General features: G+C 47.5%; 105 protein-coding genes and 1 pseudogene (2 of these 106 only partly in view). 78 read left to right on the forward strand and 28 right to left on the reverse strand.

The genetic code is table 11. The features are described from left to right. The 16 genes from MHH48_RS16365 to MHH48_RS16440 form a co-directional block, all read left to right on the forward strand. A protein-coding gene (locus MHH48_RS16365; RefSeq protein ID WP_076323335.1) for a response regulator crosses the window boundary here: on the forward strand, positions 1–1,424 show its 3' portion. 151 nt of this gene lie to the left of the window's left edge; 1,424 of the gene's 1,575 nt are visible here — the last part of the coding sequence; its start codon lies beyond the left edge, outside the window; its stop codon occupies positions 1,422–1,424. A 40-nt stretch (positions 1,425–1,464) separates the two neighbouring features. Further along, positions 1,465–3,789, forward strand: coding sequence for a glycoside hydrolase family 3 N-terminal domain-containing protein (locus tag MHH48_RS16370; protein ID WP_076323336.1), 2,325 nt, complete (start codon positions 1,465–1,467; stop codon positions 3,787–3,789). A 190-nt stretch (positions 3,790–3,979) separates the two neighbouring features. Further along, positions 3,980–4,540 (forward strand): TetR/AcrR family transcriptional regulator, encoded by a 561-nt coding sequence (locus MHH48_RS16375; RefSeq protein ID WP_076323337.1) that lies wholly within the window; start codon positions 3,980–3,982, stop codon positions 4,538–4,540. A gap of 38 nt (positions 4,541–4,578) precedes the next feature. Next, complete coding sequence (locus tag MHH48_RS16380; RefSeq protein WP_076323338.1) at positions 4,579–4,974, forward strand: YvaD family protein; 396 nt, start codon at positions 4,579–4,581, stop codon at positions 4,972–4,974. A gap of 349 nt (positions 4,975–5,323) precedes the next feature. Then, entirely contained in the window at positions 5,324–6,316 is a 993-nt protein-coding gene (locus MHH48_RS16385) for a helveticin J family class III bacteriocin (RefSeq protein WP_076323339.1), read from the forward strand. A gap of 85 nt (positions 6,317–6,401) precedes the next feature. Beyond that, a complete protein-coding gene (locus tag MHH48_RS16390) occupies positions 6,402–7,220 on the forward strand; it encodes an endonuclease/exonuclease/phosphatase family protein (protein WP_076323340.1) in 819 nt (272 codons plus the stop codon). A gap of 208 nt (positions 7,221–7,428) precedes the next feature. Further along, positions 7,429–8,841 carry an extracellular solute-binding protein gene (locus MHH48_RS16395; protein ID WP_076323341.1) on the forward strand — a complete coding sequence of 471 codons (1,413 nt, stop codon included), beginning with the start codon at positions 7,429–7,431 and terminating at the stop codon, positions 8,839–8,841. A 59-nt stretch (positions 8,842–8,900) separates the two neighbouring features. Beyond that, complete coding sequence (locus MHH48_RS16400; RefSeq protein ID WP_076323342.1) at positions 8,901–10,664, forward strand: sensor histidine kinase; 1,764 nt, start codon at positions 8,901–8,903, stop codon at positions 10,662–10,664. Between the two features lie 10 nt (positions 10,665–10,674). Further along, a complete protein-coding gene (locus MHH48_RS16405) occupies positions 10,675–12,303 on the forward strand; it encodes a response regulator (RefSeq protein WP_076323343.1) in 1,629 nt (542 codons plus the stop codon). 13 nt (positions 12,304–12,316) lie between these two features. Next, positions 12,317–14,569, forward strand: coding sequence for a glycoside hydrolase family 95-like protein (locus tag MHH48_RS16410; RefSeq protein WP_179090645.1), 2,253 nt, complete (start codon positions 12,317–12,319; stop codon positions 14,567–14,569). A gap of 105 nt (positions 14,570–14,674) precedes the next feature. Further along, complete coding sequence (locus MHH48_RS16415; RefSeq protein WP_076323344.1) at positions 14,675–17,005, forward strand: helix-turn-helix domain-containing protein; 2,331 nt, start codon at positions 14,675–14,677, stop codon at positions 17,003–17,005. Positions 17,006–17,117: 112 nt separating this feature from the next. Next, positions 17,118–18,824, forward strand: coding sequence for an extracellular solute-binding protein (locus MHH48_RS16420; RefSeq protein ID WP_256720581.1), 1,707 nt, complete (start codon positions 17,118–17,120; stop codon positions 18,822–18,824). Positions 18,825–18,913: 89 nt separating this feature from the next. Next, entirely contained in the window at positions 18,914–19,891 is a 978-nt protein-coding gene (locus MHH48_RS16425) for an ABC transporter permease subunit (RefSeq protein WP_179090646.1), read from the forward strand. A gap of 12 nt (positions 19,892–19,903) precedes the next feature. Beyond that, positions 19,904–20,794 carry a carbohydrate ABC transporter permease gene (locus tag MHH48_RS16430; protein ID WP_076323345.1) on the forward strand — a complete coding sequence of 297 codons (891 nt, stop codon included), beginning with the start codon at positions 19,904–19,906 and terminating at the stop codon, positions 20,792–20,794. 16 nt (positions 20,795–20,810) lie between these two features. Further along, positions 20,811–21,935: a glycoside hydrolase family 88 protein gene (locus tag MHH48_RS16435; RefSeq protein ID WP_076323346.1), complete on the forward strand. Its 1,125-nt coding sequence runs from the start codon at positions 20,811–20,813 to the stop codon at positions 21,933–21,935. 41 nt (positions 21,936–21,976) lie between these two features. Further along, complete coding sequence (locus tag MHH48_RS16440) at positions 21,977–24,355, forward strand: chondroitinase-B domain-containing protein (protein WP_076323347.1); 2,379 nt, start codon at positions 21,977–21,979, stop codon at positions 24,353–24,355. Between the two features lie 24 nt (positions 24,356–24,379). Here MHH48_RS16440 and MHH48_RS16445 read toward each other — a convergent pair whose 3' ends face one another. Genes MHH48_RS16445 through MHH48_RS16460 form a run of 4 tightly spaced genes read right to left on the reverse strand, consistent with a single transcriptional unit; the run spans position 24,380 to position 28,589 of the window. Further along, entirely contained in the window at positions 24,380–25,618 is a 1,239-nt protein-coding gene (locus MHH48_RS16445) for a Ger(x)C family spore germination protein (protein ID WP_076323348.1), read from the reverse strand. 32 nt (positions 25,619–25,650) lie between these two features. Continuing rightward, positions 25,651–25,860: a CLC_0170 family protein gene (locus tag MHH48_RS16450; RefSeq protein ID WP_076323349.1), complete on the reverse strand. Its 210-nt coding sequence runs from the start codon at positions 25,858–25,860 to the stop codon at positions 25,651–25,653. Continuing rightward, complete coding sequence (locus MHH48_RS16455) at positions 25,857–26,951, reverse strand: endospore germination permease (protein WP_076323350.1); 1,095 nt, start codon at positions 26,949–26,951, stop codon at positions 25,857–25,859. Before MHH48_RS16455 ends, MHH48_RS16450 begins: the two co-directional genes overlap by 4 nt. Before the next feature lie 3 nt (positions 26,952–26,954). Beyond that, complete coding sequence (locus MHH48_RS16460; protein ID WP_076323351.1) at positions 26,955–28,589, reverse strand: spore germination protein; 1,635 nt, start codon at positions 28,587–28,589, stop codon at positions 26,955–26,957. A 265-nt stretch (positions 28,590–28,854) separates the two neighbouring features. Here MHH48_RS16460 and ric point away from each other — a divergent pair, with 265 nt between their 5' ends. Beyond that, complete coding sequence (ric, locus tag MHH48_RS16465; protein WP_076323352.1) at positions 28,855–29,553, forward strand: iron-sulfur cluster repair di-iron protein; 699 nt, start codon at positions 28,855–28,857, stop codon at positions 29,551–29,553. Between the two features lie 183 nt (positions 29,554–29,736). Here the strand turns inward: ric and MHH48_RS16470 are convergent, their stop codons facing one another. Then, entirely contained in the window at positions 29,737–29,934 is a 198-nt protein-coding gene (locus tag MHH48_RS16470) for a hypothetical protein (RefSeq protein ID WP_179090643.1), read from the reverse strand. A gap of 186 nt (positions 29,935–30,120) precedes the next feature. Between MHH48_RS16470 and MHH48_RS16475 the strand changes: the two genes are divergently transcribed. The 7 genes from MHH48_RS16475 (at position 30,121) to MHH48_RS16505 (ending at position 39,053) form a co-directional block, all read left to right on the forward strand. Beyond that, a complete protein-coding gene (locus tag MHH48_RS16475) occupies positions 30,121–31,575 on the forward strand; it encodes an aldehyde dehydrogenase family protein (protein ID WP_076323353.1) in 1,455 nt (484 codons plus the stop codon). A gap of 18 nt (positions 31,576–31,593) precedes the next feature. Continuing rightward, complete coding sequence (locus tag MHH48_RS16480) at positions 31,594–32,463, forward strand: methyl-accepting chemotaxis protein (protein ID WP_076323354.1); 870 nt, start codon at positions 31,594–31,596, stop codon at positions 32,461–32,463. A gap of 626 nt (positions 32,464–33,089) precedes the next feature. After that, positions 33,090–34,241, forward strand: coding sequence for a GntR family transcriptional regulator (locus MHH48_RS16485; RefSeq protein ID WP_076323355.1), 1,152 nt, complete (start codon positions 33,090–33,092; stop codon positions 34,239–34,241). Positions 34,242–34,274: 33 nt separating this feature from the next. Next, positions 34,275–35,093 (forward strand): MBL fold metallo-hydrolase, encoded by an 819-nt coding sequence (locus MHH48_RS16490; protein WP_076323356.1) that lies wholly within the window; start codon positions 34,275–34,277, stop codon positions 35,091–35,093. A gap of 40 nt (positions 35,094–35,133) precedes the next feature. After that, positions 35,134–36,231, forward strand: a complete 1,098-nt coding sequence (locus MHH48_RS16495; RefSeq protein WP_076323357.1) for an extracellular solute-binding protein — start codon at positions 35,134–35,136, stop codon at positions 36,229–36,231. Positions 36,232–36,318: 87 nt separating this feature from the next. Further along, on the forward strand, positions 36,319–37,347 hold the full coding sequence (locus MHH48_RS16500; RefSeq protein ID WP_076323358.1) for an ABC transporter ATP-binding protein: 1,029 nt from the start codon (positions 36,319–36,321) through the stop codon (positions 37,345–37,347). Next, entirely contained in the window at positions 37,344–39,053 is a 1,710-nt protein-coding gene (locus MHH48_RS16505) for an iron ABC transporter permease (protein ID WP_076323359.1), read from the forward strand. Before MHH48_RS16500 ends, MHH48_RS16505 begins: the two co-directional genes overlap by 4 nt. Before the next feature lie 721 nt (positions 39,054–39,774). Here the strand turns inward: MHH48_RS16505 and MHH48_RS16510 are convergent. After that, on the reverse strand, positions 39,775–40,719 hold the full coding sequence (locus tag MHH48_RS16510; protein ID WP_076323360.1) for a 2-dehydropantoate 2-reductase N-terminal domain-containing protein: 945 nt from the start codon (positions 40,717–40,719) through the stop codon (positions 39,775–39,777). Between the two features lie 238 nt (positions 40,720–40,957). Between MHH48_RS16510 and MHH48_RS16515 the strand changes: the two genes are divergently transcribed. The 12 genes from MHH48_RS16515 to MHH48_RS16570 all read left to right on the forward strand — a co-directional run bounded on the left by MHH48_RS16515 (position 40,958) and on the right by MHH48_RS16570 (position 54,222). Continuing rightward, positions 40,958–41,530, forward strand: a complete 573-nt coding sequence (locus MHH48_RS16515) for a TetR/AcrR family transcriptional regulator (RefSeq protein ID WP_076323361.1) — start codon at positions 40,958–40,960, stop codon at positions 41,528–41,530. A 133-nt stretch (positions 41,531–41,663) separates the two neighbouring features. Next, on the forward strand, positions 41,664–42,383 hold the full coding sequence (locus tag MHH48_RS16520) for a response regulator transcription factor (RefSeq protein ID WP_076323362.1): 720 nt from the start codon (positions 41,664–41,666) through the stop codon (positions 42,381–42,383). Next, a complete protein-coding gene (locus MHH48_RS16525; protein WP_076323363.1) occupies positions 42,380–43,531 on the forward strand; it encodes a HAMP domain-containing sensor histidine kinase in 1,152 nt (383 codons plus the stop codon). The genes MHH48_RS16520 and MHH48_RS16525 overlap by 4 nt, the downstream gene beginning before the upstream one ends. Before the next feature lie 97 nt (positions 43,532–43,628). Further along, positions 43,629–45,887, forward strand: coding sequence for a bacitracin amidohydrolase BahA (gene bahA / locus MHH48_RS16530; protein ID WP_076323364.1), 2,259 nt, complete (start codon positions 43,629–43,631; stop codon positions 45,885–45,887). Between the two features lie 201 nt (positions 45,888–46,088). Further along, a complete protein-coding gene (locus tag MHH48_RS16535) occupies positions 46,089–47,378 on the forward strand; it encodes a class II aldolase/adducin family protein (RefSeq protein ID WP_076323365.1) in 1,290 nt (429 codons plus the stop codon). Between the two features lie 228 nt (positions 47,379–47,606). Continuing rightward, positions 47,607–48,092 carry a DUF6530 family protein gene (locus MHH48_RS16540; RefSeq protein ID WP_076323366.1) on the forward strand — a complete coding sequence of 162 codons (486 nt, stop codon included), beginning with the start codon at positions 47,607–47,609 and terminating at the stop codon, positions 48,090–48,092. A 73-nt stretch (positions 48,093–48,165) separates the two neighbouring features. Continuing rightward, positions 48,166–50,385: an AAA family ATPase gene (locus MHH48_RS16545; RefSeq protein WP_076323367.1), complete on the forward strand. Its 2,220-nt coding sequence runs from the start codon at positions 48,166–48,168 to the stop codon at positions 50,383–50,385. Between the two features lie 243 nt (positions 50,386–50,628). Beyond that, positions 50,629–51,783 (forward strand): AI-2E family transporter, encoded by a 1,155-nt coding sequence (locus MHH48_RS16550; RefSeq protein WP_076323368.1) that lies wholly within the window; start codon positions 50,629–50,631, stop codon positions 51,781–51,783. 41 nt (positions 51,784–51,824) lie between these two features. After that, positions 51,825–52,391, forward strand: coding sequence for an NADAR family protein (locus MHH48_RS16555; protein ID WP_076323369.1), 567 nt, complete (start codon positions 51,825–51,827; stop codon positions 52,389–52,391). A 224-nt stretch (positions 52,392–52,615) separates the two neighbouring features. Further along, complete coding sequence (locus tag MHH48_RS16560) at positions 52,616–53,101, forward strand: Rrf2 family transcriptional regulator (protein WP_076323370.1); 486 nt, start codon at positions 52,616–52,618, stop codon at positions 53,099–53,101. Then, entirely contained in the window at positions 53,085–53,582 is a 498-nt protein-coding gene (locus MHH48_RS16565; protein WP_256720622.1) for a DUF1835 domain-containing protein, read from the forward strand. Before MHH48_RS16560 ends, MHH48_RS16565 begins: the two co-directional genes overlap by 17 nt. Next, positions 53,494–54,222: an alpha/beta hydrolase gene (locus tag MHH48_RS16570; protein WP_256720623.1), complete on the forward strand. Its 729-nt coding sequence runs from the start codon at positions 53,494–53,496 to the stop codon at positions 54,220–54,222. The genes MHH48_RS16565 and MHH48_RS16570 overlap by 89 nt, the downstream gene beginning before the upstream one ends. A gap of 470 nt (positions 54,223–54,692) precedes the next feature. On the opposite strand, the gene MHH48_RS16575 is transcribed toward MHH48_RS16570, so the two are convergent. From MHH48_RS16575 to MHH48_RS16590, 4 genes are all read right to left on the reverse strand, one after another. Continuing rightward, positions 54,693–55,517: a DJ-1/PfpI family protein gene (locus MHH48_RS16575; protein WP_076323372.1), complete on the reverse strand. Its 825-nt coding sequence runs from the start codon at positions 55,515–55,517 to the stop codon at positions 54,693–54,695. A 2-nt stretch (positions 55,518–55,519) separates the two neighbouring features. Beyond that, positions 55,520–56,152 (reverse strand): DUF2306 domain-containing protein, encoded by a 633-nt coding sequence (locus MHH48_RS16580; RefSeq protein WP_076323373.1) that lies wholly within the window; start codon positions 56,150–56,152, stop codon positions 55,520–55,522. Between the two features lie 121 nt (positions 56,153–56,273). After that, positions 56,274–57,314: a DJ-1/PfpI family protein gene (locus tag MHH48_RS16585; RefSeq protein ID WP_076323374.1), complete on the reverse strand. Its 1,041-nt coding sequence runs from the start codon at positions 57,312–57,314 to the stop codon at positions 56,274–56,276. A 19-nt stretch (positions 57,315–57,333) separates the two neighbouring features. Next, positions 57,334–57,552, reverse strand: a complete 219-nt coding sequence (locus tag MHH48_RS16590; RefSeq protein ID WP_076323375.1) for a hypothetical protein — start codon at positions 57,550–57,552, stop codon at positions 57,334–57,336. Positions 57,553–57,758: 206 nt separating this feature from the next. Between MHH48_RS16590 and MHH48_RS16595 the strand changes: the two genes are divergently transcribed. The 6 genes from MHH48_RS16595 (at position 57,759) to MHH48_RS16620 (ending at position 62,446) form a co-directional block, all read left to right on the forward strand. Then, a complete protein-coding gene (locus tag MHH48_RS16595; RefSeq protein ID WP_076323376.1) occupies positions 57,759–58,445 on the forward strand; it encodes a response regulator transcription factor in 687 nt (228 codons plus the stop codon). 1 nt (position 58,446) lies between these two features. Next, positions 58,447–59,805, forward strand: a complete 1,359-nt coding sequence (locus MHH48_RS16600) for a HAMP domain-containing sensor histidine kinase (RefSeq protein ID WP_076323377.1) — start codon at positions 58,447–58,449, stop codon at positions 59,803–59,805. Positions 59,806–59,832: 27 nt separating this feature from the next. Continuing rightward, entirely contained in the window at positions 59,833–60,018 is a 186-nt protein-coding gene (locus MHH48_RS16605) for a hypothetical protein (RefSeq protein WP_076323378.1), read from the forward strand. A 124-nt stretch (positions 60,019–60,142) separates the two neighbouring features. Continuing rightward, entirely contained in the window at positions 60,143–60,409 is a 267-nt protein-coding gene (locus tag MHH48_RS16610; RefSeq protein ID WP_076323379.1) for a hypothetical protein, read from the forward strand. Positions 60,410–60,422: 13 nt separating this feature from the next. Next, complete coding sequence (locus MHH48_RS16615; RefSeq protein ID WP_076323380.1) at positions 60,423–61,478, forward strand: AraC family transcriptional regulator; 1,056 nt, start codon at positions 60,423–60,425, stop codon at positions 61,476–61,478. A 173-nt stretch (positions 61,479–61,651) separates the two neighbouring features. After that, entirely contained in the window at positions 61,652–62,446 is a 795-nt protein-coding gene (locus MHH48_RS16620; protein ID WP_076323381.1) for an SDR family oxidoreductase, read from the forward strand. Positions 62,447–62,549: 103 nt separating this feature from the next. Here MHH48_RS16620 and tatC read toward each other — a convergent pair whose 3' ends face one another. Genes tatC through MHH48_RS16635 form a run of 3 tightly spaced genes read right to left on the reverse strand, consistent with a single transcriptional unit; the run spans position 62,550 to position 64,173 of the window. Next, the gene (tatC, locus tag MHH48_RS16625) at positions 62,550–63,293 is read right to left on the reverse strand and encodes a twin-arginine translocase subunit TatC (RefSeq protein ID WP_076323382.1); all 744 of its coding nucleotides are present in this window, start codon (positions 63,291–63,293) and stop codon (positions 62,550–62,552) included. Beyond that, positions 63,290–63,475 carry a twin-arginine translocase TatA/TatE family subunit gene (gene tatA / locus MHH48_RS16630; protein WP_071221680.1) on the reverse strand — a complete coding sequence of 62 codons (186 nt, stop codon included), beginning with the start codon at positions 63,473–63,475 and terminating at the stop codon, positions 63,290–63,292. The genes tatC and tatA overlap by 4 nt, the downstream gene beginning before the upstream one ends. Positions 63,476–63,492: 17 nt before the next feature. Next, positions 63,493–64,173, reverse strand: coding sequence for a hypothetical protein (locus MHH48_RS16635; RefSeq protein WP_076323383.1), 681 nt, complete (start codon positions 64,171–64,173; stop codon positions 63,493–63,495). Positions 64,174–64,296: 123 nt separating this feature from the next. Here MHH48_RS16635 and MHH48_RS16640 point away from each other — a divergent pair, with 123 nt between their 5' ends. From MHH48_RS16640 to MHH48_RS16655, 4 genes are all read left to right on the forward strand, one after another. Further along, positions 64,297–65,058 carry a gluconate 2-dehydrogenase subunit 3 family protein gene (locus tag MHH48_RS16640; protein WP_076323384.1) on the forward strand — a complete coding sequence of 254 codons (762 nt, stop codon included), beginning with the start codon at positions 64,297–64,299 and terminating at the stop codon, positions 65,056–65,058. A gap of 30 nt (positions 65,059–65,088) precedes the next feature. Then, positions 65,089–66,801 carry a GMC family oxidoreductase gene (locus tag MHH48_RS16645; protein ID WP_076323385.1) on the forward strand — a complete coding sequence of 571 codons (1,713 nt, stop codon included), beginning with the start codon at positions 65,089–65,091 and terminating at the stop codon, positions 66,799–66,801. A 32-nt stretch (positions 66,802–66,833) separates the two neighbouring features. Beyond that, complete coding sequence (locus MHH48_RS16650; RefSeq protein WP_076323386.1) at positions 66,834–67,211, forward strand: cytochrome c; 378 nt, start codon at positions 66,834–66,836, stop codon at positions 67,209–67,211. Positions 67,212–67,335: 124 nt separating this feature from the next. Continuing rightward, entirely contained in the window at positions 67,336–68,046 is a 711-nt protein-coding gene (locus MHH48_RS16655) for an alpha/beta hydrolase (protein WP_076323387.1), read from the forward strand. 146 nt (positions 68,047–68,192) lie between these two features. Here the strand turns inward: MHH48_RS16655 and MHH48_RS16660 are convergent, their stop codons facing one another. Further along, on the reverse strand, positions 68,193–69,038 hold the full coding sequence (locus MHH48_RS16660; protein ID WP_076323388.1) for an AraC family transcriptional regulator: 846 nt from the start codon (positions 69,036–69,038) through the stop codon (positions 68,193–68,195). Between the two features lie 226 nt (positions 69,039–69,264). On the opposite strand from MHH48_RS16660, the gene MHH48_RS16665 reads away from it, so the two are divergent. From MHH48_RS16665 to MHH48_RS16700, 8 genes are all read left to right on the forward strand, one after another. Beyond that, entirely contained in the window at positions 69,265–73,719 is a 4,455-nt protein-coding gene (locus MHH48_RS16665; RefSeq protein ID WP_076323389.1) for a glycosyl hydrolase family 8, read from the forward strand. A gap of 282 nt (positions 73,720–74,001) precedes the next feature. Continuing rightward, entirely contained in the window at positions 74,002–75,357 is a 1,356-nt protein-coding gene (locus MHH48_RS16670) for an amino acid permease (RefSeq protein WP_076323390.1), read from the forward strand. 96 nt (positions 75,358–75,453) lie between these two features. After that, positions 75,454–75,921: a hypothetical protein gene (locus tag MHH48_RS16675; RefSeq protein ID WP_256720585.1), complete on the forward strand. Its 468-nt coding sequence runs from the start codon at positions 75,454–75,456 to the stop codon at positions 75,919–75,921. Between the two features lie 181 nt (positions 75,922–76,102). Next, positions 76,103–76,777 (forward strand): response regulator transcription factor, encoded by a 675-nt coding sequence (locus tag MHH48_RS16680; RefSeq protein WP_076323391.1) that lies wholly within the window; start codon positions 76,103–76,105, stop codon positions 76,775–76,777. After that, positions 76,774–78,141 (forward strand): HAMP domain-containing sensor histidine kinase, encoded by a 1,368-nt coding sequence (locus MHH48_RS16685; protein WP_076323392.1) that lies wholly within the window; start codon positions 76,774–76,776, stop codon positions 78,139–78,141. The genes MHH48_RS16680 and MHH48_RS16685 overlap by 4 nt, the downstream gene beginning before the upstream one ends. 228 nt (positions 78,142–78,369) lie before the next feature. After that, entirely contained in the window at positions 78,370–79,353 is a 984-nt protein-coding gene (locus MHH48_RS16690) for an alpha/beta hydrolase (RefSeq protein ID WP_256720587.1), read from the forward strand. Positions 79,354–79,517: 164 nt separating this feature from the next. Further along, the gene (locus tag MHH48_RS16695; protein ID WP_076323394.1) at positions 79,518–80,501 is read left to right on the forward strand and encodes an alpha/beta hydrolase; all 984 of its coding nucleotides are present in this window, start codon (positions 79,518–79,520) and stop codon (positions 80,499–80,501) included. Positions 80,502–80,631: 130 nt separating this feature from the next. Next, positions 80,632–82,086, forward strand: a complete 1,455-nt coding sequence (locus MHH48_RS16700; protein WP_076323395.1) for an alpha/beta fold hydrolase — start codon at positions 80,632–80,634, stop codon at positions 82,084–82,086. A gap of 172 nt (positions 82,087–82,258) precedes the next feature. On the opposite strand, the gene MHH48_RS16705 is transcribed toward MHH48_RS16700, so the two are convergent. Both MHH48_RS16705 and MHH48_RS16710 read right to left on the reverse strand, forming a co-directional pair. Then, the gene (locus tag MHH48_RS16705) at positions 82,259–83,314 is read right to left on the reverse strand and encodes a hypothetical protein (protein WP_179090647.1); all 1,056 of its coding nucleotides are present in this window, start codon (positions 83,312–83,314) and stop codon (positions 82,259–82,261) included. Next, positions 83,304–83,880: pseudogene (locus tag MHH48_RS16710) on the reverse strand (sigma-70 family RNA polymerase sigma factor). The gene MHH48_RS16705 and the pseudogene MHH48_RS16710 overlap by 11 nt, the downstream one beginning before the upstream one ends. A gap of 227 nt (positions 83,881–84,107) precedes the next feature. Here MHH48_RS16710 and MHH48_RS16715 point away from each other — a divergent pair. Then, a complete protein-coding gene (locus MHH48_RS16715; protein WP_076323396.1) occupies positions 84,108–84,854 on the forward strand; it encodes a hypothetical protein in 747 nt (248 codons plus the stop codon). 230 nt (positions 84,855–85,084) lie between these two features. Then, on the forward strand, positions 85,085–88,603 hold the full coding sequence (locus MHH48_RS16720; protein WP_076323397.1) for a discoidin domain-containing protein: 3,519 nt from the start codon (positions 85,085–85,087) through the stop codon (positions 88,601–88,603). Between the two features lie 86 nt (positions 88,604–88,689). Here the strand turns inward: MHH48_RS16720 and MHH48_RS16725 are convergent, their stop codons facing one another. The 5 genes from MHH48_RS16725 to MHH48_RS16745 all read right to left on the reverse strand — a co-directional run bounded on the left by MHH48_RS16725 (position 88,690) and on the right by MHH48_RS16745 (position 92,353). After that, on the reverse strand, positions 88,690–88,872 hold the full coding sequence (locus MHH48_RS16725) for a DUF2524 domain-containing protein (RefSeq protein ID WP_076323398.1): 183 nt from the start codon (positions 88,870–88,872) through the stop codon (positions 88,690–88,692). A 76-nt stretch (positions 88,873–88,948) separates the two neighbouring features. Beyond that, positions 88,949–89,752: a phosphonate ABC transporter, permease protein PhnE gene (gene phnE, locus MHH48_RS16730; protein ID WP_076323399.1), complete on the reverse strand. Its 804-nt coding sequence runs from the start codon at positions 89,750–89,752 to the stop codon at positions 88,949–88,951. After that, complete coding sequence (phnE, locus tag MHH48_RS16735) at positions 89,749–90,573, reverse strand: phosphonate ABC transporter, permease protein PhnE (RefSeq protein ID WP_076323400.1); 825 nt, start codon at positions 90,571–90,573, stop codon at positions 89,749–89,751. Before phnE (MHH48_RS16735) ends, phnE (MHH48_RS16730) begins: the two co-directional genes overlap by 4 nt. Then, positions 90,570–91,343 (reverse strand): phosphonate ABC transporter ATP-binding protein, encoded by a 774-nt coding sequence (gene phnC / locus MHH48_RS16740; protein ID WP_076323401.1) that lies wholly within the window; start codon positions 91,341–91,343, stop codon positions 90,570–90,572. Before phnC ends, phnE (MHH48_RS16735) begins: the two co-directional genes overlap by 4 nt. 20 nt (positions 91,344–91,363) lie before the next feature. Further along, on the reverse strand, positions 91,364–92,353 hold the full coding sequence (locus MHH48_RS16745; protein ID WP_076323402.1) for a phosphate/phosphite/phosphonate ABC transporter substrate-binding protein: 990 nt from the start codon (positions 92,351–92,353) through the stop codon (positions 91,364–91,366). Between the two features lie 177 nt (positions 92,354–92,530). On the opposite strand from MHH48_RS16745, the gene MHH48_RS16750 reads away from it, so the two are divergent. The 10 genes from MHH48_RS16750 to MHH48_RS16795 all read left to right on the forward strand — a co-directional run bounded on the left by MHH48_RS16750 (position 92,531) and on the right by MHH48_RS16795 (position 100,338). Beyond that, positions 92,531–94,117: a bifunctional UDP-sugar hydrolase/5'-nucleotidase gene (locus MHH48_RS16750; protein ID WP_076323403.1), complete on the forward strand. Its 1,587-nt coding sequence runs from the start codon at positions 92,531–92,533 to the stop codon at positions 94,115–94,117. A gap of 216 nt (positions 94,118–94,333) precedes the next feature. Continuing rightward, positions 94,334–94,792, forward strand: coding sequence for a GyrI-like domain-containing protein (locus tag MHH48_RS16755; protein WP_144023466.1), 459 nt, complete (start codon positions 94,334–94,336; stop codon positions 94,790–94,792). Further along, the gene (locus MHH48_RS16760) at positions 94,789–95,595 is read left to right on the forward strand and encodes an MFS transporter (protein ID WP_306024466.1); all 807 of its coding nucleotides are present in this window, start codon (positions 94,789–94,791) and stop codon (positions 95,593–95,595) included. Before MHH48_RS16755 ends, MHH48_RS16760 begins: the two co-directional genes overlap by 4 nt. Positions 95,596–95,680: 85 nt before the next feature. Beyond that, entirely contained in the window at positions 95,681–95,947 is a 267-nt protein-coding gene (locus MHH48_RS16765) for a hypothetical protein (protein ID WP_306024467.1), read from the forward strand. A 202-nt stretch (positions 95,948–96,149) separates the two neighbouring features. Beyond that, positions 96,150–96,650 (forward strand): DinB family protein, encoded by a 501-nt coding sequence (locus MHH48_RS16770; RefSeq protein ID WP_076323405.1) that lies wholly within the window; start codon positions 96,150–96,152, stop codon positions 96,648–96,650. 246 nt (positions 96,651–96,896) lie between these two features. Beyond that, positions 96,897–98,051 (forward strand): selenium metabolism membrane protein YedE/FdhT, encoded by a 1,155-nt coding sequence (yedE, locus tag MHH48_RS16775; RefSeq protein WP_256720625.1) that lies wholly within the window; start codon positions 96,897–96,899, stop codon positions 98,049–98,051. Next, positions 98,041–98,268: a sulfurtransferase-like selenium metabolism protein YedF gene (gene yedF / locus MHH48_RS16780; protein ID WP_015735163.1), complete on the forward strand. Its 228-nt coding sequence runs from the start codon at positions 98,041–98,043 to the stop codon at positions 98,266–98,268. The genes yedE and yedF overlap by 11 nt, the downstream gene beginning before the upstream one ends. A 164-nt stretch (positions 98,269–98,432) precedes the next feature. Then, entirely contained in the window at positions 98,433–98,873 is a 441-nt protein-coding gene (locus MHH48_RS16785; RefSeq protein WP_076323407.1) for a helix-turn-helix domain-containing protein, read from the forward strand. A gap of 14 nt (positions 98,874–98,887) precedes the next feature. After that, positions 98,888–99,604: an ABC transporter A family member gene (locus MHH48_RS16790; protein ID WP_218641284.1), complete on the forward strand. Its 717-nt coding sequence runs from the start codon at positions 98,888–98,890 to the stop codon at positions 99,602–99,604. After that, positions 99,601–100,338: an ABC transporter permease gene (locus MHH48_RS16795; protein ID WP_076323409.1), complete on the forward strand. Its 738-nt coding sequence runs from the start codon at positions 99,601–99,603 to the stop codon at positions 100,336–100,338. Before MHH48_RS16790 ends, MHH48_RS16795 begins: the two co-directional genes overlap by 4 nt. Before the next feature lie 239 nt (positions 100,339–100,577). Here MHH48_RS16795 and MHH48_RS16800 read toward each other — a convergent pair whose 3' ends face one another. Continuing rightward, positions 100,578–101,699: a DUF4261 domain-containing protein gene (locus tag MHH48_RS16800; protein ID WP_076323410.1), complete on the reverse strand. Its 1,122-nt coding sequence runs from the start codon at positions 101,697–101,699 to the stop codon at positions 100,578–100,580. A gap of 507 nt (positions 101,700–102,206) precedes the next feature. Between MHH48_RS16800 and MHH48_RS16805 the strand changes: the two genes are divergently transcribed. Genes MHH48_RS16805 through MHH48_RS16825 form a run of 5 tightly spaced genes read left to right on the forward strand, consistent with a single transcriptional unit; the run spans position 102,207 to position 106,825 of the window. Then, positions 102,207–102,749, forward strand: a complete 543-nt coding sequence (locus MHH48_RS16805; RefSeq protein ID WP_076323411.1) for a MarR family winged helix-turn-helix transcriptional regulator — start codon at positions 102,207–102,209, stop codon at positions 102,747–102,749. Positions 102,750–102,778: 29 nt separating this feature from the next. Then, on the forward strand, positions 102,779–104,233 hold the full coding sequence (locus tag MHH48_RS16810; protein WP_076323412.1) for an aryl-sulfate sulfotransferase: 1,455 nt from the start codon (positions 102,779–102,781) through the stop codon (positions 104,231–104,233). Further along, positions 104,226–105,239, forward strand: coding sequence for an ABC transporter substrate-binding protein (locus tag MHH48_RS16815; RefSeq protein ID WP_076323413.1), 1,014 nt, complete (start codon positions 104,226–104,228; stop codon positions 105,237–105,239). The genes MHH48_RS16810 and MHH48_RS16815 overlap by 8 nt, the downstream gene beginning before the upstream one ends. Positions 105,240–105,252: 13 nt before the next feature. Next, positions 105,253–106,032 carry an ABC transporter ATP-binding protein gene (locus tag MHH48_RS16820; protein WP_083659703.1) on the forward strand — a complete coding sequence of 260 codons (780 nt, stop codon included), beginning with the start codon at positions 105,253–105,255 and terminating at the stop codon, positions 106,030–106,032. Positions 106,033–106,048: 16 nt separating this feature from the next. Continuing rightward, positions 106,049–106,825: an ABC transporter permease gene (locus tag MHH48_RS16825; protein ID WP_083659704.1), complete on the forward strand. Its 777-nt coding sequence runs from the start codon at positions 106,049–106,051 to the stop codon at positions 106,823–106,825. 69 nt (positions 106,826–106,894) lie between these two features. Here the strand turns inward: MHH48_RS16825 and MHH48_RS16830 are convergent, their stop codons facing one another. Further along, on the reverse strand, positions 106,895–107,449 hold the full coding sequence (locus MHH48_RS16830) for an XRE family transcriptional regulator (RefSeq protein ID WP_179090655.1): 555 nt from the start codon (positions 107,447–107,449) through the stop codon (positions 106,895–106,897). Positions 107,450–107,568: 119 nt separating this feature from the next. Between MHH48_RS16830 and MHH48_RS16835 the strand changes: the two genes are divergently transcribed. Beyond that, entirely contained in the window at positions 107,569–108,156 is a 588-nt protein-coding gene (locus MHH48_RS16835) for a LysE family transporter (protein WP_076323416.1), read from the forward strand. 86 nt (positions 108,157–108,242) lie between these two features. Here the strand turns inward: MHH48_RS16835 and MHH48_RS16840 are convergent, their stop codons facing one another. Together MHH48_RS16840 and MHH48_RS16845 are read right to left on the reverse strand one after the other, a co-directional pair. Further along, the gene (locus tag MHH48_RS16840) at positions 108,243–109,175 is read right to left on the reverse strand and encodes an L-lactate dehydrogenase (RefSeq protein WP_076323417.1); all 933 of its coding nucleotides are present in this window, start codon (positions 109,173–109,175) and stop codon (positions 108,243–108,245) included. A 267-nt stretch (positions 109,176–109,442) separates the two neighbouring features. Further along, positions 109,443–110,078 (reverse strand): thioredoxin family protein, encoded by a 636-nt coding sequence (locus tag MHH48_RS16845; protein ID WP_076323620.1) that lies wholly within the window; start codon positions 110,076–110,078, stop codon positions 109,443–109,445. 641 nt (positions 110,079–110,719) lie between these two features. Between MHH48_RS16845 and MHH48_RS16850 the strand changes: the two genes are divergently transcribed. Continuing rightward, on the forward strand, positions 110,720–110,935 hold the full coding sequence (locus MHH48_RS16850) for a hypothetical protein (RefSeq protein WP_256720591.1): 216 nt from the start codon (positions 110,720–110,722) through the stop codon (positions 110,933–110,935). Between the two features lie 174 nt (positions 110,936–111,109). Then, positions 111,110–111,439, forward strand: coding sequence for a chaperone CsaA (gene csaA, locus MHH48_RS16855; protein WP_076323418.1), 330 nt, complete (start codon positions 111,110–111,112; stop codon positions 111,437–111,439). 44 nt (positions 111,440–111,483) lie between these two features. On the opposite strand, the gene MHH48_RS16860 is transcribed toward csaA, so the two are convergent. The 3 genes from MHH48_RS16860 to MHH48_RS16870 are packed head-to-tail and all read right to left on the reverse strand — an operon-like array spanning position 111,484 to position 112,518. After that, the gene (locus MHH48_RS16860) at positions 111,484–111,696 is read right to left on the reverse strand and encodes a hypothetical protein (RefSeq protein ID WP_306024468.1); all 213 of its coding nucleotides are present in this window, start codon (positions 111,694–111,696) and stop codon (positions 111,484–111,486) included. Then, a complete protein-coding gene (locus MHH48_RS16865) occupies positions 111,693–112,211 on the reverse strand; it encodes a PLP-dependent aminotransferase family protein (protein WP_306024469.1) in 519 nt (172 codons plus the stop codon). Before MHH48_RS16865 ends, MHH48_RS16860 begins: the two co-directional genes overlap by 4 nt. Continuing rightward, positions 112,195–112,518: a winged helix-turn-helix domain-containing protein gene (locus tag MHH48_RS16870; RefSeq protein WP_306024470.1), complete on the reverse strand. Its 324-nt coding sequence runs from the start codon at positions 112,516–112,518 to the stop codon at positions 112,195–112,197. The genes MHH48_RS16865 and MHH48_RS16870 overlap by 17 nt, the downstream gene beginning before the upstream one ends. 206 nt (positions 112,519–112,724) lie before the next feature. On the opposite strand from MHH48_RS16870, the gene MHH48_RS16875 reads away from it, so the two are divergent. The 4 genes from MHH48_RS16875 to MHH48_RS16890 all read left to right on the forward strand — a co-directional run. Further along, on the forward strand, positions 112,725–113,021 hold the full coding sequence (locus tag MHH48_RS16875) for an NTF2-like N-terminal transpeptidase domain-containing protein (RefSeq protein WP_083659705.1): 297 nt from the start codon (positions 112,725–112,727) through the stop codon (positions 113,019–113,021). A gap of 208 nt (positions 113,022–113,229) precedes the next feature. Then, positions 113,230–114,768 carry a penicillin-binding protein 2 gene (locus tag MHH48_RS16880; protein ID WP_179090648.1) on the forward strand — a complete coding sequence of 513 codons (1,539 nt, stop codon included), beginning with the start codon at positions 113,230–113,232 and terminating at the stop codon, positions 114,766–114,768. A 78-nt stretch (positions 114,769–114,846) separates the two neighbouring features. Continuing rightward, positions 114,847–115,239 (forward strand): VOC family protein, encoded by a 393-nt coding sequence (locus MHH48_RS16885; RefSeq protein ID WP_076323419.1) that lies wholly within the window; start codon positions 114,847–114,849, stop codon positions 115,237–115,239. A 10-nt stretch (positions 115,240–115,249) separates the two neighbouring features. After that, a protein-coding gene (locus MHH48_RS16890) for a GNAT family N-acetyltransferase (protein WP_076323621.1) crosses the window boundary here: on the forward strand, positions 115,250–115,343 show its 5' portion. Its footprint extends 332 nt past the window's final position; the window shows 94 of its 426 coding nt (coding positions 1–94); the start codon lies at positions 115,250–115,252; the stop codon falls past the right edge of the window.

Consider the following 115,343-nt stretch of genomic DNA (forward strand, 5'->3'; position numbering starts at 1 on the left):
AACACGGGATTGATCTGGTTCTTACGGACATCCGGATGGAGGGAATGGACGGGCTTCAGCTTGCTAAGGAGCTGAAGCGCTGCCACCCTCAGGTTCGGGTCATCATGATCAGCGGTTATGAGGAATTCGAATATGCCCGCCAAGCCATCAAGCTGGATGTAACCGATTACTTGCTGAAGCCCGTCGATATTGACGAATTGGTGGCGGCCGTGACCGGGATCGTGGAAGACATTCGCAGCAAGGATACCCGTGTCAACAGTCCAACCAAGGATGCGGAGCTTTGGCTTTCCGAGATGGCCGCGCATTATGAAACTTCATTAGCCAAGTCGATACCTCCACATTTGTTAAACAGTGCCGAGTATAAACTCATAGCCACGCAGTTGGAGAAGTTCTCGAACCTTGCGGCTTCCGTGAATGAACAGGATTTTGTGAGACTTCAGCAATTGTGGCTGCATACGATACGTGAAAACCTGGAAGTTAGCGGCATCCGTCAAGTATCCGTGTTTGTGCATAAAAATTTGCTGTTGACCCTGCTGATGACGGATCAACCGCGCCCGAAGCGGCAGTGGGATGAAATTCTGCAGGCGATGCTGGATGCTTGGCCGGAAGAGCATCGCATGTATGGGGCGGTATCGGATGCTTACGCTTCCCTGGACCAAACGGCAACCATATGTGCCGATGTGCGCGCGTTACTGCCTTATTATGCCTTGGAGCATCGCTCCTTGCTGGATCGCGAATATAAGGCCGAGGCGGATTTCGGCCGGGCATTGCATGATTTCGACAGTGCCGACATGGTATCGAAACTGTCCGTGGCATTATTCAAGCAGGATGCTGATATGCTGGAAGAGCTTGTCGAGGGCATGTTCCAATTTTTCCGGGATCAGCGGTACCTTCTGATTGATATGGTAAACGTGTGTGATGAACTAACCATCATGCTGCGGCAGCGACTTCGCCAAAGCGGCCTGACCCAGCTGGAGCATGGCCTGGAGAGAACGATCGATCTGGAGGTGTTCAATCATCCCGACGCGATTCGTCTGGCGATATCCACGGAAGTTTTTGACCTGCTACAACTGATCGACAAGGTCGGCATCGACAGGTCGTTCTGGATCATTGAGAAGGCCAAGAAGTATATGGCGGATCATTATCTGAGCGAACTGAAAGCGTCTGAAGTGGCGGCGTATTTAAAGATTACGCCAAGCTACTTCAGCAATATTTTCAAACAAAGCACGGGAAAAAGCTTCAGCGAATACATGAACGAATTGCGCATCAACGAGGCAAGAAAGCTGCTGCTGACGACGCAGGACAAGGTGTTTGAGATTGCCGACCGCGTCGGCTACAAAGAATACAAGTATTTTGTATCCGTCTTCAAACTGTACACGGGCATGACGCCCAAGAAATATCGGGTCTTGAATATCAAAGAATGATTATAAGCATGACGACCAGGATGGAAGGAGTATGGGGAATATGGAGAAATATCGTAATGCTGCGCTCCCCGTAGACGAGCGTGTTGAGGATTTGTTATCCAGAATGACGCTGCGAGAGAAGGTCGGGCAGCTGAATCAGCACTTGTACGGCTGGATGGCTTATCGTCGAAGCGAAGGAACCGAAACGGAGTTTGAACTGACCGACTTATTCAAGGATCATGTCGAGTGGGGAGCCGGAATGGGAGCGCTGTACGGACTGTTCCGGGCGGATCCCTGGTCCGGAGTGACTTATGAGAACGGGGTTCCTACGCGAGATAACGCGAAGGTGGCGAATGCCATCCAGCGCTATGTAATCGAACACAGCCGGCTGGGCATTCCCGTCCTGCTCTCGGAGGAATGTCCTCATGGCCATCAAGCGCTTGACGGAACGCTTCTGCCCGTCAATACGGCCATCGGTTCCACCTGGAATCCCGAATTAATTGAACAGGCCTATTCCCAGGTAGCCTCCGAGATCCGCAGCCGAGGCGCGCATTTAGGGTTGGTCTCGGTATTGGACATCCTGCAGGATCCGCGGTGGGGACGCTCCGAGGAGTGTTACGGAGAAGACCCTTACCTGGCTGCGCGAATGACGGAAGCGGTTGTGTTTGGCATGCAGGGAAGAAACCCGGAAGAATGGAGTAGTCCGAATAAGGCAGCTGCCGTGCTCAAGCATCTGTGCGCACAGGGAGCAGGGCAGGGCGGTCGGAATGCGGGCCCGGTTCCCGCAGGCGAGCGGGAACTGCGGGAAATTCACCTGCCTGCAGCTGAGGCTGGGATCAAGGCAGGAGCGGCTGGCGTCATGGCGGCCTATAATGAACTCGACGGCATTCCGTGTCATGCCAATGATAAGCTGTTAACCGGCATTCTGAGAGATGAATGGGGATTTGATGGAATTGTCATGGCGGATGGAACGGCCATCGACCGATTGGTGTCCATTGCGGGAGACTATGAATCGGCAGCGGCGCTTGCCCTGGCATCCGGGGTGGACCTAAGCCTGTGGGACAAGTCGTTTACGACGCTTGAACAAGCGGTGAAACAAGGGAAGGCCGATATGGAGAGCATCGACCGCGCGGTTGGTCGAGTGCTTGGGCTGAAATTCCGATTGGGGCTGTTCGAGCAGCCATACGTTGACGAGGGTTTGGCTGCTTCGACCGTGAATAATGCAGCCGCCAGAGAGTTGAACGTTTCCGTCGCGAGAGAAGCGGTTGTATTGCTTAAGAACGACAAAGACGTACTGCCGCTGAATGGCGGCAGCATCAAACGACTGGCGGTCATCGGGCCTAACGCGGACAGGCTCTACAACCAGCTTGGGGACTACACCAGCGTTCAGCGCGAGGGCAGCGGAGTCACGGCGCTTCAAGGCATTCGGATGGCTGCACCCGCAGGTACAGACATCGTCTTCGCTCCCGGATGCAGCGTCCGAGGCATGTCCACGCAGGGCTTGCCTGAAGCGATCGAAGCCGCCCGTTCCGCGGATGCGGTCGTGCTCGTGCTTGGCGGCAGCAGCGCCCGGCAGTTCGGGGACGCATTCGATAATAACGGCGCAGCGATCGTAGCGGAAGGGGATCCGACGGAGATGGATTGCGGCGAAGGTGTCGATCTTGCCGATCTGCGATTAGGCGGCATTCAGGAACAGCTGGTACGTGAAATTCACGCCATCGGTAAACCATTGATTACGGTACTCATTCAGGGACGTCCGCTGGCCATCGGCGAGGTGGCTGAGCTCAGCGATGCCTTGCTTTGCGCTTGGTATCCCGGCAGTGAAGGCGGCCGTGCCATCGGAGATATCTTGTTCGGCCAGGTGAACCCGAGCGGCAAACTGCCCGTTTCGATTCCGCGCTCCGTGGGTCAATTGCCGGTTTATTATAATCAGAAAAATGCAGGGCGCCCTCGCCCTTATGTCGATATGCCGTCCAAACCGTTATATCCGTTCGGATTCGGCTTGAGTTACAGCTCGTTTGAATATGGTTCTCCGGCCATCTCGCAGAAGGAAATAACGCTTGACGAGCTTCGATCAGGAAGTCGTGTCGAGGTGTGCGTGGAAGTGAAGAACACCGGAAAGATGAAGGGAGACGAAGTTGTACAGCTCTACATACAAGCCGATCAATCAGGGATAACCCGCCGTTTACGGGAATTGAAGGGATTCAAAAAGGTAGCGCTGGAGCCCGGTGATGTAACCACCGTCACGTTCGAGCTCGGCTTCGAGGAGTTGGCTATTTGGAATCGAAACATGAAATTCGAAGTGGTCCCTTGCAGAGTTAGCCTCGTTGTTGGCGGGCACTCGGATTGGGACACCGGTGTTGTTGAGTTGAAGATAAAGACCTGATCGTAAGCCTCTGTCAAGGGGTTTGTGTACATGTCTAAACGATCATATTTTTGGAGACAGCATTCCATGCTGTCTCTTTTCGTTGTGATCAGCCTTTCGTTGACATTAAGAAGGAATCGGGATATCATGAATGGAAATCAAGGAAAATAAAAATGTTTTTATGTTTTCCGGGATAGGAAGGTGAATTTCATTGAGAGAACGAATTGTCGAAGCGACAAGCAAGGAAATTAGGAGAAGTGGATTGCGATTTACGATGGGTGAGCTGGCCAAACAGCTGGGGATGAGCACAAAGACGCTGTACGGATATTTCCCTTCGAAGGATGTACTTATTGCAACGATTCTTCATGAGGCCATTGTCGAACTTCAAGAAAAAGAAAAGGACATCATGGGTAATCCTGACCTGACTACACTCGATAAACTTAAGCAATGCCTCATCCTCATCCCGACTGATTTTCAGTTTATCGGATTGAACCTCATAACCGAGCTCCAGCGTTATTATCCTGATCAATGGAAGACGCTGGATCAATTTCTAAATAAACAATGGGGCAACATCACGGAACTATTTCATGAAGGAATCAATCAAGGATGGTTACGCCCTTTTAATACCAAAATATTCATTGATTTGTATGTAGGGGGCTTTTATCGGTTAATCGAGGACTCGGCAGCAAACAAGAGCAGCATGACTCTACAGGAAGGGCTACGTGAGATGGGAGAGATTCTTTTGGCCGGTATCATCAAGCGGGAAGCTTGAGCAAACGATAGTCCACTAAGGAGAAGAGAGGGTATGCATTGAGCAAAACATTAAAAGGTTTGTTTTTATTTACGGATATCGGATTTATCTTGTATTGGATCGTCACCGCATTAGCGTTAATTCCCAAGGAATATTTATATCAGGATTATACCAATGAGCTGCTAGTGGCCTGGAATTGGTCGTTCTTCCCGCTGGATATACTCATTTCCATCACCGGAATGTTCAGTCTTTACTTACATAAACACAAGAATATTAAGTGGAGAAACTTTGCCTTAATCTCACTTACCCTGACGTTTTGTTCCGGACTGCAAGCGATCGTTTTTTGGATCATGAAGTCCGATTTCGACATCATGTGGTGGGCGCCTAACCTGTACCTCATGCTATATCCTTTGTTCTTCATCCCAAAACTGCTTGAGACCAAGGAGCCGCGTTAATTCGTGGCTTTTTGTTTTTTTTGTTTTACTGAATCGGATGAACATTTGATAAAAGTCACTGCCGACATTTTCTGCGCTCCAACGAAAAAAAAGGGCTAAAGGACCATGCGGTTCATATAACTTTAAGTATTTTATACACGGGAAATTCTTGAGGTACATGGTAAACTCAATAGTGGATCCCCCATTTTCTGTAATAAAGCAGAAACTTGATTGGAATGAAACGATGTTTCTGTATAAAGAGAGGAGGAAGATATCCCATATCATGGAAAAAATGCCCGCATGAACCTTATTATTAGTACGTATTCGGGGGCAGTCCAATTTGATTCCTACTATTAGTGGAGGTGTATTGATGGTTGACGTTCAAGGGTTGAGGCATATGAAAAGGCACATAAAAATTCTCGCGTCCGCAATACTTGCAGCTCTCGTGTTTTGTATGTCCGGATTGCCCGCATTCGCGGCAACTCCTGAGAAAACGCTCAACGCTTCAGCAACGCTCGCCTACAATTTAAAGGGGCTTAATCATAACGTGGCAGTTCAAAAGGCTTATATCGCGGATAAATATCTCTATGTCACACAGCGGTCGAAGGGAAATTGCTATCTTTCAAGACTGCTCATTAACGGGAAAGACGCTACTTATGTAGATGAAATGACCGTCACGAATACCGGCCACTGCCAAACGCTGGATATGTATACGTACAACGGCATCAATTACTTTTATTTCAGTTCGAAGGCAGATCCTTCAACGGACTATTACTGGTCGCTGCAGGTAGCAAGACTTCAATATTCGGCTGGCAAAACCGTAGATTATACGGATTTGCATCGTTTCACTTATATGAATTATGCCAATAAAACGGGGGCAAGGCTAGGTGAGACTTACCGTGTGGATGGCGGCGGCAACAGTACTCATACGGTGTTCCGCGTACAGACAAAAGAAGGGACTGTAACTTGGTCCATTTATGACACGGTCGCACTCAATAAGCTTCTGGACAGCAATGAACAGGTGCGGATGGACAGCGCAGCTGCAGTTAACGCCGCCGTTGGCAGCTTTACGCAGTCGGGCAGTGCGATCGTAAGGCCGAACGGTTCCTTCCAGGGGGCCGATATGCTCGGTCAGACGAAAATCTATACATCAGGCGGTGCGGAAGGCGACATCCCGCAGATTGCCATGATGACCAACGCAGGGACATACAGAACCCTCGTGAAAATCACCAATGTGGGGAACCATGAAATCGAGGGAGTGCAGACAAAGAACAGCAACGTTTATTTTACGATCGTTACGGACCCGGTAAACAAAAAAGATACGCAAAAAGTGTATTACGTTCCGGACAGCATATTTAATTAACTTCCACGCGGGTCAGGCGCTGAGAGCTGTAGCAACGGAAAAGTTAGCATCGTTCGGCATTCGACAATGAAAGGGAGAGTCGTCCATGAAAAAAAGCTTCATCTCGTTTATCGCTTGCTTGTTGTTTGTTCCCGTGTTTACAACAGGGGTGATGGCGGCTGGAAAAGGACAAGGCAAAGAAGTAAGCACGACCGTAATGTCTTACAACATCCATCACGGAGTTGGATTGGATGAGCAATTAAGCCTGCAAAGAATTGCCGATGTCATCCGTGATTCCGGCGCAGAGATTGTCGGACTTCAAGAAGTGGACCGGTATTACGGGGAGCGAAGCGACTTTCAAGACCAAGCGAAGGAACTTGCGGGTTTGCTCGGATATCACTATGCTTATGGTGCCAATCTTGATTTGGAGCCGGAGGAAGGACAGACGAACAACCGTCAGTACGGAACTGCCATTGTTAGCAAGTACCCGATTCTTCGATTCGAGAATGTTTTGTTAAGCAGCTTCGGGAAGGAGCAGCGCGGTGTACTGCACGCTGTCGTAAATCTGAAGGGGATCCACGTCGATGTGTACAATACGCATCTTGGACTGGATGTCACCAGCAGAACGGCACAGGCACAGGAAATCATTGACCTGGCTTCTGCCTCTGAGGGACCAGCGCTGCTGATGGGCGATTTCAACGCAGAACCAGACAGTTCAGAGTTTAAATTGCTGCTGGACAGCTGTTTATTCGCAAACAGCTTTCAGGGAATTGAAGATGCCTTTACATTTCCTGTAATCAATCCATCGGCAACGATCGATTACATTCTGATCTCTCCAGTTGTTCAGTATTCGAATCAGCGCGTGATCTATACGGAAGCTTCGGATCATCTGCCTATCGCAGCCGAAGTATCATTCCAGCGTTAGGACCTTGGGGTGGGCTTGAAATTAGGTTCGAGCAAGACATAAGCAGGACATAACAATGATCAAGAGGCTATCGCCAGGCATTTGCTTGGGGTAGCCTTTTTCGTATGGGGAGATGAATCGATATTCTTCCCTTTACAGTTTTTTTACCGTTCTGTCTATATCCACAAAATAGGTTATGCTACGATACAAGCACAAGGAGGGAGCGTGCATGATCACTTGGAGATTACCGCTGGTTGCATTGATGTGCTTGAGCATAACCGTAACAGGGTGCATGCAGGGTGGCAAAGGGCAGGGCTCTGATCGTCTATTTTCGCACTCAACGGCATCGGATATGTCTGGTGCCGAAGAAAAGACAAAGCTGAGATTCTGGTCAACGGGGCGCCATGACGCGAATTATATCAAAGAGGTCATTCATCGTTATAACCAAGAGAATTCCGATTTTATTGAGGTTGAGATGACGGTTATGGCAGATGATTTTGCCCAATCGCTTGATTTGTCATTTGCCAGTGAGCAACCCCCTGATATCTTCACCCCGATCGATCTTGCTGAAATGACTCGAAAAGGCTATGTAGAGCCATTAAACGAATATTTAACGCCCGAGATCAGAAACAGGTTCGGGAAGCAAGCCTTCATCGAAGGATATAATGTGTTTGATCCATACATATACAGCCTTCCCAACAGCGGATCTACTTTGCGGCTTATTTATAATGTGGAGCTGTTTGAACGTGCTGGCATAACCGCGCCACCGAAATCACTTGACGAGTTGGTGGAGGCGGCGAGCCGGATCACCGAAATTGGAAAAGCGGATGGCGTTTACGGTTTTGCTCTACCCTATAAAATTCCTGCCAGCGCTCTCGGCCGCTCAGCCGTTCCGATTGCCGAAATAAGCGGAATCAGCGGCGATGGCTATGACTTTTCAACAGGCATCTATGATTTTACGGGTTTTATACCGATTATTAGCGCGTTTCGGACCATGATGGAGAACGGCAGTACGCTGCCGGGATCAGAATCCTTGGACATCGATCCGCTTCGGGCGCAGTTTGCCGACGGGAAGATCGGGATGTATCTGTCCTATTCTTCGGAACCCAGCATTTATAAGTTTCAGTTTCCGGCCAAGATCAAGTGGGGAGCTGCACTTCCCCCATCGATTGACGGAACCTATAAAGGAGTGATCAACCAAGGAGTTGGAGCGACGAGGTGGTTGTCGATTAGCAGCCAATCGAAGCACAAGGAGGAAGCTTGGAAGTTTCTCCGTTATATGTACAGCGATGAAGTGCTGGTGGGGTATCAGGAAGCCGGACTGGGCATTTTATCGGTGGATGCGATAGCCGCTAAAGCCAGGAAACCCGATATCGACGGTATCACCGGCTTTTTTCCAGGTGATTATGACGGGATATGGCCTGCATCGCCGCAAGGATTCAAACCAAAAGGAAAGGAGTGGGAGGACGAATTCGTAAAGCACATCATGATCGGCGGAGATCTTGATCGATTGGTTGAGGATCTGAACGCGCGTTACAACGCAGCATTAGATCAGGAACGGGCCGCCGGCAGAGTGAATATGCAAGCTATACCGTCATTTGATCCGCTGCATCCTCAGGATGTCTCATGGCAAAGTGATTGATCTACTATTACGGACAACTGCAGCCACAGCCGAAACTTAGAGACGGAGGATGTTGATCTATGCTCTACCGATTATCGTTCAGACGCCGAATCTGGATCGCGTTTATGCTCATTGTCATCTTTGCGGTTACTACCGCAGGCGCGTTAAGTTACATGATCGCGGAGGAAGTTGTGAAGGACAATGCTTATCAGCTAAGTCAGGAAACGATTCATCAAACTTCGAAGGTGTTAGATGAGAAGCTGAATCATATCACACAAGCGGTTTACTCGATGATGGTCAATACCGCATACCGAAGAGCGTTAGGAATGGACAGCAGTTACTCGGAGGCGGAGAATTATTATACACATCTGTCAGGGCTGCAATCGACTTTTGTGCAGACCAAGCTGTATGAACCTGTTATCGATTCTATTCTTATCGCCACGCGTGAGGGTGACTATTACCAGACAAGTCAGCAGCGTAACTTCTCCCATTCGTTCTATGACTCGGAGCTGTATACGCTTATCAAAAGCGAGAAGCGCAAATTATGGGTGGCCGGTCATGAGGACAATTTCTTTTCCAGCAGGGAGAACGTCATTTCCTTTGTGATGGAGGGCATACCCTCCCATTACATTGAGGATATTTTCGTTGTAGCGAATATCAAAATCGACTCGATCCGATCCTTAATTGCCTCGGAGGATAAAAATCGCAAACAGTTCCATCTCTTGGCCTCATCCGATGGGAGTGATGTGCTGTTAAACGATTCTATCATTGCGGATACGCTAAAACATGAGCCTAAATACAGGGAGGCCTTAACAGCTGAGCAGGGAAGCTTTGAGTATTCGGACCAAGGTTATGAGTACTTGGTTAACTTTACCAAGGTGGGTGGAGTGAAGGAGTGGACGTTATTCAGCTTCCTGCCTAAATCGGAGTTGATGAAGCAGATGGACAGCATCAAGCTGACCATTCTCGGAGTTATTACGGGATGCTTGCTCGTGTCGTTTGCTTTTGCCAATATGCTAACCCGTTTGCTTATAAGACCGTTAAGCCACTTGCAATCACTAATGAAACGGGTGGAGATGAACGATCTAAACGTACGTTATGAAAGCGAATACAATGATGAGATTACGCAGGTCGGTTATCGTTTTAACCGGATGCTGGAAGAGCTTAATGAAATGTTTGACGTTGTGAAGCAGGCAGAGAAGGATAAACGCCAGTCCGAGATGAAAGCCCTGCAAGCTCAAATTGATCCTCATTTTCTATATAACACACTTAACACGGTTTACTGGAAATGCCAGTTGAATCAACTGGAGGATGTGCAGGAAATGGTGCTGTCCTTATCACAGCTGTTTCAGCTCGGCCTCAATCGCGGCAATGAGATGACGACGCTTGAACATGAGCTGCTCCACGTGGAGCAGTATTTAAACATTCAGCAGAAATGCTATGAAACGCTGTTTACCTACAATATCGAGGTTGATCCCTTAGTGGATATGCAGCACCCGATCTTAAAAATCATGCTGCAGCCGCTGGTTGAAAATTCAATCCTGCACGGCTTTAACGATCGTAATGAGGGCGGGTTCATTCGAATTCAGGTGAAACAGGATAGCACCTATCTGTATTTCAACGTGGAAGATAACGGTATGGGGCTGAACGAAAAGAATCCAGCTGATCCACTTCTTCGACAACCGGCATCCTCTCCTACATCGGGTTATGCGTTAAATAATGTCCGATTGCGATTACAGCTTCAGTATGGAAGCATAGCTGATTTGCACATGGAAAGCGAACCTAATGTATGTACCCGAGTTTCGATTATCATCCCCCGTTACCCACGACTTGAAGGGAGTTGACTAAAAGCAGATGAGCGCAATAACGACAACGATTTGCTTTATAGATGACATTCAGAGTGTTGTCGATGGCGTATCCAAGCAAATCAACTGGGAACGTCATGGGATAACCGTAAGCGGAACGGCAATCAATGGAGAAGACGGACTCATGTTGATCACCTCGTGCAGACCGGATATCATCGTGACCGATATTCGAATGCCGAAGCTCGATGGTCTGGAATTGACCCGACGCGTCAAAGAGCTGCTGCCTCGCAGCAAAGTCATATTGATGACAGGTTTCAGCGATTTTGAATATGCCAGGCAAGCGGTTCAGCTTGGGGCGTTTGACTTCATAACAAAGCCCTTTTCGCTGGCTCATATCGAGGAAATTGTTGTAAAGGCCAAAAAAGAAATTGCAGCGATACGAAATCAAGAGGATCATATCGCTGAATTAGAGCAGCGGGTTCAGGAGAGTATGCCGTTCCTGCGTCAGGAATTGTTCACGTTATTGTTACATCATAAGGTGGACGAACAGGAGGCGGAGCAGCGGTGGGAATATGTAAAGCCGGATTTAGAGTCCAGGGATCTGCTCGTCATGATTCTTGAAATCGATGGATTTGATGACAAGCATCGAGATTCACCGATGAATGAACTGGAGCTCGCTCGGTTTGCATTGAAGAATATTACGGAGGAGACCATCGCTTTGTATATAAGGGGGATGGTATTCCGGGATTCGGCTAACCGCCTGGTTGCGGTGTTGAATACACCGTTATCAGCTTCAGCAGCAGCCATAGCAGAAGCGTGCTGTCAGCATGTTAGATTATATACTTCATTAACGATATCCATCGGAATTGGCAGACCCGTAACGTATATCCATGAGCTGTACTCATCGTATGATCAGGCTTTGCATGCCCTGTCATACCATTTCTATACCGGAGGCAACGCGGTGATTTCATATGAAGATATAGCTAATACAGAAATGTCCTTGCCGCGCAGCATACGGACCGCAGAGCAAGAAATGGTATATGCCTTACAATCCGGAAACGTCGACCAAGCCTTACTGACGCTCGATCATATCCTGAATGAGTTTACGGACAGGTCGCCGCTTCCCAAGCCGGAATACTTCATCAGCCTCTACTACGAGCTGGCGTACATCATGCTAAGGGCGATTCAAGAAAAGGTACCGATGAATGAACTGTCCGATTTGAACATGATCGTTCGGGAAGGGCGGGTCAGCTCGGAGAGGTCCTTAACGGACATGAAGAAGATTCTGCATAGCATCGTGACGCTAGGCTGTGAACGCATCGAGAATCAGAATCGCTCCGCCGCCGCAAAAATCATCCAGGAAGCCATTCACTACGTGAAATCCAATCTGGATCAGGACCTCAGCTTAATTGCTTGCGCGAAGGCAGTTCACTTGAGCCCGAGTTATTTTGCCAGCTTATTCAAGAAAGTGGCGGGAATGGCATTTAGCCAATTTGTTACTCAAGAACGGATGGAGCTGGCCAAGCGGCTGCTCTTGGAGGATCGGCAAATCCAGGAGATTGCGGAGTCGCTAGGTTATGTAGAGCGGCGGTATTTTACCGACGTGTTCAAAAAATATACGCAGATGACACCATCGGAATTCAAGCAGGCACACATAAGAAACAATATTTCATTGTAATAGGAGGGATATCGTGATTACCCGCATTGAGAATGCTATTGACTGGCCAGTGTTTATGTCAAGACACGATATGTTGTGGACAACGCGTCCGATCAGCTGGGATGAAGGGGCTTTTCTTGGAAACGGCCTGCTCGGAGCGATGATCTACAGCGAAGAACATCGGGATAAACGGAATGTGCTGCGTTTTGTGCTTGGACGATCCGATATAACCGTATCACGTCCGGGTGAACAGGCTTTCCCGGTCCGCGTGCCAATTGGCGAGCTCGCATTGGAGCTGGAGGGTTGGATTTATCAGCCCTTTGAAATGCGGCTGGAATTATGGAACGCGGAATTGAGGGCGGTTATACCCACAACGAAGGGAGAAGTCAGAATTCGTGCGTTTGTGCATGCATTAGCTCCCGTACTTGTCGTGGAGTTGGATGCAGATGAAGGTGAACGCGATGCGAAGCTGAAGTGGTACGCCTATTCGGAGGTTGATCCTATTTTGAAGAATGCGGACGGGATTAATCTCAACCAATACATTCCCGAAACCATCGTTCAGCTTATGGAATTCGGTGAGGTTTCAGTCGGCGTTCAGAAATATGAAACCGGAGAAGGCTGCACTACAGCTTGGCTAACTCGTCGCTCTGACCAGACTGAACAGGAATCGGGAAGCTGGCATCGGCAAAGCGTTATCTTAACCGTGATGAATGGCACGGAAGATGCCGTTTGTGATCAAGCGGTACGGGAGCTTCGGTCTGTGCCGAGCTCAACCTCAGGATGGGAAGCCTGGAATCATGCCCATCGCAGGTGGTGGCATCATTACTATCCGGAAAGCTTCATTTCGATACCGGATACGCAGTTGGAAAGCTTTTACTGGATACAGATGTATAAGCTGGCTTCTGCGACCCGTGGGGACTCATACCCTATCGATAACCAAGGTCCGTGGCTCACATCTACGCCATGGCCTGGATTATGGTTCAATATGAACGTGCAGATGAGCTACTCTCCGATTTATACGGCGAACCGCCTCCATCTGGGCATGTCGCTGATTCGTTCCCTGCAGGAGCATCAGGACCAACTGATCCGTAATGTTCCCGAAGCTTACCGTGCGGACTCGGCAGGCCTCGGTCGAAGCTCAAGCTATGATCTGGACAGTCCGGTCACGGATGAGGTGGGGAATTTAACTTGGGTCATGCATAACGCTTGGCGTCATTACCGTTATGCCATGGATGATCATCTGCTGCGAAGCTTGGTATATCCTCTCCTCCGGCGCAGTGTAGGTTTATATTTGCACCTTCTTGAGGAAGGGCAGGACGGCCGCCTTCATTTACCTCCTACAATCTCACCGGAATATGGGTCCTTTAAGCAGGTGAAGACAGCCGATTCTCATTATGATTTAGCGCTGCTGCGTTGGGGATGTGAAACCTTAATCCGCATAACGGATCAGCTTGGTGTTCATGACTCGCTGCATGATAGATGGCGGGAAGTCCTTGAGCGAATGGTACCTTTTCCGGTGGATTCATCCGGATATATGATCGGCGAGGGTCAGCGTATGGAATTCGGACACCGCCATTTCAGCCATATGCTGGCGGCCTTTCCACTGCATATCGTTGGCGATACCGAAGAGGAGAAGGCGCTGATTCTTCGCTCGCTCCGGCATTGGATTGGCCTTGAAGGAGATTTGCGCGGATTTAGCTTCACCGGAGCCGCCTCCATCGCAGCCAAGTTAGGTTTAGGAGATGAAGCCCTCGCGTATTTGCGGAGTTTAATGCATCTCATTAAGCCGAACACGATGTACAAAGAAGCGGGACCGGTTATCGAAACGCCGCTTGCCGGGGCGGAATCGATCCATGACATGCTGCTTCAGAGCAGAGGGGAGCGGATCTATGTTTTCCCTGCAGTCCCTAAAGAGTGGCCGGAGTCGGTATTCCATCATCTGCGGACAGATGGAGGCTTCCTTGTTAGCGCTGTTCGGGAAGAGGGGCGCACCGCTTGGATACATATTTGCAGTCTTGCCGGAGAGCCCTGCCGGATCGTAACAGATATGTCCACATCTGCGGAAGACGGCCTGTTTATTGACATCGAGGGAATCTCCAGGAAGTGTCCGATCCAGGCAGATGGGACGATCGATCTGGCTCTGAAGCCTGGTGAGGAAGCTTACATTTACAGGGCCTGTTGGAGCGGATCCACTCGATTCCGCATCTCGCCTGTCCCTGCTGAGAAGGGCAAATGCAATCTGTTTGGCAGTCGTAAACCATGGAGATTGTATGGGATTCCCCAATAATTCGTAGTTATTCGTAAAACCTGCACCCGTTCTTGTTTTTAGAGCAGCCTTATCCCTATGAAGGCTGCTCTTGTTATCACAAAAGGCTATAAGGAGGAAAATCACATGTTCAGCATCCTTCGTAAATATAACCGCAGCGTCATTGTGGCATGGCTGTTCTCTTATGTGACCGTATTAATGGTGCCGATTCTGATCAGCATCGTGCTGTATTCATTCTCATACCATCAAGTGAAGAGCGAGACCAATCGGGCAAACGAATTGCTTCTTCAGCAGATGGAAATGTCTATTGACAGCAAGCTGAAGGGTCTGGAGAGTTTAAGCCTGGAAATTGCGTTAAATAAGGGGATATCGGCATTTTCCAGCGTGGAGTTACCGATTCGTGATCATCAGTATTACGATGTGTTCAGCATATCGGAAAGCCTGCGAACTTATAAAAATGCAAACGATTCGATTGAGGATATTTACGTGATGTATTTGAATAGTGATACGGTGATTTCGACGTTTGGTCATACGAGCGGCAGAGGGCTCTATCAAAAGCTGCGGCAGAATGACGAACCCTCCTATGAGAAGTGGATGGGATTGTTCGAGCAAAGATATGTAAACGGTTACAAATGGATGGAGTTTCAAGATGGTCTTCAAAGCTTCCCGGTGGTCGTATTTGCACATTCCCTCGTATTTAATTCCCCGGCCCAGCCCCCGGCTGTTGTCCTGTTCTTGATCAAGGATTCGAAACTAATCGAGAGCGCTCCCCGGCAAAAGGATGCCAGTATGTTCATTATAGATAGGGATAGCCGGTATATCGCTGCATCACGACGGGATCCGGCTGTACCTGCTGGTATAAGTTATGAGCAGCTGCAAGGCGATAGCGGAATGATCTATATAGGCTCGGACGCGGAGCAGTTCGCGGTTTCCTATATCACGTCGCAAGTAACCGGATGGAAATATGTATCCGTACTGCCAGCGGCATTATTCAATGAGAAAATGAAAGATTTACGCCAACTGACATGGATCAGCATCGCCCTGAGCTTATTAATTGGAGGTATTGTTACGGTTTTGTTTTTACGCAGAAACTATATGCCGGTTCAAGTGATGCTGCAAAGTTTATCCAAAAAATTCGGACTGAGGTTTGACGGGGGAGCCAATGAATACACGTTCCTGCAGGGGACGATTCAGCAATATTTTCATGACAAGGCAGATATGCAAACGGCGCTTCACAAGCATCGCAATACAATACGGGCGCATTTGTTGCGGCGACTCTTAAAGGGATACGCCGATCATGATCAATCTCTCCATACAACGCTGCCTGCACATGATATACAGTTTCAATCCGACCGATCTGTTGTCCTGCTGATATCGATCGATCATTATGGCAAGTTTGAGCAGTTTGGCATTCGCGGGCTCCCGGATCAGAAGCAGCAAATGCTTTATTTCATACTAACGAATGTGCTTGAGGATACGGCTTCCGATGAAGCGCTTGTGTTTACAACAGAAATGAACGATGCGCTTGCTTGTGTCGTTAATTTCGAAGCAAGCCTGCCAGCGGAGCAGGAGCAAACCGTATTGAATCGAATACTGGCCCAGGTTCAAGATTTCATGCGAAAGCATATCGAAGCAGAGCTTACAGTAGCTGTGGGTCAGGTTCATTCGGATTTGCACGGCATCGCGCTTTCTTATCAAGAGGCGCAGGCCGCGCTTGAATATCGGATTGTGATGGGGAGCGGGCAGTTCATCCCGTATACGGACACTCTTATGGACAGGAGCAAGCAATTCCGTCAATTTTATTATCCTTTAAGTGTCGAGCAGCAGTTTATAGGCTTGGTGAAGAGCGGGAACTACGGCAAAGCGGAAGCCATTTTGGATGATATATTCCAAGCCAACTTTTCCAAGCACCCGGTTTCGGTTCCACTCGCTAAATGCCTGATGTACAACCTGGCAAGCACGATGCTGAATACGCTTGAGGAAGTGAGAGCGGGCAGCAAGCGAACCTATGAAGATCATATCATCGATGCGGATCTATTGCTCGAATGTGATCATGTGCCGGAGATGAAGGAACGGATGAAACAGATGCTTGCGCAGGTCTGTGAATGGATCCTGGCCGAGAAACGGAATCACCACCGTTATTTAATCGAAGATGTCTCGCAGTATGTCCAAGAGCATCTGTATGACCCGAAATTGAATATTTCAATGATTGGCGACGCTTTTCAGATGACCCCCTCATACGTATCGAGACTGTACAAGGAGTTTACAGGAGAAGCCTTACTGGATACCATTAACCGCCTCCGTCTGTCCAAAGCGAAAGAACTGCTTGTTCTGCAAAAGCTTACTGTCAATGAAATCGCTAGCCGCGTCGGTTATGCGGATGTCAGCACGTTTTTGCGAATCTTTAAAAAATTTGAAGGCGTAACCCCGGGGAAATATCAGAAAGCCGCACCGTAAACCGGATTTTTCATGAAAAACCATCGATTTTTAAGGAATTGCCTGCGATTTTAGATTTTGTCTATGGTAAGGGATACGGATTTTATTGAACAATGACAACGGATAGGGCAACATGCTGGCCTATCCGACACCTTATCTTACAATCGGGGGAATGATGATGGTTCAACGTTTGCTGGTCAAAGACAGCTTGTTGCGAAATTTGAAGTCAGGACTGACCGCCATATTGTTAACAAGTCTGGTGCTTGCGGGATGTTCGTCAGGCGGTAAGGATAACACGCCCGGCGCTAAGCCGAACGAGGCCGGGAAGGGTACATCCACTGCAATCGGTTCATCGTATCCGCTAAACACAACCGAATCGATCACGTCGTGGGAAATCTTGAACATGAATGCGGTAACCTTCTATTCTAACCTTGCAGAAACGCCGTTCGGGAAAGCGCTTGCCGATAAAACAGGAGTTCAGGTGGAGTATATTCATCCGAATGATCAGCAGACGGCTGAGCAATTCAATCTGATGATCGCGTCCGATGAGCTACCGGATGTCATTGAATACGATTGGACCGGACGAAGTGCGGGCTCTTATCCGGGCGGACCGGAGAAAGCCATTCAGGACGGCGTCATTCTGGAGCTCAATGAGCTGATTGATCAGTACGCGCCGAACCTGAAGAAGAAACTCGAAGCGGATCCGACGCTTGACCAAATGGTCAAGACAGACAGCGGCAAATATTATGTATTTCCCATGATTCGCAATCCGTCCGGGCTCGTCTTCCGGGGTCCCATGATCCGTCAGGATTGGCTGGATGAGCTTGGTCTTCCAGTTCCAACGACTATAGAGGAGTGGGAGAAGACGTTAATCGCCTTTCGCGACGAGAAGGGGGCCAAAGCACCGCTCAGTGTAACTTACACCGGAGGGAATTTTGAGATCCGCGATGCTTTCATCGGAGCTTACCGCACATCAAACTCCTTCTATGTGGACGATGAAGGAAAGGTGAAGTATGGACCCATAGATCCGCAGTATAAAGATTTTCTGGCCTTATTCCGCAAGTGGTTTGCGGAAGGATTGTTTGACAAGGATTTTGCGCTCACCGATACCAAAGCGCTGGATAACAAGATTCTGACCGGGCAGACCGGAGCTACAGTGCATCTTCTCAGCGGCGGCATGGGAAAATGGATGGATGCCATGAAGGGGCAGGATCCGAAATTCAAGCTGGTTGGCGCTCCATATCCAACACTCCTTAAAGACGAAGTTCCTTTTATAGGACAACGGGATTTCAAGTACAATCCGGGACCAAGCAAAGCCATCACAACCGCTGCGAAAAATCCGGAACTGATTGTACGCTGGCTTGATTATGCTTACAGCGATGAGGGCGCGATGCTCTACAACTTCGGCATTGAAGGAGAGAGCTACGTGATGGAGAACGGTGCTCCTGTCTATACCGATTTGATTAAAAACAATGAGAAATACAGTCTGCAGCAGATGGTATCGCAGTATTCCAAGCCGAATGGACCATACGAAGCGGATGAACGTCGGAACTGGAATACGTTCCCTGAGCAGGATGAGGCCGTGAAAGTATGGGCGAAAACGGATGCCGAGAAGCATATACTGCCTGGCTTCCTGACGCCAACCGCCGAAGAAAGCAAGGAGCTTGGCAAGATTTTAACTGAAGTAAGTAACTATAAAGAGGAAATGTTTGTCAAGTTTATTGTCGGCAAGGAGCCAATGGAGAGTTATGACAAGTATGTGGAACAAATCAAGAAGCTGGGGATTGAGCGTGCGGTTGAAATCTATCAAAGCGCTCTGGATCGATACAACAGCCGATAATGACATCTTGAGCCGAGGGGAATGGAGCGGGTTCATCCCCCTTGGTAACTTGAACCTTCAATAGACAGAGCATAAGGAGTGAGCACGGCATGGCGAAAATTCCGCCTCCGACACGCACGTCAATTCCTTCTAAACCATCTAACTCGGCAGGACTGAATCCTCGAAATTGGGGCTTGCTGAAGGACATTAGTAAAAATCGATTCCTGTACATCATGTTAATTCCGGTACTTCTATATTTCGCGGTTTTTCATTATTTCCCCATGTACGGGGCATCCATCGCCTTTAAGGAGTTCTCTCCACGTCTTGGCATCATCGGAAGTCCATGGGCCGGCTGGGAGCACTTCGAATCGTTTTTTAACGGCATTTATTTCTGGCGGGTCGTCAAAAATACGCTGTTAATCAGCTTTTATGAACTGCTCTTTGGCTTTCCGGCACCCATTATATTGGCCCTCCTGCTGAACGAGGTGAGAAAAGCCGCATTCAAACGCACGGTTCAAACCATAACGTATATGCCGCATTTTATTTCGCTGGTCGTTGTTTGCGGCATCATTAAGGAATTTACGATTAGTGACGGGTTAATCAACGATATTTTGGCTTTTTTCGGATGGGAACGGGTCTCTCTTCTATTGGAGTCTGAATATTTCCGGACCCTCTTCGTAACCTCCGGAATTTGGCAGAACATCGGCTGGGGGACCATTATCTACCTTGCCGCCCTGGCCGGTATCGACCAGGAACAATACGAGGCCGCGAAGATCGATGGAGCCAACCGGTGGAGGCAGATGTTGAATGTGACTTTGCCGGGGATCATGCCTACGATTATCATCCTGTTCATTCTTGAGATCGGCAGGCTGATGAACGTCGGCAGCGAGAAAGTCATCCTGCTCTATAACCCCTCAATCTACGATACCGCAGACGTCATAAGCTCCTATGTGTACCGGGTCGGGCTGCAGGAATTCAATTACAGCTTCAGCTCGGCAGTAGGGCTGTTCAATTCGGCCATCAATTTCACGCTTGTCATCGGCTCAAACTGGCTGAGCCGCAGAATGAACAAAACCAGCTTGTGGTAGGAGGTGAAAGGAATGGAATGGAGAGCTGGGAATCGATCGGTCGGTGAAAAGCTGTTTGATGTTTTTAATTACATCTTGTTGACCGTAATCACGTTATGTACCTTATACCCATTGATTTACGTACTGTTTGCTTCCTTGAGTGATCCTACCCGTTACATGCAGCATTCGGGGATTTTATGGAAGCCGCTGGATATAACATTTAACGCTTACCGGCTCGTGTTTGATAATCCGATGATTATTCAAGGATACTTAAATACGTTCCTTATCGTATCAGGAGGCTTGGTGCTCAATATTACATTGACCGCGTTCGGAGCGTATGCGCTGTCACGTAAGGGACTGCGCTATCGTAAGCAGCTGATGCTGTTTATCGTATTCACCATGTTCTTCAGCGGGGGCTTGATTCCCTTGTATTTTACAGTGAAAGGCCTGGAGCTTACCAATACGCTGTGGTCCTTAATTATTCCACAGGCCATATCTGCTTTTAATCTGATTATCATGAGAACGGCTTTTGAGGCGGTGCCTGATAGTCTGGAGGAATCCGCCAAGATCGATGGAGCCAATGAATTCGTCATCCTATTCCGGATTATGATGCCGCTGTGCATGCCGGTCATAGCCGTCATGCTGCTGTATTACGGTGTAAGCCACTGGAACTCATGGTTCCAGGCCATGATCTATTTGCAGGATCGTTCCTTGTATCCGCTTCAGCTTGTCCTGCGGGAGCTGCTGCTTCTGAATGATGCAAGCTCTATGGCAAGCGGAGCGAGCGGAGGGGAGGTCGCTGTCATCGGCGAAACGCTGAAGCATGCGACCATTATCGTTGCGACGGTACCGATTCTGCTGGTCTATCCGTTTTTGCAGAAGTATTTTGTGAAAGGTGCTCTAATTGGTGCCATTAAAGGATAACGACAGGAGGAATATGATGAGTAAATTAAAGATTCAACATGAACTCGATTTGGATATGTGGTGGAATGGTGCTCAGTTGAAGGTGGACCGGATGTTGGCTAGAAAGCCTGAGCTTGCTCCGCATGCGGCCAAGGACGGGGAATACGACGGCTTGACCCTGGACAACTGGATTTCAGGGTTTTGGCCGGGAATGCTGTGGATTTTTTACGATATGACCGGAGATGCGAAGTACAAGGAAGCGGCGTGGGAGTGGGATATACGTATGGAACGATTGACTCTGGAAGAGAGTCGCTTTCATCATGATGTCGGGTTTCAGTATTTGCCGACAGCCGTACTGAAATATAAGTTAACCGGCGATGCAGATGGCAGAAGGCGGGGACTTGCGGCGGCTAACTTTCTGGCCGGACGATTTAATTTGGCAGGCCAGTACATCAGGGCATGGAACAAGGATCTCCCGGGCTGGGCTATTATCGACTGCCTGATGAACCTGTCCCTCTTGTACTGGGCTGCCGAAGAAGGAGAAGACCCAAGATTTCGCCACGTTGCGAATGCCCATGCGAATATGGCTTTGCAGCATATGATCCGTGCCGATGGATCCACCTGTCATGTTGTTTCGTTTGATCCCGAAAGCGGGGATTTGCTGGAGTATATGGGCTGGCAGGGTTATGCCCCGGATTCCTGCTGGTCAAGAGGGAATGCGTGGGCGCTGTATGGGATGGCTAACGCTTACCGTTACACGAACAATAAGGATTATTTGTACGCCGCCGAGCGGGTAGCTCATCATTTTATAGCTTCCTTACAGGGGCAGGGGGTACCCCCATGGGACTTCCGGGTACCGAATCCCGATACCGAGCCTCGTGACACCTCCGCTGCGGCCATTGCCGCCTCCGGATTGTTGGAGCTCGCTGCTTTGACAACTCCGGAGGTGGGGACTGTATACCGGAAAGCTGCTGAGCGAATCGTCCTGGCATTGTCGACGGAGTACGCAGCTTTCCACGCTCCTGAGCATGAAGGAATCCTGCTTGGCGGAACCGGCCATAAGCCGGCGGATACGAATATCGATGTGTCGCTTATTTATGGGGATTATTATTACATCGAGGCTCTGGCGAAGCTTCGCGGCTGGGTCCATCGCGTATTCTGATTGGTTATGGGACGTTAATATTCGAAGAGGGGTGAACGGATATGAAAACGTTATCAAACGCTTTAAACCAACGGTATCACAGATCGATAAGTATGGGTCTCGTCTTGAGCCTTTTGATCGGTACACTGATGATGTCGCCTTCAGAAGCCCAAGGGGCTTCGAGTGATGCAGAAGGGAGCAGCAGTATGAATCGGATCGAGAGCACGGTAACGGCAAGCAGCTACCAACCGGGCACGAATTACGTACCGGGGAATGTATTGGATGGGATATGGGGCGAGGACGAGGCGAGCCAGCAAAGCCGCTGGTCCGCTTCCGGTCAGGGTCAATGGCTGCAGTTTGATCTAGGCACGGAACAAACCGTCACTTATGTGAACATTGCCTTTTTGAATGCTAGAGAGCGTCAGTCCAGCTTTGAAATATTAGCTTCGAATACTGAAGATTTCCAATCCGGCACCGTTGTTTTTGAACGACAGTTCAACAGGCAACTGAAACCGGAAGATAGTATCATGCAAACATATATATTACAGAATCCGGTGAAGGCCAGGTATTTGCGGTTGATCGGATATGGCAATAACGCCAGCGGAAGCTCGGGAAACTGGAACAGTATCATGGAAGTAGAGCTTTACGCAGGGAAAGTGCCGGGTGAATCACCGGAAGAACCACAACCATCACTTCCTCCAAACGCTGGCGAAGGGAAGGAGGAAGATGTGAAGCTTCCGGAGATGAAGCGCGTCTCGGTCAGCACGGCGGAACAATTGCAGCAGGCACTGGATCAGGCTGTGGCCGGCACGCTGATTGAACTGAAGGATGGGAACTATGAGCAGAACGGTCCATTTGTTGTGAAGGATAAACACGGCTCCGCGGCCTATCCGATTCGGATTACCGGGAAGCCCGGCAAGGCAATCATTAGTGGGAATAGTTATATACACATTGAAAATTCAAGTTATGTGGAAGTCAGCGGACTCACGTTCCGGAACGGGATCGGCGATGAGAATGGAACTCAGACCTTGAATGACCGTGGATTGGCGCATCGGGCGCTTACCGGGGTTCATCCAGGGATTCAGCTGGAAAGCTCCAGCCGAATCTCTATTTTGGGCAACACCTTTGCTTTGGATGAAACAGGTCAGCCCTACCGATTTAAAGCTCAAAACCGATATGTATGGTGTCTCCTTAATTTGGAGAACAGCTGCCGGTACAGTGAGGATCGGTATGACCCTAACGGAGAAGTTTATAAGGGGTTAACGCCATTTGAAGATCCAAAGCTCATTACGGATAATGGCACTCACAGACATTATATTCGAGTCGAAGGAACGAGCAGCCATAACCGGATCGCTTATAATGATATTGGTCCGAAGAAGGGCTTTGGCGCAGTCCTGATTTATGATGGTGAAGGGCATAGTGGACAGCATATATCGCAATACGACGTCATTGAGCATAACTATTTTCACGGGATTGGTCCCCGGGTAACCAACGGGTTGGAAGCCATCAGGCTTGGACTTTCCAGTACCTCGCTCTCTTCCGGTTATATTACGGTTCAGTACAATTTGTTTGACGGGTTTAACGGTGAAGATGAAGTGATATCGGTGAAGAGCAGTGACAATATCATACGGTACAACACGATTCGTGATTCATACGGCGGTATTGTGTCGCGACATGGAAACCGCAACAGCTTCTACGGCAACCATCTGATTGGCGATGGAGTGACACCAGGCAGCAGCGGGTTCCGGATATACGGCAACGATCACAAAATCTATAACAATTACATGGAAGGTCTTACGGACAAAGTGATTCGTCTTGATGGCGGAACACATGATGGCGGACCGGAAGGCAGTACGAATCCAATCGTTCGTTGGGGTGGAAACCAAGAGCAAACGGCAAGGCTTGGCGATCTGCCGGCCGAACAAAGAACGGAACTTTTGCGCGGACATTGGCGGCAGTATAACGTTCAGATTTACAACAATACAATCGTGAATGTCGGCAACCAAACGACAACTTTCCATCTGGGCGGCAGAACCTATCAGCCGGTAGGGACTAAGATTTATAACAATCTGATATTTAGCCATGCAGGGACGATATTTCAGGAAACTGATGCGGTGATACAGGCACCCGAACACGAACGGGCTGAGTACAAGGGAAATATGCTCTCGGGGAATGCACCGATTTCTAACAACCCCATCGTGGACAGAGGGATGAACAAACAAGAGCTTCATTTGGTGCGCAGTAAGGACGGCCTCATTCGATTATCCATCTATAGTCCAGCCGTAGACGCTGCCCTGACTCCATTCGTTGCAGCGGACGACATGGATGGCCAGATCCGCTATATACCTGACGTGGGTGCAGACGAATATGCGCCAGGCAAGCAGCGATCCAATCCTCCGCTTACCGTCCATGATGTCGGCCCGGAAGCCTGGACGAAATGAAGGTGAATACCATGACCGGCACCATTATTCTGCCTTCATCCCAATTCTTCGAACTTTGGACGTCACATGATAATCAAAGGTTACGTTTTTATAGATTTCACCCCATTGCCCTGGAGATGTAACATGGTTTTTCCAATACGATGGTTCTTTGGCTCTTACCAATTCGCCGAATCCGAATATATCGGATTCTTTTTTTTGCGTCTTTTGGATTAATCCGATTAATAATTCTGTAATGGAACGCTCATTCTCGCGAGCAATTTCCTCCAGAATTTTCGAGTTATCTACCGGGATGGTATCAGAGTTTTTTTCTTCGATATTAATCTCCGTTGTCGCCGTGATCGTAAAATGGGGCATACCGTTCTTGATATCAACTTTAATTTCCGATTCCCGGTTCGTCGCATGGATTGTTACGACCTGGGAATCATCCCCAATATGGATAATTCCCCGGTATCCTGCCGGACTGATTCCCTTGATGACCAGGTATCCGGCAATTTCAATTGGTTTTGTCATACCTACCATTTTGGCTCCTTTAAAAAAAGCCATTCCGCTGATTTCCACGTTTTCCCCCTTCATGATTTGGATATAAGGCAGAAATCCCTCCTGACCTTTCTTCGAGGAATTGCTCCAGAACGTCCCAATGTAGTTACTCGGAAATTTGCCATGCTTTACGGCATCGTCCAATGTGGACGCTAGATACAGCGCCGGGACACGCTCCAATTTCGGTGCTGCTTGCATATGATTTTTTGCTTTTCCTTTCGATATCATTAACCAGGCCATACGGCGAACCTCAGCATTACGGTGTAGATAGTCGTTTAAATTCTCTATTCCTTTTCTGGCAAACTCTTCGGATACGACGATGACGCGGAGATGGCCAAAAAACAGTTTGCCTGATATTTGCTGCTGTAAATTCATCATGGCGTCGTCGACCGTGTGTCCTACAACATCGAGCACCCACACGGTTTCTTGCTCACCTTCTCCCGAACCGCCGCCTTCACCAGGCCCGAGCGGTATTCTGCCGGGAAGCGCAATTTGAACGGATAGTTGGATTAATTCCTGTTTCGGAGCAGGGTATTTCCCGCGAAGATGAGATATTTCATCCTCACGTGCCTCAGCATCCTTATCAGCCCTATCGATCGATATCCCTAGAACGACAGCACGCTCTTCAATCTCCATCCGATCCCAGCATCCTGTCAGGAGTGAGCACGATAGAAGAAGGACGAACATGAATTTTACGTTTAGATTAACGCTTATTCTTGTACTCATTGAAATCCTCCTACAACTGTGAATATGCTCTCTCACACCAGGACTTTGACAAGGACGATACCCAGGAACAAAACCGTTACGAACGCGATATTGATCCAGCCCAACACGCGAGATACTTTTTTTTCCTTGGCCATGTTCGACTGATCATACTTATACGTATCGATGAACAGGTTGAACAAACCAGAAAACACCCAGATCATTATGGCGACATCCAAATAACCGCTGTAAATTTCTCCGATCATTTGGATTTCCCTCTTTTTTTGCGCAGTTTGGCGATGATAAGCAGTACTCCGGGATAAATGATCGTAATCAGCAGTCCGAATTTGGATATCACGCTGTTCACTTCATTAAAATGAATCAAGCTTTGGGGCAGCATGGCCAAGACGAACAGAAACGGAAGGATGAAGAAGGACAGCATCCCATGATCAGCTAACCGGAATAACTTGCTTATGGAGTAAATCGTAAAGTAGTAACAAGAGAACAAGGATGTAAATACAGCTGTTACCCAGACAGCAAGGAAGACCGCATCCAAACGTTCCAGTACATTGGCAGGTAATGAAGTTGCTTTTGCCAGCTCCAGTGTCGGCCACAACAGCTTCTTCGTTTCCTCTGCCCCAAACACGCTAACCGTTGCCGTGACAATTAATATATACAGCACCCCGGTGATCAGGATCGCCCATATGCTGGAGCGCATCGCTCTTTCCGGTTTGCACATGGCAGGGATGACCATCATCATAATAAAGTATCCTTGGAACATGGTGGACAATGTAATAATGCCTGCCGGTATTCCTCGAATTTCATTCCCCATCACAGGAAGAACATTGACGATTTCCGCGTTTTTTAACGACAGGGCGACGATCAAGAGCGCAGGAATCAGGATAAAGGGGCTGTAAAATAAATGAATGTAAGCAAAGGTCATAATATTTCGGCGTGAAGAAAGAGCAGCCAGGAGCAGCATGACCAGTACAGTCACCTCCAATGGCGTATTTTTCAAAACGGCTGTGACAACAACCTCGCCGAACTCCCTTGCAACAAGAGAGCTTAAAACGGCAAAGAATGCAATGGATAGAAGGCCTCCGATTCTTCCGAGCCATTTGCCGATGATGATCTCGCTATACTCGATGTAAGAGTCATTCGGGAACCGCATGCCAAGCCGGGTCATGAAAAAAAGTCCGACAAATGCAAGGAGCATTCCCAAAAAAGTGACTAACGGAGCTCCTGCATCCGCGGCCTTCACCGCAGCCAAGGGAAGTGCAAGAACGCTTACTCCAACAATGGTGCTGATTGTAACGGCAGCAGCCTGCGTGACAGTGATTTGGCGCTGTTCATTCATAAGTTAACGCCCTTTCTCGTCGTTAGGATGGACGGGATCCATAATATGGGATGAAGAATGATCCACCTGTTCCTTCATTTGATCACCCATTCTTGTCTTGCTAATCGGATGGAGGAAGGAAGGCCGATTCTTCATCTTCCACAACGGCCCACGGGTCAGGAGATCCCGCATGCCTTGGAAGTTGCCAGGCACAAATGGGCTTATGTATGGGACCCCGAACGATTTAAGTGACAATAAATGATTGGTAATCAAAATGATTCCGACCATGACGCCATATAGACCGAAGATACCGGCTAAGATGATCAGCGGAAAACGAAGCAGGCGAAGAGCCAGAGCCGCATTGTAGGCCGGCGTTGCAAAAGAGCCAATGGTCGTTAAAGCGATAATAACGACGGTTATCGGGCTCGCGAACCCGGCTGCTACCGCAGCCTGGCCGATGACGAGCACACCGACAATAGATAAAGCGCCGCCTACCTGTTGCGGCAATCGTATGGTAGCTTCCCTTAAAACCTCCATTGAGATTTCAATGACAAGCACTTCGATCATGGCAGGGAAAGGTACGCCTGCACGCCCGCCGGCAACGGCGACCGCAAATTCTGTGGGGATCAGCTCAGGATTGAACGAAATAATCGCCACATACAGTGAGGGAAAGACCAATGAAAATACTAGAGCAACCAGACGGGATAGTCGGATCGCACTCATCAGAACGAAGCGTTCGGTATAATCTTCAACGGTCTGATAGAACTGGCTAAACACGGTAGGCGCGATCAAGGCCAGAGGGGAGCCATCGACCAAGATGGCGACTCTTCCTTCCAGCAGATTCGCCACGACTTTGTCAGGTCGCTCGGTATACTGGATTTGCGGAAAGGGAGACCAATGGTTGTCTTCGATGAATTGCTCCAAATAACCTGAATCCAGAACGGCGTCGATTTCAATGGCATCCAGCCGCTTTTGTACTTCTTTGATGATTCCGGGATTGGTTATGCCGTCCATGTAACACATGGCAACTTTGGATTTGGTTTTCGTTCCGATCTCCATGGATTTCACGCGAAAATCCGGTGTTTGCAGCCGGTAGCGGAGTAGAGAGATATTGGTCCCCAGGGACTCTATAAATCCCTCTCTGGCTCCGCGGATGACCTGCTCCGTCGCCGGCTGCTCAATAGCGCGCTGCGTGATCTGACGTGTGTCAATGATAATCGCCTCGTCCAGCCCTTCAATGGCTACGACGGATTGCCCCCTTAGCAGGTTGTCGGTCAGAACAGAGATTTTCCTTTCCGAATACCCCTCGCTATGATAAAGCGTATCTTTCATGATGGTTTGCATTAACGTATCATGCGGGAGATTATTTACATCGATATGGCGCGGCCCATATTTGAGGGGCTTCAATATCGTGTTATTGATGACGGCATGATCCGTCATATCGGAGAAATACAACAATACAGCCGGATGCTGCCCGAACACATGGAAGCCAAATACAATAAAATCGTCACTATCACCCAGAACCTGTTTGATTTCGGATATGGTTTCTTCCAGATTCACCGATATGTCCATATCCTCTGAGTTCTTCCCATTCGGATTGGCAGAAAGATTATCGCTATCGTTGGGTTGGTTCGAACCCGCCCATGTGGAAAATGACATTGTGTTTACACCTCTCCTAATTCAACCGGGGTCACAGCATTTGGATATTTTGATTAAGTATTTCCTCTGGTTGTTATTTTTATCAAAAAGAAGAAGTCTAAAAAGATGTTTCCTTGGCTCCCGTAGTTCTCCGATCCTGATCGTTCACATAGTGTTAGATTTTGGTATGACTGCAATCACATATACGAAGATAGGAGTTTCATATACTTGGGTTGTAAGAGTGAAATAGTTCACAAAGACGCATTTAGTCTAAGGAGGTTTGAACATGAGTTCATTCACGCTTCAGAGTCAGGTATCCGATATCGTTACATCCATTCCGCAAACCGCGGATTTATTCCGATCACTGCGCATTGATTTTTGTTGTGGAGGGCAGGTGCCTTTAGAAGAGGCGGCTAAACAGCGCAATTTGGAACCCGCCGCCGTTTTGGAGCAGGTTCGGTCCGTGGAGAGCAAGTTTGCAGATTATCAAGAAAGCCGTCCGGCTTCACTGAAGGAATCTGAACTGATTGAATACATCCAGCAGAAACATCATGCCTTCTTGCGGGATGAATTACCTGCTTTAACGCCGTATGTGACGAAATTAGCCCGCGTTCATGGGGAGCATCATCCCGAACTTCTTCGGGTGCAGGAGCTTTTCTCCGATCTGAAAAAAGAACTGCTGGATCATACGAAGGATGAAGACGAGCATGTATTTCCGCTCATTTTGAAATTTGTTGCAGAGCCTAACCACCAGGCTGCAGCGGAGCTTAAGCCGCATGTGTCTGAACTGGAACATGAACATGCTCAAGCAGGCAAACTGCTTCAGGAGCTCCGGGAAGTAACCGCTGATTTCGAACTTCCGTCGGATGCCTGCCGTACGTATCGGTTGGTCTATCAACGGTTGGCGATGCTTGAAAAGGACACCTTCGAGCATATCCATCTGGAAAACAACATCTTGTTCGAACGGATTCGTCAAGCGGTATAACCTTGATGACCGTGTGAAAGTGAATTAACGTATGCTGGATGAATATTAATTGCAAAATAACGTGGCGTCCCAAAAGTAGATTTAGTTGCTTGACGTACGGCTCTCATAAACAGAAAGTGTGTCAAATAAAGCCATGGCGGTGCTCAGGATGTTATTCCCACACCGCTATGGCTTCTGTTTTGATCATTGGCTGATCTCCCTTGCTTGCTGCTTGTAGCGAAGATACTTAAGGCTTACGGTGACTTCCCTGTCTCCCTGGGCTTTCGTACATGTTTTTTGAGCGGACAACCTTCGCAGCTTCGCTTCGATAGAGCCGCTTACGTAAGAAACCGGAGGACGAATCGATTCCGGACAAGCGTCAGCGCTCGCCTTTGCCTCCACATTTCGTCCTTGCTCAGAACCATTCCAAGAAATGTGGGGGCAACAGCGATGGTAGGAACGATTCGTACAATAGACTCCATCGCCCTGGGAGGGAGGAGAGGTCAAAGAAAATTCACTTAACAATTACCTGTATTTAGTCGATAATTATATTGATCAGTTGGAATTATTCGACACAGGAGGGTTCATATGGATTACTCGAAATTAGGAAAACAATTCATAGCCGGGGAATGGCGAGACGGTAAGAGCGGTAAAACGCTGCCTGACATCAATCCATACAATGATGAAGTCATTACTGCTTTTCAAATCGCAAGCGTTGCAGACATTGATGACGCATATCAGGCTGCCTATCAAGCTAAGCTGGAATGGGACAAGGTTAATGCTTACCAGAAACGAGACATTCTTGAAAATGCCGTTAAATATATTGAATCGCATGAGGAAGACATTTCCTCCATTATTGTTCAAGAGCTAGGCGGAACGCGTCTGAAGGCGGCGTTCGAGATCGGTCTTGTGAAGAATATGATTAAGGAAGCGGCTACGTTCCCCCTTAGAATGGAGGGAAAGATTTTACCTTCCACAGAGGATGGCAAGGAGAACCGCCTGTATCGGATCCCGGCTGGCGTGGTTGGGGTTATCAGTCCATTTAACTTTCCTTTCTTCTTGTCCATGAAGTCTGTCGCCCCAGCATTGGGTGCTGGCAATGGCGTCGTGCTGAAGCCACATGAGGATTCGCCGATTACGGGCGGAACCCTGATCGGGAAGATTTTCGAAGAAGCTGGCGTACCGAAGGGCTTGTTGAATGTTGTGGTGACAGATATTAAGGAAATTGGCGATGCGTTCGTTGAGCATCCGATTCCGAGAATCATTTCTTTCACAGGTTCGACTAAGGTCGGAAGCCATATTGGTCAACTGGCCGTCAAGCACTTCAAGAAGCCGCTGCTTGAGCTCGGCGGGAACAGCGCGTTCATTATCCTGGAAGATGCTGATATTCATTACGCGGTACAAGCGGCGACATTCAGCAGATTCACACATCAAGGCCAGATCTGTATGTCGGCCAACCGGATTCTTGTACAGAAGTCGATCTATCAGGAGTTTGTAGATAAATACAAAGAGAAGGTTTCTACCCTGACAACAGGCGATCCGAGCGATCCGCAGACCATTATCGGACCCGTCATCAACCATCGGCAGGCAGAGACACTGCAGAAGCTGATTGAGAAGGGCATTGAGCAAGGTGCAGTTCCATTGGTGCGAGGGAATATCACCGGCAGAATGGTGGAGCCTACCGTCCTTGTCAATGTCAAACCGGATATGGAGGTAGCACAAGAGGAGTTGTTCGGCCCGGTTGTGTGCATCATCCCATTCGAAACGGAAGAGGAAGGCATTGCCATTGCCAACGATACACGTTTTGGCCTTAGCGGGGCTATTCACACCTCCAATCTTGAACGTGGTGTAGAAATGGCGAAGAAGGTCCATACAGGCATGATCCATGTGAATGATGTAACAATTAACGACGAACCCATTGTAGCATTTGGCGGAGAGAAGCAGTCGGGGTTGGGGCGTCTGAATGGGCAATGGAGCCTGGATGAATTTACGACCATGAAGTGGATATCGGTTCATTACGGGCAAAGGAAATTCCCGTATTAAGGGTTGGGGGAGATAGGCATGAATAATGTGACTGAAGAGCAAACACAGCATGAGCTGATTAGTGCCTTTGTAAAGGTAGCTCCATTGCTGAAAAGTTTAACGAATGATGATATCACGATTGGCATTTATGATACGGAGAAACTTATCATTAATATTCCGGGCAAAACCTTCTCGCTGAATGTGAGCTCGGGGGACCCGCTTGTTGAGGGCGATATTGTCACCAATGCGATTCGGAATAATACAGCTTTATCGGCTGTCGTTCCGAAAGAGCTGTTTGGATTTCCGCTGGCTGCACGCGCGATCCCACTGCACGACGAACAGGGCAGGGTTATCGGCGGCGTAGGCATGGGGACAAGTCTCGAAAAAGCGAATGCGCTGTTTGAGATGGCCGAGAGTTTTTCGGCAATTGTTGAACAGACCACCGCATCCATTGGAGATATCAGTCAATCGATTGCTCACCTTACCGAACGTGTGACCGACGTAACGAACCAAATGACGGACGTCAGCTCCAGTGCGCAGCAGATTGGGAAGATTTCCAGCGTTGTTAAGGAGATTTCGGATCAGAGCAACATGTTAGGCCTTAATGCTTCTATCGAAGCGGCGAGAGCGGGGGAAGTCGGAAGGGGCTTCTCGGTTGTTGCCGATGAGATTCGGAAGCTGGCGACAAGCTCCAAAGAGAATGTGGACCAGATTAATGGTATCACGAAGAATATTCAGGAATTTTTGCAGCGGTTGAATCATGCTTTTTCCGATATCCACACCCTAACCGATACCCAGTCAAGGGCGATTCAGGAATTCTCTACAACGATCCATGAGATTAGTATCAAAGCTGAGGAGCTAGCGCAGGTTGCTGAAGAAAGCCTACATGCAAAAGAAAACAAGCAATAGAAAATCACGATGCTTACGTACATATAGACATGGATGGCCGCATATCTTTTGCGGCTTTTTTCTTTTGACGGCAATTATTTTGTAGAAAAGTGACTTTAGACCAATTTTTCGATTCGTAGCGTATTTCATAGGCTCGATTTTCTGGTCGATAATCATGTGTTAAAGACGAAGAACTCCCATGATCATACCTTACGGATGTTGAATGGATTGAGCAAATAATGGAGGAGAGTTAGAGAATGGGCTGAAACACTATGAGTTCGAGTCACTAAATGGAGTGCTCTAGAGCAGTCCTCAAAAGGTATAGAAGATAAGGCAGGCTACAAACATTTCCCTGAATCGATAGAATCAAGCTCTAAAAAACCTACCTAACCGGCAGGTTTTTCTTTTGTTGATCGGGGAAATGGCAATAGCTTGCATGGTGTAGGGTACCTTGAAAGCAAACATATGAAGCGAATTAATATATCACTGATATATAATTTTTGATTCAGGACCGCAGTATTGTGATTTAACATAGAATTTACAAGACTTTTACAAATATATCATTGAATATGTCAGTGACATTCATTAAGTTTAAATTAGATCCCTTGCGGATTACGAGTCGACTCAACGATTAGAGGGATAATTTGATGAAAGATGTACGTTTGATTAAACAGAATCAATTATATCACCGGGTGGCGGATCAGGTAATCGAGATTATTCAAAGTCGTAGGCTGCGGCCGCATGATCCTGTTCCATCCGAAGGAGAGCTTGCCAAGCTGTTCGGCGTGAGTCGAATGACAAGCAAGCTGGCGCTTCAAAAGCTGGCAGAGCAGGGACTGGTGTACCGCCTGCCCCGGAGAGGGACCTTCCTTGCCCAGCCGCTAGAAGGATTGATGGCCGATGGAGGAACTTCTCCCCAGATCACCGAGGCGGCGCCTAACGTGGACAGGCCGTTCGGACAGATCGCACTCATTATGCCCCATCTATCTGATTACACTTCCAGAATCATCGCCGCCGCCGAGGCTGAAGTGCGAAAGCACGGGTGCGACCTCATTTTAAAAATGACGAAGGACTGCGACGATGAGGATCTTTGTCTGGAAAGGCTGGCCGAAGGAGGGATCACCGGTATCATTCTGTTTCCTCAGGGGCGGAAGACCTGCAGCGATCAGGTGCTGCGACTAAAGTTGCGCAAACTGCCGCTGGTGATCATCGATCGTATTTTCCATGAAGTGGAGATCGATTGCGTGTATCACGACCACTATATGGGCTCTTATCAAATGACGAAGTATTTGATCGAGAAGGGGCACCGGGAAGTCGGATACACTTCGAATCCGATCGACAATATCACAAGCCGGAAGGAACGGTATCAAGGCTATATCCAAGCGCTGCTAGACCATAAAATTCCGGTGAAGATCCAGAACATTCATTTTCGAAGCGTCGCTTGCGATACCAGCCGCATTAATGAGTGCGATCCGGAACAGGAGCGGTTTATTCAGGACAACCCCCGGATGACGGCCATCATGTGCGGGGATGACCATGTCGCCATCTCGACCATTCACACCGCACTGCAAATGGGGATTCCGGTTCCTGAAAAGCTGTCCATCGTCGGGTTCTCCGATATTCAGTTAGCGGCATATATCCCGACCCCGCTTACGACGGTTCGACAAGATACCGAGAAGCTTGCCCGATCGGCCGTTGATTTGCTGATGAAGCGCGTTGGCAACTCCAACGAGAATCCAATCACCATTAAAATTCAAACATCGATTGTAGAACGACAATCCGTTCATTCCAGGACGTAAAATGGATCACTACAGTGGCAAGGAGACATGACTTTGAAAATTCACTTTCTAGGAACTGCAGCCGCAGAGGGCTTTCCCAATGCATTTTGCCGCTGCGAGCATTGTAACAAAGCGCGGGAGCTTGGGGGAAAAAATATCCGCACGCGAACTTCCGCCATCCTGGACGATGTCATCAAGTTTGACTATTCCCCGGATTCCTATATGCAGGCGCTGCGGGACAATATCGATCTGGGAGCAATCGAGCACCTGTTGGTCACGCATTCGCATTCGGACCATTACAATGCCGTTGATTTGGAATGCCGCAGGGAAGGAATTGCGCACGGCCTTCAGCATCCGATGCACATTTATGGGAATGGTACGGTGATGCATCACACGCGTGCCGCCATCGGCCGCTTTGAAGGACAAAGGTATCAATTCCATCTGTTGCGCCCGTTTGAGACCTTCGCTATGGGCAATGCAAGGGTAACGCCATTGTTGGCGGATCATGACCGCATGGAAACCTGTCTGTTATACGTGATCGAAAAGGAAGGGAAAAAACTGCTGTACGGGCACGATTCGGGCTGGTTCCCGGATGCGACATGGGCATGGTTAAAGGGCAAAAATCTGGATTGCGCCATCCTCGACTGCACGCATGGATATACGGGGAACTCCCGCGACCGCAATCATATGTGCGTGGAAACGGTGCTGGAAGTCCAGCGCGAGTTCCAAAAAGAAAATATCCTTAAGCCTGAAGGCCAAATCGTCGTCACACATTTTAGCCATAATTCCAAGCTACTTCATGAGGATTTTGTCCGCATCTTCAGCCCCGTCGGAATTTTGCCGGCATATGACGGGTTGATTATCAACATTTAAACAAAATAACATGACACGATCAAAGGAGAGTTAAGGGATCATGAGAAAACTTTCAATGGCGCTACTTCTCATTATGTGTGTGATTGTATCGGCTTGCGGAGGCGGCAACAATGCCGGCAATGCAACCGGGGGCACTTCGAAGTCCCGAGCGCCGGCATCGACGTCTACGGAACCGGTCCAGAATGAAAAGCTGATCGTGTACACGAATGCGAACTCTGACGGCCGCGGCGAATGGCTGATTGAGAAAGCGAAAGGTGCGGGCTTTGACATCGAAATTGTCGGAGCGGGCGGCGCCGACTTGACGAACCGGTTGATTGCCGAGAAGAACAACCCGATCGCGGACGTCGTTTACGGCTTGAACAATATGCTTTATGAGAACTTGAAAAAGGAAGACGCTCTGGCTAAGTTTGTTCCAAGCTGGGCCGGAGATGTAGAGCAGGGCTTGAACGATCCGGAAGGCTACTATCATGGCCTTGTGAAGCAAGCGATTCTGCTGGGGTATAACCCGAACGAATTCACGGCCGAAACCGCGCCAAAGGACTGGACCGACCTTTATAAGAACGATGCGTACAAAGGGAAGTACGAAGCCCCTACCCTGCTTGGACAAAATACGCCTCGTCTTATTGTAGCGGGCATTCTGACCCGTTTCCAAGATCCGAATGGTGATCTCGGTATATCCGAGGAAGGCTGGAATGAAATTCAGCAATTGTATAACAACGGCGTCAGCGCAGTCGAGGGCGAAGACTTCTATGCCAATTTGGCCAGCGGCAAAACGCCGCTAGGAGCGCTCGTTTCCGGAACCCTGCAGCAGAAGGAAGAGCAATATAAAGTGAAAGCAGGCATTGTCAGTCCCGAAATCGGCGTACCGATGGTCGTGGAACATGCAGCGCTCGTGAACGGAACGAAGAAACAGGCAACGGCGGAGCGGTTCGTGGAATGGCTCGGATCCAGCGAAATTCAAGGAGAATTTGCGGCTGAGTTCAATGCCATGCCGGCAAATACAAAAGCGGTCGAGCAAGCCAATGATTCCGTCAAGGAGCTGTTTACTTCGTTAAAACCACAAGATTTCGATTGGGCTTTTATTGCCGAAAACATGGATCTGTGGGCGGAGAAAATCGAGTTGGAGATTATGCACTAAATAACGGAATGGAGTCAAGCCGGCTGCATATTGGGAACGCCAATATGCAGCCGTTCATTCAAGTACAACAAAAAGGAAGATAATAATATGATTACATTCCAGAACGTTGACATTAAATTCGGAGAATTTCATGCGGTCAAAAACCTTAATTTGCATATTCGGGAAGGGGAATTCTTCACGTTCCTCGGTCCCTCGGGTTGCGGGAAGACGACGACCCTCCGCAGTCTGGTCGGGTTTATTATGCCTACGAGCGGACAGATCCTGCTGAAAGACACCGACATTACCCGTTTGCCGATCGAAAAAAGAGAGATCGGGATGGTATTTCAAAGCTATGCGCTGTTTCCGACGATGAATGTGTACGAGAATATCGCTTTTGGCTTGCGTGTCAAGAAGTTTTCCAAGGCGGAAGTGGACCAGAAGGTAAAGGACATTGCTCGGAAGGTTGATCTGAAAGATGATCAGCTGTTCAAGAAAGTATCGGAACTATCCGGCGGCCAGCAGCAGCGCGTTGCGATTGCCAGGGCGCTGGTTTTGAAGCCGAGCATCTTGGTACTGGACGAGCCTTTATCCAACTTGGACGCCAAGCTGCGGGTACAGCTGCGCAATGAGCTGAAACAATTGCAGAAGAAATTCGGGATCACAACGATTTATGTCACGCACGACCAGGAAGAAGCGTTAACGCTGTCCGATCGGATTGGCGTATTCAATCATGGGGTCCTGGAGCAAGTGGGAACGCCCATGGAAGTTTACAATCAATCTCAAACCGAGTTTGTATGCAATTTCATAGGAGATATTAATAGGATCGATCCGCGGATGGTAGAGAACAGCCGGTTGAAGGATATTGTTCAGCCAGGGAATATCGCCTATATCCGCAATGAGAAGGTAAGCCTGCTGCCCCTGCAGGGGATCGATACGGTCCAACTGAAAGGCAAGATTGCAGACCGGGAATTTTACGGTTTATACAGCAAATACCTATTGGAGATTGCCGGCGGCGGACGGTTAAAAATCATCGAAATAGAAAGCCCGCTCGTCCATCATGAGGTCGGTGACGATGTAGACATCTACCTCCCGGCCCGCGATATTTTGCAGTATCCGATGAAGGAGGGGGAAGCATGAATGCCCGGAACCTGAGCACCCGGCTGGCTTCCATAAACCCTTTCTCGATCCTTTTATACGGGTTGATTGTCTGGTTTGTCATTGCCTTTCTGATTTATCCGAACTTGAATATTTACGGCGAAATATTCTTTAAGGACGGCAAATTTACGCTGGAAGCGGCAGAGAAGCTGCTGTCGTCCGAACGCGCGATGAGAAGTTTATACAACAGCTTTATTCTCGCTTTTTCGCTTGTCATTACGGTAAATGTGGTGGGCATTACGCTGGTTTTGATTTCGGAATATTTCGATATCAAAGGCGCGAAGATTTTGCGGTTGGGTTACTTTACGACCCTGATTTACAGCGGAGTCGTGCTGGTGTCCGGCTATAAATTCGTCTATGGCGAAGAGGGGTTTATGACCAAGCTCTTAGTTCAATTGTTCCCTTCTTTTGATACGACATGGTTTCATGGCTATTGGGCGGTTCTATTCGTCATGACGTTCGCCTGCACGTCCAATCACTTTCTGTTCCTTAGCAATGCGATTCGCAAAATCGACTTCCAAACGGTGGAAGCCGCGAGAAATATGGGGGCGTCTACTGGGTATATCCTATGGCGGGTCGTACTTCCGGTCCTGAAGCCTACGATCTACGCGCTGACGATCCTGACTTTTCTCACCGGCCTGGCTGCGACGTCCGCGCCGCTTATCCTCGGGGGCAAGGAATTCCAGACGATTACGCCGATGATTCTGACATTCTCGAGAAGCATGACGTCAAGAGACTTGGCTGCGCTGCTGGCTCTTATTCTCGGAGTGGCCACACTGGTGTTGTTGACCGTGATGATCCGGTTCGAACGTAAGGGCAACTTCATGTCGGTCTCCAAAGTCAAATCGGAGCTGGTCAAACAAAAAATCCGCAGCAAATCCGGCAACATAGCCGCTCATATTCTGGCTTACGGCCTGTTTGTTCTCTACATCGTTCCGGTTGTGCTGATCATCATCTTTTCGTTCACCGATGCGGCCAGTATCTCGACCGCCACGTTGAATTTGAACAGCTTCACGTTGGATAATTACATTCAAGTGTTTTCATCCATGTCGGCATTCAAGCCTTATCTCGTAAGTATTCTATATGCCGCGGCAGCCTCGGTCATTGTCGTCGCATTGGCGATGGCCGCGTCTAGGATCTTACATAAATATAAGAACAAGTGGGCGCTTGCCCTGGAATACGCATTGCTGATTCCGTGGATTCTGCCGTCAACGCTGATTGCAATCGGACTGATCGTAACCTTTAACACGCCAAAGCTGATGATCGGGAATACGGTGCTGGTTGGCACGGTCTGGATGCTTCTGATTGCCTATGTCATCGTCCATATTCCTTTCACCCTGAGAATGGTCAAGGCCTCCTTCTTCAGCTTGGACAGCAATCTGGAAGACGCTGCAAGGAATTTGGGTGCCAAACCGTTCTATACGTTCAGAAAAGTATTGCTGCCGATCATTCTACCGTCGACGCTAGCTGTTCTTGCCTTGAATTTCAACGGAATTTTGGCCGATTATGACGTTACCGTGTTCCTCTATCATCCTTTGTACCAGCCGTTAGGAATCGTCATCAAGAACAGTACGGATGCGCAGGCGCTAGCAGATACCAAAGCGTTGACATTGGTTTATTCAGTGATATTGATGATCATGTCCTCCGTTACTTTATATTTCGTTTATGGAAGAAACAGCAGATCCTGAGGGCACCGGGTTTACTTGTCACACAGGGACATGCTCGGTACAACTAGATAACACCAGCTATCCGTAAAGAGGTTTTTCCACTATGAAAAAGACAACGGTTAGGGAAACAACCGATTCCACTCAAAAAATATCGAAAACTTTGACCGGGCAGAATTTACCCGGCAATAAAAAGCAAAAGCGTCCCACAAGTCTAATTGGTATTATCCCCTCGTGGTAGATAGTGGAAAAAGAGGGCTGGACCTATAGCCGCATCATGGAGAAGTTCGGGATCAAGAGTGAAAGCCTGAGTACCTGAAAAAGCTCAATCCCAACTTACACGGGGAGGGAAGCTGGATTCAGATACCCGGTGTCGGTCCATTCAAGAAATGAGCAGCCGCTACCCGATTGTTCGGCTATGTCAGATGGCCGAGATCTCACGCGCTGGGTGCTTGTACTCCGTCATGTATATGATTTGCGTTGCATTAAGTAAGCATGGTTATGGTTGTTGTTGCGTACGAGCGAAGAGGAAGCTTGGCTGCTTCGAACAACAACCATGTCAAGGGGAGTGAAGGGGATGCTTAGCTGTTTAGACATGTTCAAGGCTAATCGTGGGTGTCTGTGATTGAAGCTTCAGTTAAGGACCGCCGGAAGGTTCATAAAATCTCTGCTCGTTGGTTGAGCAGAGATTTTTTTGCGAACATATTTCTTACCAGGCTAAGCTATAGATCAATAAAGCCATCATCTATGATCTCTGAACAGGCGCGGAATAATGTTGGAGCTCATCCCAATGGGGTGTCGCCATGTTCGCGCGAATTTTCAATTGATCAAAAGCTTGCTGTAAAGCAGTCACCTCGTTTGCTGACACCGCCTTATCACTTAACAGGATTCTGCCAATGGGGTTCGACAGCATCATCTTCAACAGGATGTAGAACAGCTTTCTTTTTTTACGGGCGAATTCCTTTTGAGCGGCAGGCGTAACCGTAAACCCGTTTTTCTCCAATACTTGATGTCCCTCATCAACAGCATGGATGACAAGATTAAGCAGCTGCTTGTCTTTTGCGGCTTTGCGCAAATCCCCGTGATATGTAGAAGCAATGGAATTCAATGCCAAGATCATGACAAAATGACTTTTCAGCCACTCATTCATATTGTTCTGGTAGGTCCACTTATATTTGGTGTTAACCAAAGCCTGATCGATCACCGAACGCCAAGACAGCTCCTCACCTAAACCGCCGATATTGATTTTGGTTCTTGGTCCGCGTACGCTAATGACCCGGCCATTCTCTCTCCAGCCAGCGATCGTCTGAAAAGCGAAAGCAACCTTTTTCGCTACCGGGCTATGGGTTTGCAAATACTTCTCCATTTCCCCAGGACTCGCATTGTTGCCCATTATAACGATGTGGCTGCTATGGTTCGCTGCAAGTGCAGGCAGTACCGCTTCGAAATCCGGATATTTCATCACAACAAAAATAAGATCATAAACATCGTCAGGCTGTAGTCCCCGGATCACCCTTACGTTATGAACCGTTGTTTGGAACTGAAAATAATGCCGAATGACATTGCCGCTCTTTTCCAACTCATCCGCTCGTTGTCCTCTGGCCAGCATCGTGACGTTGTGACCACCACGCACCAGCTCGTGGGCTAAATAACTGCCCAGAACCCCAGCGCCATAAACCAATATTTTCATAGTAACTCCTCCATTAGGGTTAAACGATTTGATCAAACCGTGTTTTCTCAAACACTTATTTTTGTTTTCAGTATAGTTTTTAAATAATTGATGCAATATTTAAAAATTATAGCTTGATTCTATATGGATATCGACCGGACTGTCAAGAAGTTTTTAAATATCGACCCCGAAATTTAAAAACTACTCTTTTTATGGTAAACTACTTGTAGCGACGAATACGGGAAGTGAGTGAAAACTGATGAATAAATTCGAGATAAGAACGCAGCAAAAGAAGGATGCGATCATTCATGCCGCATTAAAGCTTTTTAAAGAAAAAGGCTTCATCCATGTCAGCATCAAGGACATTGCCGAAGAATCCGGTGTATCGTCTGTATCGCTGTATAACTACTTCGGCAGCAAAGAAGGGGTGGTTACTGAATGTGCGAACGTTCTGATGCAAAATACCATCCATATGGCCAAGGAGCTGTTGAAGCAAAATATCGAGTTTAAAGACAAGCTATCCCAAGTACTGGAGATCTGTGCTGAGCATGACTATCAATTGCTTTCTACACCGGGTGCAGTTGAGGATCAGGTGCTGGCGAGCTTATATAGTGAAAACACCAATAAAATTAGAACTGAGCTTATTCAGGAATTTATTGAGCTGGGGAAGAAGGAAGGGGCGATTCATTCTTCTGTTTCTCTGGAGACCCTTTTGGAATTATTAAGTGTTGTCGGGACGCTCCAAGCTTTCTGGGCAAGATCCGGGAATTATAAAAATAAGATGGCTGAACTTAACCAGCTTCTCTTGTATGGTTTCGTTGGACGCCACTAAAATCAATCATAAAATGACCTCCGACGATCCAGGTAGGAGGTTATTTGCGTTTAACGATGCTTACGGAAACAACGCAAAAAAGGAAATTAGCCTCCCAAGGAGAACCATATACACTTGAAGGAGGATGCTTTTTATGCCTAAAACCATACTTGTGGTCGATGATGATCCGGATATTATAGATATGCTTAAACTTTATCTGGAGGCAGAAGGATATAGGACTTTGGAGGCTTTTGACGGGAAAGCAGCCCTAGAGCATCTGCGAAGCAAGCACGTGGATCTCGCACTCTTCGATATCATGATGCCGTTCATCGACGGATTCCAGTTGCTCCGCATGATGCGGCAGGATTATAAAATCCCGGTCATTCTCATTTCGGCCAAAAATCAGGAACTTGATAAAATAACCGGTCTCAAGCTGGGGGCAGACGATTATGTGTCCAAACCGTTCAGCCCGCTCGAAGTGATGGCGAGAATTCAGGCCCAGTTAAGACGTTCTTATGAGTTTAATGAGCCGTCGGAGTCGGAAGCTCCCACGTTATCCGAAACCTGCGTCGGGGACTTGCTGCTGGATCACCGCGAATGCATGCTGTACATAAAGGGAACACCGATTTCGCTGAGTGCGATCGAGTACAAATTATTGAAGCTGTTCATGGGGGAACCGGGGCGCGTATTTACGAAAAAGATAATTTTTGAGCAAGCCTGGGACGAGCATTATCTGGCTGACGATAACGCCGTCATGGTCCAAATCAGCAGGCTGCGCGATAAAATCGAAGCTTGTCCGAGGAAACCTGTTTATATCAAAACCATTCGCGGGCTCGGATACCGATTTGCGAAGAAAGATGAGTTACAGCCATGAAATCTCCTAATCGTCTGCAGCGTTCGCTGATTCGCCAATATATTTTTTTCTTTGTTACGATTGCACTTATTGCCGTGTTTTCGCTATTTGTATTAAATGCGTTGATCATGGATTATTTTATGGAGGCTACCGGACCGGTCAAGACGGAGGCTGGAGTCATGGGCAGTCCAACAGCCGTGCCAGGCATGGACAGCGATCAGCATGAGAGAGTATTTTATAAAATGGCCTTCCAAGCCTTGCTGCTCTTTCTCGCATTGTTTGCAATTACCGTTTATGCATTTGGAAGAAGGACGGCTTCCCGGCTCACCACCCCGCTTAGCTCCATAGCGGACGGCATACGGAACATCGCCAGCGGACACTACCACAAAAGACTGAATTTTAAAGCGAGTTATGAGCTTGCGGAAATTCAGGACGATTTCAATGCTATGGCGGAGCGGCTTGAACGGATGGAGAGGGAAAAGCGAGAGCTTGCGGAGAGCAAGCAGCGAATGCTGATCGACATTTCCCATGACCTGAAGACACCGATGACGACCATTCAGGGTTATATCGAAGCGATGGAAGTGGGGCTCGTCGATTCGGAAGAGAAAAGGCAAAAAATCCTGCGTTTGATTTCCGACAAAGCCAGTCTGATGTCAGAGCTGATCGACGGTATCTTCGAGCTGTCCAAGCTGGATAGCCCCGACTATCCTCTTGCTGTTGAGGCATCCGACATTTCAGAATTCACAAGGGAAATTGCAGCCGAGTATTACGAGATGTTCGAAGAACAGAAGTTTCATTTTCAGTACGATATTCCCGATTGTGAGATCATCGTCCCATTCGACGCGACCTGGTTATACAGGGCGGTTTCTAATATCTTGTCCAACGCAATCCAATACAACCCGCCCGGTACAACTGTTGAATTGAAATTGGCAGCGACGGGAAAAGGAGTCGAAATCCATGTTTCGGACGATGGCATCGGAATCCCGGATGTTATGAAGGAAACGATTTTTGATGCCTTTGTCCGCGGAGACCAAGCCCGAAAAAGCGATGGGGGTACGGGTCTGGGACTTGCCATTGCCAAACAAGTGGTAGAAAAACATGGGGGTAACATCACGCTGACCACGAACGGGCAAACGAAATTCGTTCTTTTTCTTCCTAACGAATTGTAAGATTACTGAAAGATTCGAGAAAGTGCAGAGAAAGAATGATCCGGTAACCTAAGGAGTAGAAACATCACTATATTGGTATGCAGGAGGACTGGAGAGATTGGAAATACAAAGAGAGAAAGAAAAAGAGAAGGGTGGCCCTTATTTTCGAAGAATAATTGTAAACCGGAAGCGCCGGGGGAGGTTATCCCCTGGATGGAAGGGTGCGTCGCTTGGGCTTGGCGTCATCGCCTTTATCCTGATTCTGATACAGGCCAATTATCTGTTGATGGGGCATGGTTTCGGTAAATTCATCGTCGGCACATTCCTGTTTGTCTTAGCGGCAGCGCTTATAAGCGGCCTGGCTGCATTATTGCTGCACGGAGTCAAGAAACTGCCAAGCCGTTATATGTGGATATTGCTTTGCTCCCTTATCATGCTTTTATTCTCTTTCATAGGGCCGCTGGAAGTCTCGGTGGTTTTCATCGTGTTGTTTGCCGTAGTTTTTTCTTTGTTTGGTGCATTGGTTTATAAATTTGCAACGGGAAGTTACAAGCAAGCGTCCAACACTAGGAAGATCGGCGCCCTGGCCTGTATATCCCTGATTATTGTCGTGATCGGCGCCGGCAGCTTCTGGTTGATTCGGGCCGGGGATGAAGCCGCTCCGGACGTAACTTTGAAACAGCTGAGAAGCTCAACCCGATATGATGACACGGCGATGAACAACCCTGCCGAACAAGGCGCATTTCCCGTCAAAAGCCTGTTATACGGAAGTCCTGACAACTACAGGAAAGAGTTTAACCAAAGCGGTTCCCTAACCACTCAAACGGTGGATGCGTCCGAGTTTGTTGAGAAATGGTCACCCGGGCGCACAAAGTCGCTTGGGTTCGGACCCGAGGCCATGCCGTTAAACGGAAAAGTGTGGTATCCCGAAGGGGAGGGTGCCTTTCCGCTTGTTTTGATTGTACATGGAAATCACTTAATGAACGATTATTCCGATCCGGGTTATGAATACCTGGGCAAACTGATAGCGAGCAAAGGTTATATTTTCGTCTCCGTGGATGAAAATTTTCTTAATTTCTCCCCTTATGAAGATCTTTTTCTGGTCAGCCCGCTGCAGCATGAGAATCCGGCAAGAGGCTTGCTGCTGCTGGAGCATTTGAAAACCTGGAAAGGCTGGAACAGTGATCCGGACCATCCGTTTTATCAAAAGGTCGATATGGAACGAATCGCCCTCATCGGGCATTCCCGAGGCGGCGAAGCGGTCGCGATCGCGGCAGCCTATAACAAGCTCAGCCGTCATCCGGACCATGGCCACATCAAGTTTGATTATAACTTTTCGATCCGTTCCCTGATTTCCATTGCGGGAACAGACGGGCAATATAAGCCACAAAGTAAACCCCTGCCGCTGCAAGACGTAAATTATCTGGCTTTGCATGGAGCTCATGATATGGATGTTAACAGCATGGGTGCTGCCCATCAATATCACCGGATTAGTTATACCAAGGGCACAAATTACATGAAATCGCTGGTCTATATTTATGGAGCCAACCACGGCCAGTTTAACGGAGGCTGGGGCAGAGGGGATGTAGCAGGCTTGGGGAACCAACTGTTTAATCTACGTCAAATTATGCCGCGGGATGAACAGGAAACCATCGCAAAAGTGTTCATATCTTCGTTTCTGGATGCCACGCTGAAGGACCAACGGCAATACCGGGAGGTTTTCAGAGATTTGGGTTATGCCAAGGAATGGCTCCCCGATACCCTGTACATCGGCAATTATTACGATTCGCAAACGATCTTACTGGCGGATTATGAGGAAGACGTTGATTTGCAGAGCACCACAATTCCCGGCGGCAGCCTGATGGGCGAGAACCTCCAGCAATGGAGGGAGGAAAAGGTGAAGGTCAAAATGGGTGAAGCGGCTTACAGCGCGGCTCGCTTAGGCTGGAATTCGAACGGATCTGTCAAACCGGCATCCTATACGGTTACTTTGCCGGACCATGGGGTAAGAACAGGGAAGGAAAGCTCCATCGTATTTTCGCTGGCGGATGCCCGTGGGAAAGAGGAAATCAGCGACCCGAAAGAGCTTATCAATTTTACGATTACTGTCGAAGACAGGAAGGGCCATCAGGCAAATCTTCCCCTCAGCCATCTTTCCAAATTGCCGCCAGTAATTGAGGGTAAACTGTTGAAATGGCCGTTTTCGAATGCAGGTAATACTTCGGAACCCGTATTTCAAAGCTACGATTTCCATCTAGATGATTTCAACAAAATGAATCCGGAATTCAATCCAGAGCAGTTGAGCAAGATTCATATTGAGTTCAACCTGACCAAACGAGGAACCATTCTGCTTCGTGATATTGGCATTCGATCATAAACGATAAAAAGTCGCCTGAAATGGCGACTTTTCGTATTAGTACGCCAATCATGAACTTCTTGGAGCAGAACTGGTGGTACGAATCCTAATTTTCTACTTGTTATGTTTTTGCCACAATTATTCTCGAATATCAATAGAAAAAACAGTATAATAAAAATAAACAAAACTAAACAAAAACATTCGGATAAGGCGGTGGCAGGGATGAATCAGAATTTTTTGCATCCGGCAGATCAGCTCCTTCAATTTATCAATCGTATTTACAATCATGGCATGACGACCACGTCCGGGGGCAATCTGTCGATCAAGGACCAGAACGGAGATATTTGGATCACACCGGCCGGGGTGGATAAAGGCTCATTAACCCGGATGGATATGGTATGCGTGAAGGAGAACGGCACGGTCCTGGGAATTCACAAGCCGTCCAGCGAGTTTCCGTTTCACAGGCTTATCTATCAAGCCCGTCCGGACTTGAAAGCGATCATTCACGCCCATCCGCCCGCACTGGTTTCGTTCAGCATTGTCCGGCGCATTCCGGATACCAGGCTGCTTCCGAACGAACGGCAGATTTGTGGCGAGATCGGGATCGCGCCTTACGCCCTGCCTGGAAGCGAGCAGCTCGGGGAGAACATTGCTGCTGTTTTCAAGCGCGGGATCGACACGGTTATGCTGGAGAACCATGGCGTTGTGGTCGGAGCTGGGGACCTTTCTCAAGCGTTTAACCGGTTTGAAACCCTGGACTTCTGTGCGCGGCTGGAGATCGAGGCGCGTCGACTCGGAAATCCCGTCCTGCTGACCGATGAGGATTACGATACCGTCCGCAACAAAAGCACGCTGCAGCTGGATACGTATATCTACGACACCTGCACGTCGGAGGAAAAAGAAATCCGCCGAGATATGTGCGCACTAATGCGGCGTGCGTATAAACAAGGTTTGTTCACAAGCACGCAGGGCACCTTTTCCCATCGATTGTTTGGAAATGATTTTGTCATCACACCCTACGGCAAAGACCGCAACGATCTGGAACCGGGTGACCTTGTCCGTATAGAGAACGGCAAAGCTGAGGCTGGCAAACAGCCAAGCAAGTCTGTCTTTCTGCATGAAGCGATCTACAAAATGCAGCCGCATGTCCATTCGGTCATTATCGCGCATCCTCCCAACATTATGGCATTTGCCGTAACCGATACCGCTTTCGATTCAAGAACGATTCCAGAGAGTTATATCTTGCTTCGCGGAATGCCAAAGCTTCCCTTTCATGCGGTTTACAACGAGCCTGAGCGTACCGCTTCGCTGTTTAAAGCGAATACGCCGATTGCCATCGTGAATAATAATTGTGTCATTGTTGCCGGTCAGAGTCTGCTTAACGCGTTTGACCGATTGGAAGTTGCCGAGTACAGCGCCAAGTCCATTCTGTCGGCAAGAACGCTCGGCAATGTCATCCACATCGATGACGACCGGATTCGCGAGCTTGAAGCAGCGTTTAATCTGGAGTAGGAAGTTCATTGGAATACCTCAGCTGTACGAAGGCTGTCGCGGTAATAGAGCGGCAGCCTTTCGTTTGTTCTGGCATCGATGAATCGGCCTCTGTGTGAAAATATTCCTTTCCAGAGCGGTATTTGCTTGAAGCTTGGTAAACCATTCTTTACAATAATATAGAAATTATCTATTATATAAATAGATAAAAGTACAAATTGTTTGTTTTTTTAGAAAAGAGGAGGAACCATGAAAATACCTGCTTCAACAAATCATAAACCCGTGATTGTGTCGGATAACTATGGGAAAGTGGATGGACGATTTGCATCTAAGACAGACGTAGGAGCTCTATCTTTGGGATTGACCGAGCAGAACGAGGATGGTAGGGCGCATATTGCCGCCAAGATATGGAGAGCTGAAGAGGAACAAGGGACCAGTTCATCTGATGAGTTACCCATTCATCGAATTCTGGATTTGTCTATTCTCATTTGCAGTGCCCTGACCCATTTTAGCGAAGCCTATAGATTTGAACATTTATATGACCCACAACATCCTATGATCGACCGGATCGGATTGCAGGGGAACGCCATGACGGTGGCTGTTTGCACGGATAATGAACAGATTCAGGAGGATATCAAGCTGTTCAACGAGTCATTGAGCGATAACGGTGAGATGATTGGAGAACGTCTGCGCACTTTAACGAGAATGTTAGAAGAATTGGGTTATGCGCGATGAGAAAGTCGCCGAACGTGGAGTTACGAAACTTTTCCTGCGTTCAGTGTTAACGAGAGTTTGGAGGTGAGCGGTCATGAAAGACCAGAATGACTTTGCATCTAACGTGCTGTCTCCTGAGAGAGTATTAACTGAGGAGGAACAGAGTCTTGTCTGGAAAAAACCATTAACGCATAAAGTAAGCGAGGAAGAACGCCGAATCACGAGTGAGATCAAGCGTAATTGGCATCGCGGCGAGATGAAGATCGCCAATATTCTATTGGAGGGAGATGCCGGCTCCGGAAAAACACAGCTCGCCAAGGCGTTATCCGCAAACTTCAGGCTACCCTATACCAAAGTAACTTGTTTTGCCGATATGGATAAATCGGATATTCTGGGAGCCATTTTGCCGGTTATTTCATCGGATCGAATGAAGCAGTTGGAATTTGCGGACCAAGCGGCCTTGAGAGCATTATACGAAAGCGACGGCTTTCGAAGCTCAACGGAGATTTTAATGGAGGCGCTGGGGATTCCACAAGAGATGGCTTCCGCGAAGATGAAGCAATTATTGAAGCTGGCCGCGAATAACGCTCAGGATGGAGCTGTAGAGTATCGATTTTACGCTTCCGAGATCGTCAGAGCTTTTCAAAAGGGCTATCTGCTGGAAATACAGGAACCGAATGTGATTCGGGATGCTGGCGTATTGATGGCATTGAATTCCGCATTGGAGCCGAGCGGCAGCCTTAATCTCCCAACGGAGATCGTGCACCGGCATCCGGATTTCATAGCGGTGATCACGGCAAACCGCAGTTATGCGGGATCGAGACCGCTTAACGAGGCATTGCGTGACCGGGTTCAGCACACGGAGAAGATGGACCTGCCGACCCAAGAGATCATGATGGAGCGGGCAATGGCCAAAACCGGTTATCGGAACGATGAAATGCTGGACGTGCTGGCAAGCGTCATTATTCTATTGGATAAAACAGCACGGGCTAATGCCATTAAAGGTGTGGCTGGCATGCGTTCCTATTTCTATTGGGTGGATGCCGTTGCTCAAGGTGCTTCTGCGAGGGAATCCCTTTATCATAAAGTAATCTACAAGATAACAACCGATTCGGAAGAGATCAAACTGCTGGAAGATGCGCTGGAAGGCGAAGGCTTAATGGATATGTTAGAGGAAGTTCCGCTTGAAATGAATAATAAACGAAATGCAGAGGCAGTGGAGATCACGACCTGGGACAGCGATATCGAGCTGGATTCCATTCCTGATGGGCAAGCTGGGGAAGAAGGTATCCGGTTAAAAAAGTCCGCTGAAAGCGAAGGTAGCACATCCATTCCTTCGGATGAATCAACGGATATGGAGAGTGCGGATTCGGGTGAAGACGGATCACCGCAATATCACCAGGCCAATCCCGAACCCATGACGGAAGAGGAGAAACAGAAGGAGCGGAACTTCCGCAAAAAGCTGAATCAAGTTTCCAGATCCATCGTGTCCGATTCGATTCATCAGTCTGTTAAGCTGATCGTTCACCGTCCTGAATATGACCCGATCCAGCAGGAGGAATATTGGAGTCTGAGTAAGGGGCTTATGCCCATCGTGCGGGAAATCGCCAGACAGACGCTGCCGCTATTGGAGCATGAGATCACCGCGGAATATGCCAAAAACCATTACTATGGTTCTAAATTTCAGGCTGACAGCGTGGCCTATCGCGATTTCAAGTATTTTGCCAAGAAGCGTCCTCCGACGGAATCCCCTGGTCTTGTGGTCGGTTTGAGGGTGGATGAATCCGCATCGATGGCTGCTTTCGGAAGATTGGAGGCGGCCAAGCGGGCGGTCATTGCGGTCTATGAATTCTGTCAAATTTGCCATATTCCTGTTTTAATTTACGGCGATACTGCGGATGTTTCCCGTTTGGAACAAATGTCAATCTTCGCATATGCCGATTACGATCAACCGGATGTTCGCGATCGGTTCAGGTTGATGGGGATCCGTGCCAGAAGTAATAATCGGGATGGGTTGGCTTTAAGAATTATGGCGGAACGGTTAGCAGCTTCACCGAAGCAAACCAAGCTGTTGATCAGCATCAGCGACGGGCAGCCGAAAGCCTTGGAAGACTATACAGGAAATCTGGCTATTCAGGACATGCAGCAGACGCTATCTGAATACGAAAGAAAAGGAGTCAAATTTCTGGCGGCAGCCATCGGTCAAGACAAGGATGTCATTAGTCAGATCTATGGTGTCGAGAGGTTTTTGGATATTACCAACCTGAATGAGCTGCCAGCAAAATTGGTGCGCATTATTTCTCGGTACTTGTAATATATCAACACTGAACAGCTTCAGCCTGCGTGTCTTTATGACATGCGGGCTTGTTCTATTAATATTCGTGAATACCTGAACATATCTTCTAGTTCGTACTTGGTAAACTGGACATGTGCCCCGTTCAAACATTATAGTTAAAAGAATGAGGATGGCGTCATTTTGGCGGATTTTTTTCGGTGTTGTGAATCAATGCTCAGCTTTAAATCTTGAATATGTATACATAAGTAAGGGAGGACATGTATGGAGCAACCCCGTATTTGGCCGGATCGGTTCAAGCGCTTTTTCCTGAACAATAAGTTTGTGCTTTTTTTGCTTGTTCTGTTGCTGGTTGGACTCAACGTGTTGGTTATAAGCAAGATTTCGTTTGTGCTGCATCCGCTCGCCGTGTTAGTCAAGACAATCGTTTTGCCGATCATTTTATCAGGAATTCTCTATTATTTGCTGAACCCCCTGGTGGATTTCATGGAGAAAAGGAAAATCAAGCGCGGATGGTCCATCCTGATCCTATATCTGGTTATTGCCGGTATTCTAACGATTGTGGTGCTCGCGGTCATTCCGGTGCTGCGTAACCAGATTATGGGACTGATTGACAATTTCCCGACATATAGCGAGAAGGTTAGACAGCAGTTTGAAGATCTAACGGGCAGCGAGTTGTATAATCAGATCCAAGAAACCATGAACATTAATTCCCAAGAATGGTGGACAACCGTCACGCAGAAAGCAACGGAAATTCTGAACCATACGTGGAGCAGAGTGGGCGGGTTCCTAGGTGCTTTTACGGAGATTGTGTTGTCGATCGTGACCGTACCTTTTGTGCTGTTTTATATGCTGAAAGATGGCAAAAAGCTCCCTCAGAAAATATTGTCTTTCCTGCCGACGAAGAGTCGTTCCGGAATTTTGCATGTACTTCAGGATATCAATCATCAGATCAGTTCCTTTATCCGCGGGCAGATTATTGTGAGCTTCTGTATTGGGATTCTGCTCTATATCGGTTATATGATCATCGGTCTGGATTACGCGTTGATTCTGGCGATTATTGCATCGTTCACCAGCGTGGTGCCCTATCTGGGACCCGCAATTGCGATCACGCCAGCGCTGATTGTGGCTCTGGTCACTTCTCCGGTCATGCTGCTGAAGATGGTTGCGGTATGGACGATCGTGCAATTAATCGAAGGGAAATTCATCTCACCGCAAATCATGGGCAAAACGCTTAAGATTCACCCCATTACGATTATCTTCGTCATACTGACGGCCGGTAATCTGTTCGGTGTGGTTGGCATTCTGTTAGCTGTTCCTGGCTATGCGGTACTCAAGGTTTGCGTGTCCCATATTTTCGAATGGTTCAAGGACACATCGGGCATGTACGATCCTCCGAATAGCAACACGCTGAAATAGTCTTTTGGACTGTCTCATCAATAGAATCAGGAGGTGTTCACTTGATATACAACATCCAAGATTTACAAAAGGCCTATTTGGCCGGGGGAAAGCGAAAGTTTCTGTTCTTCTGGGGTCATACGCCTCCAGCCGACGGCAGCGTTAGTAACAGCTGCTTCAGTCAGTGGTGGAAATGCACCTTCCTGATAGATGGCGTATCTTATAACTGTACTGAGCAATACATGATGGCAGAAAAAGCACGGTTGTTCGGCGATCATAAGATGCTGGAAGCGATTATGAAGGCTAAACATCCCAAAGAGATGAAAGCGTTCGGTCGTGCTGTCCAATCCTTTGATAACGAGGTTTGGCAGCACCATTGCTATGACATTGTGAAGCGCGGAAATTTGGCTAAGTTCGAGCAGAATCAGGAATTAAGGTTGTATATAAGCACAACGAAAAATCGGATTTTGGTTGAAGCCAGTCCTGTAGATCGGATATGGGGAATCGGCTTGGCGAAGGACGATCCGAACGCTGACAATCCCATGAAATGGCGCGGAAAGAATCTGCTTGGTTTTGCGCTGACAGAAGTTCGTGATCAATTACAAGAACAAGGAAGTCATACTGACTGATTCATGAAGGATGTAATCTTTGAAGGCTATAATATAATTTGCTTGCGGAGTCGCCATTTCGGCGGCTTTTTTAAAAAATAAAAAAGGTAGGTTCTTCACAAAGCAATAGTAGGTAAATTCAACCATGCTTCATCCTGAAACGTGGATTCATTGCAAAAAAGAATCCGAATTAATATAATGGATATCACAGGTCCATGTGATTCGAATTAAAGGAGGAAACCGTCATACAGTTTTCCAAAAGCGTTGATTACGCTCTGCACGCCTTAATCCATTTGGCTCATTCGGAGCGTGACCAGAACATCGGAATCAAGGAGTTATCTGCGACGCTGGGCGTTTCGGAAAGCTATTTATCCAAAATCATGTCCAAGCTGAGACAGGATGGAATTGTGCGAGCAGTGCCGGGAGTGAACGGAGGCTACGAGCTGGCCAAGCAGGCCGAGCAGATTACATTCCTTGAAGTGATACAGGTGATCGAAGGAAGGCAGCAGCTCTTTGAATGCTCAAATATGAATTCGCGGCAGCACCGTTTGCTGACCGAAGAGAAGGCTGCCGAGATGCACAAGGATAATCCCCGTGAGTGCGTATGCCTGGTCAAACAGGTGATGGACGGCGCCGAACGGCAATTGTATCAATATTTGGAGGAGCAAACGATCCAGTCGGTATTGGAGGCTTCATCGAAGCGTGGCAGCTGTGATGAAAACAAGAAGTGATGATCTGTTGGAAAAGCATATAGAAACCGTTGACAACCAGCGGCTGCAGGAAGAGGAGCTTCAAACTCACGTCCATATTGTGTTCAGCCTCTCTGCAGCCGGCTCATTAAAAGTTGTGCTCAGTCAACTTGGTAAACGTGAGGAATCTCGGGTAGTCGCATTTAATGATTGGTTTTCAGTCGGTCCCATCACGGAATTGAGGGTTATCACATGTTTAAGAAGTCGCCATTGGCGGCTTTTTTTGTTTTTGATTTTGTTTCATTACGATTTTCTATTGACCGGACGTTCAGTCTTAAATTATATTAGAATCATAATCTGGATAATCATTCATTGGAGAGAGGAGTTTTCAAATGGATTTAGCTTATCAAACTCAAGGCATTGGGACACCTGTTGTGTTGGTACACAGTCCAGGTGTAGACTCAAGAGAATGGAGGTATATTGCCCCGCATTTAGCTCGGAGCCATCAAGTCATCACGTATGATGGTCGGGGAACGGGAAAATCTCCAGCGCCGCAAAAACCAACCAGCTTGGTTGAAGACCTGCGAGCATTGCTTGATCATCTGGAAATTGACAGCGCTTCGCTTGTCGGTCATTCCATGGGAGGGCAGGCAGTTACGGATTTTGCCTTGACTTACCCTTCCAGGGTTGACCATTTAGTATTAATCGCACCATCGCTAACCGGATTCGAGCACTCTCAGCCATTCATCGATTGGATGGCCCAAGTAAATGCATGCGCACCAGATGTTAACCGTCTGGTTGAACAATCGTTGAGCGGCCCGAATTATCGTGTGACGATGTCCAGCGCTGAAGGGGATTTTTTGCGCGAGATGCACACGCTGTATATGACAAGAGTGTTTAGTGAGTGGAAGAGCTTTGAGGTTGTATGGCCGATGCCGCCAGCCATCGAGCGGTTGGAGGAGCTTGTTGCAAGGACGCTGTTTATTCAGGGAACGGTCGAATGGGAGGATATGCAGCGAATTGCGGAACAGTTCAAGCGTGTTCAAGACATCCGTTTCGAAGTAATTGAGGGGGCTGACCATATGGTTACGCTGACACATGCAGAAGAACTTGCTGGTTTGATTCTTACATTTTTAGAAGGTACCTTATCTTCAAAAGGGTAAAGGTATTCAGCGTGGTAATGATAAGTATCAGCATGTGTTCGCGATAGGAACAAGATGGATTTATGCAATGTGGGGGAAATCACAATGAATGAGCAGTTGCTTGCACGTAAGCTGGAACTTGTAAAAGCTGAAATAGGAGAAGTGACTTAACCAACCATTGAATTCATCAACACGGGATACGAGAAAGATGTTGTCATCTTAGACAAAACAAACGTGATCTCTTTCTATCGCGATGGTTGAAACTCTCCAGAATAATCCTCGCAAGCCGGATTTTCATAAAGGGTATAGCCGATTTTTCGTTAGAGAAAAACATACACGCAAAAAGCCGCATAATTGCGGCTTTTTTGATGAATTCATGCAATTTCTTTAAGCGAGTAAATGAAACGACATGTATTCATTGTGACTAGATTTCTCTAATAAACGGCAGGTGGGGCCGATGAGGTTCCAAGCTTCCCGAATGCCTCGAGTCCTTATTTTTCAGCTTTAGTCCCCGGTACAGCCGGTTGTATTTTTTTAGGCGTTTCCTGGCTCGTCTCAAAGCTAAGCGGCGTGATGCCTTTTGCTTGCCACACTGTGCCTCTACGCTCGTATTCGAATAACTTCTCAATGGCATTCGCAATCTGTGGCCCGACTTCACGCTCAACCAAATACAAGGCCACATCAAGTCCGGAAGTAACACCTCCGCCAGTCACTAAGCGAGGACTATCTTCCACGATTCTTGCATCAACTGGAATTGCACCGAGAGCTCCTAGTGCACCCATGCCTATCTGATTGGTGACAGCGTATTTATCCTTCAATAAACCATCCATAGCCAGCAGCAATGAACCTCCACACACGGTAGTCACCGTAACTTCCTTATTATTCATAGCTTGTTTCACCATACTGGTTAAGCCCGTATCCTTAGCCTGCCTTAATATGTTGGGGATTGCATCTGCGGTATTCCCCGCTGGCTTACCCGAAGCTCCAGGAACTACAATAATCCCGGGACGATTAGGGTCTAATACGGCTTGTGCTTCAAGCGTGGGTCCATCCAGCCCGCTCGGAACCGAACGCTTACCTTCTGCAGATACCAATTCTACCGTAACTTTTCCTCCAGTGTACATACCAGCTGCAGCAAATACTTCATAAGGCGCTAATGCGTCCAGCAGATCAAATCCATCGAATAATACAATTTGTACATGCACGCTTTTGTCTTTGGATGGATCCTGATTCTTTTTTGTTTCCGCGCTTGCTGCGGGGGATAACAGACTTAGAACGAGCGTAAACGACATGAGTAAGCTAAGTATTCTTTTCATTCTTATACCAATTCCTTTCGATTCGTTCTGATGATAATTTCAGGAATAACTAGCAGCAGCGCAATTGAGCCGTAAACGCCGATGGTGTAGCTGGTAGCGTAAACATACCCGAATCCCTGATGAAAAAGGGAAGTAATGAGATGAATCAACATGTTCGTGAAGCAAAAGGCATAACTACGAATCATCCAATTTCGATGACAGATGATCCGTTTCCTCTTGATTTGGACGAGCGCCGTAATGGTGATAAACAGCCAGATCATATTCAGCAGATTGAATCCCATACTGCTTAATTTTCCGCCAGTGGCATAGGGGGCCATATATCCGGAAGTCAGCACAACTAGCAGTACGGATACGATATATACATAGCCGTTTATGCGATGGAGTCGGCGGCTTCTTTCAAATATTCGATTCGAAAAGTTCACCAGTCCCGATGCCATGGCCATACATGCGAATGCAACATGAACGTACATAACATTTAGCCAAACCGGGAGATTGAGCTCGCGCTTCAGCCCGGTCTTATGACTTAAAAACCCCGAAGCAGCGGGATCGATCCAATAGTTTTTCACCAAGGCGTGTAGTATAAATAGAATGCTGATACAGGCCAGCAATAGATATAACGATTTTCGTTTCTTCATCCGCTCGCAACTCCCGAAACTCTAGATTTGATACACACCATTCCTGGTAAAGAAAAACTCGATCGACATACATCCTTGGAAGCCATTATCGCGTGTATGCCGCGGTTTTTCTTTTTTACGATCAGGAAACCCGATTTCCTGTTAATTTGGATGCAGGCAGAAGGCCAGCTTTGGCTATACCGACCATGTGATCTCCATCGACGACAACTTCAAATTTGAGATTCAAGCGCATGGGTTTCGTGATTCGTAGTGACCAGGCCAGCTTGTTATCCTGAAGCACGGGGTTCATAAACTCGATGGTTTCATCCCCCTGCGTTGCCGTGCCCTGGATCATATCGTTCCTTGTCAATATGGAGAGCTTGACCTCCATCTTCCCGACGGGCGTAGCGATAGTGGTCTCCCAATCCCCGTCGAAGACCGATGCCTGTATGCTTTTGCTATGCTGGGAGCTGGGGGTGGGTGTCATCGCTGTTTTGTTTATCACAGTGTTTGGTTCGTCGCTCGTCAATGATTTATTAACGTTAGGCGTTATCCCTGTATCCCTCCAAACCGTTCCTCTTCGTTCATATTCGAATAACTGCTCGACCGCGTGAGCGATACGAGGCCCAAGTTCACGTTCGACCAGATATAGCGCTACATCGAGTCCTGAAGTTACACCGCCGCCGGTGACCAGATTACCGTCGTCCACGACGCGAGCCGAGACGGGAACTGCTCCAGTTGCACCAAGTAAGTCCATGCCCAGGTGGTTCGTTACCGCCGGCCTGCCTTCCAGGAGGCCTCCCATGGCAAGAATCAGGGAACCGCCACAGACCGTAGCGACTGTAATGTCTTTGTGCTGAAGAGCCTGCTTGATCATACCGGTCAATTCCGTACTCATGGCTCGGCCCAAAATAGCCGGAATCGAATCGGGCCCATCACCTTCGACGTCCCCGGACGCGCCCGGAACGAGAATGATGCCCGCACGTTCCGGGTCCAGTCTGTCACTTGCTTCAATCTTCAACCCGTTGATGCCACTAGGCACGGATCTTGATCCTTCTGCGGTGACCAATCCTACGCTTAACGCGTTTCCAGCATTCATGGCTGCGGCGCAAAAGACCTCGTAAGGCGCTATCGCATCCAGAAGGTCGAAGCCATCAAACAACACGATTTGAACCTTTAGCATCAATAAATCCTCCTAGTTTTTATTTAGTCAGTAGATCTTTCAACATGCGATATTCCTTCTCATCAATTTCACCTTTGGCCATTCGGTTCTTCAGAATCATAGCGATGTCATCCTTTTGATGATCGCTTTTGTAACGATGACGAATCGCGTATACTCGAACCGCCAGGAAAGAGAACAGCGTGAGACAAAACAAAGCACCGAAAGGAAAGAACGAGAAGGCGCTATTTTCCAAACCCATATGTAAAACTCCTTTATAGATGACTGCGCGGGAAGATCACCCGAAATATTGGCTGTCTGTGTGCGCAAATAGAAGCATAACAAACGAATATCTCAAACGAAGATGTAGAAAGGTCACAAAAGTATAAACAAATCATCACAATACATAAGCTCGCGTTAGTTCTAGCTAAAAAAATGATAAACTAGGAAAGCAAAGGTGGGATAAACATGAGTGTTTTCAAGACGATACTGGTTGTAGACGATGACCAAAGCATCGTTGAGTTATTAAGAGATTTTCTAGAGAATGACAACTTTCAAGTGAAAACTGCTTGCGATACCGCTCAAGCGTGGGACATATTTAAGCAGAACTCCATTCATTGTATTGTTCTGGACATTATGATGCCGGGACAAAACGGATTTGAGTTTTGCCGCCGGATTCGCGGGGAGAGCCATGTTCCGATCCTGTTCTTGAGTGCTCGCAGCGATGATGTGGATAAGATTCGAGGCCTGACTCTCGGAGGCGATGATTATATTGTTAAAACCGCTTCACCTGGTGAAATCGTTGCCAGAGTGAAAGCGGTATTGCGGCGTTCCGCTTCCCCGCAGCAAATGGATAGCAGAGTCTTGGATTACGGGCGAATCAAGTTAAATCTGTCCACAAGAGAAGTACTAGTGGATGGAAATAACGTCGTGCTCACACCCAGGGAATATGAGTTGCTGCGATTATTTGCCGAACACCCGAGACATGTTTTCTCCTATGAACAATTACTAGCGAAATTTTGGGATGGGGTGGGCGACAGGCACACGATTCGGGTCCATCTCAGCCGACTTCGTGAGAAAATCGAAGCTGATCCGAACCAACCGATATTCCTGGTCAACGTATGGGGAGTAGGGTATCGCTTTGAGGGAGGGTAACATGAGGTCACTCCGCATTCGTACGTTTACTATGCTCTGCTTCGTCTTTATTCTCACTTTGCCGTGGATCTTCTTTGTTGCTGCTCACTTTATGGAGACGAAGACGCTCAGCTTCGAAAAAGGTCGGCTGCAAAATGAGACGCTGCAGCGAAATATATCGGAAATGACTCAGCGAATTGAATCGGGCACAGACCAATGGACGGATTCCGACTGGCAAAACCAATTGTATTCAGCTTTGCGCGAAGCGAAGATGGATGTTCTCATTCAATCCGCAGCAGATCAGGATATTTATCGTTCCAATCCAGATCGACGAGACACTAAGTTATCAACCGAGCGATTCTCCGTCATCAAGGACGGCCAGCTGCTGGGAAGGGTTATTCTGTATCTGCCTCAGTCCAATCAATTTCAAGTGATGTCGGCTTTTGTCGGGCTGCTGCTTGCGATCTTTGTTGTTGGAATGGAAATGCGGCGATTCGTTCTTAAACCACTTGAGAAGATGGGAATCGCAGCTAGACAAATTGCAACAGGAGATTGGGATGTTCGGTTACCCATGTCGAGGATCACCGAAATCGCTGAAGTCCGCGACGGTTTCAATGTTATGGTCAAGGGGCTTGAGCAATCCTATCGAAAACAGGCCGAATTGGAGGAGGAACGCCGATTCGTCATTGCGGCAGTTGCGCATGATTTGCGGACACCTTTGTTCGCTTTGCGGGGCTATTTGGATGGTCTGGAGCAAGGGATCGCTCAATCTCCGGAAAAAATGGCCCAATATGTGGCGGTTTGCAAGGATAAATCGGCACAATTGGATCGGTTGGTAGAGGATCTGTTCACCTTTACAAAAATGGAGTATGTGGAGTCGGAACTGAACACTAAAACGGTTGATTTTAACCAGGTAATCCGGAATTCGATGGACAGTCTGAGTCCGCTGGCTCGGCAAAAAGGCATCTCGATCTCATTCCGTGTAACAGATGGCTGCATCATCAATGGAGATATGCATTTATTGGAGCGAGCCATGAACAATCTTCTGGATAATGCCGTCAGACACACACCTACAGATGGTGACATCGAAGTCCTGTGCAACAAAGATGGCAATAAGGTTATGTTTGCGATACGCGATACCGGGTCGGGCTTCTCTCTGGAAGAACTTGAGCGTGTATTTGAACCGCTGTATCGCGGGGAAGCCTCCAGAAGCCGCTCTACGGGAGGAAGCGGATTAGGCTTAACCATTTCACAAAGAATTGTTAGGCAGCACGGAGGCGAGCTTGCCGCAAGCAATCATCCGGAAGGGGGAGCGCTGCTGGAAGGATGGTTACCTGCAGCAGCTTCAGAGCAGATGGATTCGGAAAGCCACGAAAAATGATGGGAATCACTGACCGGTTTCACAACCGTGATTCCGGAACTGCTCCCAGGTCAGAGCGCCTCTTGGGGCAGGCAGACGATTGTACTGCAATATGTTGTTCCTGAAGATGCCGAGGAAGGCATTGTCATCAGTCGGGTTATCGCATTTTCAGATAATGGCCAAAGGCTGGAAGTGGCGACACCATTAAGAATTACTGGCGAGGATGAAGAATAAGGACGTATCTCAATAAAAAGCGTAGAACCTCGGTTCTGCGCTTTTTTTAATTGATGTTGATTTCATCTCCACTTGATCTTGATGTCACCCTTGTACACACGTTTAAGGAAGGGGGAGAAAACGGATGAAAAAGGGTGCAACGATCATACCGCTTATATTGTCAGCAATATTCATTATTTTGCTGTATAATAATCTTTCGAATGAAGGTTCAGCAAGCTATCGTATGGCGGATATAACCAGTTCGAATGATCGCTCGCTTGGCAAACAAACACAGCACGATCCAGAATCGACCTGTATAGTATTTATCGATCCTGCAGATTTATTTATATCCATTCACGTCCATCCTGGACGGAATCAAGGATTAACTAACATTACAATAAACAGTATATAAAGGAGCCCTATAAATGAAGCATTATGCATCTGGCCGTATTAAAATCCCGCCGGGATTTTGGGAAGGATTACATCAATTAGGGATTGCCGCTCATGACATAGCACGCAAAGCACAATTACCGCTCACCATCATAACGGAATCTATAGTCACCACCGCCCAATATTTCGCGATCTGGAAGGCTTATTCCGATCTCATTGGTGACACGGCCCAAGCCATCATCAAGCTTGCGACCGTTTTTGAAACGGCGCAGTACCCACCGACCGTCTTAGCGCCTTACCACGCTCGTGACTACCGCGATGCTCTAAACCGAATGGCTCGGTACAAACAACTATGTCCACCCGAAGGCTTGCTGATTACCGAGGAAGGCGAGTACTGTACCATCGAGCTGGAATGGCTGAATCTAGGTGAACAGCCCGGTCCTCCGCTGCTTGTGGGGATCACACTAGCATGTCTTTTGGAGCTTGGACGCCGGGGCACAGGTCAACCTTTGACCGCACACTTGGTTGAATTTTCGCAGCCTATGGGCGATGTCCAAGCTCTTGAAGCTTATTTTGGATGTCGTATCCGGATGGGTGCTACGCGTAACCGGTTGACGCTCTATCGAAGAGATCTGGACCGCACTTTTATCTCGTATAACGAAGAATTGCTGGAGATCCTAACTCCCGCTCTGGACCGTTCGCTTGATGAACTACAGAGTAACCAATCCATTACCGACCTGGTTAAGTGGATTATGAAACGCAGTCTTACAGGAGGGCGACCTGACATTCAGTCTGTGGCGAAGGAGTTCAATATGAGTGATCGTACGTTACAGCGCAGGTTAACGGAAGAAAATACGAGCTTCAAGCAATTGTTGATGCAAGCTAGACACGAGCAGGCCATTGAGTACTTGGCAGACCCCTCGCTCGATCTCAAAGAAGTTGCTTTTTTGATTGGATATGAAGATCAGAACTCGTTCTACCGTGCCTTCCGTCTTTGGGAAGGAGATACTCCATCAAATTGGCGTACTGAGCATCTCAGTACCCATTCGCCATCAGAACAACGGCAGGGAATGCTGACCATGAATTCATAGCGTTCTCAACTAAACGGTTTCTATAGAGAGGTTGCAGGTTACTTCAGTGTGTTGCTTTAGTATTATCAATTGGCGTGTTATACAAGTACTTTGGCGCTATGTGCTAGTTACTCAACATTCCTGACAAAGTAATATAATCACTATCCGGATCACAAAGGAGAAATGATTATATTATGGATATGGGATTAAACAATAAAACGGCTCTAGTTACCGGTTCAACAAAAGGCATAGGTAAGGCCATTGCTATTGAACTTGCAAGAGAAGGTGTTCATGTACTCATTAATGGACGAAATCATGAAGAGGTCGAGCAAACCGTGAATGACATCAAGTCCCAATTCCCGGCGACGTCTCCTCAAAATGCTACAGCCGATATCGTGGATGCAAAGCAAAGAGAAGCTTTGTTTGAAAAATATCCCCATGTGGATATTTTAGTTAACAACATGGGTATTTATGAAATTATGCAGTATGAGGATGTTGATGATGAGGTATGGGAGAAATATTTCCGTACGAATGTGCTTGCAGCTAATGGATTAACTAAATTTTACTTGCCACATATGTTGAAACGTGATGATGGGCGCATTATTTTTATAGCCAGCGAAGAAGCCGTAATGCCTTCAGGACAAATGCCTCAATACTGCATGACAAAATCAATGCTCTTATCCTTGTCTAAGAGCTTGTCCAAATTAACCAGGGGAACGGAAGTAACCGTTAATACGATTATGCCAGGACCAACCCTCTCAGAGAATGTGCACCAAATCATAGAAGGAATGTACCCTGATAAAAATATGACTTTTTCTGAAAAAGAGAAGGAATTTATGGTTACGAACCTACCTCAATCCGAAATACAGCGATTTATCAAGCCTATCGAAATAGGTAGACTGGCTGCATTCCTGTGCAGTCCTTACGCATCCGCATTTAAAGGTTCTCCAATCCGTATGGATGGCGGAATGGTGCCTACGATTTTCTAAGGTTATTAGAATATTCTTACTCATATTAAAAGCTTGGGATCTAAAAGAGATCTCCAAGCTTTTTTAGTATCTATTCGCAATGTCCCTGATTCAAACCGGGTTTTTATTCGCTTATCAATTCCAGCTTGGTCAGCCTTTTGTGGTATACAATGCGAGACAGTCCAACGCTAATTTCATATAGAAGCAACAGGGGCACAATGACGAGAATGTCCGACACGATATCCGGCGGTGTAATGGTAACAGCTGCTATCGTCAGCAGCAAGTAGGCGATTTTCCGCATTTTAGCTAAGCGGAGCGGATTCAGGATGCCAATCGAGGTCAAGAACATGATAACGACGGGCATTTCGAACAGCACACCGAACGGTACGGTCATATGCACCATAAAACGGAAGTATCTCTCAGCTGTATAAGCTGTTATGAAATGATGCGACAGCGAATCCAGAAAGGACAGGACCATGGGGTAAATGACAAAGTAACCAAAAGCCAACCCCAATAAAAAAAGGGCTCCGATCGCGGGGATATACGCCAGAGAAGCACGCCGCTCAATGGTGCTTAAGCCGGGTACGACGAAACGCCATACCTGAAATCCGGCAACAGGCATCGTCACCGCCAGAGCTATAACGCCTGCAATCATGAAGTATACCCAAATCACGTCCGTTGGTCCCAATACTTGAAGCTGACCCTCCACGTCTCGAGTCAACATTTCATATAGGGGTTCAACATACAGAAAAGCGGCACAAAGGGCTACCAAAAAGGTGCCCAATGTGATGAGAATCCGCTTGCGGAGCTCTGTTAAGTGCTCCAATATATGCTGCTCCTGTTCTTGTGCCTGCTCGTGCTTGGTCATTTCAATTTATCTCCATCATGGATATCTTCGCTCGAAACCAGTTCACGCGTTGAGTTTTTGAACTCGCTCAGTGTACGACCGAAGGCACGGCCCAGTTCAGGCAGCTTCGAAGGACCGAAAATAATTAAGGCGATCAACAGAATGAGGATCAGCCCTGTCACACCGATATTTCCTAGAGGCATATGATCAACTCCTTTACCTATTTTTTATCCGATGTCATTTGCAGCAGCTTTGTAATATCTCTGGCGATCGACTCGTCGCGCGGCGCACCATGCAGCTTCGAGGCAATTCGGTCGATCAGCTCAGGAGCTTGCGGATTCGTTACCGTTAGAATTTGCACTTCTTCGTTAAACATGCTTTTCACTTGCTCTTTGGCTTGCGACATATTATCGTTGTCCGCAGACTTGGCCCCGATCACACCTTCGTTTGGTTCACCTTTACCCGACATTCCTTGCGTCTGACTTAAAACCTTTTGCTGCATGTTGTCATATTGGTTAGAAGAAACGCGTGATTCTGCACGTGCCAGAATAATCGTGTCATTCAGGACAAAGGCTTTGACTCCTTCAATGCCTGAACTTGCGAGTCTTGACTGGACATGGGAAGAGACACCGCCTTCATGCAGGCTTGAAGAGCCGATCATGCTGTACACGGACATGCCCATACCGCTTGTGGTTTTCCCGTGGACATTGGTCGTTTCGGTCTTGGGCCCATGATAGCTTGGGATCACATCGGTACTGTGCAAGTGTACGGCATCCGCATTACGCTGTTCCATGGATTGCGCATTTTGTTGATTGTCGTTTTGATTTAAGCAGGCTGTTAAAGAAAGAAGCAGTGCTGAGCCCAATATTGGACCTCTCCACTTGCTCCACAATTGATTCATGAGCATTCGCCTCCATATCATTAGTGTTTTTATCATGCCCGGATGGAGAATAATGTATGAATGAAATTTTGATGGGGACAATACCCATTATTCCAAATGATAAAGAGTAGGGGTGCTGAGAGTTTGAGCGAACAAGACGAACAACAAACCAAACCATCGAAGTCTGGCAGCTCACAGACGATGTCACGGCGAAAGTTTCTGAGAAACTCCGGGTATGCCGTGGGAGGTGTCGTGCTGGGCGGGGTACTCGGTTATCTGCTGCCGAAGCGGGCAACTCAGCCTGCAGTGCCAGCTCCTGAGACGAATGAAAACAACTACAATCAAGCATTAATGTTCTTCAACCAGGAACAATACCGGATCACGGAAGCAGCCGTAGAGCGTATATTTCCTGCGGATGACAATGGTCCTGGCGCCAAAGAACTTGGCGCTGCATTCTTCATCGACCACCAGTTGGCCGGTGATTGGGGTTTTAATGCAAGAGACTACATGCAGCCGCCTTTTTATGTTGGAGAGAAAACGCAAGGTTATCAGGGACGATTAAGAAGACGAGAGATTTTCTACATTGGGCTGCGCGAAATTCAGAACTACAGCCAAAAAAATTATCAGAAAGATTTCCCGAGCCTGTCGCCAGAGGAACAGGATGCCGTGTTAACAGCCTTTCAGAACGATGAGGTCAAATTGACAACGATCTCAGCCAGCGGGTTCTTCAACCTGCTCCGCAGCAGCACATTAGAAGGTGTTTACAGTGATCCGCTATATGGTGGCAATAAAAATATGCAGGGCTGGGCGATGCGGCAATATCCGGGTAACCAAATGGCTTACACGAATATTATCGAGAAGAATTTTACCGTCATCCCGCCTAAGAGTCTAAAAGATCACCTATAACGGCTCACGATTAGCGAGAGGAGTATAGATATGGCTAAAAAATTACCTAAAACGGATGTTGTCATCATTGGCGTCGGCTGGGCTGGCGGCATTATCGCTTCGGAACTGACCAAGAACGGTTTATCCGTTGTCGGATTGGAGCGAGGTAAAGAAAGAGTGACGGAAGACTATTACATGGCTCACGATGAGCTCCGTTATGCGCTTCGGTACGATTTAATGCAGGACCTCTCCAAAGAAACGATTACATTTCGAAGCACTGAAAAAATACGTGCGCTTCCAATGAGGCAATATGGCTCGTTCTTGTTAGGCGAGGGATTGGGAGGAGCCGGGGTGCACTGGAATGGGCAAACATTCCGTTTCTTGCCTTACGATTTTAAAATTCGGAGCATGACGGAAGAACGATATGGGAAAGATAAAATACCGCCGGAAATGATGATCCAGGACTGGGGTATAACCTATGATCAGCTTGAGCCGTTCTTTGATAAGTTTGAGAAGACGACCGGCATCTCCGGCGAGGAAAATCCCTTGGCAGGGAAACGTTCGAATCCTTACCCGACACCGCCTATGCTTCACACGCCATCCATGAAGATGTTCACAGAAGCGGCGAAAAAACTGAAGCTCAATCCCTATACGGTGCCTTCAGCCAATCTGTCGGAAAGCTATACGAATCCGGATGGCATTGCCCGTGCAGGTTGTCAGTATTGTGGGTATTGCGAGCGGTTTGGGTGTGAATACGGGGCGAAAGCGGATCCGGTCGTTACCGTGATTCCTGTTGCCAAAAAAACCGGAAAGTTCGAAATCCGGACCCATTCCTATGTAAGACGAATCCTGCATACGGGAGGTAAGGCAACGGGTGTCATGTACACGGATCTAACGACGGGAGAGGAAATCGAACAGCCAGCGGATATCGTCGTTTCAACGGGGTATGTATTTAATAATACTCGTTTGATGCTTCTCTCTAAGATCGGTAAACCGTACGACTCGTCCAGCGGAACAGGTGTGATTGGCAAAAACTATGCTTATCAGGTCATCAAGGGGACCGCCGCCGGATTTTTTGAGGATCAATTCAATCTGTTTGCCGGAGCGGGAAGCTTAGGAATGGGCTTGGACGATTATAACGGCGACAATTTTGATCACTCGGATCTGAAGTTCATACATGGGGGGAACATCGCCCATACGGTAACAGGACAAAGACCCATTCAGAACAATCCTGTTCCGGAGGATACACCGCGTTGGGGAAAAGAGTTTAAGGCGAATTCCTTGAAGTATGCAAACAGCGTGCTGTCCGTGGGCTCCCAAGGATCTTCTATGCCTTATCGGCATCACTACCTAGACTTGGATCCCACTTACAAGGATGCATACGGAGATCCGTTGATTCGAATCACGTTCGATTTCGAAGAGCAGGACCGTCAGTTGGCGAGGTATCTTTCTGATCGCTGCGCGGAGATCCTGCAGGAGATGGGGGCCCAGAATATTATGAAGTTGAAGGAACTGGGACCTTACGAAATAACGACATACCAATCGACTCATAATACCGGTGGGGTTATTATGGGTGAGAATCCTGGCAATTCAGCCATCAACAACTACATGCAAATGTGGGATATGGAAAATTTGTTTGTCGTGGGTGCATCCGCTTTCCCGCATAATAGCGGCTATAATCCGACAGGTACGGTCGGGGCTCTTGCGTATCGCGCAGCGGACGGAATCCTCGAATACAGCAAAAAGGGCGGGTTGCTCGTATAACTTGCATTTTACAAAAGGAGGTAGTTTCAAACATGTTCAAAAAAGGGTTGCTGTTTGTCATGCTTTTGTCAGCTTTTGCTTTTGGTGTGGTGGCATGCGGAGGTAAAAACACATCAGAGCCTGCCCCAGCAGAAAACGGCGGACAAGCTCCACAGGAAGGTACAACCGGCGGGGATGCGACGAATGCAGAAGCAACCTCGCTCTACAATGCAAACTGCATGGCTTGCCACGCGACGGACTTAAGCGGAGGTGGGAATTTTCCAAACCTGCAAAATGTAGGGTCCAAATACGATGCCAGCCAAATCTCAGCCATCATCACGAATGGCCGAAATGGAATGCCGGCATTCCAAGGCAAGCTCTCCGCTGACGAAATTAATGTGTTATCTGAATGGTTGTCCGCCAAAAAGTAAGGTGAATAGAATATGAAATAATGAGGACCCTCATGCTACAATGCAGATATCGCATTGTTATCATGGGGGTTCTTCATATGTACGGAAGATTGGGAACACTTTTTAAGAGGGGGATTGTGAAGTCATGACAGAGACGTTCGTATCCTCCTATAGCACTTGTTCGATAAAGTGCCAAACGGTGGTTTTCTTTTTTGCCGGTGTCCTGACCTATCGAAATAATTTTGAAGACGCTGCAAGCGAGATTGCTCTTAGATATCCAAATGCCAAAATTGTAGTGATCTTTCCGTATGGGATGGCAAACGGCATAGCGGGTTCCTCGTTAATCCATCTGCTAGCCCGGCAGCTTACTCAAGTTGGCTATGACTTGGTTCGCGAGCAGTCTCGCCGGGTAGTGAACGCAGGGCAGATCATCCGCGAGCATGCAGCAGATACGGATCAGCTGATCCTGATCGGGCACAGCGCTGGAGGCGTGGTCGCCTATAAGGCAGGGCTTCATTTGGAGGAGAAGTACGACTTTCGGGGTATCCATGTATTTGCTGTGGGGTGTCCAAAGTTTTATTTAAAGGACATTCCTTACAATGAACGGTTTACATATATTACGGGCCAGAATCCGGACAGGATCACTAGAATTGGCAGTTGGCGCAAGCCGGGTTCCAGGGTGTACCGGGGAAGTCCGGGGCGCGAGATTCAAGTGGATTTTAATCCGGACCATCAGGGATGGCGGTTTCATGCTTCTTATTTTCTGAAATCGGTATGGATGGATTCAAACGAAGCGTTCCATACCAATTCAGTAGATCTGGTTTCCAAAATCCACGAGTTGTACCCTGGAAACTGAATACTACATAATAAATATTATGTAAACTAAATGTGCGTTTGCTTGTGTCATGTCCTGTCATACCATGTGGATTGTCAAGTGGTGAGGCAGGAAGAGTTATAGGGCGAAGAGCCGAATTCCCTTAAAGGAATTCGGCTCTTTGTTGTTTACGGCCGTATATCCGCCTGATGATTTTTACGGAATTTCAGGGGAGAGAGACCGATTATGCTTTTAAAAGTGCGGCCGAAATGGGTGGAATTGTCGAAGCCGACGCTTTCGGCGATTTCGGAAACTTGTAAATGGGATTCTTTCAACAAATGACACGCTTGCTTGATCCGTACGTGATTCACATACTCGATCAGAGTAAACCCTGTTGATTCCTTGAAGGTTCGACTAAGATGGGAGGGACTTACATGGAATCGGCTGGTGAGTTCCTCTAATGTCAGACGCTGTTCGTAGTGGTGATTGATAAAGTGGGCAATATGGGAAATACGCTGATGAACCTGGTTGGTTGAGGCATTTATGTATTGACGACCACTGTTTAGAATACGGTGGATGAACACCAAAAGCTCGGACAACAGGATTTTGAGATAAAAATTCGAATCCGGAAATCCGTTGACCGATTCGGCGGCCATCTTCGCAAAAATCCCTTCGACATACCCTTGCTCCTGACCCTTTAACCGGATGGAGCCGGAACCTGTTTGGAAAGGGGAGAGAGGATGAAATGACGAATCCTCGGTCAACAACCCACCTAAGAAATCTTCTTGGAAGAGCAGGGTCACCCTTTCAAATGGCGCACCGTTAGGATTGATCAGACGATGTCCGTCATTCTTACGAATGAGCAGCATGGAACCGCCCACAAGCTGAAACGGCTGACTTCCAATACAATAATGCAGCTCGCCAGAGACAATATACAGAATTTCATAAGCGTCGTGATAGTGGAATGAAGGAATACTCGATCGGGATTTGCTCTCTCGACTGATATAAAAGGGATCGGAGCAAAAAAAGTTGATGTCAAATCACCTCTCACGAAAATCCAGCTATGTCATGATGTCCTCATTGTACCCGAAGCCGATTGAATTGTTAATCAAAATAACAGCAATATATGTTGAAAAGGGCCATTTTTAAATAAGATTCCGCGAGAATCCTGAGAAAACATCGGATATATTCAAGAAGGCGGGATTCATATCGAATCCTCAAGCCAAACCGTTCATGTTGAACGGGAAAGGGGTGCAAAGCATGCGAATCAAGATGAAAAGAGGAAGGAATCCGCAAAAAATGTTCTTATTGTTTTTAGCATTATTGTTGATCCCCTGGACATTGCCGGCAAATTCATATGCCGACTCCGTGACGGGTAAGCCCGAGCTAGCCTCCGATGGGTCGGGGAAAGCGGCCGAGGCCTTAATCGCCGAATGGGTCTTCAAGAACAAGGGAGAAGGAGGCATCCATCCTGCAACCGGAGGGCTCAACAAGTCTTCCTCCATCCTGCAACAGGTCGGAGGATATTTTGAATACTACGACAGTAAAGCCCAAGATATTAGCTACCAGGGCTGGGATAACGGCCAGGGCAAGAAATATTGGTTGGCCATGGTTTCTACCTCAGCCTACAAGAATATCAAATTATCTTCGGAGCAAAGCTCTTCGGGTTCCGCTCCTAACGATTTCAAAGTACAGGTAAGTACCGACCGAACGGTATGGACAGACGTCCCGGGAGGCACGGTTCAGATGAATATCGTTTCAAGTTACAATTGTCCGAATCAATCCTGCATACTTAATAACGTCTCCCTGCCGAATGCAGACGATAAGCAAATGCTGTATATTCGATGGGTGGTTAACTCCAATAAGCCAACCAACCCTAAAGATAATCCGAAAGGCATTGGATCGGGAGGTTCCAGTAAAATCCGGAACATTCGCGTAACCGGAGAACCGATTTCCGGAACAACGCCTGAACAGCCTACCATCGACGTATCCTATGTACCGGAGCAAGGTGCGGAAAAGGTTGCCGTGACCACGCCGATTGAGGTTAAGTTTAATAAACCGATCACGGTAACGGCCAAACAGGACATCACGGTTCGGGATGGCCAGAATCAGCCTGTTCCAAGCCTTGCCGTCGAAGTTATAAACCAAACGACCTTGCGCATGGGGCATGGCGGATTAGGTCAAGGGAAAAGCTACAGGGTTACCATTCCCCAAACCGCGGTCCAAGGAAAAGACGGCTCTCCCTTGATTCGAAATATCGAGTGGAGCTTTACGACTGTAGGAGCAGTCTCTCAGCCGAAACTCATTAACATGACCTTGAACGGCGATCCTAAAACAAGCATGGCTTTCGCTTGGTACACGGATACCTCGGCCGGAACGAAAGTCCAGGTAGCCGAATCAACGGGAACCGGTAACGTGTTTCCGAAAGAGGGAGTTCTTGAATTCACCGGATCTTCCGAGGAAATTTCGACTTATATGACCAAGGGTGACAGAACGACGGGTAAGAAGAAAAAGTTTTTCAGCCATAAAGCAAGCGCGAATGGATTAAAGCCGGGAACCGATTATATATTCCGGGTAGGCGACGGTTCGATATGGAGCTCCGTTGGATCGTTTAAAACCGATACAGCGACACCGCAGCCATATCGCTTTATCGTGGGAGCCGACTCTCAGGCCTCGAGCAAATCGGGCTTTGAACCATGGGCAGATACCTTCAAGAAAGCCTACGAACATATTGGTAACCCCAAATTTCTGATCAATGCCGGCGATCTGGTTGATAATGGCGACCTGGAAGAGCAGTGGCAGTGGATGCTCGGGCTCGCGCAGGAGCATCTGATGAAAGTGCCATTTGTACCCGTACTGGGCGGACACGAAGTATCGGATTGGGACGGGGATGCCACAACGCCGAATAATAACTTTTACAACCATTTCAATCTGCCACGGAAAGTGGTGGATGCGACACATGATGGCTCGGTCTATTCTTTTGAATACGGCGACGCGCTTTACATGGTGTACAACTCGCAGTTTGACGGCAAGCTGAACGAAGACGGCTCCGTCGACTGGGATGATGATCAGCACGAACAGTTTTGGAACCAGATTGATTGGATGCGGAACACGGTTGCGAAGACCGACAAGAAGTGGAAATTCGTGACGTTTCACAAAGCGCCTTATGCAGCTGGCGATAATTCCGCGCAATGGGAAGGAGATCGCGTTAAATTTTACAGGAAAAATCTGATTCCGGTTTTTGACGAGCTTGGCATCGATATGGTGTTTGAGGCTCACGATCATATGTATATGCGTTCCTTCCAAATGTACGGGGACAAGGTCATCGATCCGAAAAAACTGGAAAAAGACGAAGCAGGCAACGTCGTCAATCCTCAAGGAACGGTGTATCTGATGTCCAATGCATTTGGAAACAAATTCTATTACAAAAACGAACCGTATGACGACTACTTCGCAGCGATTAATAACCAGCCAAAGAAAAAAATGTTTACGGATGTGTCGGTTGCAGATCAAATTCTGAAATTCGATGCCTATACGGCCGCTGTTGAAGATGAAGGGAAGAGTGGATACGGGAAAAATGGGCTGAAGGTGTACGATCATTACGGTATTAAACGAACAGACACCAAACCGGATCCGGTGGAGGGAGCACAGGTTAAACTCCAAGGTACCAAAGCTACGTTAACCTGGAAGGCGCCGTCCTCAAGTAAAGAGCAGGTAAGAGGATTCCGTATTTACGAAAAGGATGACAAGATCAGCAAGCATTGGAGCCTCTATGTACCAGTGAAGTCGGGAACGTCGCAGTACAGCGTTGTTATCGACAAATTGAATCCGGATATCCAATATAATCTGGTGATCAAGTCTGTTGGCAGAAGAGACAATTCCAGCCCAGTCACGGTAAGCACTTCGAATCAGACCGAGGGGAATGAGCCCCCATCCGCTTTGGATGGTTTGGCGGGCAAAGGCGTGTCTCCTTTCCAAATTGACCTGACCTGGAGAGCGCCATCCGGCAAGGCGCCGGATCGTTATCATGTTTACCGCAACGATAGTCACGTTGGAACAACCAAAGAAATAACATATACCGATACCGGGCTGACGCCTGACACGGAATATCGGTACAAGGTGACGGCCGTTACCGCGGGAGGAGTCGAATCGCTGCCGTCTGAAGAAATCCGCTTGAAAACGATGTCTTCTTCACAAGGCACCGGGCCTTACAAGCCGTTTCCGCAGCATACGGCCTACACCTCCGGCTCGATCAAGCCAAATCATATGCAACAAGCGCAACTGGATGCAACCGTTGCCCGGCTGTATGATGAGTGGAAGCAGAAATACTTGAAAAAGAAGCCGTATCTTCAATCTACGGAGCAGGATCAGTACTACGTCTGGTATGCCGACGGGGACTGGTTCCAAGAAGAGTTTGACAAGGAGCTTAATGTCAAGTATCAAGCGATGACCGTTTCGGAAGCGCACGGATACGGGATGCTGATCACCGCACATATGGCGGGCCATGATCCTAAAGCTAAGGCTTATTTTGACGGACTATATCGATATTTCAGAGCTCATCCGAGTAAGATCAACCCGGACCTTATGGCTTGGAAGCAGGGCGATACAGGTCAGGCCGTCGTGGATGTCAGCGGCGTGGATTCGGCCACGGACGGTGATATGGATATCGCATACGCGTTGCTCCTTGCGGATCGCCAGTGGGGAAGCGATGGTGAGATCAATTACTTGGCCGAAGCCAAAAAAGTAATTGACGCGATCATGAAGAGTGATGTTAATCATGCTGAGTGGACATTGAAGCTTGCAGATTGGGTAAGCGACGACGATGCTAAATATGGCAGTGCTACGCGTCCTTCCGATTTTATGCTTCAGCATTTGAAAGACTTCAAAAACGCGAGCGGAGACGCCAATTGGGACCGCGTCATTGACAAAACCTATTCCATCAGTGAGGGATTATACAAAAAGTACAGTCCGAATGCGGGGCTGCTGCCTGACTTTGTGGTGAAGAAAAACGGCAGCTATGCTCCGGCAGATTCAACATTCCTGGAGTCTGAAACGGACGGGGATTATAGTTATAACTCTTCGCGTATTCCTTGGCGGATCGGTACGGACGCTCTCATGACAGGGGAAACTCGTGCCAAGGAGCAGCTAAATAAAATGACGTCTTGGATTCGCCAAGTGACCGGGGATGATCCAAGCAAAATATATGGTGGTTACAAGCTGGATGGATCAAAAGCACTCGTGGATTATACGGATACTTCATTTTCTGCGCCGATGATGGTCAGCGCCATGATAAATCCGGCGAATCAGGAGTGGCTCAACCGATTATGGGACCACAATGCCTCCATCTCCACGAACGATGACGTGTACTTTGGGAATACGCTGCGTCTCCTAAGCATGATCGTCGTTTCGGGTAACTGGTGGTCACCGACCATCGCGGATACCGAAGCGCCGATGCAGCCAACCATCGAAGAAGCGGTAGCCGTATCCGATTCATCGGTGGAACTGAAGTGGACTCCTTCATTCGATAATGCGGGCATTGCAGAGTATAAGGTTTATCGGAATAATACCGTCATTGGAACGTCGAATACGACGGATTATAAGGATAGCGGCTTGACGCCGAATACAATGTATCAATATTTTATCGTTGCGTACGATACTTCCGGTAACATGTCCAAAATCAGCAATGTCAGAATCGTCTCAACTTGGAAGCAATAAATGTAATGCGATGATGATCAAACTATGAAGTACTGTCCGTCACTGAAGCAGTGATGGTATGAGCTAGCCATAATCATAACGAATGAATAAAGAGCCCGGGACCTCCCCGGGCTCTTTATGATCCGCTCCAGGAACAACCTATTTACCGTTTATTAAAGAATATGAGGCATTAGAGCTCTCGTACTTCCTCATTCACTTTGCGAATTTCTTAAGTTGTTTCCTTAGCAGAAAAGGTTATACTTATCAATAGGTTTATTTGAAAGTCATCAGGGGGATATGTGAATGGCAAAACAGGATGAAGTTTCATTACAGAAGAAATTGAGGCCAAGGCATATCAGCTTTATGGCGATGGGCGGTGTAATCGGCACCGGGATATTTAAAGGAAGTGCCGAGACGATCAGTCTCGCCGGTCCGGGCGTTATTTTCTCTTATATCTTTGCGGGACTGCTTCTTCTGGTCGTTATGGGAGCGATGACGGAAATGGCTACGGTGTATCCGGGCCGCAATATGAAGGATTTTGTTCGCGAAGCCTTTGGTAAGCGGGTTTCTTTTGTCATGGGCTGGATGTATTGTTTCATGTGGCTGTCGGTATGCGTGATTGAAGTGATTGCGGCAGGCAGCTTTCTGCAATACTGGTTTCCGGAGGTTCCGCTGTGGCTGCTAAGCCTTGCAAGTGCGGCACTCATTATTTTAATCAATATGATGAGTGTTGGAAGTTTTGGCGAAGTGGAATTCTGGCTTGCCGGAATAAAAATCGCCATGATTATTAGTTTTATTGTGCTGGGAAGTTTTCTGATGTTTGGCATTATTCCGAGTTCGGACACCCCGTACCTTCAAAATTTCACTGCTCACGGCGGGTTTTTGCCAAACGGATGGTTTGCCATATTCTCGGCTCTGCTTGTCGTCACCTTTTCGTATGGAGGCTCCGAGCTGATAGGTCTCACATTAACTGAGACCGAGAATGCGGAGAAAATCCTGCCTAAAGTTGTACGCAACTTTATTTTAAGGGTGATTTTGTTCTTTACGCTGCCGCTCCTGATTATTTGCGGATTGATTCCATGGAACCAGCTGGGGGGAGAGTCAAGTCCTTTCGTGCAAGTGTTGTCCGCTACGGGATTGCAGGGAGCCGCCCACATCATGAATTTCATATTGGTAACGGCCGTACTGTCTGCAGCTAACTCCGGCATCTATGGTGCGACGCGCATGATCTATTCCATGGCTGCCGCCGGGGAGGCTCCAAGGAGCCTGGCTAAGACCACGAGCAAAGGCATTCCGCTCAATACGTTGAAACTCTGCGCAATCATACTATTAGCGGGTTCCTTGCTTGGATTGATCGCGCAGGACCAACTGTTTCGGGTTCTGATGGCGGTTCCGGGCTTCGTTGTGGTGCTGGTATGGATCTGTATTTGTTTCTCCCAGCTGAAGCTTCGCAAAGCTTATCCGGTGCAGCCCAGCTTTAAGGTATGGGGCTTCCCCTATGTAACTGCGTTTACTGCGCTTTGTCTATCGGTGATCACGATCCTCTTCCTCATCGATGGACAGAATCGGGTCAGCATCAGCGCATGTCTGTCCGTTCTGCTGTTATTGGTTGTCTGGTCCATCATGAAATTCAAAAAAGAGGCAGAAACGCATAACTGAGTGGATGTCGGGCTTTAACTTAACGGAAATCGGACAAGCCGGAAAATGTGTCGTGATCAGGTTGTGAGCCGCAGTACCGCAATCAAGAAAAACTGAATGTACGAAAGACAAGGCGGCAGAGGAATCAATCCTCTGTCGCCTTTTATATTCGAAGTGGCAGACATTCTGTCAGGTGTCGACCAAGCAAAAACCGAAGTCATGTTGGATGGAAAAGCACTCACGGCTTTAACAGATATTCCTTTATACAAACTTGAGCTGGGTACACATACGTTTACGGTAAAAGCTATTGATTTAGCAGGGAATACATATACAAAATCTGTAGATTTTCAAGTGAAAACAAGTTATGCCACTCTAGAGGAACTGGTTCAACGTTTCGCAGAGGAGGGCACGATTAACAACAAAGGGATCGCTAACAGTCTGCTGAAAAAATTGCAAAAACAAAACCTAAGCAGTTTCATTTCTGAAGTCCATGCACAGACAAGAAATCATATCTCTGCCGAAGTTGCTGAATATTTGTTGCGTGATGCGGCGATGCTCCTTAACCCATGGCAGATTGTTAATTAACTGAAACGAAATGGAATCAGCGGCTGTTTCTACGGAAGCAGCCGCTGATTTGTGCAGGGAAGAAAGCATTCGAGATGCATTCCATGATAATTCCGGGTATGATGATTAGGTAGTATGGGAGTGGTTCATTATACTTATAGTAAAATGGTTACTTCAATATGAGATGGGAAAGAGGGAACGGATGCCTACTATACTGGTTGCTGACGATGATGCGAACATTCGCGAACTCGTCTGTTTATTTCTAAGGAACGACGGATTCACAACGGCCGAGGCGGCGGACGGCAAGGAAGCAATGAACGTCTATGCCTCAACGCATGTTGATCTTGTCGTGCTCGATATTATGATGCCGATTATGGATGGCTGGACGTTGTGCAAAGAGCTCCGAAGAGTTAATCCTGATCTTCCGATACTTATGCTGACAGCGAGAGGCGAAACATGGGAGAAGGTAAAAGGATTCGAACTTGGAACAGACGATTACCTGACCAAACCTTTCGATCCATTGGAGTTAACGGTGCGTGTGAGAGCATTACTTAAACGATACCGGATCGGCTCTACACAGACGATTCAGTTAGGAAGCGTTACACTTGATCGGCAAACCTATAAGGTGATGAGAGGAACAGAGGCGCTCACGCTGCCGCTCAAGGAGTTCGAATTGCTGTATAAGCTTGCTGGTACACCCGGACAAGTCTATACGCGCGAGCAATTGATCGATCAAATTTGGGGGATTGATTATGCTGGAGATGATCGAACCGTAGATGTACATATCAAACGCTTGCGCGAACGGTTTGCGGCTACATCTGATTTTCGGATCGAAACGGTTCGTGGGCTTGGCTACCGGCTTGAGGTTTACGAATGATTAAATCTTTATATATCCGTGTGGTCCTGACATTTCTAGTCTCCGTCATTGCGGGCACGATCATTTCTTTTTTTATGTCCACTTGGATATTCGAAGATAAATTGAACCAAAACGCTCAAATCAACTTGCGCAACTTTGGACAAGACATCGTGCAGATTTACAAGACCCTGCCGTTAAGTGAAGCGGACTCGTTCGTAAGTGGAATGAAGCAGCTCGATTCTTATCATATTCGGATTTACGAAGCAACGGGAGAGTTCCAGTCTTACGGTAAACTTAACGGACACAAACCTGCTACGGTGACGATGGAGCAGTTAAAGAAAGTCATCGATGGAGGCGTTGTTCAAGACACGCCGAATGGTATTGCGACGGTTCTATTAGGGTTGCCTTTAAAAACGGAAACGGGAACGAAAGCGATGTTTTTGGAAACGCTCGCCCCCCCTTCTTCCTCTTTTGTCGCTAAGTGGGGATTGATCTTTGCAACCTGCTCGTTGATTGCAGGAAGCTTATTGATTCTCATTGCCTCTGTATTCCTGGTCAGACCGATCAAAAAGCTAACAAAAGCGACTAAGCGTATTGCAGCTGGAGATTTCAACGTCAAGCTGAATATTAAGCAAACGAGTGAGTTGGGTACGTTGGCTCGCAGTTTCGAAGACATGATGCATGATCTGCAGCAACTTGAGCAGATGCGCAGGGAGTTCGTAACGAACGTGTCGCACGAGGTACAATCCCCGCTCACCTCGATATCCGGTTATGCTCAAGCGCTCAAGCAAGTGGACCTGTCCGATCAAGAACGAAGCCGGTATCTCGATATTATCATCACTGAAGCGAAGCGGATGTCCACCATGAGTGATAGCCTGCTCAAGCTGAGTATGCTTGAATCGCAGTCACAGCAGCTGCGGCTCGTCACAGTCAGTCTTGATGAACAGATTAGGCGAGTCATCGTCGCGCTCCAACCGCAATGGTCAGCCCGCAACATTCACTTTGAGCTTGATCTCCAAGCCGTTAAAGTCTTGGCTGATCACGACCAGTTGAACCAGGTATGGACGAATATTCTCAGCAATGGCATCAAATTTTCCAAGGATGGCGGCGTGATTCAGGTTAGCACGAAGCAGGATATCAAGAATGTGACTATTCGAATCTCCGACACAGGGATTGGTATCCCTCTTGAAGACCAGAAGCGCATATTCGAACGATTTTTCAAGTCGGATCGTTCCCACAGTCGAAAGTTTGACGGCAGTGGTATGGGACTTGCCATCGTTAAACAGATCGTATCGCTTCATCAAGGGGACATCCGAGTAGAAAGTGAACTAGGTCAAGGAACGACCTTTATTGTCACGTTGCCAATCACTCCACCAACGGAATAATTAGGCTTACAGGATAAGGTGGATGTATAGAATGTCCATCCGGATTGTCTAAACCGTATTTTCATGCCACGTTTCACATGCAAGCTTTCTTGTGTGTGAAACGTGGCATTTTTTTGTTAGTTCATACTCCGTTCATGTTGTCGTCATGGTGAGGACATCTTGGTTGGTTAGGCTTGCATGAACGGCTTGTTACGGCCATTAACCAGATGAGGACAGGAGCAGATGTGTGTGACAAAAGAAAGAGAGAAGAAAAAATGGGGTGGAACCAAATCGAGGAAAGTATTAAACATTTTGCTTAAAGTATTAGGTGCAATTGTTATAGCTATCCTGCTTTTTGTTGCCGCCGTGTATACCGTTAACAAAATCAGCAGTCATTCGGAGCAGAAGAGATTGGAACCTTATGGTCAGCATGTATCTGTAGATGGGAATCAGATGAATGTCACCATTCAAGGAAAAGGCGAAGAAACCGTCGTGATTTTACCCGGCTTTGGAACGGCATCGCCAGCACTTGATTTTAAACCGCTTATTTCAGAGTTATCCCCATATTATAAAGTTGTCGTCGTAGAGCCTTTTGGTTACGGATTGAGCGATCAGACCGAAAAGGAACGCAGCACGGCAAATATCGTAAGTGAGATTCATGAAGCTTTACAGAGTCTCCATATTGATCGTTATATCCTTATGGGCCATTCCATTTCCGGGATCTATAGCCTGGATTATGTGAACAAATATCCAAATGAAGTACGTGCATTTGTCGGACTGGATAGTAGTGTTCCAGCGCTGAGTGAACAAAAGATTGATTCGTCAGAAACACAACCGATTAAATGGTTCCGCAACTTAGGTTTCGCCCGATTACAATTGAAACTGAGTACTGACCCTTATGATGGACTGCCTTATGATGAACAAACGAAAGAACAATTGAACATTCTGATACGCAAAAACATGTATAATACCACTCAATTAAATGAGGCAGAAAGCATGTATTCCAACTTTAAAGCAGCTGAACAGCTAACTTTCCCTCCGAATCTCCCTGTTCTGTTCTTTGTTCAGGCGAATCATCCGGGAACAGATCAATGGATTCCTGAGCATGAAAAGCTAATAAAGGACTCCGCACATGGAGAAATGGTGTTGTTGGAAGCGAATCATTACTTATATCGTTCCCATGCCAAAGAAATTGCTGAAAGATTTAGGGGATTTATAAAGGAAATTCAATAATGTGTTCACGCCAATTTATCCGCCAATGACGTCGCAGTAATTATTCATTTATTTGCTTGTTCATATTCAGTTCATATTGACGTCACGGGGAGTACATTTTCATTGGTTAAGATTTCATTAGTAGCAAAGAAGAAAACTCAACAAACAGTTCAAGACAGGAGAAGATGAGAGTGACACCAGAGGAAAAGAAAGCGAAGAATGGATCGAGGGCCAAAAAAGTACGAAACATGATACTTAAAATACTAGGAGCAATCGTAATTGCCATTGTTCTGTTTCTAGGTATTGTTTATATCACGAATGTGATCAGTAGCAATTCGGAGGCGAAAAAGATAGAGCCCTACGGCCAGCACGTATCTGTAGACGGGAAAAATATGAATGTGTTCATTCAAGGCGAAGGCAAGGAAACGATCGTGCTTCTGCCAGGTTATGGAACAGCTGCACCAGCGCTTGATTTCAAGCTGCTCATTGATGAGCTATCTCCATATTACAAAGTTGTGGCGGTTGAGCCTTTCGGTTATGGATTAAGTGATGGAACTGAAAAAGAACGAACCACAGAGAATATCGTAAGTGAGGTTCATGAAGCTCTACAACAGCTTAACATTAACCAATACATGCTCATGGGCCACTCCATTGCAGGCATTTACGGCATTGATTATGTGAACAAATATCCAAACGAGGTGACTGCCTTTGTCGGAATCGATAGCAGTGTACCAACACAACCGGGTATGGATGTTAAATTCCCATTAAAAACGTTCGCATTTCTTAAAAAATCAGGTCTCCAAAGATTGGCGGTCAAATTTGGTAGTGACCCTTATACCGGACTCCCATTTGATGACCACACTGTAGAGCAGATGAAAATGCTGTCGAATAAAAACTCAAATAGTTCCACGATGTTGAATGAGATGGACCATATTTCTTCCAATTTCAAAGGAGCTCAAGGTTTAACATTCCCTAAAGATCTTCCACTTCTTCTCCTTATACAGGCGAATAATACAGGCGTAGAAGGATGGATACCTTTGCACGAAGGACAGATCAAAGACTCGGTGCATGGAAAAGTAATAACAATGGATGGATCACATTACTTGCACCATACGTTATTTAAAGAAATTGCTGAAGACGTTAGAGCATTCATGAACGAAGCGAAGTAAATATCCTGTAAAAGTCTACTCGAGAGATTTCCCAAATGTGTATAAATGAATATGAAAAGCCGTCTTGTGAGGCGGTTTTTCAAAGTATGTCCAATTCGGACGATAACCGTGATGAGAGAGAGGAATTTAAATGAGATTTTTTGAGATACTTTTAGTTCTATCCTGTTTCGCTTTACTCGTAGATCTATTGTTTATTAAAAGAAGCTCAAAGAAAACAGGATTGGGTGTGGGTATAGGAAGTAGCGTTATATTATTAGTTCAATTGTTTGTTGAGGGATACAGATGGCAGTTACTTTTGGTATATATTATGACGGCGCTATTCATACTCATCGTTTTATTGAGACATTCAGGTAAGATGGTGAATCTAAAAATAGGGAAGCTGTTGAAGTATAGTTTATCTTCCCTAATCGTCATTCTACTGGTTGTATCTACCGGCTTGTCTGTATACTTGCCAGTCTTTGATTTGCCGAAGCCTGATGGTCCAGAGAAAGTGGGTACTCAAACATTTCATTTTACAGATCAGAACAGAGATGAAGTATTAACTGAAGATCAAAGCGATAAGAGGGAGCTAATGGTTCAAGTTTGGTACCCTACTGAAAATAGGAATAACAACAAGCGTGGAACTCTTTTTCCAAATGATAAAGAAATGTTCAAAAAGTTTATTCAGAGCTTCTCTACTTCTTTAAAGCTGCCCAACTTTGTGCTCGATTACTGGAAGTATAATAGAACCAACTCTTATGAAAATGTAGAAATATTACCTTCTACAAGTCCTTATCCTTTGGTACTGCTATCTCATGGTATGGGAACCAGTAAAGTTCTACATGCATCACAGGCCGAGAATCTGGCCAGTCATGGGTTTATCGTGGTCACAATTGATCATACGTATAGCACCTTTGCTACCATTTTTCCGGATGGCCGTGTAACGGACTATAAAACTAAGATGACCACCGTAGAAGATCGCAGGGAAATAGGAAATATATGGACACAAGATGTGGAGTTTGTAATCGATCAAATTGAAAAGCTAAATTCTGGTGCAATTGAAAGTCAATTTAAAGGGAAAATAGATTTAAATAACTTAGGCGTAATGGGGCATTCTTTTGGGGGTGCAACGGCATTTAATACAACTTATTTAGATCATAGAGTCAAGGCCGGGATTAATATGGACGGGTCACTATATGAAGTGGAAAATAGAGATGATATAAACAAGCCGTTTATGTTCATCAGATCGGGAAGTTTTGAAGACTGGTTAGCCAATTTTGAAATTGATAGAAATTCGGATGACGAAGTAACTAAATCTCTTTCAGATGAGCTGCACATTATGAAAAATGTACTCAATCATGGGGGAAATGTGATTTATGTAGAAGGAACCCAACATTTCAATTTCACGGACCTTCAATTCTATTCAGAGTTGATTAAACTATCGGGGATAACAGGAGATATCAATGGTAAAAGAGGATCAAGCATCGTAAATCAATATGTACTCGATTTCTTTAATAAGCAACTGAAAGGAACGGGTGGAAATCTGCTTCAGGGACCGAGTGACATGTATCCAGAGGTGAAATTTATAAAGCCGGAAGACCTTTAACCGATCATGTCCGACGGAGTAGAGTGAATTCGTCTTTAGTAAAAGGAGTACCGCCAACCATTTAACGAAAAAATACGCTCAGGATGATCAATAGTTAAAAAGCCGGGTTTTCCTATTTTGAGGAATCCGGCTTTTTGGTATTATTCAACGCTTTTGAAGCCCCATCAACTTGTTATTTCTTTGATGGTGTTACCATTTTGTATTCAATAACTTGTAATACTTTTGGTTCAATAGCTTTTAACATTTGCTCAATTGAAAGGTTGCTTTTAGGAACATCGCCATTAGCTTCACCTTGCATTTGTAAATCAACCTGTGTTTTTGCAATGACATCTATTACTTGCTGCTTCGAGACATGTTTAGCTGCTGCAATCTCCACTACAGATTTACCTTTTGCTAATTCTTGTTTTAATTCGCTTGCGCTCATGTTTAGTAAAGAAAACAGTGTGGCATCATTTAAATAGGCATCTGCAAAATAATCAGGCTTACCATTAGTAGAGAAGAAACCTTCTACTTTACTGTTTGAAGATGAGGTCACACCTCCAATCAGTGAAACACTGATTGAATTGCCCTGAACGAATACCTGGTAGAAGGGAGTTGTTGACCCCTTTTGGGAGTAGTTCAGCATCAACGTTTTCTGATCCGGGTTCTCCATTTGCTCCATAGCAAACTCATACTCTTCAATATTGCCATACATTTTATTTATGAGAAGATCAACCTTCGACTTGATGTCCTGATCGGTTAAAGCAGTGAGTGGCTTCTCCTTAGGTTCCCAATTCTCTTGAATCACGTGTTCAACCTCACCTGTCGTACTGTTTGTATGAAGGGTAATTTTTTTGCCGATTCCCCCTTTTTCCTGGAGGATGATGCTGGTTTGAACACCTTGAACGTTGCTTGCCTCGATAATCTCAAACGATTTTGTTTCAGGGAATGCGCGATACAGCTTCTCAAGTGTTGCTTTGCCAACCTCATCCGTCTTGACTTGTTCAGCCGTCATCGGTGTTCTGGTCAGCATTTCAATCAGAGTAGGGGCAGCAAATGCTGCGGTTGGAATCAAAATGGCAGTTGTAACGATTCCAGCAATTAGTCGTTTTTTCATAGGTTTCTCGCTCCTTTTTTGTTGCAAATATTGTGAATAGGATCGTGCTATTCGGTTGGAAATTGCCGGTGGGCAATCCATCGTTTCTGCTTCTTTGTGCAGATGTTCACGGATATTGCGTTCAATAGTCATTGATCTCTTCCATCCTTTCTGGGGGGGAGACTCCATATGTTTTTTCGAAGCGCCTGGATGCCTGCATGATATCTGGACTTGACTGTACCCACTGGAATTTCGAGCAATGTCGCGATTTCCTCCAGCGTATAGTCGTGAAAAAAGCGGAGGATCATCACCGTTCGCTGTTTATCAGTCAATTTTTGCATTGCCTGCGATATCATTTGGTTCGTGCCGTCCATCAACACAGAAGGTTGATCCCAGTGCGACTCTTCCCGAGAGAAGGAACGGATGCGTTCAAATATTCGGAATCTCCGCCAGCGCTTGACCCGAAATCTCTGCACTTGACGGATGACCAAGCCGTGCAGCCAGAAATGGAAAGGTCGATTCGTATCGTAATTGGCAAGTGACGTCCACATTTGCATATAAATCTCATTCATGACATCTTCCCGATCCTGCTGATGATCCACCAGAAAGGAAACGGTTCGGTAGACGTCCTGATAGGTGGCATCATACATCGTATGAAACGCCTGTTGATCACCGTCTTTCATTTGTTTGAGTAATTCGTACATATATTCACTTTGCATTCAGAGGGCCCTCCTGGGTAAGCAGCTTACACACTATATTGTCTCTCTATCAAAAAAAGGTTCGGTTTTTTTATTTATTTTTCTCGAGAACGAGTAGGTCAACCCGGCTACCTAACTATTATACAGTCCGTTTACATTCGACTATTTAGCTAGGTGTCAATGTCACAAAAGCCTTGTTCGGTATTGTTATATACATTGAAAAAAGAAACCACAAGGAGAAATGACCTATGAACAAAAGTATGAAAATAACAGTTGCTGCGCTAAGCGGCGTATTGATGCTGGGCGCCATGAATATTGCCGCGGAGGCAGCACCAGGGAAACCTGCAAGCACGGCAGCCGCTGTGAGCAAAGTGGCACAATTGGAAAAGGAAGAAATAGCCAGAATTGGTAAATTGCTTAAGGAGAATCCGGATGACTCTTATATGGTATACGTAAGCAATGAACTGACCAATAGAAAAGGTCTAGAGACGTTCGCTATGGGGAACATTCATCCAGAGTACACTACGTATGATGATTATTGGAAGAAAGCCTCTACTTTAAAAGAACCGGTACTGAAAGAGCCGAATAAACTGCCAGAGAATTATCGCTTTGTATCGGGGGAAATACTCGGTCCATACAGCAGTGAATATCATAATGAATTGAAGGCAGAAGCTAAAAAGCTGAAAAAGCAAGTTCATTCCAAAAAAGTGAATTGGACGAATTCAAGCATGATTTCATTACAATATAAGAACGGAACCGATTATGTTAAATTCCAAAGCACACGACTTGATCCAAAAGATAAGAAGCAGAAAGGGTATACCTATACAACCGCTGAGGAAGTAAAAAAGAAGCATCCCAAGCTTGGTAAGGAATTTATAACAAACACGCTTTCCTGGATCGAAAATGGCAAGTCATTCAGCATCTCAACCAATCCGGGTAATCCGTTGACAGAAGTAGACCTGATTAAAATGGCTAAAACGGCGGTCAAAAAGTGAAAAAATAACCATATTAAGTTTTAAATTGATATAGAAGACAAATATAAAAGGTTTTGAGTGAAATAGGGTGCAAGTAGGAAATAAAATTCTTCCTACTTGCACCTTTTTGTAATATTATAGAAACGTTCATATAAAGTAAGCGTTTACTTTGGAGGTTACGCATTTGAAAAGGAGTGGTGAATTCAAAATTAATACGTGTATTTCAATACTAGATAATATGGAGGGAACTGATGAAGAAAACCATTTATATCAAGATCGTTTGTCTATTGTTGAGTTTGGTTGTAGGAATAACTTCGGCATTTGCGGCAGTTCAACCTGCTAGCGCACAGGCGAAGACGAAACAGGAGAGCGGGAATGTTGAAAGCAGCGATACTGGCGCAATAATAACCTTTCCTGACAACAAGAATGACACGCCACCAAGCGTTACAGATGTCGTGTATGACAAGGACGGCAATATAATGCCCAATGGACAATCGGATGATGAAGCGGCTCGCCTCCTTGCAGAGGCAACATTCAGCGGGACGAATCTTGCCCTGAATGCTCCAGCTTTTTCATCGGGTAATGAAGTGGATTATTTGACGCCTGACTTGGCGGTTGACGGCAAGGGCAATACAAGATGGTCCTCGGCTATAGAAGACGATCAGTGGTTCTATGTTGATCTGGGCGAGAAGAAATCGTTCGACCGAGTGGTCATTCGCTGGCAAACTCCAGCCGATACATACAAGATTCTTGTGTCGGATGACGCTCAGACCTGGGTCAATGTCAAGGACAATGACGGAATTATCCAAAGCAAGGGAGGCGTGGAAACCGTCGATTTCCCTTCGCTTGAGGCTCGTTACGTGAAATTCCAGGGCGTTAAGCGAGCGCCTGTTGAAGGAACGCTGTACGGCTATTCCTTTTATGAATTTGAAGTGTATCAGTTGAATGATTTGCAATCTGTGATCGATAAGGTTGCGGGTGTTCTGAACGTGCAAGCCGGACAAACCAAGCTGGATTGGTCTGCAGCAGAGGTGCCGGTTGGATACAGTGTAAGTGTATATGGAAGCGACAGGCTCCCTGTCGTTGACCTCGAAGGAAATATCCGTACGCCGCTTGTAGACGCCAAGGTGAATCTGATCATCCAAGTGGAGGACCTGAACCAACCGGATCGGAAACTACTGTCGGACAATATGACCGTCATCGTTCCGGGCTTGCATGAGCAAACACCGGATCGCAATGCCGAGCCGGATGTCATACCTTCGCTGCGTGAGTGGTATGGAGACTCTGGCAATTACACATTAACCGAATCCTCGCGCATTGTGGTGGATCCGAAGGATGAATCGGTATTGCGCAAGGCAGCGGAGATCACACGCGATGATCTGTTGGATCTGACAGGCTATGAGCTGGAAGTGACAGCAGGGCAGCCGCGATCCGGTGATCTCTACCTAGCTATTGATCCGTCCTTGTCCTGGCTTGGGGATGAAGGGAATGTGTTCAAGGTGAGCGAGTACGTTTCAATTACATCATCTTCGGCGACAGGATCCTTCTTCGGCACGAGAACGGCGCTCCAAATCATCAAGCAGAACGAGGATCGCACGATTCCGCGCGGGGAAGCGAGGGATTACCCGAAGTATGAGAAGCGGGGACTTATGATCGACGTTGCCCGCAAATATTTTACGATCGATTTCCTGCGGGACTATGTAAAGCAGTTGTCTTGGTACAAAATGAATATGTTCCAAATCCACTTGAACGATGATGTAGGGACTCCGTTCGCGGATGGAACGACGGCAGCATATCGCTTGGAGAGCACCATGTATCCCGGACTTGCAAGCGGGAACGGGCACTACACGAAGCAAGAATTCAAGGAGCTGCAATTGATGGCTATGGATTATGGCATCAACGTGGTTCCGGAAATTGATACGCCTGGACATTCGCGCGCATTCACTTCCTATAATCCGGCACTAGGGGATGAGCGGGGATTGGATATTTCCAAGCCCGAAACGGTGGAATTTGTCAAAAGCTTGTTCAATGAATACTTGGATGGAAGCGATCCGACCTTTGTCGGGCCTGAAGTGCACATCGGCACGGATGAATACTGGGGACCGGATATCGAGCGATTCCGTTGGTACATGGACACCCTTGTGAAGCATATCAATAGCAAGGGCAAGCATCCGATCATGTGGGGAGGCTTGACCATGTACAACGGGACCACACCGATCAGTAATGATGCAACGATGGGAATCTGGTATGAACCGTATGGTGCACCGCAGCAGGCCGTGGATCTCGGTTATGACGTCATCAACTCCCAAAATGTCTTTTTGTATATCGTGCCTACGCTCTATGGGAATTACTTGAACTCGCAATTCCTATATAACGAGTGGGAGCCGAACAAATGGGAGAACACAACGCTACCGCTTGGCCATCCGCGCGTGAAGGGCGGCATGTTCTCGATGTGGAACGACGTGTCCGATGCGAACAGCGTATCCATGGACGATGCGCATATCCGTTTAATGCCTGGAATCCAGGTGGTCGCAGAGAAGATGTGGACCGGGACGAGAGACGACAAGTCCTTCTCCCAATTTGAGCAGCGGACGAAGATTCTTGGCGATGCGCCGAATGCTGACCGTTCTCACAAAATTACAGTGAACAATCAAGATCATCTGGTCATGAAATATTTGTTCGAGCAAGGCTTCAAAGATGATTCAGGCAACGGCTTTGACGGAAAAGGCGTCAATGTCGATATAACGGACGGCAAGTACCAGCAGGGTGTTCGCTTCAATGGAGGAAAGAGTTATATCGAAACGCCGGTGGATGCGATGGGTTTCGGGTGGACCGCTTCCATGTGGATTAAGCCCGACAAGAACAATCCCGATGATGCCGTATTGATGGAATCGCCTGCAGGAACTTTGAAGCTGAAGCAAGGCAAGACTGGAAAGCTCGGATTTACCAAGGAGCATTATGACAGTACCTTTAACTATGTTGTCCCGGAAAATAAGTGGACGCATATTTTGCTGAAGGGCGATGACAAAGGCGTATCGCTGTTCGTCAATCTTGACGAATATGTGGAACGGCTTGAAATGCAATATCCAAAAATGCACACGCTCGTCCTGCCTACGCTGCGAATCGGCAGCGAGACGAACGCGTTTAAGGGTGTAATGGATAATGTTGTCATCCACAACAAAGCGATCGAGCTGTTGAGCACGGAAAATCTTGCGCTTCACAAGTCGGCGGAGTCCTCGGAAACGGAATTTCCGTATTATTCTCCTGATATGGCCGTGGATGGCAATGAATCCACCCGCTGGTCCAGTGCGTACGTGGATGATGCCTGGTTCCTTGTGGATCTGGGAGAGAAAAAGGAAATAAATAAAGTCACTATAAAGTGGCAGGGCGCTTACGCGGAGAAGTATCAGATCCTGGTGTCGGATGACAAGACGAACTGGGAGAATATTTCTGGCGAAGGCGGCGTCATAGAGTCTAAGGGAACACTGGACATTCTGGAGTTCGACACTAAGCAAGCCCGATATGTGAAGTTCCAAGGCGTGAAGAGGGCAACCGTCTTCGGCAACTCGTTCTTTGAGTTTGAGGTGTATTCACCGGGGAACATCCCAGAATATAAGGAGCTGATTGCCAAGATGGAGTTCCTTCTCACGAAGGTGAACGAAAACGCAAAGCTGCATCAATTACTGCTTCAGGTATTGAATCGCTATCCATATGACGCGAATCGTCCGATTGATCCTATGAAGACATTAATCAAGCAGATTGGGGAGTAATAGCCAAACTAAAAAAACTCGTATCCTTCACGGATACGGGTTTTTTTAATCATGGAGGGATCTCTAAGAAGAGGTTGGATTGAACGTTAATGGTTAATATCGCACTTGTTCATAATGAAGGAGATTTGATTCTCCAATCGGTTGAGTTGTTCCTGTGTTTCTTGGTCTTCAGCACCCTGTTCCCGCAGAGCGGCAAGTTCTTGCTTTAGCTGATGGAGATCATCGCTGGCTTTCGCGCAGTTATAGTCGCTTTCCAAATTGTCGATCATCATGGTTCCTCCTTGATTGTATGATGTGGTTCTTCACTAGTATGGAGGATACTTCCAAAGTTATTCACGGCCTCGGTTAAACGAGCTTTTTTCGAATCGCCCCTGATATCAAATCAATTAAGGTAATCATGACGATAATCCCCAGCAAAATAATGCCGACGCGGTCCCAATTCCGTGAGCTCAGCGCGAATATAAGCGGTGTCCCGATTCCGCCTGCGCCGATAATGCCGAGGATGGTGGCGGATCGGAGGTTGATTTCGAAGCGGTAGAGGATATACGACAGAAACCCGGGCAGTACCTGAGGCACAACGGCGAACCGGACAATTTGCAGCCTAGTCGCACCAGCAGCGATCAGCGCTTCGGTCGGGCCCGTATCGATCTGCTCCACCTCTTCGGAGAACAGTTTGCCGAGCATGCCTACTGAATGCAGACCGAGTGCCAGCACGCCTGCAAAAGAGCCGGGGCCCACCGCCTTGATGAACAATAGCGCCATTACGATTTCAGGAAAGACGCGGATGAGGCTGAGCAGCACTTTGCCTGATCCGGAGGCGAATATGGACCCGGTCATGTTGGCAGCGGCCCAGAAAGCGAATGGGATGCAGATGCCAGCCGAGATGATCGTCCCTAGAATGGAAATCGCCAACGTATCCAGCAAACCGCGCAGCAAATCCTCTCCGTCTGGTAAATAAACAAAATCCCAATCGGGGGAAAACAGACCGGAGAAAATAGCTTTTGTCACCTGACCTGCCGTTTCTTTAATGCCAGAGTACGGGATCCCCGAGAAAGCCCAGACATAAACGATCGCCAGCACGACGTAGATAAGCCAGCGGAGACGGCTTTTTTTCGGTTGGGGAACGATGTCGTTCCATGATTGGCTCATAACAATTTCTCCCGCAATTTCGTACTAAGATAGTCGATCATCAGGACGACAATCAGGGTGAAGATGATGATCATGCATGTCTTGTCGTACTCAAAAAATCCGAGTGTCACTTCATAATAATGACCGATCCCGCCAGCACCCACCAGACCGAGCACGGCAGCGGCACGAACATTGATTTCGAACGTGTACAGCGTATAAGAAGCGAAATGTGCCCGAATCTGCGGGACTGCACCGTATACGATCAGCTGCGGGAGATTTGCCCCGGCAGCGGTCATCGCCTCCAGCGGGCCAGGGTCTATCGCTTCCAGTGCTTCATAGGTGAGTTTAGCAATCAGACCCAGTGAAAAGACGGATAGGGCAAAAATCCCTGGTAACGGGCCCAGCCCCAATATCGCGACAAAAAAAGCGGCAAGCAAAAGGTCAGGAATGGTCCGGATCAAGTTCAGCAGGAAGCGAACAGGATAGGTGATGCACCGGCTTTTGACCAAATTGCCTGCACACAGCAGCGCAACCGGAACCGCCAGGATGGCGCCGAGCGTCGTGCCGATCAGCGCCATGCGTATCGTCTCCAGCATCGCCTCCCAAATGTTGTCGAGATAGCTCCATTTCGGGGGGAACATTTCCCGCAGCAGGTCAATCATGTTCGGCAGTCCTTCCACAAGCTCCTTGAAGGTAGCGTCCGTCTGCAGCGCACTACCCCAGACGAGAAGCAGCAGTAAAGCCGCTGTCATGTAATGCTTCAGTTTACCCGGCGGTTTCGGGCGAGGAGGGGGAGCCTGAGCTGATTGCTTGAATGGCGCGGTTTCCAGTTCCATCTTCATACAGCCGTTTCCTCCAATACCACATCCTTGCCGAATGGCCGCCCGTATATTTCCGTAAACCGTTCGTCCGTCGCTTCCGATACCGGTCCATCAAAGACAACCTCCCCGGCGCGTAATCCGATAATCCGCGTAGCATACTGCCGGGCCAGATCGATCGAATGCAGATTCACGATCGTCGTAATTTCGGATTCCGTGTTAATCCGTTTGAGATCATCCATGACCTGCTTCGTGGTCAAAGGATCGAGGGAAGCAACCGGCTCGTCCGCCAGTATGATCTTGGCCTCCTGCGCGAGCACTCGGGCAATCGCGACCCGCTGCTGCTGTCCGCCGGACAGCTCATCGGCACGGGCATACGCCTTCAGGACAATGCCTACCCGGTCCAGCGCCTGAAAGGCCAGATCCACATCGGCCTTCGGAAATCGGCCAAGCAGGGTGAACAGGGTGGAGTGGTATCCGACGCGTCCGGCGAGCACATTGCGGAGTACGGAAGAGCGCTTCACAAGATTGAAGCTCTGAAAAATCATGCCGATATCCCTTCGGATGCGGCGCAGTTCTTTGCCCTTGGCCGCTGTAATCGATTTACCGTCGATCACGATTTCGCCTTCGGTAATGTCGTGAAGCCGGTTCATCGACCGCAGCAGGGTCGACTTACCAGCGCCGGACAGCCCGACGATCGCCACGAATTCGCCGCGGCCGATCGTCAGATTGATATGGTTCAGTCCTTTGGTTCCATTAGCGTAATTTTTCGAAACGTTGCGAATTTCAATCATGGCTCCCAGTCCCTTATCCTTTACTCTGTCTTTACCTTTTCGCCGTATTCACGGACAATCTCAAATTGAGTGTCATCCGATTTTACATATCCTTCATGGGTGTAAATTTCGGAAATGATTTTGTGGCCTTCTTCGTCCTGGCCGATCTCGATAAATGCATTCTGCAGCTTCTGGGTCCATTCTGCGCTCATATCGGAGCGCACGCTGATTGTATCGTTTGGAATTTTCTCCGTATAGGTCAGTACGCGCGTATCTTCAAACACGGTTGGATAATCGGTCTTAACGACATTGCGGGCATCCTGGAAGATGGCTGCTGCATCGACATCGCCGTTCAACACAGCAAGGACAGCTTGGTCATGACCTTTAACCGTAATCGGCTCGACGTCCTTCAACGGGTCGATTCCGTTATCCATCAGAACTGCGGCCGGCCATACATAACCGGCAGAGGAAGACACGTTTTGGTAGGCGATTTTTTTGCCCTTCAGGTCGGCAACGGATTGGATGGCGGAATCCTTTTTCACGATCATCATCGCCTTGTAGAAATCCACAAGTGCATCCGTAGGCTCCCCAGTTTCATCCTTTACGCCAAAGCGCTGGGCCTGCAGAATAACCTCGGCAGCGCCTTTCTCCTTGGCAAGAACATACGCGGTTGGCGGCAGGAAGCCGACGTCTACTTTTTTGGAAGCCATCGCTTCTACAATCGTGTTATAGTCAGTTGATACGCTGACCTGAACGGGGATCCCGATTTTGTCGGACAGCAGCTTTTCAAGCGGCTTGGCTTTGGCTTCAAGCGTGTCGGCATTCTGGGAAGGAACAAATTGGACGGTCAGTTTTTCAGGGACATACCCGGTTGATTCTGTAGCCGTGCTGCTGCCTGTGCTTGTGCCTTGCGAGTTCTCCTGGCCAGCGTTCGCCGCGGCTTTGCCGCCGGCGTCGGTATTACCGCCGCATCCGCTGATGACAGCGAAGGACAATAACAGGGGCATCGTGAATTTCATCCATTTTTTCAAAGCAATGACCTCCATTTTATAAGTTAAATGATATGTCTTACCTGCTTCACTATACGGAGGGAGTGTTAATGGCCTGTCAATGAAATGATAACTTTTTGTAAAGACATGGAATTTTAATATAAAACTGCATTTCGGTTGATAGAATGGCTTGAAGAAGATATGAACAGGAGAGATGGTATGAATTCGACGAATAAAATGACGATTGCCGTGCTGGCTACCAGCGACATACACGGGCATCTGTTCCCAACGGATTACCGTACTCAAGACGAACGGAATCTAGGGCTCGGCAAGCTGGCGTCCCTGATCCGTGAAGAGCGGCATATACATCCGGACCTGCTTCTGATCGATAACGGAGATTTGATTCAAGGCTCTCCGCTGGCTTCCTATGCAGTAAAAAGAGGAATCGATATCCACCCTATGATTAGTGCGCTGAATGAACTGGGTTATGATGCAGCCGTTCCGGGTAACCATGAGTTTAATTATGGTATGGAGACGCTCGGACAAGCAGTGCGGGATTCCCGGTTTCCTTGGCTCTCTGCTGGTATCCGGTTGCAGGATAGCAGGGAGCCCGCCCTCGGAAAGCCCTATCTAATCAAGCACATCAGTGGCATCCGGGTGGCGGTGTTGGGTGTGACGACGCACTACATTCCATGCTGGGAGAATCCGTCCCATATTCAGGGTCTCGAATTCCATGATGCCTTGGAAACCGTGAAGGAATGGGTGCCGCGCATCCGTGTGGAGGAGCAGCCCGATGTGATGATCGTGTCGTACCATGGCGGTTTTGAGCGGGATATAGAAACCGGAGAACCAGCGGAAAACATCACCGGGGAAAACCAGGCTTACGCCATGTGTGCTGAGGTGGATGGCATTGATGTGCTCATCACCGGTCATCAGCATCGGCTGCTGGCCGGGCAGGTGCATGGAGTAACGGTGGTCCAACCCGGCTTCAACGGACAGGCCATTGGCAAGCTCAGCTTGGATCTGACCAGGGAGCAGGAACGCTGGATTATCGCGGAGAAGCGGGCCGAGTTACTGCGACCGGAGACAGGGACGACGGCCGACACGGTGTTGCTCGCTTCCAGCCGGGATATAGAAGGCCGGACCCAGGCATGGCTCGACGAGCCGATCGGACGGGTAGAGGGTGACATGGGCATGAACGATCCTATGGCATGTCGGCTTGCCGAGCATCCCTTTATCGAGTTCATCCATCGCGTGCAGATGGAATATGCGGGGGTCAACGTTTCCTGCACGGCATTGCTAAGTGAAGATTCCAAGGGCTTTGGAGAGATTATTACAAGGCGGGATATCCTTACGAATTTCATGTATCCGAATACGCTGGTCGTTCTGCGTCTGACCGGGCGCGACATTCGGGATGCGCTGGAACAGACAGCCTGTTATTTTACGGTCGGCCCAAAAGGGACCCCTGCCGTGAACCCGGCATATGTGAAGCCGAAAGCGCAGCACTATAATTACGACATGTGGGAAGGCATTGAATATACAATAAACCTTGCAGAGCCCCCAGGATCTAGGGTCAGCAGGCTGAAATATAACGGCGCCGACTTGCCGGGCGAGATGGAGCTGGATGTGGTCATGAACAGCTACCGGGCAAGGGGCGGAGGGAATTATAGCATGTTTCAGGGGAAAGAAGTGATTCGGGAGATTCTGATCGACAGCGCGGAGTTAGTGGAACGGTATATCTCGGAGCGCGGAAGCATTGCGTCTGCATGTAATCACAATTGGGAAATCGTCATAGAGAGGAATTAGCTTGGTGGACAATTGTTATACGTAAGGAGAGGTTTTACATCTATCAACATGTTTAACGGAACTGTCCTTACCATCGCGGCTTACTATTTTATTTAGCCCTCTTGACTTTATACCTAACTAGAGAGTTTATACTCAAACCAATAAATCAAGAGAGATGGTGAAAGGATGCAGCTTCTGGAACGTGATGGAAAGGTAGATAAAAAACAAGAGGTTGTCATGAAACGCGTTGAAGCCATGCACATGATCACTTACACTTCCCATGGCACTGTTGAGGATATCCCAAGCCTTTTCGAAATGTTCAGTAGTCTGCTTGATAGCCGGGCCAAGTCGCTATTATACGGGCCGCAGACGTTGTTGTGGAACGTATCCGGCAGCAAGGAACAAGTGTTTGAGTTCGAAGCCGGTTATGCCGTAAAATCGGACACTTTCAAGCTGCCCGAGCATCTCCAGTATCGATCCTTGCCTTCTGAGACCATGGCCACGCTGTTATTCCGCTCGGATTCGATGTATTCCGAAACGGCATGTCTGGATCTTGCCGAGTGGATTGAGCAGCATGGTTACCTCATTCGAAGCGATCAGCCTGGAAGAGAAACCTATGTGCCCTTATCCGGTGAGCCGGGGATTTGTCTCATCGAAATTCAAATACCCATTGTAAATGAAGAGGAACGGGTATGAAAAATAAATGGATCGTTTATTTGCTGGCCCTAGCCGTGTTTCTCATTGGGACGATCGAGTACATCATAAGCGGCATCCTTCCCATCGTAGCGGAAGACCTTGGAATTACGACCTCCACCGCGGGATCTCTCGTTACGTCATTCGCCCTTTCTGCAGCGATTGGCGCACCCGTGGTGATCGCCGCAACCATCCGGGTGGACCGTAAAAAAATGCTGCTCATCATGCTCGGCATTTTTATATTAAGCAGTTGTCTCGTTTATATTAGTGACTCACTTGAGATGATGTTAATAGCTCGAATGGTCCAGGGACTCAGCGGTGGAACTGCCACAGTCATTGCAATGGCTGTAGCCACCCGTATGGTTGAAGAACGGAATCGGGGCCGCGCGATCGGCACGATTCTGATGGGACTTAGCAGCTCGGTGCTCGGCGTGCCAATCGGTACGCTTTTAAGCGAAACCATGGGGTGGAGAACCTTATTCATCATCGCTGGATTGCTGACGGTAATTCCGCTTCTTGCAGTCTTTGCCAAAGTCCCGTCCATTACCGAACAAAAAGCCATTACACTCGGAATGCAGCTGTCGATTTTGAAGGATAAAAAAATGGTGCTGGCTGTTGCCATTCCGCTGTTATATATCGGAGGGTACTCTTCGCTATTTACGTTTATATCCCCCTATTTGCAACAGAGTACCGACTTAACGGCAACCGCGCTTTCCGGTATTTTATTGATTGCGGGCATTTGCAGTTTTGCCGGCTCCAAAGTTGGAGGGGGATTGCGGATGCGAAGGGGTCCAAGTCTACGTTAGGCTGTCCATCCAAGCCGGAACATTACTGCTCCTAACTTGGTTCAACGGTTCGATCTATGCTGTTATTCCATTAATCATGATATGGATGGCCGCCACATGGGCGACATCCCCGGCACAGCAATTGTATTTAGTTACCTTGGTGCCACAGTCGCCGGATATAGCCTTAAGTGTCAACACTTCGTTTATCCAATTTGGCTTCGCCCTCGGCTCAGGACTCGGGGGATTGGTGATCAACAGCTTCTCCATTGGCAACCTGGGCTGGTCCGGGTTGGTCATGGTTTTGGTAGCGCTCTTGCTAGCATTCCGATTGTTCGCTTACGATAAAAACACTGAACATGCAATGAGGGTATAGGGGACGGAATCATTATGGAGGCGGATCAGATTTTGCAAAGCAGCCAGAAAGAGGTTGAAAAAATATAACTATGACAATCCTTGTCACTATTAGCAGTTATGATTGAGCTAAAGATGATCATCTTACATTCTTTTTCATAGTGGGGGGAAGAGAAGTAACGATTTTCATCAAATATTGAATGATAAGAAGGGATGAACCAATCATGTATATAACCGTTTCAGATTTTATTACAGAATGGAAGAGAGAAGCAGAATTAACGCAAAAGGTGTTAGACAGTTTGACGGATGAATCATTACGGCAGCAAGTATATCCTGAAGGCAGGACTCTGGGGAGAATTGCGTGGCATTTCGTAACGAATACCCCTGAATACTTGACTGAATTCGGGCTTGTTCTCGATCAGGTACAAGATTCTGATGAAGTACCCTCCGCGAACCAAATCGCCGAGACGTTTAGAAAAATAAGCTCTGAAGTAGCAACAGCTCTTGAAGCACAATGGACGGATGATACTTTAAAACAAATTCAGAATGCCTTTGGACGTGAGGAATCAAATGCTACTATCTTTATGGGATTGATTAAGCATATTGCTCATCATAGAGGACAGGTTACCGTTCTTATGCGTCAGGCGGGGTTAAATATTCCTGCGGTATATGGACCTTCAAAAGAAGGGTGGATACAAATGGGAGTAGAAAATCCGCCACTTTAAACATGAATAAAGCTCAGGGAACAAGAACATACACGCATTCAAAGTCGCGAACAATCGCGGCTTTTTTGTTTTAACGATGTAAGTTCATGAACAAATTTCATCCCGCATTGCAGTTTTTATAGTACAATGGAATTTGTGGGTTTTCTTATAGATTAGTATCGTGATTTTAGTGGAAGAGGAGTTTTTGAGCAAGTGAAAAAGTTATATTCAACATGGTTCGGAAGTTATTGGAGTCCTTATCTGGTTATGGCTCTGGCCGGCATTCTCAGCGCGGTCTACTTCGGAATCACCCATACGGTATGGGCTGTAACCGGTGAATTTACCCGCCTCGGAGGGCATATTCTGGAATTCATCGGGGTGGATATATCGGATTGGGCGTATTTCGACCTCGTCCATATGGACGGAACGACATGGACGCGGACCGACGGCTGGATCGTATGGGGCATGTTTATCGGAGCCCTCATTACGATTCTGCTGAGCAGCAATTTCAAGATCCGAATGCCGAGACAGAAACGGCGGTACGTTCAGGGATTTGTCGGCGGAATCATCGCGGGCTTCGGAGCCCGGCTGGCTCTGGGCTGCAATCTCGCAGCCTTTTTTACCGGCGTGCCTCAATTCTCCCTTCATTCCTGGATCTTCATCGTTGCTACTGGCGCGGGCACATTCTTGGGCGCTCGGCTGGTTAACACAAGATGGTGGAAAGGAAAGCCCGTTCTGAAAATGGGCGGTACCGTGCCGTCCGTTAAATCGGGTAAGAACAGGCAACCTCTACTGGGGGCTGTGCTAGGTCTTGCGTACATCGCACTGATCGTATATTTCTATGCAACTGGCCGCACGATGTTAGGGACAGCCGCCCTGTTCGGAGCGGCATTCGGTATTCTGATCGAACGGGGGCAGATCTGCTTTACTTCTGCATTCCGAGATCTGTGGATCAGCGGCCGAGCCACGATGACAAAAGCGATTGCTGTCGGCATGGCAGTCAGCTCTGTCGCTACGCTGATCGTAATTCTTGTATACGGTCTGGACCCGATTACAAAAATTGCCGCGCCCAGCACCTTTATCGGTGGATTGCTCTTCGGCCTGGGTATTGTCATGGCCGGCGGTTGCGAAACCGGCATGATGTACCGGCTGATGGAGGGACAAGTTGTCTTTTTACCCGTGTTTATCGGCAACATTATAGGCGCAACCGCTTTGGCATATGCATGGGATCATATGGGGGTATTTAACCTTCTCGTGAAGAGTGGCTCGCCTATTAATCTGATCGCCGTCATGGGTCCGGCGGCTGCATTGATTGTTACGCTGCTCGTACTCGGTGGCGGATTCGCTGTCGCCGCATACTGGCAAAAAAACTACCGCTTCGGCGTAGGATTCAAGAAAGGGGATGCAACCCATGTCCGTTGATTTCACACTGGACCTCCGGGGGGAATCTTGTCCATACCCGGTCATCTACACACTCGAAACGCTCCGTGATATGAAAAAAGGACAAACGCTTCAGGTCATCTCGGACTGTCCGTCCGCTTTTCGCAACGTGCCGGAGGAAGTCGTAAAACACGGCTACACCATGGCACAGGAGCCGGTCAAAAACGGCCAGGAATTCAGCCTGTTTATCCAGGCGTAATGCTATTATCATAATTGCGTAAAAAGCCTCCCTTCTGAAATTCTGACAGGGGGGGTTTTTGTGTGAGCTGTTCTGCGGCAACAGAAAGCAACATGGAATGTTATCCTTGATTGGTGGTTTGCTCGGAAAATGACTTTATAATGAGAAAAAAGGATGTGATCAACATGATTAATATGAATTTGAAGAAATTGCGAAAAATGCAGCGATTCACTCAAGAAGAAGTTGCCGAAAAGATCGGGGTATCAAGACAAGCTGTTGCGAAGTGGGAAAATGGAGAGACTGTACCGGATATTCAGAATTGTACAGCTCTTGCGGATCTGTATGGCGTGGTATTGGATGATCTGGTCCATTATTCCGATAAGCATTCAGAAATCGGTCTTCGGCCGAAGGGAAAACATATTTTTGGAATGGTACGGGTTGGGGAACGTGGACAGATCGTAATTCCCAAAAAGGCCAGGGAAATATTCGATATACGCCCTGGTGATAGCCTGCTGGTTCTGGGTGATGAGGCGCAGAAGGGAATTGCCATTATGAAAAGCGAAGGCTTGCTGCAGTTTGCAGAAGATATATTAAATGCGCAGACATACGAGGAGGAAGATGAGTGATTGCCCTACAAACGATGAAATTAACAAAAAGATACAAGACCAAAACCGCCGTTGATTCTCTTAACCTTAAGATCGAGCAAGGCGAGCTGTTTGCTCTGCTTGGCGTGAATGGTGCAGGAAAAACGACAACGATCAAGATGCTAACCTGCCTCAGTAAGCCGAGCAGCGGCGACGCCGCTCTGTTAGGAGACAGTATCGTCGCCAATCCGTATGCAGTAAAAGAAAAGATTAATGTGTCACCTCAGGAAACAGCTGTTGCTCGGAATTTGTCTGTGAAAGAGAATCTTGAGTTTATTGCTAAAGTTTACGGATATGACAGTCCATCTATTGCCGTAAAGGTGGAAGAAATGTTGGATACTTTTAGTCTTCGCGAGGTGGCTCAAGATAAAGCCAAGACGCTGTCGGGAGGCATGCAAAGACGACTTAGTATTGCCATGGCCTTGATTTCGAACCCTTCGATCCTTTTCCTAGACGAACCCACACTGGGACTGGATGTCATTGCAAGACGGCAGCTTTGGGCAGCTATTAAACAACTAAAGGGAAAAATCACCATCATTCTGACAACCCACCATATGGAGGAGGCAGAAGCGCTTTCGGATCGAATCGGGATTATGGCGAAAGGGAGATTAAAGGCAGTTGGAACTGCTGCTGAATTAACAGCAAAAACAAACACCCTAACACTTGAGGATGCATTTGTATCTTTAGCTGCAGTAGAGGAGGCAACAGGATGAGATCTGTAGCATTTGCCACACGAAACCACAAAGAAATGGTTAGAGATCCGCTGAATTTGGCCTTTGGCATCGGCTTTCCATTAGTTATACTGTTGCTGCTATCTGCTCTTCAACAGAATATTGAAATTGAACTCTTTGTCATTGATCAGCTTGTTCCGGGCGTTGCCGTGTTCGGGTTCTCCTTCATTTCACTTTTCTCTGGGATGCTTATAGCCAAAGATAGGAGTTCCTCATTTTTAATGAGATTGTATACGGGTCCGCTAACTGCACCGGATTATATCGTGGGATATACGTTACCTTTAGTTCCGATGGCGATTCTCCAAGTTGCCATAACCTTTGTTGCGGCTTCCTTCTTGGGATTACAAGTAACATTGAATGTTTTGCTCTCTGTTATTGTGCTCCTTCCAACAGCTGTTCTGTTTATAGGAATCGGGTTGCTGGCAGGCAGTATATTTAATGATAAGCAGGTAGGCGGTATATGTGGAGCGTTATTGACGAATCTTAGCGCATGGCTTAGCGGCACTTGGTTTGATCTGAATCTTGTCGGCGGTTGGTTTAAAGAGATTGCGTATGTTCTCCCATTCGCCCATGCGGTTGACGCGGGAAGAGCCGCGATTTCAGGAGACTACGCTTCGATCTTACCTCACCTGTGGTGGGTGATTGGGTATACCGTGGTTATCATGGTCGTCGCCATTTTCGCGTTTAGGAAGAAAATGAGTGGGGACAACGATTAGTGAATGGACTCATGAAGAGGGGACGACCATAACATATAACGAGACACAGTACATACTTACGTAAGAAGTCGCCTAGATCGAACGGCGGCCTTTATATTAACAATAAAATTCTTGCTTTAGAGATTAGACCATTCTCATGCATTAAGTATCTCGGCAAGCTACGAGCTGTAGAGTTTGAAAAGCTCTCCAAGTGAATTGAATGACTTGGAGAGCCTTTTATTGGAGAAGATTACATTGAATCAGATCTTGATTTTAAGCGTTTCACCATCAAGATATACTCCCTCGGAACGCATAATGGGCAGCTTCTGTTCCGCCGAAAAGCCGATGGTTTCCCCGTCTCTTAGTGTGACGTTCTGTTCAACGATATATAAAGAAATATCCATCAGGAATTCACGGAGCTCGGCAGGTGTCACCTGGCTGTCCAGCACTTCGATCTCGTCTTTACCAAAGGCTCTGAGCCCATATGTATATCCATTGACTCCGGATTCCGTACGAACTAGCCCGAAGTATACCAGATTTAACAGTGGAAAAAGATCGTCGGATTTCATAGTTTCAGCCATTTCCACAAAGAGCTCAGGCTGAAATACCGTGCCGGATGAATAGAGGCCGACGGCATTAGGCAGCTTCAAACAGCTCGCCGCCAGCTTGGTGTACACCCTGCCGCTATCAAGCGGGGAGGCAGCACGCGAAAACACCGCCAGAATAAGCTGGCTGACATGGGTTTTGGTTACCTCCACAGCCTCTGGCCACAGGTAGTTGCCTTGTGCGTAATGCTCAGCCTCGCCATCCGGTACCGGAGCGTCAACGAAGCTGACCGCGATCATGCAGCCGTCTGCCTCAAAGACCAGAATTCCTTCTTTTTCCTCTACGGAGCTGCCATCCTCCGGGGAAGAGGAAATATTCCAATCGTGCAGAAGATTTGCTTTGATCTGTTCCAGGTCGCATTCCGGGGAGTTCAACAGAACGAAGCCATTAAATACCCCAGACGATTCATTGGAATCCAGCGTGTTATCCTCTGAAGTTTCCCCTGCCTCATATAGTGCCGCCTGCTTCATCCAATACTCACGAATCATGTTAACCATGGCTACAGCTTCCTGTTCCGCGGTGGAAGGATGATAGGGCTGCATCTCACTGAATACATGTCCACAATGCTCGGTGTCTGACGGACTTTCATAACCGCCGCAGACGCCGACCAGCCATTTGCCAAACAGGGTCTTCTTATATTTGAAAATATAATAATGCATGTCGTGGAGATCAAATTCTCCCGCTAATTCGATTTTGCTGGGTTTATGGCCGAGCTCTTGTTCATTTGCCAGCCATTCGATCATGGAATCCTTAGCTGCTTGTTGTTGAACTGTCATTGTGTTCCTCTCCTTATATATTTGCGATAGTATAACTGTTATATTCTACCAACCTTTATTGTGTTGGGCAATACTAGAAATACGCGAATGATTGGCCGATGTGGGAACGTTTTTTGACTGAGGTGTTCTCAAAAATAGGCAGGATTGATCCAAAACCATATTGAATATTTTCACATGCATACGGAGGAGGATTGGAGGTGGGTAGGTGGAACTTCTAAGGGTTTCATATGAGTAGAAATTAATATTAGAAGAATAATCCCTACTTGACAGGTGGTATTAATTGGTTTAATCTAGCCACAGGTATTACGCTTCAGTCATCATTAAATGATCATTCATTATCTTAGCATTGAACGATAAGGTCAGCCGATTGGTCCACCAAAGGCTCCTGTTTACTCGTTTTGTCGTTAATACGACAAAGGGTAGATGGGGGTCTTTCTGTATTTTCAAGAGTTAGCAGTGGCAGATAAGGACCGGCATACGGAGGTCATGACCCGAGAGAGGAGAGACATGGAAGAGAAGGATTGGGATTTATTGGAGGAGGCTGATTGGCATTTTCGCAAAGTGGTTCGCAGGTTTGTCAAAGAGCGTGACAAAATTTCGGTAGAAGGCATCTCACTGCCAGGTTTGTTGATACTCAACACGATATTCCGGGATGGTGAACAGAGGCTTGGTGAACTGGCGGAACAGCTCGATTTCACGTCCGGAGCCGTAACGGCGATATGCGACAAGCTGGAGACTTCCGGGTTCGCGATCAGAAGGCGAAGCAAAACAGACCGGAGAGCGATTGCCTTAGACATTACGGAAGCAGGAAGAGAGATGCTGCGGCGTAACGAAAATGTTGGCGGGTACATGATTGAGCTTATCTTCGGCGCATTCTTGCATGATGAACTCAGAGAACAGATTCATTATTTTAAACGGCTGAATGAACATCTTGAAGGTTTCTCGGATTCCGTGCTTCGACAGTCTGCATTATCCGCCGAACCCAATGAAGAAAATGTTCAAGATAATCGCGGTTCCATGAAACGTTCAAGCTCATTTATTTCTTACTAAAATTCAAATGTGAAAGGAAGTTGTGTACGATGGGACATCCGACGATTTATCCAACAGGTACAACGGTATATAACCCTGAGAAGACTTGGAGCGGTTACACGATATATCAAGCAGCGGATACAGGAGCTCTCCTCATAGACATGAATGGAAGAGAGGTTCACTTGTGGAAAAGGCTTCGAGGATTTCCCAACAAGCTGTTTCCGGGTGGTTACTTGCTTGGCAGCACATCAGAGCGCGATCCGAAATACGGGTTTCAGGATGAGACCAATCTGGTGCAAGTTGACTGGGACGGCAATATCGTCTGGAAATTTGACCGTTATGAATACATAGAGGATCCGGGGCATCCGCCGCAGTGGATGGCACGCCAGCATCATGACTATCAGCGTGAGGGCAATCCCGTCGGTTATTATGTTCCGGGACAAGATCCGAAGGTGGATTCGGGCAATACGCTCATTCTGGCCCACAAGAATGTGAAGCGTCCCGAGATATCCGACATCGAGCTGTTGGATGACACGATTATCGAAGTGGATTGGGAAGGAAATGTGGTGTGGGAATGGGCTGTTAGCGATCACTTTGATGAACTCGGATTTGATGAGGATGCGAAGCTCGCATTATCCCGTGATCCGAATACTCGCGGTTTTGGAGCTCATGCTGGGGATTGGATGCACATTAATTCGGCATCGGTGCTCGGGCCCAACAGATTTTATGATGCAGGGGACGAGCGCTTCCACCCCGATAATATTATCTGGGATGCTAGGGAAACGAATATTATTGCCATCATTGATAAAAAAACCGGGGACATCGTCTGGAAGCTTGGGCCCGATTATTCCACGGAGGAAACGAAGCATATCGGCTGGATTATCGGCCAGCATCATGCTCATCTAATTCCGAAGGGCCTGCCGGGCGAAGGCAACATTCTGATCTTTGATAACGGTGGCTGGGGCGGTTACGGAAAACCGAATCCGGAAGCGGGGGATGGTTTGAAAATAGCTCGGCGTGACCATTCCCGCATTTTGGAGATCAACCCCGTTACTTTAGAGATTGAATGGCAATATACGCCGACGGAAGCCGGATTCCAGGCGCCGCTTGACTCTTACCGTTTTTACAGCCCATATATCAGTTCGGCTCAGCGGCTTCCCAATGGCAACACCTTGATCACCGAAGGGGCAGATGGGCGAATATTCGAAGTGACACGAGAATTCGAGCTGGTGTGGGAATATATCTCACCTTATAAAAACAGCCGCAACTCCAACATGGTCTATCGCGCATACCGGGTTCCTTATGAATGGGTACCCCAGCTTGAATTGCCCATTGAGACAGAGATTGCACCGCTGGATGTTGCTGATTACCGTCTGCCGGAGGCTGCGCCGAGAGGTGCCGTTACGAGCGTGGAAGTTGAAGGTACAATCTCATATGGTGAGGGTGCGCTTTGCGTAGCTAGAACGGATGAAGTTGTGCACAAAGAGAGGGATCACGATGAGTAGAAACCCATCTGTGAAGCTATGGAGTTTTCGGTTTCTGTCGGTGATTCTTATCATGAGTATGCTAAGCGGGTGTGGCAATGGTTCGGGCGAGCAGCAGGGGAGTCAGCTCAAGCTGAAAATCGCGGACATATCTACCAATACCGTGTTTCGCGTGGCGAAAGACAAGGGTTTCTTCGACAAACACGGAATTGATGCCCAATTGGTAAACTTCGCTACGCCAGCTGAAGGCGTGAACTCCTTATTCATTAAACAGGCAGACGTTGCATTCGGAGCGGACTTTCCGCTCCTGAACGCTGTCAGCAAAGGCGATTACTCTATCTTCGCTTCATCTGGAACGGCAACGGATTTAAGCGCGAGCGAATGGAAGCTGTTCGTTCGTAAAGAGATCGGGGGTGCTGCCGATCTCAAGGGTAAAAAGTTAAGTTTCTCAAGAGGCACGTTCATCCCCTATCTATGGGATGTTTATTTGGCTGATAACGGAGTTGCGTTGTCGGATGTGGAGCTGATCGGACAGGGAGGTTTCGACGAGGCATATGTGGCGCTCAAAAAAGGCGACATCGACGCCGCCTGGGTATATGGGGCAGTGCTGAACGAGAAATTCGGCGCCCTTACCGAAGCTAAAGAATTGTCGGATATGTCTAAGACACCGGTAAGGCTTGGAACGGGATTAATCGCTTCGAATGAATTGATCAACAGCAACAAGAAAGGTTTCGTAGCGCTTCTGAAAGCGCTGGATGAAGCATCAGTTTATGCCCAGTCGCATCCGGAAGAAACCGCGGACCTGATGTATGAAGAAGTCAAGCAGCCGAGAGAAGCGACCCTAAAGGATATGCCGAAGAATCCATGGAATATTGGTTTTACGGAGAAAGCCTATGAAGGACTGCAGGGACAGAAGGAATATATGGTGGATAACGGCATCATCGAGAAGGATTTCGAACTGAACGAGAAATTGAATCTGGAATTGGTAAGAGAAGCATTCCCGGATCGAGTCATTGAATTAAAGTGAGGAGATGAAGACGATGAGTGCAGCGTCAAGGCAGAATGAAATCCATATTGAACAGTTGAACAAAAGCTACATACAGCAACCCTCGGCAGGTGACTTGCACTATATTATCCAGGACGTCAATCTGGTGGTAAAAGGCGGCGAGTTCTTTGTTCTTCTGGGTCCGAGCGGTTGCGGTAAGTCGACGCTGCTTAGTCTGATTGCCGGTTTTGTATCCAAGACATCGGGCCAGGTGAGAGTGGGCGAGAAGGAGGTAGAGCGCCCGGGCCAGGATCGCGCCGTGGTATTCCAGCAAGCGGATTCCTCCTTGTTCCCATGGCTGACCGTAAGAGAAAATGTGGAATTTGGACTTCGCATGAAACGTATACCTGCCGCGAAGCGAAAGGACATATCTAACCAGTTTATTTCGCTAGTAGGTCTTGCGGGGCATGAGAGCAAATATCCACGCGAGCTGTCAGGCGGTATGAAACAGCGGGTACAGCTGGCAAGGGTATTGTCCAATGATCCGGCGATTCTGCTCATGGATGAACCGTTCGGCGCATTGGATGCGATGACAAGGCGGACCATGCAGAGGGAGCTGGTAAGCATATGGCAGGACACCGACAAAACCGTCATCTTCGTGACGCACGATATTCAGGAAGCCCTCCTATTGGGAGGACGTATCGGCATCATGTCAGCGGGACCCTCCTCGAAAATAACGGATATCTACGAGGTGCCCCTGGCTTACCCGAGAGATTTATTAGATCCAGCTTTCCATGCGCTGTATAACCAAATTCAATCGCACTTTGACGAGTAGAGAGGAAGGAAGACCCATGAGCAAAAAACTTAACAAATGGTCGCTTCATATCCTGCTTTGGATCGCTGCCCTTGGCGTCTGGCAGTTACTTTCCCTTGCGTATGGGCCTGAAATTCTACCGGGCCCTATCTATACCGCCAAGGGCGGATACGAATTGTTGACGGACGGCACCCTGATTCAGTATATCGGGATCAGTTCGTACAGGGTGCTTCTCGGCTGGTCCCTCGGTAGTCTGATTGCGATTCCCATCGGACTCATCATCGGAAAGGTCGGGCCGATCCGTGCTTTCGCCGAGCCTTTCCTTAATTTCATCCGGTTCATCCCGCCGATTGCCTTCATCACCTTGTTTCTGGTCTGGTTTGGCATCGGGGAAACATCGAAAGTTATGCTTATTCTGTATGCCACCTTCTTCATTGTAGTATTAAATACGTTGACGGGCGTCTTAGCCGTGGAAGAGGATAAGATTCGCTCCGCCCGCAGCATGGGAGCATCCGAATGGCAGATTGTGCAACATGTCATCATTCCTGCGACGGTCCCTTATATGTTCACCGGCATCCGGCTTGCCATGGGTACCTCGTTCATGGCGATTATCGGGGCAGAGATGATCGCGTCCAATGAAGGCGTGGGGTATCTGATCTGGAATTCACGTTTGTTCTTCCGTACGGATTGGATTTTTGTCGGATTGATTTGTCTGGGTTTGATGGGTTTTATAACGGACCGTGCCGTGGGTCTGCTCGGGCGTAAGTTGTTGTCTCGTTACGGGGTAGTCAGTACAAATTCACTGCGTCGTTGAACGTGGTGCAATATATGAAGCAGCAGTTCCCTCTTATGGAGGGGGCTGCTGCTTTTTCAAATCTCCTGGTTATTTGGAATAATGGATCACCATGCTTAACCGGTTCATGGAGGTGCCGGAATTATGGTAAACATGAGGTTTATCGGCCTTAAACCGAATGGATTTACCTGGAGTCACCGTATATTCCTCGTTATCGACACGAATGGTAAGCTCTCCTTCGAAAACAGTAATAAACTCTTCCGTCCCCTCAATGTGAGCCTCTGCACTTAAATAACCGCCATGCTCCATTTCTAATGAATACATCTCGAAGCGTCGTCCGTCTTCATATGGAAAATATGGATAAATCCGAACTTTTCCGTTATCCTCTACCAGCGCTTGTACCTCTTCTTGAGATACCACGACCGTTTCGGAATGAGGCTCATTGATCAATGATGTAAAAGAAAGCTTTAATCCGTTCGCGATTTTCCATACGGTTGTTATGGAGGGGCTCGATTCACCGCGTTCGATCTGACCCAGCATCGTCTTGCTGATTCCGGTCATCTCCGCGACTTTATCCAGGCTTAGCTTCCTTTGCTCCCTTAGCAGCTTCAAGTTATTCGCCAATATTAAATGAATGGGCTTCAACATCATACACCGCCTTTTTTATAGATTGTGCGTTATAGCACACATAATGTATAATCATAACGTACGGACTCTATAACGCACAATTATACAACTATAACATATGTGAAAGGAGGGAGCGCGTGTTCATCGTTCCGCTGTTGACTTATGCCATTGTCGCGTCATTTACGCCCGGCCCCAACAATATCATTTCGATGACGAATGCACGGAGCCACGGATTTAAAAGAACAATGCGCTTTATCGGAGGGGTAGCGGCTGGATGCTTGGTCATTATGCTGTTGTCCAGCTATTTCAATCTGGTATTATATCCATTCATCCCGCAGATTAGGTTTGTTATGAATATCATCGGATGCCTGTACCTGATCTATCTTGCTATTAAAATCATGCAGAGCAAGCCGCAAGATGCAGATGATAAGGCGCGTGGATTCAATACCTTTTACTTCGGATTCATCTTTCAGTTCATGAATCCGAAGGTTATTTTATACGGGATTACGGCCATATCGACTTTCGTCATGCCCATCTCCACATCCCATGCGCAGTTGTTATCATACTCGTTCTTGCTCACGATCGTCGGCATTTGTGCCAACATGACCTGGGCGTTGTTCGGTTCGCTGTTCCAGCATCTGTTAACCCGATATGAGCGCCCGTTTAATATATCGATGGGATTGCTTCTGCTTTACAGCGCATTTTCTATTTATGCCGCCAACTGATACGCTCGCTTCATCGTGTGTTATCGACGCTTTAACTAAAAGAACAAGGCTTCCCGGATTACTCATTCGGAAAGCCTTGCCTTGTTTTATTCGAAAATGTTGGAGATTTGCTCTTTCAGTTTGTTAGCGGATGCATGGAACTGGTTTAGTTCCTCGTCATTTAACTCAAGATTCAGAATTTCCCGAACCCCTGTCCGATCAACCACACATGGTACACCTAAGTATACATCGGATACACCGTGGTAGTCCGTGAGCAGCGTGGATACATTGAGAACGGAACCTTCGTTTTGCAAAATGGAGACGATGATCCGATCGAGCGCCAAGGCGATCGCATAGGAAGTGGAGCCCTTGGCGTTAATGATTTCATAAGCCGCATTCTTGGTGCGGTCGAAAATATCCTCTTTTTCGCCGTCTGTCAGATCGATCCCGATCCCCGCGATGTTGGCAATGCTCCAGAGCGGCAGCTCGGAATCGCCGTGTTCCCCGACGATATGGGCGTGTATGCTGCGCGGATTAATGCCTTTGTTTTGTCCGATCAAATACCGGAAGCGGGCGCTATCCAGCAAGGTACCGGAACCGATTACGCGATTGACCGGGAAGCCGCTCTTCTTCAACGTGACGTAAGACAGAATGTCAACCGGATTTGTAGCCACAAGAATGATGCCATGATCATTGTATTTCACGATATTTTGGATAATGTCGTCAAATATCGCCGTATTGCGTTTCAATAAATCAATTCGGGTCTCGCCAGGTCTTTGGTTGGAACCTGCGGCAATGACAATGATGTCTGCATCCTTGCAATCGCTGTAATCTCCAGCCCAAAGCTTCACGCCTCCGGCAAAGGGGAGGCCGTGATTCATATCCAAGGCTTCGCCAAGAGCTTTGTCATGGTTCGCATCGATTAATACCAGTTCAGATACTCTCTCACGCAAGAATAAGGTGTACGCAGTCGTTGCTCCTACAGCTCCTGTACCGATGATCACCACGCGGGACGGGCGCTGAGCTTCATTTTTTGTCATAAGTGTTTCTCTCCCTTGTACTGAGTTAATGAAATTTGGTGAATGGTTGTACTTCTAATGACTTACCCTATTTGGCTTCGCAAACTGTGACTGCCTAAGGCATCGTCGATAGTAATGATAACATATTCAGGAAGATTTAAGCAGCGGGAATGTGATTTATTTCATCCTGCATGTTCATTATGTAACTTTGAACAATGTCAGAAACCACACTCTTTCATCACTCAGTGAATCAAGGGGAGGGGATCACGCTTTCGCCAAAGGTGGTCATCAGTGCTTATCGGCAATTCTCTCACGTATAAACGAAGTGAATCGTTGCTTTAATTCCTGAATCATGACCTTCTGATATTCATTACCGTCATGGTAGAGCTCGCCGATCTTCTTGTACGTTTGGTCCAGTTGTTCCTGATAGGCTGAGGCTTGTTTATCGGGATAGTTCCTTTTAAACTCGTCCATGACGTTCTGGATGTATGCCGGTCGAGCGCCCCAAGTTCCGAATACCTCTCCGGTGCTTGCATGGAGAAAAACTGCAATCGGCTGGGCGCGTCCGCCATCCGTGAGAAACAGATCCATAGTCTCCATATGATCTTCCATGATGAGCACTTCAGACGGGATACGGCTATATTCCAATATTCTAAACAGTACAGGAACATTCCATATGACATCCGGACACCAATCCGTACAGAGAATCAGGCAGTGCAGTTGGTTGAATGGGTTTCGCTCAGAAGTGAAGAATTGTTCAGCCTCTTCGTTCTCCCACTGGAAGCGATCATATACCTGTCTAAATAATTCCTTCGTATTAGGGATGCTGCTCAATTTCATTTCCCGAATCTTCATATTCTCCATAAATTGTAGAGGCGTTAAACCCTGGCCGATTTTGTGTTGGAGATGGATGGGATGAGTCATAGGATCATACGTCCTTTCATAACGTAATAGATTCATATTGATATACATCCAAGCTAGCATTAACTTAAAACAAAACTGACCACATAAAAATGGTCAGTTTTTATCTGTTTAAGAAAGTCAGATGTTAATGAATGTTGTATGATCGATTGAAGAGCTTCGTGACGGGGGACGAGCAACTTGGACTGGATTTAATGTATAATTCAGTAAACCTATCTATCATTGCCAGTGAATTTTATTAAGAATGCCTGAGGTGGTCCAACTTGTTTGATATTCTTCTACCTGAGCAAAGCGAATTCCCGTTATACAGCAGCCTCCTTCTATAACAACGTTGTCTGTCATGCATTCTTATGCCCATTCGAATCATGGGTTTATTGACTTTAATCCCACTCGATTAGATCAAGCGTCTTTTCCGGTAAGAACCTGGAATAAAATACTGAAGGAAGCGCTGGAACAACATGTGAGTGAAATTGGAATATATGGAGATCCGCAGGGTGAACACGGGCTTCGCACGGTGATTTCCGAATATTTACGGAATTCCAGAGGGGTTCATTCAACACCTGATCAAATTGTGATAGGCGCGCCAATCACCGGAATCTCCATGGATGGATCTGTTCATTGTCAGGCAACGGCACGAGTTGGGCATGAATGAACTCAAAGGCTGCATATGGAGAAAGTGGAGCGGCAACGCCCTGGATATGGTAGAGATTTCATCGAAGTCGGAATGGTTCGAGATCCTGGCGGACATATTTAATGAGCTGCTCGTCAACTATTCCATAATCGAACGGGACCTGATATGGGCTAAGGTATGCAAGCAGCATCAGAATTGGATGAAGCTTATGGAGAATGAGCGAGTATAGAAGACGTCGAATGCTACTCCTTAATTCGGTTCTTGAGGTGTCTCTTGCGGCATAGAACACGCTAAACCAATCTGTCACTTGAATACCCAGAAACACAGGTGGTAAGATGGTACATAAAATTCGGGTTGTGAAGCCTCATTCGCCTCATAATCCTAGCTGTAAGGAGATTTAATCATGGCAACCATCGATGATTTCACCAAACTGGATATTCGGATCGGGACGATCGTGGAAGCAGAGCCTTTCCCGGAAGCACGCGTTCCGGCCATCAAAATGAAGATTGATTTCGGCCCGCTCGGGATCAAACGCACAAGTGCCCAGATTACGAATCGATATGATGCGGACACCATCATAGGTAATCAAGTGGTAGCTATCGTCAATTTTCCGCCTAGACGCATAGCGGGCTATCAATCCGAAGTGCTCGTCCTCGGCGGGGTACCGGAACAGGGAGACGTCGTGCTTCTGAAGCCGGATGTCGATCTGCCGAATGGAACTCCCATCGCTTAAACCTGTTTCATCTGTCGGTCCGATCGCCACACGAGTCGGTCCGACTAGATGAACCTCACCTCGCTACGCCTTTTCAACAATTCTGCGGCTCCTTCCGCAATTTTCTGAACGCCGATTTCGATCAGTTCCTCCTTCACCTGAGATACGCTAAGCCGTATCATGGATTCGTTCTTAAACTCAGGCAAGAACATATTGCTGGCATCCTGAACATATACGTTCTCATTCTCCAGATGGTTAACCAACTGATATGCTTTCAATGGCTCCGGCAGCTGGATCGTGGAATAGAATCCGGATCCATATCTCCCATATAGTCATCCTCAATGATATAGACATCATACTTCTGCGCCAGCTCAACAATCCGCTTCTTCTCCTCATTGGAATAGCGATAGCCTGTAGGGTTATGGAACCTGGAGACCGTATAGAAAAACTTGATATCCCGAGTTTTAAAAATGTCCTCCAGCCGCCCAAGGTCAATTCCGTCCTTCGTAACCTCAATCCCGTATGTCACGGCTTGATGAATCTTGAGGGAGTCCATCATGCTAAAATGTGTGGGCTGCTCCACACAAATATGGTTCTTTCCGTTAGGAAAAGGGAGGGAGACGAGCAGATGGAGCGCTTGCTGCGAACCAGACACCACATAGATCCGCTCAGGAACCGTGAAGACCTGTAAGTCGAGTAAATGCTGGGCTAACTCAACACGAAGTGATTGCAAACCCGCAATCTGGGAATAGGTGAACAGCTCTTCTTTATATAGTTCAATCGCTTGGTTCATGCAATGCTGAAAGTCTCGGTAGGGCATGATCGCTTTTGTCAGGTCCCGCAGATCGGAAATCGATCACTTGATCCGTGGAATTCGAGCGGTTTATGTTTACTCTGCCCTCAACGATATAGTAACCACTCTTGGGAACAGCATAAATGATATGTCTCTTTTCCAATTCAGCATAGGCCCGTATGGCTGTGTTTTTGCTGCATGAATAAGATTTTGTCAAAGCACGGATGGATGGCAGTTTGCCGCCGGGTTTCAGCAGTCCGTCCAGTATTTGGCGTTCAATTGACTTTATAATGTCGGTGTATTTCATATCTCGTTATACCTCCAATCGATCTGTACGGGTACAGAGCCGGAAAACATGCATTCTCACAACAATATGCAATAAGTATACTCTACAATACAGCATGCTTTGGTTAGATATTGTTGTTAATTGAGAAGGCAGGGATCAGGATGGACTCTTTTTTACGTAATGAATATGTATTGACAATTAATTATGGGATCTGAGGAGTGGAAGCGATGTATTTTAAATGGATAGGGGTCTTCTTGTGCCTGAGTTTAGTGCTAATACATACGGGTTGTGATCGCAACAAGGAATCGGATCCGACAGAGATTGCGAAACAGTATGTGGAATGGTGGGAAGAAGGCAGCTATGAATCGATGTATGATCTGCTGTCACAGGAGTCCAGACAGGAGATGACAAAGGAAGAATTTGCAACGCGATTACAGACCATCTATGAAGGGATTGGAGCAGAAGACCTCACCATAAAGCCTGACTTTACGCCTAAGGAAGCAAGCGAAACAACGGATGAGTGAGTGTTCTATCCCTACCAAATCCAATTGGAAACATCGGCTGGTCGGGTGCAGGCAAAAGGTTCGTTTGAGCTTTTAAAAGAGGACAATCAAACCAAGGCTAAGAACCTGTCTTGGCGAATGGGTATGGCATCCTTCCTTGATTTTGCCGGCCATGGATGCCTTGGATAAAGTGAATGTGCAGACGTTACCATCCAGCAGGGGCGAGATCTTGGATCGTAATGGTCACGGTTTGGCCATTAATGGCACGATTGAGGTCATCGGTATTATTCCGGGGAAGCTGGGTGACGATGGAGAACAGACCTTGGTTGAGTTGGCTGAACGGTTGGGAATATCGACCGAGATTATGAAGGGAAAGCTTGATGCGGCGTGGGTGAAAGACGATCTGTTCGTACCCATCTTGAACCTGAATGCGCAGCAGGGCAGAATGGATTATAGTGATTTGGCAGGCGTTGAAAAGAAGAATGAACGTGCTCGAGTCTACCCTTACGGTGCGGCGGCAGCTCATCTAACAGGCTACATCCGACAAGTGACGAAGGAGGATATGACCAAAGCACCCGAGGCGCAGTATGGAACGAATGAACTTATCGGTAAATCAGGGTCCGAGCAGGTATATAATGAGGTGTTGCGCGGCCGGGACGGTAAGCGGATATCGATCGTGGATTCCTCGGGTCAGGTCAAAGAAATCTTAGCCGAGAAGAAAGCGGTAAATGGTCAGGATATCCGTTTAACCATTGATGCTGAACTTCAACAATCCATATATGCTTCATTTCGTGAGGATGCAGGTACCGCAGCGGCCATTAACCCCAAGACCGGAGAAATTTTGGCGTTGGTCAACAGCCCGTCCTATGATCCCAATGCTTTCATCGTTGGATTATCGACAGAGCAGTGGGATGAATGGAATCACAATCCGGATAAGCCGCTATTGAATCGTTTTACTAAGCTGTATGCTCCGGGCTCGGTGTTTAAACCGATCACGGCTGCGGTTGGTCTGAAGCTTGGGGTCACTACCCCTGGAAAGGACAGGGAGATCCACGGCTTGCATTGGTCCAAAGACCCGAGCTGGGGGAATTATTACGTGACTCGCGTGAAGGAAATTCCTGTCCTGAATCTGAGAGATGCTCTTGTGTATTCAGATAACATCTATCTGGCGCAGGAAGCATTGGAGATCGGTGCGGATGCTTTTTTGAAGGAAGCTGTAAAGTTCGGCTTCGAAGAGGGACTGCCACTTCAATTCCCATTCCCGGAAGCAAGTTTGGCTAATGAGGGGATAAAAAACGAAATTCAACTCGCGGATTCCGGATATGGTCAAGGGGAAGTGCTCATGAGTCCTTTGCATTTGGCATTGGCCTATACCCCCTTTATTAATGGCGGGAAGCTGATTCAGCCTGTGCTGGATTCATCAGAGCAAGAGAAAGGGCCTAAGGAAACAAGAGAGGTGTTGGATTCGCACACTTCCCAGATCATAAAGAGTATGCTCGTCGATGTGGTTCAGGATCCAAAAGGTAGTGGACATAGTGCTGATATTTCGGGTATTGAAATTGCAGGCAAGACGGGAACCGCCGAACTCAAAATCAATAAAGCCGAAAAAGGACAGGAGAATGGATGGTTCGTTGCGTTTGACACGATGGAGTCCAAGCTCCTGCTCGCGATGATGATAGAGCATGTTGAAGGCCGGGGCGGCAGCGGGTATGTCGTGAACAAAGCCACGCCTATTTTGCGAAAATATTACGGAAAAGAACAGTTTTAAAAATAAGCTTACGAAAAGTTCTTGTTATGCGAACTGGACGGTTGTAATATGGAATAAAAAATAACCGGAGATGATCTTATGAGCAAGATTCAATTCGCAGTCCAAGTTCGATTGGTATCCGATCTTACCCGTTCCAAACAGTTCTATGAAAAAGTGCTGGGTTGTGAAGTGAATGACGTTTGGGCGGTCAGGGATGATTTTGCGCTCGGATTCAAGCTGATTCAGGCAAAATCGAGTACAGATGTCACACCGAATCCAGCAGGCAAGGACCAAGAGACACCATGGGATACATACGCATACGTGGATACTCACCACGAATTGGATGAATTGTATGAGGAACTGACCTCCAGAGGTGCCGAAGTGGTACAGGAGCCTGTATTAATGGAAGCAGCCTGGGGTGTGTGGAAGGATTTTGCAATTAAAGATCCGGACAACTATGTGATTGCATTTGGCTCCGGGAAAAGGGACTAGCGGTGTGATGATGGACTTCGACATTAAGCAGGTCCTCATTAGCAGCGACGCTTCCCTGTTGGATTTGGATGCCATTGTACATTTTTTGCGGCAAAGCTACTGGG

This window comes from Paenibacillus sp. FSL F4-0100 (genome assembly GCF_037993005.1).
Taxonomy (GTDB): Bacteria; Bacillota; Bacilli; order Paenibacillales; family Paenibacillaceae; genus Paenibacillus_AQ.

Excerpts from the sequence above, each read along its gene's own strand:
- phnE (WP_076323400.1), bottom strand. The coding sequence starts at position 90,573 with ATGAAGATGGAACTGGAAACCGCGCCATTCAAGCAATCAGCTCAGGCT.
- MHH48_RS16550 (WP_076323368.1), top strand. The coding sequence starts at position 50,629 with ATGGAGCAACCCCGTATTTGGCCGGATCGGTTCAAGCGCTTTTTCCTG.
- ric (WP_076323352.1), top strand. The coding sequence starts at position 28,855 with ATGAGTTCATTCACGCTTCAGAGTCAGGTATCCGATATCGTTACATCC.
- MHH48_RS16595 (WP_076323376.1), top strand. The coding sequence starts at position 57,759 with ATGAGTGTTTTCAAGACGATACTGGTTGTAGACGATGACCAAAGCATC.
- MHH48_RS16455 (WP_076323350.1), bottom strand. The coding sequence starts at position 26,951 with ATGAATGAACAGCGCCAAATCACTGTCACGCAGGCTGCTGCCGTTACA.
- MHH48_RS16670 (WP_076323390.1), top strand. The coding sequence starts at position 74,002 with ATGGCAAAACAGGATGAAGTTTCATTACAGAAGAAATTGAGGCCAAGG.
- MHH48_RS16525 (WP_076323363.1), top strand. The coding sequence starts at position 42,380 with ATGAAATCTCCTAATCGTCTGCAGCGTTCGCTGATTCGCCAATATATT.
- MHH48_RS16535 (WP_076323365.1), top strand. The coding sequence starts at position 46,089 with ATGAATCAGAATTTTTTGCATCCGGCAGATCAGCTCCTTCAATTTATC.
- MHH48_RS16475 (WP_076323353.1), top strand. The coding sequence starts at position 30,121 with ATGGATTACTCGAAATTAGGAAAACAATTCATAGCCGGGGAATGGCGA.
- MHH48_RS16425 (WP_179090646.1), top strand. The coding sequence starts at position 18,914 with ATGGCGAAAATTCCGCCTCCGACACGCACGTCAATTCCTTCTAAACCA.
- MHH48_RS16680 (WP_076323391.1), top strand. The coding sequence starts at position 76,103 with ATGCCTACTATACTGGTTGCTGACGATGATGCGAACATTCGCGAACTC.
- MHH48_RS16460 (WP_076323351.1), bottom strand. The coding sequence starts at position 28,589 with ATGTCATTTTCCACATGGGCGGGTTCGAACCAACCCAACGATAGCGAT.
- MHH48_RS16395 (WP_076323341.1), top strand. The coding sequence starts at position 7,429 with ATGATCACTTGGAGATTACCGCTGGTTGCATTGATGTGCTTGAGCATA.
- MHH48_RS16870 (WP_306024470.1), bottom strand. The coding sequence starts at position 112,518 with ATGAAATACACCGACATTATAAAGTCAATTGAACGCCAAATACTGGAC.
- MHH48_RS16840 (WP_076323417.1), bottom strand. The coding sequence starts at position 109,175 with ATGACAAAAAATGAAGCTCAGCGCCCGTCCCGCGTGGTGATCATCGGT.
- yedE (WP_256720625.1), top strand. The coding sequence starts at position 96,897 with ATGGCTCTGGCCGGCATTCTCAGCGCGGTCTACTTCGGAATCACCCAT.
- MHH48_RS16615 (WP_076323380.1), top strand. The coding sequence starts at position 60,423 with ATGAAGCATTATGCATCTGGCCGTATTAAAATCCCGCCGGGATTTTGG.
- MHH48_RS16545 (WP_076323367.1), top strand. The coding sequence starts at position 48,166 with ATGAAAGACCAGAATGACTTTGCATCTAACGTGCTGTCTCCTGAGAGA.
- MHH48_RS16705 (WP_179090647.1), bottom strand. The coding sequence starts at position 83,314 with ATGACTATTGAACGCAATATCCGTGAACATCTGCACAAAGAAGCAGAA.
- MHH48_RS16580 (WP_076323373.1), bottom strand. The coding sequence starts at position 56,152 with ATGAAGAAACGAAAATCGTTATATCTATTGCTGGCCTGTATCAGCATT.
- MHH48_RS16655 (WP_076323387.1), top strand. The coding sequence starts at position 67,336 with ATGACAGAGACGTTCGTATCCTCCTATAGCACTTGTTCGATAAAGTGC.
- MHH48_RS16850 (WP_256720591.1), top strand. The coding sequence starts at position 110,720 with ATGAATGAACTCAAAGGCTGCATATGGAGAAAGTGGAGCGGCAACGCC.
- MHH48_RS16790 (WP_218641284.1), top strand. The coding sequence starts at position 98,888 with ATGAAATTAACAAAAAGATACAAGACCAAAACCGCCGTTGATTCTCTT.
- MHH48_RS16390 (WP_076323340.1), top strand. The coding sequence starts at position 6,402 with ATGAAAAAAAGCTTCATCTCGTTTATCGCTTGCTTGTTGTTTGTTCCC.
- MHH48_RS16480 (WP_076323354.1), top strand. The coding sequence starts at position 31,594 with ATGAATAATGTGACTGAAGAGCAAACACAGCATGAGCTGATTAGTGCC.
- MHH48_RS16750 (WP_076323403.1), top strand. The coding sequence starts at position 92,531 with ATGAATTCGACGAATAAAATGACGATTGCCGTGCTGGCTACCAGCGAC.
- MHH48_RS16510 (WP_076323360.1), bottom strand. The coding sequence starts at position 40,719 with ATGAAAATATTGGTTTATGGCGCTGGGGTTCTGGGCAGTTATTTAGCC.
- MHH48_RS16435 (WP_076323346.1), top strand. The coding sequence starts at position 20,811 with ATGAGTAAATTAAAGATTCAACATGAACTCGATTTGGATATGTGGTGG.
- MHH48_RS16385 (WP_076323339.1), top strand. The coding sequence starts at position 5,324 with ATGGTTGACGTTCAAGGGTTGAGGCATATGAAAAGGCACATAAAAATT.
- MHH48_RS16675 (WP_256720585.1), top strand. The coding sequence starts at position 75,454 with ATGTACGAAAGACAAGGCGGCAGAGGAATCAATCCTCTGTCGCCTTTT.
- MHH48_RS16575 (WP_076323372.1), bottom strand. The coding sequence starts at position 55,517 with ATGAAAAGAATACTTAGCTTACTCATGTCGTTTACGCTCGTTCTAAGT.
- MHH48_RS16430 (WP_076323345.1), top strand. The coding sequence starts at position 19,904 with ATGGAATGGAGAGCTGGGAATCGATCGGTCGGTGAAAAGCTGTTTGAT.
- MHH48_RS16520 (WP_076323362.1), top strand. The coding sequence starts at position 41,664 with ATGCCTAAAACCATACTTGTGGTCGATGATGATCCGGATATTATAGAT.
- MHH48_RS16795 (WP_076323409.1), top strand. The coding sequence starts at position 99,601 with ATGAGATCTGTAGCATTTGCCACACGAAACCACAAAGAAATGGTTAGA.
- MHH48_RS16865 (WP_306024469.1), bottom strand. The coding sequence starts at position 112,211 with ATGAACCAAGCGATTGAACTATATAAAGAAGAGCTGTTCACCTATTCC.
- MHH48_RS16415 (WP_076323344.1), top strand. The coding sequence starts at position 14,675 with ATGTTCAGCATCCTTCGTAAATATAACCGCAGCGTCATTGTGGCATGG.
- MHH48_RS16765 (WP_306024467.1), top strand. The coding sequence starts at position 95,681 with ATGGCCGCCACATGGGCGACATCCCCGGCACAGCAATTGTATTTAGTT.
- MHH48_RS16700 (WP_076323395.1), top strand. The coding sequence starts at position 80,632 with ATGAGATTTTTTGAGATACTTTTAGTTCTATCCTGTTTCGCTTTACTC.
- phnE (WP_076323399.1), bottom strand. The coding sequence starts at position 89,752 with ATGAGCCAATCATGGAACGACATCGTTCCCCAACCGAAAAAAAGCCGT.
- MHH48_RS16785 (WP_076323407.1), top strand. The coding sequence starts at position 98,433 with ATGATTAATATGAATTTGAAGAAATTGCGAAAAATGCAGCGATTCACT.
- MHH48_RS16805 (WP_076323411.1), top strand. The coding sequence starts at position 102,207 with ATGGAAGAGAAGGATTGGGATTTATTGGAGGAGGCTGATTGGCATTTT.
- MHH48_RS16815 (WP_076323413.1), top strand. The coding sequence starts at position 104,226 with ATGAGTAGAAACCCATCTGTGAAGCTATGGAGTTTTCGGTTTCTGTCG.
- yedF (WP_015735163.1), top strand. The coding sequence starts at position 98,041 with ATGTCCGTTGATTTCACACTGGACCTCCGGGGGGAATCTTGTCCATAC.
- MHH48_RS16875 (WP_083659705.1), top strand. The coding sequence starts at position 112,725 with ATGTATTTTAAATGGATAGGGGTCTTCTTGTGCCTGAGTTTAGTGCTA.
- MHH48_RS16620 (WP_076323381.1), top strand. The coding sequence starts at position 61,652 with ATGGATATGGGATTAAACAATAAAACGGCTCTAGTTACCGGTTCAACA.
- MHH48_RS16450 (WP_076323349.1), bottom strand. The coding sequence starts at position 25,860 with ATGATCGGAGAAATTTACAGCGGTTATTTGGATGTCGCCATAATGATC.
- MHH48_RS16650 (WP_076323386.1), top strand. The coding sequence starts at position 66,834 with ATGTTCAAAAAAGGGTTGCTGTTTGTCATGCTTTTGTCAGCTTTTGCT.
- MHH48_RS16720 (WP_076323397.1), top strand. The coding sequence starts at position 85,085 with ATGAAGAAAACCATTTATATCAAGATCGTTTGTCTATTGTTGAGTTTG.
- MHH48_RS16585 (WP_076323374.1), bottom strand. The coding sequence starts at position 57,314 with ATGCTAAAGGTTCAAATCGTGTTGTTTGATGGCTTCGACCTTCTGGAT.
- MHH48_RS16825 (WP_083659704.1), top strand. The coding sequence starts at position 106,049 with ATGAGCAAAAAACTTAACAAATGGTCGCTTCATATCCTGCTTTGGATC.
- MHH48_RS16845 (WP_076323620.1), bottom strand. The coding sequence starts at position 110,078 with ATGACTCATCCCATCCATCTCCAACACAAAATCGGCCAGGGTTTAACG.
- MHH48_RS16500 (WP_076323358.1), top strand. The coding sequence starts at position 36,319 with ATGATTACATTCCAGAACGTTGACATTAAATTCGGAGAATTTCATGCG.
- MHH48_RS16610 (WP_076323379.1), top strand. The coding sequence starts at position 60,143 with ATGAAAAAGGGTGCAACGATCATACCGCTTATATTGTCAGCAATATTC.
- MHH48_RS16760 (WP_306024466.1), top strand. The coding sequence starts at position 94,789 with ATGAAAAATAAATGGATCGTTTATTTGCTGGCCCTAGCCGTGTTTCTC.
- MHH48_RS16770 (WP_076323405.1), top strand. The coding sequence starts at position 96,150 with ATGTATATAACCGTTTCAGATTTTATTACAGAATGGAAGAGAGAAGCA.
- MHH48_RS16800 (WP_076323410.1), bottom strand. The coding sequence starts at position 101,699 with ATGACAGTTCAACAACAAGCAGCTAAGGATTCCATGATCGAATGGCTG.
- MHH48_RS16440 (WP_076323347.1), top strand. The coding sequence starts at position 21,977 with ATGAAAACGTTATCAAACGCTTTAAACCAACGGTATCACAGATCGATA.
- MHH48_RS16715 (WP_076323396.1), top strand. The coding sequence starts at position 84,108 with ATGAACAAAAGTATGAAAATAACAGTTGCTGCGCTAAGCGGCGTATTG.
- MHH48_RS16695 (WP_076323394.1), top strand. The coding sequence starts at position 79,518 with ATGAGAGTGACACCAGAGGAAAAGAAAGCGAAGAATGGATCGAGGGCC.
- csaA (WP_076323418.1), top strand. The coding sequence starts at position 111,110 with ATGGCAACCATCGATGATTTCACCAAACTGGATATTCGGATCGGGACG.
- MHH48_RS16810 (WP_076323412.1), top strand. The coding sequence starts at position 102,779 with ATGGGACATCCGACGATTTATCCAACAGGTACAACGGTATATAACCCT.
- MHH48_RS16820 (WP_083659703.1), top strand. The coding sequence starts at position 105,253 with ATGAGTGCAGCGTCAAGGCAGAATGAAATCCATATTGAACAGTTGAAC.
- MHH48_RS16885 (WP_076323419.1), top strand. The coding sequence starts at position 114,847 with ATGAGCAAGATTCAATTCGCAGTCCAAGTTCGATTGGTATCCGATCTT.
- MHH48_RS16370 (WP_076323336.1), top strand. The coding sequence starts at position 1,465 with ATGGAGAAATATCGTAATGCTGCGCTCCCCGTAGACGAGCGTGTTGAG.
- MHH48_RS16590 (WP_076323375.1), bottom strand. The coding sequence starts at position 57,552 with ATGGGTTTGGAAAATAGCGCCTTCTCGTTCTTTCCTTTCGGTGCTTTG.
- MHH48_RS16540 (WP_076323366.1), top strand. The coding sequence starts at position 47,607 with ATGAAAATACCTGCTTCAACAAATCATAAACCCGTGATTGTGTCGGAT.
- tatA (WP_071221680.1), bottom strand. The coding sequence starts at position 63,475 with ATGCCTCTAGGAAATATCGGTGTGACAGGGCTGATCCTCATTCTGTTG.
- MHH48_RS16665 (WP_076323389.1), top strand. The coding sequence starts at position 69,265 with ATGCGAATCAAGATGAAAAGAGGAAGGAATCCGCAAAAAATGTTCTTA.
- MHH48_RS16445 (WP_076323348.1), bottom strand. The coding sequence starts at position 25,618 with ATGAGTACAAGAATAAGCGTTAATCTAAACGTAAAATTCATGTTCGTC.
- tatC (WP_076323382.1), bottom strand. The coding sequence starts at position 63,293 with ATGACCAAGCACGAGCAGGCACAAGAACAGGAGCAGCATATATTGGAG.
- MHH48_RS16515 (WP_076323361.1), top strand. The coding sequence starts at position 40,958 with ATGAATAAATTCGAGATAAGAACGCAGCAAAAGAAGGATGCGATCATT.
- MHH48_RS16495 (WP_076323357.1), top strand. The coding sequence starts at position 35,134 with ATGAGAAAACTTTCAATGGCGCTACTTCTCATTATGTGTGTGATTGTA.
- MHH48_RS16420 (WP_256720581.1), top strand. The coding sequence starts at position 17,118 with ATGCTGGCCTATCCGACACCTTATCTTACAATCGGGGGAATGATGATG.
- MHH48_RS16755 (WP_144023466.1), top strand. The coding sequence starts at position 94,334 with ATGAAACGCGTTGAAGCCATGCACATGATCACTTACACTTCCCATGGC.
- MHH48_RS16725 (WP_076323398.1), bottom strand. The coding sequence starts at position 88,872 with ATGATCGACAATTTGGAAAGCGACTATAACTGCGCGAAAGCCAGCGAT.
- MHH48_RS16600 (WP_076323377.1), top strand. The coding sequence starts at position 58,447 with ATGAGGTCACTCCGCATTCGTACGTTTACTATGCTCTGCTTCGTCTTT.
- MHH48_RS16565 (WP_256720622.1), top strand. The coding sequence starts at position 53,085 with ATGAAAACAAGAAGTGATGATCTGTTGGAAAAGCATATAGAAACCGTT.
- MHH48_RS16505 (WP_076323359.1), top strand. The coding sequence starts at position 37,344 with ATGAATGCCCGGAACCTGAGCACCCGGCTGGCTTCCATAAACCCTTTC.
- MHH48_RS16400 (WP_076323342.1), top strand. The coding sequence starts at position 8,901 with ATGCTCTACCGATTATCGTTCAGACGCCGAATCTGGATCGCGTTTATG.
- MHH48_RS16685 (WP_076323392.1), top strand. The coding sequence starts at position 76,774 with ATGATTAAATCTTTATATATCCGTGTGGTCCTGACATTTCTAGTCTCC.
- MHH48_RS16645 (WP_076323385.1), top strand. The coding sequence starts at position 65,089 with ATGGCTAAAAAATTACCTAAAACGGATGTTGTCATCATTGGCGTCGGC.
- MHH48_RS16405 (WP_076323343.1), top strand. The coding sequence starts at position 10,675 with ATGAGCGCAATAACGACAACGATTTGCTTTATAGATGACATTCAGAGT.
- MHH48_RS16485 (WP_076323355.1), top strand. The coding sequence starts at position 33,090 with ATGAAAGATGTACGTTTGATTAAACAGAATCAATTATATCACCGGGTG.
- MHH48_RS16635 (WP_076323383.1), bottom strand. The coding sequence starts at position 64,173 with ATGAATCAATTGTGGAGCAAGTGGAGAGGTCCAATATTGGGCTCAGCA.
- phnC (WP_076323401.1), bottom strand. The coding sequence starts at position 91,343 with ATGATTGAAATTCGCAACGTTTCGAAAAATTACGCTAATGGAACCAAA.